Annotated in this window: 119 protein-coding genes; 40 read left to right on the plus strand and 79 right to left on the minus strand. The window is 72.9% G+C overall.

The window, feature by feature from the left end; genetic code table 11:
* Positions 1–94: 94 nt before the first annotated feature.
* Both ACH443_RS14860 and ACH443_RS14865 read right to left on the minus strand, forming a co-directional pair.
* Positions 95–1,321, minus strand: coding sequence for a ThiF family adenylyltransferase (locus tag ACH443_RS14860; protein ID WP_430590745.1), 1,227 nt, complete (start codon positions 1,319–1,321; stop codon positions 95–97).
* Positions 1,318–1,743, minus strand: coding sequence for a DUF3817 domain-containing protein (locus ACH443_RS14865; protein WP_429764655.1), 426 nt, complete (start codon positions 1,741–1,743; stop codon positions 1,318–1,320). The genes ACH443_RS14860 and ACH443_RS14865 overlap by 4 nt, the downstream gene beginning before the upstream one ends.
* A gap of 99 nt (positions 1,744–1,842) precedes the next feature.
* On the opposite strand from ACH443_RS14865, the gene ACH443_RS14870 reads away from it, so the two are divergent.
* Together ACH443_RS14870 and ACH443_RS14875 are read left to right on the plus strand one after the other, a co-directional pair.
* Positions 1,843–3,612, plus strand: a complete 1,770-nt coding sequence (locus ACH443_RS14870; RefSeq protein ID WP_430590746.1) for an ABC transporter ATP-binding protein — start codon at positions 1,843–1,845, stop codon at positions 3,610–3,612.
* A complete protein-coding gene (locus ACH443_RS14875; RefSeq protein WP_430590747.1) occupies positions 3,609–5,363 on the plus strand; it encodes an ABC transporter ATP-binding protein in 1,755 nt (584 codons plus the stop codon). The genes ACH443_RS14870 and ACH443_RS14875 overlap by 4 nt, the downstream gene beginning before the upstream one ends.
* 74 nt (positions 5,364–5,437) lie before the next feature.
* Here the strand turns inward: ACH443_RS14875 and ACH443_RS14880 are convergent, their stop codons facing one another.
* Both ACH443_RS14880 and ACH443_RS14885 read right to left on the minus strand, forming a co-directional pair.
* Complete coding sequence (locus ACH443_RS14880) at positions 5,438–6,109, minus strand: GyrI-like domain-containing protein (RefSeq protein WP_430590748.1); 672 nt, start codon at positions 6,107–6,109, stop codon at positions 5,438–5,440.
* A gap of 39 nt (positions 6,110–6,148) precedes the next feature.
* Complete coding sequence (locus ACH443_RS14885; RefSeq protein WP_430590749.1) at positions 6,149–7,048, minus strand: SURF1 family protein; 900 nt, start codon at positions 7,046–7,048, stop codon at positions 6,149–6,151.
* A 170-nt stretch (positions 7,049–7,218) separates the two neighbouring features.
* Between ACH443_RS14885 and ACH443_RS14890 the strand changes: the two genes are divergently transcribed.
* Genes ACH443_RS14890 through ACH443_RS14900 form a run of 3 tightly spaced genes read left to right on the plus strand, consistent with a single transcriptional unit; the run spans position 7,219 to position 13,155 of the window.
* Positions 7,219–9,723 carry a phosphoketolase family protein gene (locus ACH443_RS14890; RefSeq protein WP_429764660.1) on the plus strand — a complete coding sequence of 835 codons (2,505 nt, stop codon included), beginning with the start codon at positions 7,219–7,221 and terminating at the stop codon, positions 9,721–9,723.
* A 31-nt stretch (positions 9,724–9,754) separates the two neighbouring features.
* Positions 9,755–11,884: a phosphate acetyltransferase gene (pta, locus tag ACH443_RS14895; RefSeq protein WP_430590750.1), complete on the plus strand. Its 2,130-nt coding sequence runs from the start codon at positions 9,755–9,757 to the stop codon at positions 11,882–11,884.
* Entirely contained in the window at positions 11,881–13,155 is a 1,275-nt protein-coding gene (locus ACH443_RS14900; protein WP_429764662.1) for an acetate/propionate family kinase, read from the plus strand. The genes pta and ACH443_RS14900 overlap by 4 nt, the downstream gene beginning before the upstream one ends.
* 19 nt (positions 13,156–13,174) lie before the next feature.
* Here the strand turns inward: ACH443_RS14900 and ACH443_RS14905 are convergent, their stop codons facing one another.
* Together ACH443_RS14905 and ACH443_RS14910 are read right to left on the minus strand one after the other, a co-directional pair.
* Complete coding sequence (locus tag ACH443_RS14905) at positions 13,175–14,581, minus strand: GntP family permease (RefSeq protein WP_430590803.1); 1,407 nt, start codon at positions 14,579–14,581, stop codon at positions 13,175–13,177.
* A gap of 79 nt (positions 14,582–14,660) precedes the next feature.
* On the minus strand, positions 14,661–15,215 hold the full coding sequence (locus ACH443_RS14910) for a gluconokinase (protein WP_429764663.1): 555 nt from the start codon (positions 15,213–15,215) through the stop codon (positions 14,661–14,663).
* A gap of 168 nt (positions 15,216–15,383) precedes the next feature.
* Here ACH443_RS14910 and ACH443_RS14915 point away from each other — a divergent pair, with 168 nt between their 5' ends.
* From ACH443_RS14915 to ACH443_RS14935, 5 genes are read left to right on the plus strand one after another with little or no spacing between them, the layout of a single operon-like run.
* Positions 15,384–16,118 carry a FadR/GntR family transcriptional regulator gene (locus ACH443_RS14915; RefSeq protein ID WP_430557158.1) on the plus strand — a complete coding sequence of 245 codons (735 nt, stop codon included), beginning with the start codon at positions 15,384–15,386 and terminating at the stop codon, positions 16,116–16,118.
* A gap of 11 nt (positions 16,119–16,129) precedes the next feature.
* The gene (locus tag ACH443_RS14920) at positions 16,130–17,452 is read left to right on the plus strand and encodes a carboxylesterase family protein (RefSeq protein ID WP_430590751.1); all 1,323 of its coding nucleotides are present in this window, start codon (positions 16,130–16,132) and stop codon (positions 17,450–17,452) included.
* Positions 17,449–18,399: a DUF4031 domain-containing protein gene (locus ACH443_RS14925; RefSeq protein WP_430590752.1), complete on the plus strand. Its 951-nt coding sequence runs from the start codon at positions 17,449–17,451 to the stop codon at positions 18,397–18,399. Before ACH443_RS14920 ends, ACH443_RS14925 begins: the two co-directional genes overlap by 4 nt.
* A 16-nt stretch (positions 18,400–18,415) precedes the next feature.
* Positions 18,416–19,060: a vancomycin high temperature exclusion protein gene (locus ACH443_RS14930; protein WP_430557155.1), complete on the plus strand. Its 645-nt coding sequence runs from the start codon at positions 18,416–18,418 to the stop codon at positions 19,058–19,060.
* A gap of 41 nt (positions 19,061–19,101) precedes the next feature.
* Positions 19,102–19,854 carry an enoyl-CoA hydratase gene (locus ACH443_RS14935; protein ID WP_430590753.1) on the plus strand — a complete coding sequence of 251 codons (753 nt, stop codon included), beginning with the start codon at positions 19,102–19,104 and terminating at the stop codon, positions 19,852–19,854.
* Positions 19,855–19,861: 7 nt separating this feature from the next.
* On the opposite strand, the gene ACH443_RS14940 is transcribed toward ACH443_RS14935, so the two are convergent.
* The 3 genes from ACH443_RS14940 to ACH443_RS14950 form a co-directional block, all read right to left on the minus strand.
* On the minus strand, positions 19,862–21,484 hold the full coding sequence (locus ACH443_RS14940) for a succinic semialdehyde dehydrogenase (RefSeq protein WP_430590754.1): 1,623 nt from the start codon (positions 21,482–21,484) through the stop codon (positions 19,862–19,864).
* Between the two features lie 101 nt (positions 21,485–21,585).
* Positions 21,586–22,029, minus strand: coding sequence for a GNAT family acetyltransferase (locus tag ACH443_RS14945; RefSeq protein ID WP_430557152.1), 444 nt, complete (start codon positions 22,027–22,029; stop codon positions 21,586–21,588).
* Positions 22,026–23,150, minus strand: a complete 1,125-nt coding sequence (locus tag ACH443_RS14950; RefSeq protein ID WP_430557151.1) for a GuaB3 family IMP dehydrogenase-related protein — start codon at positions 23,148–23,150, stop codon at positions 22,026–22,028. The genes ACH443_RS14945 and ACH443_RS14950 overlap by 4 nt, the downstream gene beginning before the upstream one ends.
* A 53-nt stretch (positions 23,151–23,203) precedes the next feature.
* On the opposite strand from ACH443_RS14950, the gene ACH443_RS14955 reads away from it, so the two are divergent.
* Complete coding sequence (locus ACH443_RS14955; protein WP_430590755.1) at positions 23,204–23,986, plus strand: exonuclease domain-containing protein; 783 nt, start codon at positions 23,204–23,206, stop codon at positions 23,984–23,986.
* 25 nt (positions 23,987–24,011) lie between these two features.
* Here the strand turns inward: ACH443_RS14955 and ACH443_RS14960 are convergent, their stop codons facing one another.
* Complete coding sequence (locus ACH443_RS14960; protein ID WP_430590756.1) at positions 24,012–24,650, minus strand: Rid family hydrolase; 639 nt, start codon at positions 24,648–24,650, stop codon at positions 24,012–24,014.
* A 241-nt stretch (positions 24,651–24,891) separates the two neighbouring features.
* Between ACH443_RS14960 and ACH443_RS14965 the strand changes: the two genes are divergently transcribed.
* A complete protein-coding gene (locus ACH443_RS14965; protein WP_430590757.1) occupies positions 24,892–26,529 on the plus strand; it encodes a flavin monoamine oxidase family protein in 1,638 nt (545 codons plus the stop codon).
* Between the two features lie 71 nt (positions 26,530–26,600).
* Here the strand turns inward: ACH443_RS14965 and guaB are convergent, their stop codons facing one another.
* Positions 26,601–28,118: an IMP dehydrogenase gene (gene guaB / locus ACH443_RS14970; RefSeq protein ID WP_429764677.1), complete on the minus strand. Its 1,518-nt coding sequence runs from the start codon at positions 28,116–28,118 to the stop codon at positions 26,601–26,603.
* 98 nt (positions 28,119–28,216) lie between these two features.
* Positions 28,217–29,332 carry a MerR family transcriptional regulator gene (locus ACH443_RS14975; protein ID WP_430590758.1) on the minus strand — a complete coding sequence of 372 codons (1,116 nt, stop codon included), beginning with the start codon at positions 29,330–29,332 and terminating at the stop codon, positions 28,217–28,219.
* A 203-nt stretch (positions 29,333–29,535) separates the two neighbouring features.
* Between ACH443_RS14975 and ACH443_RS14980 the strand changes: the two genes are divergently transcribed.
* Positions 29,536–29,826 carry a WhiB family transcriptional regulator gene (locus ACH443_RS14980; protein WP_429764681.1) on the plus strand — a complete coding sequence of 97 codons (291 nt, stop codon included), beginning with the start codon at positions 29,536–29,538 and terminating at the stop codon, positions 29,824–29,826.
* 55 nt (positions 29,827–29,881) lie between these two features.
* On the opposite strand, the gene groES is transcribed toward ACH443_RS14980, so the two are convergent.
* Positions 29,882–30,178 (minus strand): co-chaperone GroES, encoded by a 297-nt coding sequence (gene groES / locus ACH443_RS14985; RefSeq protein ID WP_079572552.1) that lies wholly within the window; start codon positions 30,176–30,178, stop codon positions 29,882–29,884.
* A gap of 211 nt (positions 30,179–30,389) precedes the next feature.
* Here groES and ACH443_RS14990 point away from each other — a divergent pair, with 211 nt between their 5' ends.
* A complete protein-coding gene (locus ACH443_RS14990; RefSeq protein ID WP_430590759.1) occupies positions 30,390–31,625 on the plus strand; it encodes an SAM-dependent methyltransferase in 1,236 nt (411 codons plus the stop codon).
* A gap of 91 nt (positions 31,626–31,716) precedes the next feature.
* On the plus strand, positions 31,717–32,868 hold the full coding sequence (locus tag ACH443_RS14995) for a glutamate--cysteine ligase (protein ID WP_429764683.1): 1,152 nt from the start codon (positions 31,717–31,719) through the stop codon (positions 32,866–32,868).
* On the opposite strand, the gene ACH443_RS15000 is transcribed toward ACH443_RS14995, so the two are convergent.
* The 3 genes from ACH443_RS15000 to tsaD are packed head-to-tail and all read right to left on the minus strand — an operon-like array spanning position 32,865 to position 35,330.
* Entirely contained in the window at positions 32,865–33,233 is a 369-nt protein-coding gene (locus ACH443_RS15000; protein WP_429764685.1) for a nuclear transport factor 2 family protein, read from the minus strand. The two genes, ACH443_RS14995 and ACH443_RS15000, sit on opposite strands and share 4 nt — an antisense overlap.
* A complete protein-coding gene (locus ACH443_RS15005; RefSeq protein ID WP_430590760.1) occupies positions 33,230–34,225 on the minus strand; it encodes a class I SAM-dependent methyltransferase in 996 nt (331 codons plus the stop codon). The genes ACH443_RS15000 and ACH443_RS15005 overlap by 4 nt, the downstream gene beginning before the upstream one ends.
* A 43-nt stretch (positions 34,226–34,268) precedes the next feature.
* A complete protein-coding gene (tsaD, locus tag ACH443_RS15010) occupies positions 34,269–35,330 on the minus strand; it encodes a tRNA (adenosine(37)-N6)-threonylcarbamoyltransferase complex transferase subunit TsaD (RefSeq protein WP_430557144.1) in 1,062 nt (353 codons plus the stop codon).
* 170 nt (positions 35,331–35,500) lie between these two features.
* Between tsaD and urtA the strand changes: the two genes are divergently transcribed.
* Genes urtA through ACH443_RS15070 form a run of 12 tightly spaced genes read left to right on the plus strand, consistent with a single transcriptional unit; the run spans position 35,501 to position 46,155 of the window.
* The gene (gene urtA / locus ACH443_RS15015) at positions 35,501–36,784 is read left to right on the plus strand and encodes an urea ABC transporter substrate-binding protein (RefSeq protein ID WP_430590761.1); all 1,284 of its coding nucleotides are present in this window, start codon (positions 35,501–35,503) and stop codon (positions 36,782–36,784) included.
* A 20-nt stretch (positions 36,785–36,804) separates the two neighbouring features.
* Positions 36,805–37,689, plus strand: coding sequence for an urea ABC transporter permease subunit UrtB (gene urtB / locus ACH443_RS15020; RefSeq protein WP_429764690.1), 885 nt, complete (start codon positions 36,805–36,807; stop codon positions 37,687–37,689).
* Positions 37,686–38,846: an urea ABC transporter permease subunit UrtC gene (urtC, locus tag ACH443_RS15025; RefSeq protein WP_430557142.1), complete on the plus strand. Its 1,161-nt coding sequence runs from the start codon at positions 37,686–37,688 to the stop codon at positions 38,844–38,846. The genes urtB and urtC overlap by 4 nt, the downstream gene beginning before the upstream one ends.
* On the plus strand, positions 38,843–39,679 hold the full coding sequence (urtD, locus tag ACH443_RS15030) for an urea ABC transporter ATP-binding protein UrtD (protein WP_430590762.1): 837 nt from the start codon (positions 38,843–38,845) through the stop codon (positions 39,677–39,679). Before urtC ends, urtD begins: the two co-directional genes overlap by 4 nt.
* Positions 39,676–40,377: an ATP-binding cassette domain-containing protein gene (locus tag ACH443_RS15035; RefSeq protein WP_430590763.1), complete on the plus strand. Its 702-nt coding sequence runs from the start codon at positions 39,676–39,678 to the stop codon at positions 40,375–40,377. Before urtD ends, ACH443_RS15035 begins: the two co-directional genes overlap by 4 nt.
* A gap of 31 nt (positions 40,378–40,408) precedes the next feature.
* Positions 40,409–40,711, plus strand: a complete 303-nt coding sequence (locus ACH443_RS15040) for an urease subunit gamma (protein ID WP_429727897.1) — start codon at positions 40,409–40,411, stop codon at positions 40,709–40,711.
* A gap of 49 nt (positions 40,712–40,760) precedes the next feature.
* A complete protein-coding gene (gene ureB, locus ACH443_RS15045) occupies positions 40,761–41,147 on the plus strand; it encodes an urease subunit beta (RefSeq protein ID WP_429764695.1) in 387 nt (128 codons plus the stop codon).
* Complete coding sequence (locus ACH443_RS15050) at positions 41,147–42,850, plus strand: urease subunit alpha (protein WP_429764696.1); 1,704 nt, start codon at positions 41,147–41,149, stop codon at positions 42,848–42,850. The genes ureB and ACH443_RS15050 overlap by 1 nt, the downstream gene beginning before the upstream one ends.
* A gap of 7 nt (positions 42,851–42,857) precedes the next feature.
* Positions 42,858–43,613: an urease accessory protein UreF gene (locus ACH443_RS15055; protein WP_429764698.1), complete on the plus strand. Its 756-nt coding sequence runs from the start codon at positions 42,858–42,860 to the stop codon at positions 43,611–43,613.
* Positions 43,606–44,397 carry an urease accessory protein UreG gene (gene ureG / locus ACH443_RS15060; RefSeq protein ID WP_430590764.1) on the plus strand — a complete coding sequence of 264 codons (792 nt, stop codon included), beginning with the start codon at positions 43,606–43,608 and terminating at the stop codon, positions 44,395–44,397. The genes ACH443_RS15055 and ureG overlap by 8 nt, the downstream gene beginning before the upstream one ends.
* Positions 44,375–45,175 carry an urease accessory protein UreD gene (locus ACH443_RS15065; protein ID WP_430590765.1) on the plus strand — a complete coding sequence of 267 codons (801 nt, stop codon included), beginning with the start codon at positions 44,375–44,377 and terminating at the stop codon, positions 45,173–45,175. Before ureG ends, ACH443_RS15065 begins: the two co-directional genes overlap by 23 nt.
* Positions 45,172–46,155, plus strand: coding sequence for a HoxN/HupN/NixA family nickel/cobalt transporter (locus tag ACH443_RS15070; RefSeq protein ID WP_429764702.1), 984 nt, complete (start codon positions 45,172–45,174; stop codon positions 46,153–46,155). Before ACH443_RS15065 ends, ACH443_RS15070 begins: the two co-directional genes overlap by 4 nt.
* Here ACH443_RS15070 and ACH443_RS15075 read toward each other — a convergent pair.
* A complete protein-coding gene (locus tag ACH443_RS15075; protein ID WP_429764703.1) occupies positions 46,096–46,515 on the minus strand; it encodes a MarR family transcriptional regulator in 420 nt (139 codons plus the stop codon). The genes ACH443_RS15070 and ACH443_RS15075 overlap by 60 nt on opposite strands.
* An 86-nt stretch (positions 46,516–46,601) precedes the next feature.
* Between ACH443_RS15075 and ACH443_RS15080 the strand changes: the two genes are divergently transcribed.
* Both ACH443_RS15080 and ACH443_RS15085 read left to right on the plus strand, forming a co-directional pair.
* The gene (locus ACH443_RS15080) at positions 46,602–47,657 is read left to right on the plus strand and encodes a substrate-binding domain-containing protein (RefSeq protein WP_430590766.1); all 1,056 of its coding nucleotides are present in this window, start codon (positions 46,602–46,604) and stop codon (positions 47,655–47,657) included.
* Between the two features lie 71 nt (positions 47,658–47,728).
* Positions 47,729–48,352, plus strand: coding sequence for a malonic semialdehyde reductase (locus ACH443_RS15085; protein WP_429764707.1), 624 nt, complete (start codon positions 47,729–47,731; stop codon positions 48,350–48,352).
* A gap of 90 nt (positions 48,353–48,442) precedes the next feature.
* On the opposite strand, the gene ACH443_RS15090 is transcribed toward ACH443_RS15085, so the two are convergent.
* From ACH443_RS15090 to ACH443_RS15120, 7 genes are all read right to left on the minus strand, one after another.
* The gene (locus ACH443_RS15090) at positions 48,443–49,492 is read right to left on the minus strand and encodes a zinc-binding dehydrogenase (RefSeq protein WP_430590767.1); all 1,050 of its coding nucleotides are present in this window, start codon (positions 49,490–49,492) and stop codon (positions 48,443–48,445) included.
* A gap of 81 nt (positions 49,493–49,573) precedes the next feature.
* Entirely contained in the window at positions 49,574–50,491 is a 918-nt protein-coding gene (locus tag ACH443_RS15095; RefSeq protein ID WP_430590768.1) for a sulfurtransferase, read from the minus strand.
* On the minus strand, positions 50,488–51,138 hold the full coding sequence (gene rimI / locus ACH443_RS15100; RefSeq protein ID WP_430590769.1) for a ribosomal protein S18-alanine N-acetyltransferase: 651 nt from the start codon (positions 51,136–51,138) through the stop codon (positions 50,488–50,490). The genes ACH443_RS15095 and rimI overlap by 4 nt, the downstream gene beginning before the upstream one ends.
* Positions 51,135–51,869, minus strand: coding sequence for a tRNA (adenosine(37)-N6)-threonylcarbamoyltransferase complex dimerization subunit type 1 TsaB (gene tsaB, locus ACH443_RS15105; RefSeq protein ID WP_430547455.1), 735 nt, complete (start codon positions 51,867–51,869; stop codon positions 51,135–51,137). The genes rimI and tsaB overlap by 4 nt, the downstream gene beginning before the upstream one ends.
* Before the next feature lie 113 nt (positions 51,870–51,982).
* The gene (gene tsaE / locus ACH443_RS15110) at positions 51,983–52,528 is read right to left on the minus strand and encodes a tRNA (adenosine(37)-N6)-threonylcarbamoyltransferase complex ATPase subunit type 1 TsaE (protein ID WP_430590770.1); all 546 of its coding nucleotides are present in this window, start codon (positions 52,526–52,528) and stop codon (positions 51,983–51,985) included.
* On the minus strand, positions 52,525–53,826 hold the full coding sequence (gene alr / locus ACH443_RS15115; RefSeq protein WP_430590771.1) for an alanine racemase: 1,302 nt from the start codon (positions 53,824–53,826) through the stop codon (positions 52,525–52,527). The genes tsaE and alr overlap by 4 nt, the downstream gene beginning before the upstream one ends.
* 8 nt (positions 53,827–53,834) lie before the next feature.
* Positions 53,835–54,839, minus strand: a complete 1,005-nt coding sequence (locus ACH443_RS15120; RefSeq protein ID WP_430590772.1) for a pseudouridine synthase — start codon at positions 54,837–54,839, stop codon at positions 53,835–53,837.
* Positions 54,840–54,872: 33 nt separating this feature from the next.
* Here ACH443_RS15120 and ACH443_RS15125 point away from each other — a divergent pair, with 33 nt between their 5' ends.
* Positions 54,873–55,355 (plus strand): glutathione peroxidase, encoded by a 483-nt coding sequence (locus ACH443_RS15125; RefSeq protein ID WP_429764719.1) that lies wholly within the window; start codon positions 54,873–54,875, stop codon positions 55,353–55,355.
* A gap of 122 nt (positions 55,356–55,477) precedes the next feature.
* On the opposite strand, the gene ACH443_RS15130 is transcribed toward ACH443_RS15125, so the two are convergent.
* Positions 55,478–57,079: a bifunctional ADP-dependent NAD(P)H-hydrate dehydratase/NAD(P)H-hydrate epimerase gene (locus ACH443_RS15130; protein ID WP_430590773.1), complete on the minus strand. Its 1,602-nt coding sequence runs from the start codon at positions 57,077–57,079 to the stop codon at positions 55,478–55,480.
* Between the two features lie 101 nt (positions 57,080–57,180).
* Here ACH443_RS15130 and ACH443_RS15135 point away from each other — a divergent pair, with 101 nt between their 5' ends.
* From ACH443_RS15135 to ACH443_RS15145, 3 genes are read left to right on the plus strand one after another with little or no spacing between them, the layout of a single operon-like run.
* Positions 57,181–58,692, plus strand: a complete 1,512-nt coding sequence (locus ACH443_RS15135; protein WP_430590774.1) for a recombinase family protein — start codon at positions 57,181–57,183, stop codon at positions 58,690–58,692.
* Positions 58,647–59,702 carry an LLM class F420-dependent oxidoreductase gene (locus ACH443_RS15140; RefSeq protein WP_430590775.1) on the plus strand — a complete coding sequence of 352 codons (1,056 nt, stop codon included), beginning with the start codon at positions 58,647–58,649 and terminating at the stop codon, positions 59,700–59,702. Before ACH443_RS15135 ends, ACH443_RS15140 begins: the two co-directional genes overlap by 46 nt.
* A gap of 3 nt (positions 59,703–59,705) precedes the next feature.
* On the plus strand, positions 59,706–60,539 hold the full coding sequence (locus ACH443_RS15145; RefSeq protein WP_430590776.1) for an alpha/beta fold hydrolase: 834 nt from the start codon (positions 59,706–59,708) through the stop codon (positions 60,537–60,539).
* Between the two features lie 6 nt (positions 60,540–60,545).
* On the opposite strand, the gene ACH443_RS15150 is transcribed toward ACH443_RS15145, so the two are convergent.
* Positions 60,546–60,896, minus strand: a complete 351-nt coding sequence (locus tag ACH443_RS15150; protein WP_430590777.1) for a holo-ACP synthase — start codon at positions 60,894–60,896, stop codon at positions 60,546–60,548.
* A 67-nt stretch (positions 60,897–60,963) separates the two neighbouring features.
* Here ACH443_RS15150 and ACH443_RS15155 point away from each other — a divergent pair, with 67 nt between their 5' ends.
* Positions 60,964–61,788: an alpha/beta fold hydrolase gene (locus ACH443_RS15155; protein WP_430590778.1), complete on the plus strand. Its 825-nt coding sequence runs from the start codon at positions 60,964–60,966 to the stop codon at positions 61,786–61,788.
* Positions 61,789–61,806: 18 nt separating this feature from the next.
* Here ACH443_RS15155 and ACH443_RS15160 read toward each other — a convergent pair whose 3' ends face one another.
* Both ACH443_RS15160 and ACH443_RS15165 read right to left on the minus strand, forming a co-directional pair.
* The gene (locus tag ACH443_RS15160; protein ID WP_429764729.1) at positions 61,807–62,154 is read right to left on the minus strand and encodes a pyrophosphatase; all 348 of its coding nucleotides are present in this window, start codon (positions 62,152–62,154) and stop codon (positions 61,807–61,809) included.
* 32 nt (positions 62,155–62,186) lie between these two features.
* The gene (locus ACH443_RS15165; RefSeq protein WP_430590779.1) at positions 62,187–62,747 is read right to left on the minus strand and encodes a 2'-5' RNA ligase family protein; all 561 of its coding nucleotides are present in this window, start codon (positions 62,745–62,747) and stop codon (positions 62,187–62,189) included.
* Between the two features lie 211 nt (positions 62,748–62,958).
* Here ACH443_RS15165 and coaA point away from each other — a divergent pair, with 211 nt between their 5' ends.
* Complete coding sequence (gene coaA / locus ACH443_RS15170) at positions 62,959–63,906, plus strand: type I pantothenate kinase (protein ID WP_430590804.1); 948 nt, start codon at positions 62,959–62,961, stop codon at positions 63,904–63,906.
* A 7-nt stretch (positions 63,907–63,913) separates the two neighbouring features.
* On the opposite strand, the gene ACH443_RS15175 is transcribed toward coaA, so the two are convergent.
* From ACH443_RS15175 to rplM, 5 genes are all read right to left on the minus strand, one after another.
* A complete protein-coding gene (locus ACH443_RS15175; protein ID WP_429764733.1) occupies positions 63,914–64,600 on the minus strand; it encodes a DedA family protein in 687 nt (228 codons plus the stop codon).
* 144 nt (positions 64,601–64,744) lie between these two features.
* A complete protein-coding gene (locus tag ACH443_RS15180) occupies positions 64,745–65,440 on the minus strand; it encodes a peptide deformylase (protein ID WP_430590780.1) in 696 nt (231 codons plus the stop codon).
* The gene (glmM, locus tag ACH443_RS15185; protein WP_429765190.1) at positions 65,437–66,801 is read right to left on the minus strand and encodes a phosphoglucosamine mutase; all 1,365 of its coding nucleotides are present in this window, start codon (positions 66,799–66,801) and stop codon (positions 65,437–65,439) included. The genes ACH443_RS15180 and glmM overlap by 4 nt, the downstream gene beginning before the upstream one ends.
* A gap of 181 nt (positions 66,802–66,982) precedes the next feature.
* Positions 66,983–67,471, minus strand: a complete 489-nt coding sequence (gene rpsI, locus ACH443_RS15190) for a 30S ribosomal protein S9 (protein ID WP_429764736.1) — start codon at positions 67,469–67,471, stop codon at positions 66,983–66,985.
* Between the two features lie 32 nt (positions 67,472–67,503).
* Positions 67,504–67,953 (minus strand): 50S ribosomal protein L13, encoded by a 450-nt coding sequence (gene rplM, locus ACH443_RS15195; RefSeq protein WP_429764738.1) that lies wholly within the window; start codon positions 67,951–67,953, stop codon positions 67,504–67,506.
* A 288-nt stretch (positions 67,954–68,241) separates the two neighbouring features.
* On the opposite strand from rplM, the gene ACH443_RS15200 reads away from it, so the two are divergent.
* Positions 68,242–68,655 carry a DUF5709 domain-containing protein gene (locus tag ACH443_RS15200; RefSeq protein ID WP_429764740.1) on the plus strand — a complete coding sequence of 138 codons (414 nt, stop codon included), beginning with the start codon at positions 68,242–68,244 and terminating at the stop codon, positions 68,653–68,655.
* Between the two features lie 31 nt (positions 68,656–68,686).
* Here ACH443_RS15200 and truA read toward each other — a convergent pair whose 3' ends face one another.
* Entirely contained in the window at positions 68,687–69,589 is a 903-nt protein-coding gene (gene truA / locus ACH443_RS15205) for a tRNA pseudouridine(38-40) synthase TruA (RefSeq protein ID WP_430590781.1), read from the minus strand.
* A gap of 27 nt (positions 69,590–69,616) precedes the next feature.
* Between truA and ACH443_RS15210 the strand changes: the two genes are divergently transcribed.
* Positions 69,617–70,450: an ROK family protein gene (locus tag ACH443_RS15210; protein WP_429764744.1), complete on the plus strand. Its 834-nt coding sequence runs from the start codon at positions 69,617–69,619 to the stop codon at positions 70,448–70,450.
* A 3-nt stretch (positions 70,451–70,453) separates the two neighbouring features.
* Here ACH443_RS15210 and ACH443_RS15215 read toward each other — a convergent pair whose 3' ends face one another.
* From ACH443_RS15215 to ACH443_RS15420, 42 genes are all read right to left on the minus strand, one after another.
* Complete coding sequence (locus ACH443_RS15215; RefSeq protein ID WP_430590782.1) at positions 70,454–71,245, minus strand: alpha/beta fold hydrolase; 792 nt, start codon at positions 71,243–71,245, stop codon at positions 70,454–70,456.
* 85 nt (positions 71,246–71,330) lie between these two features.
* Complete coding sequence (gene rplQ, locus ACH443_RS15220; protein ID WP_430547440.1) at positions 71,331–71,867, minus strand: 50S ribosomal protein L17; 537 nt, start codon at positions 71,865–71,867, stop codon at positions 71,331–71,333.
* Positions 71,868–71,943: 76 nt separating this feature from the next.
* Positions 71,944–72,960: a DNA-directed RNA polymerase subunit alpha gene (locus tag ACH443_RS15225; protein WP_429727860.1), complete on the minus strand. Its 1,017-nt coding sequence runs from the start codon at positions 72,958–72,960 to the stop codon at positions 71,944–71,946.
* 160 nt (positions 72,961–73,120) lie between these two features.
* Complete coding sequence (gene rpsK, locus ACH443_RS15230; RefSeq protein ID WP_380321664.1) at positions 73,121–73,525, minus strand: 30S ribosomal protein S11; 405 nt, start codon at positions 73,523–73,525, stop codon at positions 73,121–73,123.
* A gap of 74 nt (positions 73,526–73,599) precedes the next feature.
* Complete coding sequence (gene rpsM, locus ACH443_RS15235) at positions 73,600–73,974, minus strand: 30S ribosomal protein S13 (protein WP_380321661.1); 375 nt, start codon at positions 73,972–73,974, stop codon at positions 73,600–73,602.
* Positions 73,975–74,171: 197 nt separating this feature from the next.
* Entirely contained in the window at positions 74,172–74,285 is a 114-nt protein-coding gene (rpmJ, locus tag ACH443_RS15240) for a 50S ribosomal protein L36 (RefSeq protein WP_009740505.1), read from the minus strand.
* 71 nt (positions 74,286–74,356) lie between these two features.
* Positions 74,357–74,578 (minus strand): translation initiation factor IF-1, encoded by a 222-nt coding sequence (infA, locus tag ACH443_RS15245; protein ID WP_012867920.1) that lies wholly within the window; start codon positions 74,576–74,578, stop codon positions 74,357–74,359.
* A 257-nt stretch (positions 74,579–74,835) separates the two neighbouring features.
* A complete protein-coding gene (map, locus tag ACH443_RS15250; protein WP_430590783.1) occupies positions 74,836–75,720 on the minus strand; it encodes a type I methionyl aminopeptidase in 885 nt (294 codons plus the stop codon).
* Positions 75,721–75,733: 13 nt separating this feature from the next.
* Positions 75,734–76,291 (minus strand): adenylate kinase, encoded by a 558-nt coding sequence (locus ACH443_RS15255; RefSeq protein ID WP_430590805.1) that lies wholly within the window; start codon positions 76,289–76,291, stop codon positions 75,734–75,736.
* A 101-nt stretch (positions 76,292–76,392) separates the two neighbouring features.
* The gene (gene secY, locus ACH443_RS15260; protein WP_429764750.1) at positions 76,393–77,691 is read right to left on the minus strand and encodes a preprotein translocase subunit SecY; all 1,299 of its coding nucleotides are present in this window, start codon (positions 77,689–77,691) and stop codon (positions 76,393–76,395) included.
* Positions 77,692–77,995: 304 nt separating this feature from the next.
* Positions 77,996–78,463, minus strand: coding sequence for a 50S ribosomal protein L15 (gene rplO / locus ACH443_RS15265; RefSeq protein WP_429764752.1), 468 nt, complete (start codon positions 78,461–78,463; stop codon positions 77,996–77,998).
* Between the two features lie 2 nt (positions 78,464–78,465).
* Positions 78,466–78,648 (minus strand): 50S ribosomal protein L30, encoded by a 183-nt coding sequence (gene rpmD / locus ACH443_RS15270; RefSeq protein WP_079573239.1) that lies wholly within the window; start codon positions 78,646–78,648, stop codon positions 78,466–78,468.
* Positions 78,648–79,319, minus strand: a complete 672-nt coding sequence (gene rpsE, locus ACH443_RS15275) for a 30S ribosomal protein S5 (RefSeq protein WP_380244182.1) — start codon at positions 79,317–79,319, stop codon at positions 78,648–78,650. Before rpsE ends, rpmD begins: the two co-directional genes overlap by 1 nt.
* A 43-nt stretch (positions 79,320–79,362) precedes the next feature.
* Complete coding sequence (gene rplR / locus ACH443_RS15280; RefSeq protein ID WP_429764754.1) at positions 79,363–79,734, minus strand: 50S ribosomal protein L18; 372 nt, start codon at positions 79,732–79,734, stop codon at positions 79,363–79,365.
* Positions 79,734–80,270: a 50S ribosomal protein L6 gene (gene rplF, locus ACH443_RS15285; RefSeq protein WP_429764756.1), complete on the minus strand. Its 537-nt coding sequence runs from the start codon at positions 80,268–80,270 to the stop codon at positions 79,734–79,736. The genes rplR and rplF overlap by 1 nt, the downstream gene beginning before the upstream one ends.
* Positions 80,271–80,290: 20 nt before the next feature.
* Positions 80,291–80,689, minus strand: coding sequence for a 30S ribosomal protein S8 (gene rpsH, locus ACH443_RS15290; RefSeq protein ID WP_429764758.1), 399 nt, complete (start codon positions 80,687–80,689; stop codon positions 80,291–80,293).
* A gap of 73 nt (positions 80,690–80,762) precedes the next feature.
* The gene (locus ACH443_RS15295) at positions 80,763–80,948 is read right to left on the minus strand and encodes a type Z 30S ribosomal protein S14 (RefSeq protein WP_013837851.1); all 186 of its coding nucleotides are present in this window, start codon (positions 80,946–80,948) and stop codon (positions 80,763–80,765) included.
* A 1-nt stretch (position 80,949) separates the two neighbouring features.
* Entirely contained in the window at positions 80,950–81,522 is a 573-nt protein-coding gene (gene rplE / locus ACH443_RS15300) for a 50S ribosomal protein L5 (RefSeq protein WP_429727852.1), read from the minus strand.
* On the minus strand, positions 81,522–81,863 hold the full coding sequence (gene rplX / locus ACH443_RS15305; RefSeq protein ID WP_429764760.1) for a 50S ribosomal protein L24: 342 nt from the start codon (positions 81,861–81,863) through the stop codon (positions 81,522–81,524). Before rplX ends, rplE begins: the two co-directional genes overlap by 1 nt.
* Positions 81,864–81,865: 2 nt before the next feature.
* Positions 81,866–82,234 carry a 50S ribosomal protein L14 gene (gene rplN / locus ACH443_RS15310; protein ID WP_079572436.1) on the minus strand — a complete coding sequence of 123 codons (369 nt, stop codon included), beginning with the start codon at positions 82,232–82,234 and terminating at the stop codon, positions 81,866–81,868.
* 145 nt (positions 82,235–82,379) lie between these two features.
* Positions 82,380–82,670 carry a 30S ribosomal protein S17 gene (gene rpsQ / locus ACH443_RS15315; RefSeq protein ID WP_429764762.1) on the minus strand — a complete coding sequence of 97 codons (291 nt, stop codon included), beginning with the start codon at positions 82,668–82,670 and terminating at the stop codon, positions 82,380–82,382.
* Between the two features lie 7 nt (positions 82,671–82,677).
* On the minus strand, positions 82,678–82,917 hold the full coding sequence (rpmC, locus tag ACH443_RS15320) for a 50S ribosomal protein L29 (RefSeq protein WP_079572432.1): 240 nt from the start codon (positions 82,915–82,917) through the stop codon (positions 82,678–82,680).
* Complete coding sequence (gene rplP, locus ACH443_RS15325; protein WP_429727849.1) at positions 82,917–83,336, minus strand: 50S ribosomal protein L16; 420 nt, start codon at positions 83,334–83,336, stop codon at positions 82,917–82,919. Before rplP ends, rpmC begins: the two co-directional genes overlap by 1 nt.
* Before the next feature lie 3 nt (positions 83,337–83,339).
* Positions 83,340–84,173 carry a 30S ribosomal protein S3 gene (gene rpsC, locus ACH443_RS15330; RefSeq protein WP_430547437.1) on the minus strand — a complete coding sequence of 278 codons (834 nt, stop codon included), beginning with the start codon at positions 84,171–84,173 and terminating at the stop codon, positions 83,340–83,342.
* A complete protein-coding gene (gene rplV, locus ACH443_RS15335; RefSeq protein ID WP_079572426.1) occupies positions 84,173–84,541 on the minus strand; it encodes a 50S ribosomal protein L22 in 369 nt (122 codons plus the stop codon). Before rplV ends, rpsC begins: the two co-directional genes overlap by 1 nt.
* A gap of 58 nt (positions 84,542–84,599) precedes the next feature.
* Positions 84,600–84,881 (minus strand): 30S ribosomal protein S19, encoded by a 282-nt coding sequence (gene rpsS / locus ACH443_RS15340; protein WP_075829208.1) that lies wholly within the window; start codon positions 84,879–84,881, stop codon positions 84,600–84,602.
* Positions 84,882–84,896: 15 nt separating this feature from the next.
* The gene (gene rplB, locus ACH443_RS15345; protein WP_429764765.1) at positions 84,897–85,733 is read right to left on the minus strand and encodes a 50S ribosomal protein L2; all 837 of its coding nucleotides are present in this window, start codon (positions 85,731–85,733) and stop codon (positions 84,897–84,899) included.
* A 29-nt stretch (positions 85,734–85,762) separates the two neighbouring features.
* The gene (rplW, locus tag ACH443_RS15350) at positions 85,763–86,065 is read right to left on the minus strand and encodes a 50S ribosomal protein L23 (protein WP_079572420.1); all 303 of its coding nucleotides are present in this window, start codon (positions 86,063–86,065) and stop codon (positions 85,763–85,765) included.
* On the minus strand, positions 86,062–86,760 hold the full coding sequence (gene rplD, locus ACH443_RS15355) for a 50S ribosomal protein L4 (RefSeq protein ID WP_429764766.1): 699 nt from the start codon (positions 86,758–86,760) through the stop codon (positions 86,062–86,064). The genes rplW and rplD overlap by 4 nt, the downstream gene beginning before the upstream one ends.
* A gap of 4 nt (positions 86,761–86,764) precedes the next feature.
* Positions 86,765–87,418 carry a 50S ribosomal protein L3 gene (rplC, locus tag ACH443_RS15360; protein WP_429764768.1) on the minus strand — a complete coding sequence of 218 codons (654 nt, stop codon included), beginning with the start codon at positions 87,416–87,418 and terminating at the stop codon, positions 86,765–86,767.
* 13 nt (positions 87,419–87,431) lie between these two features.
* A complete protein-coding gene (gene rpsJ, locus ACH443_RS15365; RefSeq protein ID WP_013837837.1) occupies positions 87,432–87,740 on the minus strand; it encodes a 30S ribosomal protein S10 in 309 nt (102 codons plus the stop codon).
* A 497-nt stretch (positions 87,741–88,237) separates the two neighbouring features.
* On the minus strand, positions 88,238–89,434 hold the full coding sequence (tuf, locus tag ACH443_RS15370) for an elongation factor Tu (protein ID WP_429764770.1): 1,197 nt from the start codon (positions 89,432–89,434) through the stop codon (positions 88,238–88,240).
* 129 nt (positions 89,435–89,563) lie between these two features.
* The gene (gene fusA, locus ACH443_RS15375) at positions 89,564–91,666 is read right to left on the minus strand and encodes an elongation factor G (protein WP_429764772.1); all 2,103 of its coding nucleotides are present in this window, start codon (positions 91,664–91,666) and stop codon (positions 89,564–89,566) included.
* A 112-nt stretch (positions 91,667–91,778) separates the two neighbouring features.
* Entirely contained in the window at positions 91,779–92,249 is a 471-nt protein-coding gene (gene rpsG / locus ACH443_RS15380; RefSeq protein WP_429764774.1) for a 30S ribosomal protein S7, read from the minus strand.
* Positions 92,249–92,623: a 30S ribosomal protein S12 gene (gene rpsL / locus ACH443_RS15385; protein ID WP_416342463.1), complete on the minus strand. Its 375-nt coding sequence runs from the start codon at positions 92,621–92,623 to the stop codon at positions 92,249–92,251. Before rpsL ends, rpsG begins: the two co-directional genes overlap by 1 nt.
* A 392-nt stretch (positions 92,624–93,015) precedes the next feature.
* Positions 93,016–96,897, minus strand: a complete 3,882-nt coding sequence (locus tag ACH443_RS15390; protein WP_429764776.1) for a DNA-directed RNA polymerase subunit beta' — start codon at positions 96,895–96,897, stop codon at positions 93,016–93,018.
* 56 nt (positions 96,898–96,953) lie between these two features.
* Positions 96,954–100,466 (minus strand): DNA-directed RNA polymerase subunit beta, encoded by a 3,513-nt coding sequence (gene rpoB, locus ACH443_RS15395; protein WP_429764778.1) that lies wholly within the window; start codon positions 100,464–100,466, stop codon positions 96,954–96,956.
* Between the two features lie 475 nt (positions 100,467–100,941).
* Positions 100,942–101,334 (minus strand): 50S ribosomal protein L7/L12, encoded by a 393-nt coding sequence (rplL, locus tag ACH443_RS15400; protein ID WP_429764780.1) that lies wholly within the window; start codon positions 101,332–101,334, stop codon positions 100,942–100,944.
* An 83-nt stretch (positions 101,335–101,417) separates the two neighbouring features.
* Positions 101,418–101,948: a 50S ribosomal protein L10 gene (rplJ, locus tag ACH443_RS15405; protein ID WP_429764782.1), complete on the minus strand. Its 531-nt coding sequence runs from the start codon at positions 101,946–101,948 to the stop codon at positions 101,418–101,420.
* Positions 101,949–102,234: 286 nt separating this feature from the next.
* Positions 102,235–102,357 carry a hypothetical protein gene (locus ACH443_RS15410; RefSeq protein WP_281251988.1) on the minus strand — a complete coding sequence of 41 codons (123 nt, stop codon included), beginning with the start codon at positions 102,355–102,357 and terminating at the stop codon, positions 102,235–102,237.
* 101 nt (positions 102,358–102,458) lie between these two features.
* Complete coding sequence (locus tag ACH443_RS15415; RefSeq protein WP_430590784.1) at positions 102,459–105,011, minus strand: CHAT domain-containing protein; 2,553 nt, start codon at positions 105,009–105,011, stop codon at positions 102,459–102,461.
* 16 nt (positions 105,012–105,027) lie between these two features.
* Positions 105,028–106,158 carry a S8 family serine peptidase gene (locus ACH443_RS15420; RefSeq protein ID WP_430557166.1) on the minus strand — a complete coding sequence of 377 codons (1,131 nt, stop codon included), beginning with the start codon at positions 106,156–106,158 and terminating at the stop codon, positions 105,028–105,030.
* Between the two features lie 133 nt (positions 106,159–106,291).
* On the opposite strand from ACH443_RS15420, the gene ACH443_RS15425 reads away from it, so the two are divergent.
* Positions 106,292–106,483 carry a hypothetical protein gene (locus ACH443_RS15425; protein ID WP_430590785.1) on the plus strand — a complete coding sequence of 64 codons (192 nt, stop codon included), beginning with the start codon at positions 106,292–106,294 and terminating at the stop codon, positions 106,481–106,483.
* Between the two features lie 589 nt (positions 106,484–107,072).
* Here ACH443_RS15425 and ACH443_RS15430 read toward each other — a convergent pair.
* Positions 107,073–107,594, minus strand: a complete 522-nt coding sequence (locus ACH443_RS15430; RefSeq protein WP_430590786.1) for a carboxypeptidase-like regulatory domain-containing protein — start codon at positions 107,592–107,594, stop codon at positions 107,073–107,075.
* Positions 107,591–108,226: an RNA polymerase sigma factor gene (locus ACH443_RS15435; protein ID WP_429764791.1), complete on the minus strand. Its 636-nt coding sequence runs from the start codon at positions 108,224–108,226 to the stop codon at positions 107,591–107,593. Before ACH443_RS15435 ends, ACH443_RS15430 begins: the two co-directional genes overlap by 4 nt.
* Before the next feature lie 281 nt (positions 108,227–108,507).
* On the opposite strand from ACH443_RS15435, the gene ACH443_RS15440 reads away from it, so the two are divergent.
* Both ACH443_RS15440 and ACH443_RS15445 read left to right on the plus strand, forming a co-directional pair.
* Entirely contained in the window at positions 108,508–108,915 is a 408-nt protein-coding gene (locus tag ACH443_RS15440) for a DUF4383 domain-containing protein (protein WP_429764792.1), read from the plus strand.
* The gene (locus ACH443_RS15445; protein WP_430590787.1) at positions 108,912–109,502 is read left to right on the plus strand and encodes a hypothetical protein; all 591 of its coding nucleotides are present in this window, start codon (positions 108,912–108,914) and stop codon (positions 109,500–109,502) included. The genes ACH443_RS15440 and ACH443_RS15445 overlap by 4 nt, the downstream gene beginning before the upstream one ends.
* 106 nt (positions 109,503–109,608) lie before the next feature.
* Here the strand turns inward: ACH443_RS15445 and rplA are convergent, their stop codons facing one another.
* Positions 109,609–110,319 carry a 50S ribosomal protein L1 gene (gene rplA / locus ACH443_RS15450; RefSeq protein ID WP_429764795.1) on the minus strand — a complete coding sequence of 237 codons (711 nt, stop codon included), beginning with the start codon at positions 110,317–110,319 and terminating at the stop codon, positions 109,609–109,611.
* Between the last annotated feature and the right edge of the window lie 96 nt (positions 110,320–110,415).

The following is a 110,415-nucleotide window of genomic DNA, read 5'->3' on the forward strand; positions in this document are numbered from 1 at the left end:
GCCGAGCTCGCCCGCCCCCCCCGCGCGTTTCGGGGGGCCGCCCCCCGCCCCCCCCCCCCCCCCCCCCCCTCTCTATCTCGGCGAGGAGCCTTCTCTATCTCGGCGAAGCGAGGAGCAGGGCGGGGGCGCCGCCCTCGACGGAGCGGGCGTCGACGCCGGCGGCGCGCGCGACGTCGGCGACGCGGGCCGAGCGGGCGCCGGCGGCGCACACGAGCAGCACGGGCCGGTCGGCGGGCAGCTCCGCGCGCGCGACGTCCGCGCCGTCCGGGCCGAAGAACGCGCCGCTCGGCACGAGCCGCGCCCCCGCGACCGGGAGCGCCTGGGCCTCCCAGTCCTCGCGGACGTCGACGAGCGCCACGGGGGCGTCGCCGGCGAGCAGCGCTGCGGCGTCGGCGGCGCTCATGCTGGCGGGGCCGAGCCCGCTGCTCACGGTGCCGGTACCGGCGTCGGCCGACCCGCCCGCCGGGGCGGGCAGCCCGCAGAACGCGGCGTACGCGGCGTCGTCGGCGAGCAGCCCGGCGACGGGCTCGCGCGTGGGGTCGGGGCGGACGGCGAGCTGGCGCCACGAGAGCTCGAGCGCGTCGTAGACGGCGATGCGGCCCAGCAGCGTCGTACCCGCGCCCGTGATCAGCTTGACCGCCTCGGTCGCCATGACCGAGCCGACGGTGCCGCACAGGGCGCCGAGCACGCCGCCGGTGGCGCAGTCGGGCACGGTGCCCGGCGGCGGGGGCACGGGGAAGACGTCGCGGTAGGTGACGCCGCGCTCGCGGGCGCCGTCGTCCAGCACCGGCGCGCCCCAGAAGACGGCGACCTGGCCGTCGAACTGGTGGATGGCGCCCCACACGACCGGGACGCCGAGGATCTCGGCCGCGTCGGAGACGAGGTAGCGGGTCGGGAAGTTGTCCGCCCCGTCGAGCACGAGGTCGTACCCGCCCACGATCTCCAGCACGTTCTCGGGGGTGAGGCGCGCGGGGTGGGCCACGACCTCGACGTCGGGCGCGAGGTCGGCGAGCCGGTCGCGCGCCGACTCCACCTTGGGTCGGCCGAGGTCGGCCGTGCCGTGCACCACCTGGCGCTGCAGGTTGGAGAGGTCCACGACGTCGTCGTCCACGACGCCGAGCGTGCCCACCCCGGCGGCCGCGAGGTACTGCAGGGCCGGGCTGCCGAGGCCCCCCGCCCCCACGACGAGCACGCGCGCGGCGGCGAGCCGACGCTGCCCCTCCGGCCCGACACCGGGCAGCGGCAGGTGCCGGGCGTACCGGGCGAGGCGCGCGGCGTCGAGCTCCGGGCCGGGCGCGACGAGCGGGGCGAGCGACGTCATGCCGCGTACCGCTCCGCGAGCGCCGCGAGCTTGGCGTCGGCGTCGGCGTGCACGCGCTTCTCGAGGATGAACGACATCACCGGCACGACGCCGGCGAACACCATCGTGGCGAGCCGGCCGAAGCCCCAGCGCATCTTCGACCACAGGTCGAGCACCGTGACGAGGTAGACCACGTAGATCCAGCCGTGCGCGAACGGCACCCAGCCCATGTAGTCGATGACGACCTCGACCGGCACCACGTACTTGAAGAACATCTCGACGCACAGGATCAGCAGCATCACACCGGTGAGGATCGCCATGAACCGGTAGCGCTTGAGGGCGCCGCGCGCCTTGCGGATGGCGGCCTCGGCCTGGGCCTGGCTGGCGCCGCCGGCGGGAGTCGACGAGGGCTGCGGGGCGGGGGTCTGCTGCGGCGTGCTCACCCCAGCATCGTAGGCGCGAAACGATGCGGTTATTCCGTGGCCCGGTGTCGGCGGGCGTTCGTAGGCTGGATCCTCGTGCGACCTCTTCCCTTGCCCGACGTGGGCAACCCTCCCCTGACGTCCCCCGCCCGGCTGCTGGCCTGGCAGGGGTGGCGTCAGCGCGACGTGCTCGCGAAGTCGCTGGTGGCGGGCGTGGTGGCGATGCTGGCGTCGGCCGCGGCCCCGCTGCTCATCGGTCGCGCCATCGACGAGGGGCTGTCGCAGGGCTTCGGCGGCCCCCTGTTCGCGTGGTGCGGGGCGATGCTCGGCGCCGCCGCCGTGATCGTCGTGGCCGGCATCTTCAACCACATCTGGGACGTCGAGAACTGGGTGCGGGCGTCGCTGTCGTTCTCCCAGCTCGTGGGCTACAAGGCCTCGCGCGCGGGGCACGCGATCACGCGCAAGCTGCCCACCGGCGAGGTCGTCTCCGCCGTCGCGAACGACGCCCTGCGCGTGGGCGACATGTTCTCCATGGCCGGCCGGTTCACCGGCGGCGTGATCGCGTACGTCGTGGTCGTCGTGATCATGCTGTCGCAGCACGTGCAGCTCGGCCTGGTGCTGGCGCTCGGCATCCCGGCGGTGGCGGCCGTCCTCGGCCTGCTGATCAAGCCGCTGCAGTCGCGCCAGACGACGCAGCGCGAGGCCACGGGCCGCCTGACGTCGCTCGGCGCGGACACCGTCTCGGGCCTGCGCATCCTGCGCGGCATCGGCGGCGAGGACGAGTTCGCCGCCCGCTACGCCCGCCAGTCGCAGGAGGTGCGGCACCAGGGCGTGCGCGTCGCCGTGCTGCAGTCGGTGCTCGACGGCCTGCAGGTGCTGCTGCCCGGGCTCCTCGCCGCGCTCGTGCTGTGGCTCGGCGCCCGCGCCGCCGTCCGCGGCGAGATCACCAGCGGCCAGCTCGTGACGTTCTACGGCTACGCCGCGTTCCTCGCCTGGCCGGTGCAGATGGCCACGCAGATGCTGCAGATGGTCATCCGTGCCGTCATCTCGTCGCGCAAGATCCTCGACGTGCTGCGGGTCACCGAGGCGACGCCGTCGACCGCGACGCCCACGGACGCGCCGCCCGCCGGCGCCGAGCTCGCCGACGAGACGAGCGGCCTGGTGCTGCGCGAGGGCCGCGTCCTGGGCCTCGTCAGCGCGGACCCGGACGCCTCGGCGCGCGTCGCGACGCGGCTCGGGCGGCTCGACGACGAGGCCGAGGCCGGCACGCCGGTCCGGCTCGGCGGCGTGCCGCTGGCCGACCTCGACAAGGAGGCGCTGCGCCACCGCGTCGTGGTCTCCGAGGCGACGCCGCACCTGTTCTCGGGCGTGCTCGGCGAGGCGCTCGACGCGCGTGGCCGCGCCACCGAGGCCGACCTGCTGGCCGCGATGGTCACCGCGGACGCGCACGACGTCCTCGACAGCGTGCCCGGCGGCCTCGCCGGCGAGCTGCCCGAGAAGGGCCGCTCCCTGTCGGGCGGCCAGCGGCAGCGCGTGGCGCTCGCGCGGGCCCTGCTCACCGAGCCGGAGATCCTCGTCCTCGTGGAGCCCACCAGCGCGGTGGACGCCCACACCGAGGCGCGGATCGCGGAGCGGGTCGCTCAGGTCCGTCGCGGCCGCACCACGCTCGTCGTCACGGCGAGCCCGCTCGTGCTCGACCACCTCGACGAGGTCGTGCTGCTCGACGACGACGCCACGGTCGCGGCGTCCGGCACGCACGCCGAGCTGCTGGCCCGCCGCGACGCCCACGGCGCCGCGTACCGCGCCGTCGTCGGCCGGAGCATGGCGGAGGACGCCGACGACGAGTCCGACGAGCTGACCGACACCGACCTGGAAGGAGCGGCACGATGAGCAGCACCACCAACCCCAACCTGCTGCCGATCGCCGAACGCGCCGAGGTCAACCGCACGGTGGGCCGCCTGTTCCGGCGCCACCGCGGCCAGCTCGGCGGCGTCGCCGTGCTGCACACCCTTGCCGCGCTGGCCGGCCTGGCGGGCCCGTTCCTGCTGGGGCGGATCATCGACCTCGTCGCCGACGGCACCACGCTGTCCGCCGTCGACTCGCTCGCGATGGTGCTCGTCGGCGCCGTCGTCGCGCAGGCCGTCATCACGCGGTACGCGCAGCGCCTGTCGATGGTCTTCGGCGAGCGGGTCTTCGCCGACCTGCGCGAGGAGTTCATGGACGCCGTGACCCGGCTGCCGCTGTCGACGGTGGAGAAGGCCGGCACCGGCGACCTCGTCGCGCGCACCACCAACGACGTGAACAAGCTGCAGCACGCCGTGCGGTTCGGCGTGCCGCGGGTGCTCGTGTGCGTCGTGACGATCCTGCTCACGCTGGTCGCGTCGTTCCTCGCGAGCCCGCTCGTGGCGGTCGGGCTGCTCACCGGCGTCCCGCTGATCGTCGTGGCCACGCGCTGGTACCTCAGGCGCGCGACGCCGGGTTACCTGCGCGAGTCGGCGGCCTACGCCGCGATCAACGGCTCCATCACCGAGTCCGTCGAGGGCGCCCGCACCACCGACGCCCTGCACCTCGGCGCCCGCATCCGCCGGCGCATCGACCGCGACCTGCGCGAGGCGTTCGACGCCGAGTCGTACACCCTGGGCCTGCGCCTGCGGCTCATCCCGGCCCTGGACGCAGCGGTCGCGATCGCGCCGATCGTCGTCATCCTCTGGGGCGGCTGGCTCGTGTCTCAGGACCTCACCACCGTGGGCACCGTCGCGACCATCGCGATGTACGGCCACCAGATGGGCGGCCCGGTGTTCGACCTGGTGTTCTGGCTCGACGAGCTGCAGGTCGCGGCCGTCGCGCTGGCGCGCGTCGTCGGCGTCGGGCTGGTCGGCCCGGACCGGACCGCCGGTACCGCCGTGCCGTCGTCGGAGGACGTCCGCGCCCGGTCGGTGCGGTACGCGTACCGCGAGGGCCACGACGTGCTGCACGGCATCGACCTGGACCTCGCCCCCGGCGAGCGGCTGGCCGTCGTCGGACCTTCCGGCGCGGGCAAGTCCACGCTGGGCCGCATGCTCGCGGGCATCCACCCGCCCACCGGCGGCTCGGTCACCGTGGGCGACGTGCCGCTCGTCGAGCTGCCGCTGGAGGACCTGCGCCACCACGTCGCGCTGGTCACCCAGGAGCACCACGTGTTCGTCGGGTCGCTGGCGGAGAACCTGCGCCTGGCCGACACGTCGGCCACCGACGACGCCCTGTGGGGCGCGCTCGGGGCGGTCGACGCCGCGTCGTGGGCGGCCGCGCTGCCCGACGGCCTGGAGACGGCGGTCGGGTCGGGCGGTCACACGCTCACGCCCGCGCAGGCGCAGCAGGTCGCGCTCGCGCGGCTCGTGCTGCTCGACCCGCACACGCTCGTCCTCGACGAGGCGACGTCGCTGCTCGACCCCCGGGCCGCCCGCCACCTGGAGCGTTCGCTCAACGCCGTGCTCACCGGCCGCACGGTGGTCGCCATCGCGCACCGCCTGCACACCGCGCACGACGCCGACCGCGTCGCCGTCGTCGACGGCGGCCGCATCACCGAGATCGGCCCGCACGACGAGCTCGTCGCCGCCGGCGGCGACTACGCCAGGCTCTGGCACAGCTGGCAGCACGAGTGAGCGCGAGGTAGTCCACCCCGCGCCGAGGTAGTACCGAAACCGCCGAGGTAGTCCCCTTCCGCATCGACCGGGGACTACCTCGGCGATTTCGGTACTACCTCGCAGCGCGACGAACTACCTCGGCGGGTTCGGTACCACCTCGGCGCGACGGACTGGCGGATCAGGGTGCGCAGCTTCTCCGGGGCGGTGCGGCGCAGGTCGGACAGGTAGATCTCGTGGTGCCGCCCGCGCAGCGCCCGGCCCTCGGAGTCGATGAACGCGTGCAGACGCTCGATCGTCGCGGGCTCGGTGGCGAACGGCCCGCGGTGCAGCACCTGCGCGGCGTCGCCCTCGGCGTAGCTCTCCAGGCGGACGCGGTCGCCGGCCGGGGGCCGCTTCGCGGCGACGGCGCGCGCCAGCACGTCGGCGGCGTCGACCTGCTCGACGGCGTCCGGCAGGCTGATCATGAGCGTCCAGCGCCACTCGTCCTTGGCGGCCACGCTGAACGTGCTCATGTCGTCCGCCCACCACAGCCCCTCGAGCGGCATGACCGTGTAGGCGTCGCCCGTGGCGGCCTTGACCGCCGCCCGCAGCGCGTACGCGAGCGGGTACAGCGTCTCGACCGCCGCGCGGTACGCCGGCGCGGTGTTCGGGTCGCCCTCGCCGTCGACCATGAGGAACGGGCGGGGCGGCACCGTCACCATCGCGGGCGTCGTCGTCGCACGGTAGCGGTACCGCGGCTCGCGCTTGAGGTCGATGCTCGCCATGCCGACAGCCAAGCAGCCGCCCCCGACATCACGAGGGGGTCAGCCGGGCAGACCCGCGATGCCGGTGCCGACGGGGTCGTCGGAGTCGTCGTGCGTGCGGCCGCGCTTCGTCCCCGCCGCCTCGTCGCGCACGAGCCGGATCCAGAGCACCACCGCGAAGAGCCCGAAGACCCACCACTGCAGGGCGTAGAACAGGTTCTGCAGGTTGACGCCGTCGCTGCCCTCGAGCACGGGGCGCGGCAGCAAGGCTGGCCCGCCCTCGGCGGCGGTCGCCTGCGCGGGGTCGGACGTCGTGAGCACGACGTACCCGGAGTAGATCGGCCCGCCCCACGTGTTGACCAGCGCGCCGGTGGAGATGGAGTCGGTGAGCGGGGGGCCGTCCGGGTTGTCGGGGAGCGGCTCGGCGCCCTCCTGCACGGACTCCGACGCCTGCAGCCAGCCGGTGACGCGTACCTCGCCGTCGGGGACGTCGAGCGACGCGGCGTCCGGGGTGGGAGAGTCCACCCACCCGCGCACCACCGGCAGGACCGGCGGCCCGGACAGGTCCGCCCACGACGCACCGCCAGTGCCGTCGTCGGTGACGCGCAGCGGCGTGAGCACCAGGTACCCGGTGCGGCCGTCCAGCGCGCGCCCGGCGACGAGCATCTGCCCCTCGGGCTCGTACTCCCCCGTCACCCACGCCTCGGTGCCGACCAGCTCGCCGGGGAACGACGTCTGCGGCGGGAGCAGGTCGCCCAGCGCCTCGGGTCCGTGCGACGCCTGCTCCGCCGCCTCCTGCTGGGCGGCGAGCTCCGCGCGCTGGTAGGCGCGGTCGAGCTGCCACACGCCGAGCCGACCGCACACGGCGGCGGCGAGCAGGAAGAGGAGCAGGATCCCGATCATGCGGGGCTGGACGGCCACCGCCCAGAACGACCTGCGGGCGGGCTGGGGGCTGGGCACGGCACCACCGTAATCGGCCCGGGCCCCACCCCAGGAATCCGTGCGCCGCCGGCACCTGACACGGCGCCAGATCGACGTCACGCCCTCTGACCTCGCCGGTCGTGCTGCATTCGCGCACCGGGTGCGGTGGAATGAAGGCGCCGGCCTTCCCCGAGCCTCTGGAGCGTGTGATGAGCACCACGACCACCCCGACCGTCAGCCCCACCCCGTGGCGCGCCGGCGCCGGCACCGAGCTCTCGGCCGAGACGATCGACCGGATCGACCGGTGGTGGCGGGCGGCGAACTACCTGTCGGTCGGTCAGATCTACCTGCTCGGCAACCCGCTGCTGCGCGAGCCGCTGACCCGCGACCACGTCAAGCCGCGCCTGCTGGGCCACTGGGGCACGACGCCGGGCCTGAACTTCCTGTACGCGCACCTCAACCGGGTGATCAAGGAGCGCGAGCAGTCCACGGTCTACGTCGCCGGCCCCGGCCACGGCGGCCCCGGCCTCGTCGCGAGCACGTATCTGGACGGCACGTACTCCGAGCTCTACTCGGACATCACCGAGGACACCGACGGCGTGCGCCGCCTGTTCCGCCAGTTCTCGTTCCCTGGCGGCATCCCGAGCCACGTCGCCCCCGAGACGCCCGGGTCCATCCACGAGGGCGGCGAGCTGGGATACGCCCTCTCGCACGCGTACGGCGCGGTGTTCGACAACCCGGACCTGCTGGTGGCGGCGGTCGTGGGCGACGGCGAAGCCGAGACCGGCCCGCTCGCCACGAGCTGGCACTCGAACAAGCTGCTCAACCCCGCGCAGGACGGCGTCGTGCTGCCGATCCTGCACCTCAACGGGTACAAGATCGCGAACCCCACGATCCTCGACCGCATCGGCCGCGACGAGCTCGAGTCGCTCATGGTCGGGTACGGGCACAAGCCGCACTGGTTCGAGGTGGCCGACGGCTCCGACGAGTCGCACGAGTCGATCCACCGCCGCTTCGCCGCGGTGCTGGACGAGGTGCTCGACGAGATCGCCGCGATCAAGGCGCAGGCCGCCGTCGAGGGGGTGGACATGGCGCGCCCGGCCTGGCCCATGATCGTGTTCCGCACGCCGAAGGGCTGGACGGGCCCGGAGTACATCGACGGCAAGAAGACGGTGGGCTCGTGGCGCGCGCACCAGGTGCCGCTCGCGAGCGCGCGGGACACGCCCGAGCACCTCCAGGTGCTGGAGACGTGGCTCAAGTCGTACCGGGCCGAGGAGCTCTTCGACGACGACGGCCGCATCCTCGACGACATCCGCGAGCTGGCCCCGCCCGGCGAGCTGCGCATGAGTGCCAACCCGCACGCGAACGGCGGCGTGCTGCTGCGCGACCTGCGCCTGCCCGACTTCCGCGACTTCGCCGTCGACGTCCCCGCGCCGGGTGCCGGTGCGGTGGAGGCGCCGCGAGTGCTGGGCCAGTTCCTCACCGAGGTGATCCGCCGCAACCCGGACAACTTCCGGATCTTCGGCCCGGACGAGACGGCGTCCAACCGCCTGCAGGCCACGTTCGACGTCACCGGCAAGCAGTGGAACGCCGAGTACTTCTCGCCGGAGGTCGACGAGCACCTCGTCCGCGCCGGCCGGGTGATGGAGCAGCTGAGCGAGCACCAGTGCCAGGGCTGGCTGGAGGGCTACCTGCTCACCGGGCGGCACGGCCTGTTCACCAGCTACGAGGCCTTCATCCACATCGTCGACTCGATGTTCAACCAGCACGCCAAGTGGCTCAAGGTCACCAACCACATCCCGTGGCGGAGGCCGATCGCGAGCCTCAACTACCTGCTCTCCAGCCACGTGTGGCGCCAGGACCACAACGGCTTCAGCCACCAGGACCCTGGCTTCATCGACCACGTCGTGAACAAGAAGGCCGAGATCGTCCGCGTGTACCTGCCGCCGGACGCGAACACCCTGCTGTCCACCTACGACCACTGCCTGCGCTCGCGCCAGTACGTGAACGTCGTCGTGGCGGGCAAGCAGCCGGCGCCGCAGTTCCTCACGATGGAGCAGGCGGTCGCGCACTCCACGCGCGGCCTGGGCATCTGGGAGTGGGCCGGCACCGAGGTGGAGGGCGAGGACCCGGACGTCGTGCTCGGCGCCGCGGGCGACGTGCCCACGCTCGAGGTGCTCGCGGCGGCCGACATCCTGCGCCACCGCATCCCGGACCTCAAGGTCCGGGTCGTGAACGTCGTCGACCTCATGCGGCTGCAGGACGAGAAGGAGCACCCGCACGGCCTGTCCGACAAGGACTTCGACACGCTGTTCACGGCCGACAAGCCGGTGATCTTCAACTACCACGGCTACCCGTGGCTCATCCACCGCCTCACGTACCGCCGCACCAACCACGCCAACATCCACGTGCGCGGGTACAAGGAGGAGGGCACCACGACGACGCCCTTCGACATGGCGATGCTCAACGACATCGACCGGTTCCACCTCGTGGTCGACGTCATCGACCGGGTGCCGGCCCTGCGCTCGCGGTACGCGGGCCTGCGGCAGGAGATGGTCGACGCCCGGCTCGCGGCCCGGCAGTACACCCGCGAGCACGGCGAGGACATCCCTGACGTGCGCGACTGGGTGTGGCCGGACGTCGGTGAGACGGGCACCGAGAACGGCGGGCCCCAGTACGACGCCGCGGCGGCGACGGGCGGCGACAACGAGTGACAGGGGACGCACGATCGACAGGGGACGCCGCGTGACGAGCACGACCCGCTCTCTCTACATCGCCTCCCCCGAGGGCGAGACCGGCAAGTCGACGGTCGCGCTGGGCGTGCTGGACCTGCTGGTCCGGCAGGTCTCGCGCGTCGGGGTGTTCCGGGCCGTCTCCCGCGTGCCGTCGCCGCCGGCGTCGGACGCGGGGGGCGACGCCGCGCGCGACCACGTCCTGGAGATGCTGCTCGCGCACGACGGCGTCGACCTGACGTACGAGGACGCGGTCGGCGTCACCTACGACGACGTTCACGCGGACCCGGAGGCCGCGCTCGCCCGCATCCTCGACCGCTACCACGCGGTCGCGGAGCGGTGCGACGCCGTCGTCGTGGTCGGCACGGACTACACCGACGTCGCGGGCGCCACCGAGCTGGCGTTCAACGCGCGCGTGGCGGCCAACCTGGGCGCCCCGGTGCTGCTGGTGGCGTCGGGCCGGGAGCGCTCGCCCGAGGACGTGCGCGCCCTGGTGCGCCTCAGCCTGTCGGAGCTGCGCGCCAACCACGCGCAGCCGGTGGGCGTCGTCGTGAACCGGTGCCCCCCGCGGGTGCTCGCCGCGGGCGCCGCGGCGCTGGTGGGCGACGGCGACCTGCCCGTGTGGACGATCCCCGAGGAGCCGTTCCTGCACGCGCCGACGGTCGGCCGCCTGGCCGAGGCCGTGGAGGGCACGCTCATGCTCGGCGACGTCGACCTGCTGGGCCGCGAGGCGCTCGAGGTCATCGTCGGGGCGATGTCGTTCGAGCACGTGCTCGACCACCTGTCCGACGGCGCCGTCGTCATCCTGCCGGGCGACCGCTCCGACGTGCTGCTCGGGCTGCTCTCGGCGCAGTCCGCGGCCACGTTCCCGTCCCTGTCGGGCATCGTGCTCACCGGCGGCTACGTGCCGCGCGGGGTGATCGCGCAGCTGCTGTCGGCGCTCGGCCCGCGCGTGCCCGTGGTGGCCACCGCGCTCGACACGTTCCAGGCCGCCCGCCGCGCGGCCGAGACGCACGGCTACGTCACCGTCGCCTCGACACGGAAGATCGACGTCGCGCGTGCCCTGTTCGAGCAGCACGTGGACGGCGCCGCGCTGCTGGCCCGCCTGGACCTGCCGCGCACGCGCGTCGTGACGCCGCTGATGTTCGAGTACGAGCTCATCGAGCGCGCGCGCGGCGACCGGCGCCGCGTCGTGCTGCCCGAGGGCGACGACGACCGCATCCTGCGCGCCGCGTCGACCGTGCTGGCCCGCGGCATCGCGGACCTGGTGATCCTGGGCGACGAGACGTCGATCCGGGCGCGCGCCGCCGAGCTGGGCCTCGACATCGCCGCCGCCACCGTGCTCTCCCCCACCGACCCCGAGCACGTCGAGACGTTCAGCGCGGAGTACGCGAGGCTCCGGGCGCACAAGGGCATGACGGTGGAGCGGGCCAAGGAGATCGTCACCGACGTGTCGTACTTCGGCACGATGATGGTGCACCTCGGGCTCGCGGACGGGATGGTCTCGGGCGCCGCGCACACCACGGCGCACACCATCCGGCCCTCGTTCGAGATCGTCAAGACGCAGCCGGGCGTCTCCGTGGTGTCGTCGGTGTTCCTCATGTGCCTGCAGGACCGGGTGCTCGTGTACGGCGACTGCGCCGTGATCCCCGACCCGACGGCGGAGCAGCTCGCGGACATCGCCATCTCGTCGTCGGCGACGGCGGCGCAGTTCGGCGTCGACCCGAAGGTCGCGATGCTGTCGTACTCGACGGGCACGTCCGGCTCGGGCGCGGACGTCGACAAGGTGCGCACCGCGACCGGGCTGGTCCGCGAGCGCCGGCCCGACCTGTCCGTGGAGGGGCCGATCCAGTACGACGCCGCCGTGGACGCGTCGGTCGCGAAGTCGAAGCTGCCGGAGTCGTCGGTCGCAGGGCAGGCGACGGTGTTCGTCTTCCCCGACCTCAACACGGGCAACAACACGTACAAGGCCGTGCAGCGCTCGGCCGGGGCCGTCGCCGTCGGCCCCGTGCTGCAGGGGCTGAACAAGCCGGTCAACGACCTGTCGCGCGGCGCGCTGGTCGCGGACATCGTCAACACCGTCGCCATCACGGCGATCCAGGCCCAGTCGTTCGGGGCACAGGCACAGGAGGCCACCGCATGAGCATCGTCCCCGAGGCCGAGCGCCCCACCCCGTACAGCGCGTACGGGGCGCACGGGTCCGTGCTGGTGCTGAACTCGGGCTCGTCGTCGCTCAAGTACCAGCTGGTCAACCCCGTCGGCGGGGAGGCGATCGCGGCGGGCACGATCGAGCGGATCGGCGAGGCGTCCGGCATCGTCACGCACACGTTCGCCGGCAACAGGACCCGCCGCGAGCTCGAGGTGCCGGACCACGGCGAGGCGCTGCGGATCGCGCTGGGCCTGTTCGACGAGATCGGCCCGCGCCTGGCGGACGCCGGCATCTACGCCGTCGGGCACCGGGTGGTGCACGGCGGCGCGGAGTTCTCGGGGCCGGTCGTGGTGGACGACGACGTCGTGGCGCGCATCGACGCCCTCGTCCCGCTCGCGCCCCTGCACAACCCGGCCAACGTGCAGGGCATCCGGGTGGCGCGCGAGCTGCTGTCCGACGTCCCGCACGTCGCCGTCTTCGACACGGCCTTCTTCTCCGCGCTGCCCGCCGAGGCGTACACCTACGCCATCGACCGGGAGGTGGCCAAGGAGTACGACGTGCGCCGGTACGGCTTCCACGGCACCAGCCACCAGTACGTGGCGGGCAAGGTGGCGCGGGTGCTGGGCCGCCGGGTGCAGGACCTGCACACGATCGTGCTGCACCTGGGCAACGGCGCGTCCGCGTCGGCGGTGGCGGGCGGCGTCCCGATCGACACCTCCATGGGCCTGACGCCGTTGGAGGGCCTCGTGATGGGCACCCGGTCGGGCGACATCGACCCGGCCGTCGTCTTCCACCTGGCCCGCAACGCCGAGCTGGGCATCGACGAGCTCGACACGCTGCTCAACAAGCGCTCGGGGATGCTCGGCCTCTCGGGCGTGAACGACTTCCGCGAGCTGCGGCGCCTCATCGACGACGGCGACGAGGCGGCCGCGCTCGCGTTCGACGTCTACGTCCACCGCCTGAAGAAGTACGTGGGCGCCTACGCCGCGCTGCTGGGCCGGGTGGACGTCATCGCGTTCACCGCGGGCGTCGGCGAGAACGACGCCGCCGTGCGCGCCGCCGTCTGCGACGGCCTCGAGGGCATGGGCATCGCCGTCGACCCGGAGCGCAACGCCGCGTCGCGGCGCGACGAGCGCATCATCTCCCCCGACTGGACGTCCACGCTGGTGATGGTGATCCCCACGATGGAGGAGCTCGCCATCGCCCGGCAGTGCGTCGAGGCGGTGGAGCACCTGCGCCCGTCGTCGTCGGTCACGGCGGGCTGAGCGGCGCGGGCGCCGGCCCTCAGGCCAGCGCGAACGCCACGCAGGCGATCCCGAAGCCCATCACGCCGATCGCCGTCTCCATGACGGTCCAGGTGCGCAGCGTGGTCTTCACGTCCATGTCGAAGAACCGGCCCACGAGCCAGAACCCCGAGTCGTTGACGTGGCTGAGCACGACGGACCCGGCCGCCACGGCGACGACGATCGCGGCCGTCGCGAGCTGGCTGAACCCGCCGGCGGCCACGGCCGGGGCGATGAGCCCGGCCGCCGTCGTGAGCGCCACGGTGGCGGAGCCCTGCGCCACCCGCAGGACCGCGGCGATGACGAAGCCGGCGACGATGACGGGGAGGCCCAGGTCGGCGAGGACGTCGGCGAGGGCGTCGCCGATGCCCGACGCGCGCAGCACGCCGCCGAACATGCCGCCGGCGCCCGTGATGAGGATGACGGAGCAGACGGGCCCCAGCGCCGAGTCGAGCGTCTGCTCGAGCACGGTGCTCTCGACGCCGCGGCGACGGCCGAGCGCCCAGGCCCCCACGAGGACGGCGACCAGCAGCGCGACGGGTGTCGAGCCGACGACGCCCGCCCAGGTCACGACCGGGCTCTCGGCGGCGACCCAGCCCGCGGAGACCGCGGTCTCCAGCCCGGTGTTGGCGAAGATCAGGACGAGCGGGAGCAGCAGGATGCCGACGACCGTGCCGAAGCGCGGCGGGTTCGCGATCTGCGCGGCGTCGGCGCGGCCGAGGATCGCCGGCACCGGCAGCTCGATCCGGCGGCCCGCGAACCGGCCGAAGAGGTAGGCGGTCACGTACCAGGTGGGGATCGCGATGATCAGCCCGAGGAGCAGGACCATGCCGACGTTCGCCCCGAGGAACTCGGACGCGGCGACGGGGCCGGGGTGCGGCGGCACGTAGATGTGCATGACCGAGAACGCGCCGGCCACGGGCAGGCCGTACAGCAGCAGCGACCCGCCGAGGCGGTGGGCCACCGCGAACACGATCGGCAGCATCACGACGAGGCCGGCGTCGAAGAAGATCGGGAAGCCGAAGATCAGCGACGCGACGCCGAGGGCCAGCGGGGCGCGCTTCTCGCCGAACCGCGCGATGAGCACGTCGGTCATCACCTTCGCGCCGCCGCTGGTCTCGATCAGGCGGCCCAGCATCGCGCCGAGCCCGACGAGCAGCGCCACGGACGCGAGGGTCGAGCCGAAGCCGTCCAGCAGGACGTCCAGGACGCCGCCGGCGGGCAGCCCGGCGGCCACCGCGGTGAGCAGGCTGACGAGCACGAGCGCGAGGAACGCGTGCAGGCGCACCTTGATGATGAGCAGGAGCAGGAGCGCGACGCCTCCGGCGGCGATGGCGAGCAGCGGCCCGGCCGTGAGCGTCTGGGTCCAGTCGTCGGTGGGCGCGGCGGCCGGCAGGGCGAAGGGCATGGCGAAGGGCATGGCAGAGGGCAGGGAGAAGGGCATGGCGAAGTCCTCGTCGACGGTCGTACGGGGTGGGTCCGGCGGGTCAGGCCCGGTCGGCGAGCCAGGCGAGCACGGAGTCGACGATCTCCTCCGGCGTGGCCGCGACGTCGATCCTGATGCCGTCCTCGTCGTCGTCGAGCGGCTCGAGGGTGGCGAGCTGGGACGGCAGGAGCGCCGGCGGCATGAAGTGCCCGCTGCGGTGCGCCATCCGGTCGGCGAGGAGCTCGGGGGTGCCGTCGAGGTGGACGAACCGCACCCGGCCGTGCGCGCCGCGCAGGACGTCGCGGTAGGAGCGCTTGAGCGCCGAGCAGGTCACGACGGCGGACCGGCCGCTGTCGGTCTCCCCGGTCAGCCAGTCGCGGATGGCGGCGAGCCAGGGGGCGCGGTCGGCGTCGGTGAGGGGCGTGCCGGCCGACATCTTGTCGATGTTGGCCTGGGGGTGGAACTCGTCGGCCTCGGCGACGTCGACGCCGAGGCGCTCGGCGAGCATCCCGGCGATCGTGGTCTTGCCCGAGCCGGCGACGCCCATGACGACGAGGTGCCCGGCGACCGGAGACCGCGGCGCGCTCGCGGCGCGCCCGTCACCGGTGGCGTTCATGACGACAGTGTCCATCTCGACTTCCCTGTTCGGTCGGCGACCCGCCGGGGCGGGCCCCGCGGCGACTGCTGCGTCGCCGCGTCGTCCGAGGATGCCTCTTTGGTACTACCTTTGACAAGACTGGTCACACCAATGGCTCGCCCGACCCCACGTCGATAGGCTCCGCCCATGTCGTCACCGTCCCTGCACGCCGGAGTGCTCGACGCGCTCGGCCGCGCGATCACCAGCGGGGACGTCCCCCCGGGCACCCCCCTCACGCTCGACGGGATCGGCGCCGAGCACGGCGTCTCGCGGACCGTGGCGCGCGAGGTGATGCGGATGCTCGAGGGCCTCGGGATGGTGCGCTCGCGGCGCCGGGTCGGCCTCGTGGTCCTCGGCATGGAGGACTGGAACGTGCTCGACCCGCGCGTCATCCGGTGGCGGCTGCAGGGCCCCGGCCGCGACGCGCAGCTGCGCAGCCTCACCGAGCTGCGGCACGCGGTCGAGCCCCTCGCCGCCGCCGGCGCCGCCCGCCACGCCACCCCCCAGGTGCGCGGCGAGCTCGTGGACCTCGCCCGCCGGATGCGCACCCTCGGCGAGGCGGGCGACCTCACCGAGTTCCTCGCCCTCGACGTCCGCATGCACGAGCTGCTGCTGCGCTCCAGCGGCAACGAGATGTTCGGCCCGCTGGCCGACGTCGTCGCCGAGGTCCTCGCCGGGCGGACCCACCTCGGCCTCATGCCGCCCTCCCCCGCGCCCGAGGCCCTCGACCAGCACGAGGCGGTCGCCCGGGCGGTGGCCGAGCACGACCCCGACGCCGCCGAGGCCGCGATGGCCCGGATCGTCCGCGAGGTGCGGCGCGCGCTCGACGACCTGCCCGACCTCATGCCCGACGACGAGGACGGCGCCTCGCGCCAGGGTTAGTCTCGACCGCGATGCTGCGCTTCACGCCTCCCTGCGGACCGGTCGACGGCTGGGCGGACGACGACGTCGTCCGCGCCACCGGCATCCCGTACGCCCACGCGGACCGGTTCGCCCGGCCCGTGCCGGTGCCCGACCGCAGCGAGGCGTTCGCGGCGACGGGGTGGTCCCCCGCCTGCCCGCAGGCGCCGGTCCCGTTCCTCGACGAGGTGCTGGGCTCGCCGGGCGCCGGCGTCCCCGGCGACGAGCACTGCCAGCGCCTGTCCGTGACGATGCCCGCCGACGTGCGCTCCGACGACCGCCTCCCCGTCATGGTGTGGATCCACGGCGGCTCGTACACCTCCGGCGCGGGCGACCTGCCGATCATGGACCCGCGGCCGCTCGTCGCGGAGCAGCGGGTGGTCGTCGTGACCGTCACCTATCGGCTCGGCCTGCTGGGCTACCTCGGCGACGGCCCCGAGCGGCCCGCGAACCTCGGGCTGCTCGACCAGCTCGAGGCGCTGCGCTGGGTGCACCGCAACATCGCCGCGTTCGGCGGCGACCGGGCGCGGGTCACGCTGTTCGGCCAGTCCGCGGGGGGCGACGCCGTCGCGCACCTGCTGGCCGTGCCCGCCGCGGCGGCCCTGGTCTCGCGCGCGATCGTGCAGAGCGCGCCGCTCGGCATCTCCCGGGGGCGGGACCGGATGAACGCCGCCATGGCGCGCGCCGCCGCCGGGATCTCCGCCCGGACGCCCGTCATGGACGTCGTGGCCGCGGAGGCGCGGGTCGCGCGGGCGGCGACGGGCGCCGGCCTGCGCGCCGCGATGCCGTTCGGCACCCAGTACGGCCACGACCCGCTCCCGCCCGAGGGCGAGATCGACGCCGCCTGGGACGCCGTCGCGCCGCAGGTCGCGCTGCTCGTCGGGAGCACCGCCGAGGAGGCGCGGCTGTTCGTCCCCCTGATCCCCGCGATCCGGCGGCTCGCCGCGCTGCCCGTCGTCGGTCCCTGGATACGACGCGCGCTGGTCGCCGCCGTCACCGCGGCCGTCTACGGGCGCCCCGCCCGGCGGCTCGCCGCCCGGCACGCGGCCGCCGGCGGCACCGCCTACCGGTACGTCGTGACGTGGGCCGCGCCAGGCAACCCGTGGGGCGCCGCGCACACCGTCGACCTGCCGCTGCTGTTCGGCGACGAGAAGGCGTGGGCGCCGGCGGCGCTCACGGACGGTACGTCGTGGGACGACCTGCAGCGCTCCGCGCGGCGCGTGCGCGCCGTGTGGGGCGCGTTCGCGCGGGGCGAGGACCTCGGCGACCGGCTCGAGGTGCCGGGTGCCCTCAGGGTGCGGCGGGTGCGCCGATGACGCTCCTGCTCGACCCGCCCGCCTGGCCGGCGCACGGCACCCTCTGGTCGCACCTGGTCTCGGACACGTCGCTGCACGAGCTGCGGTCGTTCGCCCGTGCCCAGGGCGTGGGCGACCGGGCCTTCGACCTCGACCACTACGACGTCCCCGCCGACCGGCACGACGCGCTGGTGGCCGCCGGGGCCGTGCCGGTGACCGGCGGCGAGTTGTCGCGGCGCCTCGCCGGCTCCGTCCTGCGGGTGCCCGGCCGCGAACGGCGGCGCGCCTCCCACGACGCGCTGCTCGCCCGGTGGACGACGCTGTGGGAGCCGGACGACGGCGCGCGGTCCGCGCTCGCCGCGGCGGACGACGCCGGGCGCGACCTCGTGGGCCGCTGGCGCGAGCCGCACCGCGTCTACCACTCGCGCCTGCACCTGGCCGACTCCCTCGACGCCCTGGACCTCCTCGTCGCCGACGGCGCGCCCGGCTCGCGCTGGCACGCGGCGGCGGCGCTGTGGTTCCACGACGCGGTGCACGACGGCGAGGCGGGCCGCGACGAGGAGCGCTCGGCCGCGCTGGTGGGCGCGCTGCTCGGGCCGCTGGCAGGCGAGGTGCGCCGGGCGGGGACGGGCGAGCCGCTGACGCACCACGACGTGGACGAGGTCGCCCGGCTCGTGCTCGTGACGACCGCTCACGACCCCGGCGCGGCGGACGCCTCGGGCGCGCTGGTCAGCGACGCGGACCTCGCCGTCCTCGGCGCCGAGCCCGGTCGGTACGCGCGCTACGCGGCCCAGGTCCGCGCCGAGTACGGGCACGTGCCCGACGACGCGTTCCGGGCCGGCCGGGCCGCCGTCCTGGACCAGCTCGCCGGGCTGCCGCGGCTGTACCGCTCGGCCGCGGCCGCGGCCCGCTGGGCCGACACCGCGGGACGCAACGTGCGCGCCGAGCGCGCCGCCCTGGTCCCCTGACGCTAGGTTGCGGGGCGTGACCCCGACGCCGGCCGCCGCACCGACCCCCGTCCGCTCCCGGCGCCGTCGTGCGCTGCGGGTCTCCTCCGCGACCGCGGGGGCGCTCGCCCTGGCCGTCGTGGTGCCGGTCGCGTGGGTGCAGCTGACCGGGCAGGCCCGGGTCCGGCCGTCCGTCGAGTCCGTCGAGCCGGTCGACGCGATCCTCGTGCTCGGGGCGGGCATCCGGCCCGACGGGACACCGTCGCCCTACCTGCGCCGCCGCCTCGACGCGGCGGCCGAGCTCTACCACGCCGGCGTCGCCGACCGGGTGGTGCTCAGCGGCGACGGGCAGCCGCGCCCGGACGGCACCCCCTACGACGAGCCCGCCTCCATGCGCGAGTGGATCCTCGGCCGCGGCGTGCCGGACGAGGCGCTGACGCTGGACCGCGACGGCCTCGACACCACGGCGTCCTGCCGCCGCACCGCCGAGCTGGGAGCCCGCACGGCCGTCGTCGTCACGCAGGACTACCACCTGCGCCGCGCGCTGTTCAGCTGCTCCCGCGCGGGCCTGGACGCGCAGGGCGTGGGTGTCTCGGCGGCGAGCGCGACGCCCCGGAAGTGGGTGTGGTGGCACGTGCGCGAGATCCCGGCGTCGTGGCGGGCGGCGGTCCGGGAGCTCTGACGGGGCACCGGGCAGGCGCAGGGGGCCGCTATCGTCTCGGCATGACCGACGACGTCCTCACCAGCGCCGCCGAGGGCGTCGCCACCGTGACCCTCGACCGGCCCGCGAAGAAGAACGCGCTCACCACCGCGATGTACGCCGCGCTGGCCGACGCCCTCGACGCGGCGGAGGCCGACGCGGACGTCCGGGCGGTCGTGCTGCAGGGCGACGAGACCGTGTTCTGCGCGGGCAACGACATCCGCGACTTCCTGGACCGCCCGCAGGCCGGCACCGACGACCCGGCGTTCCGATTCCTGCGCACGATCGCGCGGTTCCCGAAGCCGGTCGTCGCGGGGGTGTGCGGCCCGGCCGTCGGCGTGGGCGCGACCATGCTGCTGCACTGCGACCTCGTGTACGCCGGCGAGGGCGCGACGCTCCACTTCCCGTTCGTCGACCTGGGCCTGGTCCCCGAGGCCGGGTCCAGCCTGCTGCTGCCGCAGGTCGTCGGGCACCAGCGTGCCGCGGCCGCCCTCCTGCTCGGGGAGCCGTTCAGCGCCGCCGCGGCGGCCGACGCCGGCCTGGTCAACCGGGTGCTGCCGGACGCCGAGGTGCTCGGCCACGCCCGCGCGCAGGCCGCCCGGCTGGCCGCGAAGCCGGTCACCGCGCTCGTCGAGACCAAGCGCCTCCTGCGCTCCGGCACCCAGGCCGCCCTCCTCGACCGGATCGAGGACGAGGGGGCGATCTTCACCCGGCTGCTGGGCGAGGCCGCCGCGCAGGCCGCCCTGGGCTCCTTCCTGTCCCGCCCAGGGCGCTGAGGCGGGCCTACGGCAGGCGCAGCCGCCGCATCGCGCCGAGCGCGACGGACAGCACGCGGCTCGGCGTCTCCCCACCGAGCGTGTACAGCGTGTCGAGGGACAGGCCGAACCGGGCGCCGCGCTGGACGGCGACGGTCTGCACCTCGGTGACGGCCTCGATGCCCTCGCGCCCGTGCCGGCGGCCCTGACCGGAGGCCTTGAAGCCGCCCATCGGCGCGGCCGCGGAACCCCAGGCCGAGGCGTACCCGTCGTTGATCACGACGGTGCCGGACTGCACGCGCGCCGCGAGGCGCCGGGCGCGGGCGACGTCGGTGGACCAGATGCTCGCGTTGAGGCCGAACTCGGTGTCGTTCATGACGCGCACCGCCTCGTCGTCCGACGCCACGCGGGTCACGGCGACGACCGGGCCGAACGTCTCCTCGCGGGCGCACAGGGCGTCCTCGGGGACGTCGTCCAGCACCGTCGGGGCGTAGAAGTACGGGCCGATGTCGGAGCGGTGCACCCCGCCGACGAGCGCGCGGGCGCCCTTGGCGAGCGCGTCGTCGACGTGGCGCGTGACCCGCTCGAGCTGCGCGGCGGAGACCAGCGAGCCCACGTCCGCGGTGTAGTCGAGCCCGGTGCCCAGCGTGAGGTCGCGCACCGCGACGGCGAACCGCTCGAGGAACGCGTCCGCGATCCGCTCGTGCAGCACCAGGCGCTCGATCGACATGCACAGCTGGCCGGCGTTCGCGAAGCAGGCCCGCACGACGCCCGGCACCGCCGAGTCGAGGTCGGCGTCGGCCGCGACGTACAGCGGGTTCTTGCCGCCCAGCTCGAGCGTCGTGCCGATGAGCCGCTCGCCCGCCCGCGCCGCGACCTTGCGGCCCGTCGCCGTCGAGCCGGTGAACGCGATGTGGTCCACGTGGTCCACGAGCGTCGCGCCGACGTCCCCGCCGCCGGCGACGACGAGGAACAGGTCGTCGGGCAGCCCCGCTTCCTGCAGGAGCTCCGCCACCCACAGGGACGACAGGGTGGTCTGCGGGTCCGGCTTGAGCACCACCGCGTTCCCCGCGAGCAGCGCCGGGATCGCCTCCGACAGGACCAGGGACAGCGGGTAGTTCCACGGCGCGATCGCGCCGACCACGCCGACCGGAAGGCGGTGCACGCGCACGCCCGTGAGCACGGGCAGCATGCCCGGCACGCGGCGCTCGCCCAGGTACCCGGGGCCGCGCACGGCGTAGTGCCGGCACGCCATCGCGACGTCGGCGACCTCCTCGAACGCGCTGCGCCGGGCCTTCCCCGACTCCATCTGGATCAGGTCGAGGATCTCCGACTGCCGCTCCAGCACCAGCGCGCCGAGGCGGTCCAGCACGGCCGTGCGCTCCCGCAGCGACGTGCGCGCCCACCCGGGCTGCGCGGCGCGGGCGCGGCCCGCGGCCGACGCGACGTCGTCGGGCGACGACAGCGGGAACGCCGCCAGCGGGGCACCCGTGAAGGGAAGGACCGAACGGTGCGTCCCGACCGTGTGGGACGTGACGATGCGCCGCGTCAGCGGCTCCACGACGTCGGGCTCCAGGACATAGGTGGCGGCGGGCAGCTCGGGGTCGAGAAGTTCCCCGAGAGCGCCTTCGCCCTCGTGCGCGGTGGACATGGCCGACACCCTAGCCGGGTCCGGCGACACCGCGGCAACCGTCGTGCCCGGACGGCCGGGCGTTCGCTCTCAGCGCGACCGGGAACCCTCCCCGAGGGGCGTCACAGGTCACGGCCCAGCACGACGCACTCGGAGTCGGTGTACCCCAGACCGTCGTAGAACCCGAGCACCCGCTCGTTCCCGTGCCGCACCATGAGGCGCACCTTGTGCACGCCCGCGCGGCGGAGCCAGCCCTCGGCGGCGACCACCGTCGCGCGGCCGAGGCCGCTCCCCTGCCGCTGCGGGTCGACGGCCACGTAGTACAGCCAGCCGCGGTGCCCGTCGTACCCGGCCAGCGCGGAGGACACGACGCGGTCGCCGGCCACCCCGATCACGACCGTCGACGTCGGGGTGCGCCGCGCGTCGGCGACGTCGCGGCGCGGGTCGTTCCACGGCCGGGTCAGCCCGCAGGCCTCCCACAGCGCGACGACCTGCTCGACGTCGTCGTCCGTGACCTCCCGGAACGCGACGTCGAGCGCGTCGCGGGTCGTGGAGCCGGCGGTCACCGGGGCTGGTACGGCGAGACGACGACCTCGACCCGCTGGAACTCCTTGAGGTCGGAGTACCCGGTCGTGGCCATGGCGCGGCGCAGCGCGCCGACGAGGTTGAGGGTGCCGTCGGCGGAGCCGCTCGGCCCGAACAGCACCTGCTCGAGCGTGCCGGCCGTCCCGACCTCGACGCGCTCGCCCCGGGGCAGCGCCGGGTGGTGGGCCTCGGGCCCCCAGTGCCAGCCCTTGCCCGGCGCCTCCTCGGCGCGGGCGAGCGCGGCGCCCAGCATGACGGCGTCGGCGCCGCAGGCGACGGCCTTGACGATGTCGCCGGAGCGGCCCACGCCGCCGTCGGCGATCACGTGCACGTACCGGCCGCCGGACTCGTCGAGGTAGTCGCGGCGGGCCGCGGCCACGTCGGAGACGGCCGTGGCCATCGGCGCGTGGATGCCGAGGCCCACGCGCGTGGTGTGCGCGGCGCCGCCGCCGAAGCCGACGAGCACGCCCGCCGCGCCGGTGCGCATGAGGTGCAGCGCGGCGGTGTAGGTGGACGCGCCGCCGACGACGACCGGGACGTCGAGCTCGTAGATGAACCGCTTGAGGTTGAGCGGCTCGGCGTTGCCGGAGACGTGCTCGGCCGAGACCGTGGTGCCGCGGATGACGAACAGGTCCACGCCCGCGTCGACCACGGTCTGGTAGTGCTCCTGCGTGCGCTGCGGGGACAGCGCGCCCGCGACGGTGACGCCCGCGGCGCGGACCTCCTTGAGGCGCTGCGTGATGAGCTCGGCCTTGATCGGCTCGGCGTAGATCTCCTGCATGCGCCGCGTCGCGCGGTCGGCGGGCAGGTCGCGGATCTCGGCCAGCAGCGTCTCGGGCGACTCGTACCGCGTCCACAGGCCCTCGAGGTCGAGGACGCCGAGGCCGCCGTGGTTCCCCAGCGCCACCGCGGTGGCCGGGCTCATCACGGAGTCCATCGGCGCCGACATGATCGGCAGGTCGAAGTGGTAGGCGTCGATCTGCCACTCCACGGACACGTCCTTCGGGTCGCGCGTGCGCCGCGAGGGCACGATCGCGATGTCGTCGAAGGAGTATGCGCGGCGGCCGCGCTTTCCGCGCCCGATCTCGATCTCGTTGCTCACCCGGACAGCCTACCGGCGCGTGCTGTCGGTGGCCGGTGGCACAGTCCGGGGGCATGACGACGTACGCGGAGCTCGACGCACCGCAGGCTGCCCCCGACCCGGGCTGGTCGCGCGGGCCCCTGCTCGGCTTCGACACGGAGACCACGGGGCTCGACGTCGAGGCCGACCGCATCGTGACCGCCGCGCTCGTGCTGCGGGGGCCGGACGGCTCCCGGTCGGTGCGCACCTGGCTGCTCGACCCGGGCATCGAGATCCCTGCCGAGGCCGCCGCCATCCACGGCATCACCACCGCCGAGGCGCGCGCCCACGGCCAGGACGCCGTCGGGGCGCTCGAGGAGATCGCCGCGATCCTCGTCCATCACGTGCGCGACGGCGTCCCCCTGGTCGCCTACAACGCCTCGTTCGACCTCTCCCTGCTCGACGTCGAGCTGGCCCGCCACGGCCTGCCGACCGTGCCCGAGCGGCTCGGCCGAACTGTCGCCCCGGTGCTGGACCCCCTCGTCCTCGACCGGTGGCTGGACCGCGCCCGCGAGGGCAAGCGGCGCCTCGGCGACCTGTGCGCCCTGTACGGGATCGAGGGCGACGGCGAGCTCCACCGGGCGGACGTCGACGTCCTCGCCACGCTCGACGTCCTCGACGCCCAGCTCGTGGCCCACCCGCGCCTGCGGGGCGCCGCGCTCGACGCGCTGCACGCCGCCCAGGCCGGCGCCCACCGCGCCTGGGCGGAGCGCGTCAACGCGGAGCGCGCCGCGACCCCGGGCGGACGGCCGCCCACGTCGCCGGCCTGGCCGGCGCTCACGGGCCTCCCGCACGCGCTCGGCCCCGGCGGTTCCTGACCGGCCGCGCGTCGGCGGGGCCGGCCTACCGGTCGTAGACGGCGTCGACCTCCACCTCGACCAGCCAGCCGTCCACCGGCAGGTTCTCGATCTCCAGCGCGAACCGGGAGGGCCGTGCCGCGTTGACGACCATGGGCTCGCCGGAGGCCGACCCGAGCTGGACGTCGAGCGTCTCTCCGGTGGCGAGGTTCGTGTTGGCGAAGAACTGCCGGTACGCCCGGTTCCAGCCGGCGAAGTCCATGGCCTCCTCGCCGTCCGGGTTCTGCAGGAAGACACGCATGGAGACGACGTCGTCGTAGGACAGGCCCGCGCGCTCGAGGTTCTCCCCGATCCGCATCAGCGCGTTGATCCCCTGCGCCTCGGTGAGCGTCACACCCTCGGGCAGCTCGCCGCCGGGGAAGACGTCGGTCGGGACGTAGCGCTCCTCGGCGGACACGCCCGGGGCGCGGTTCAGGGCGGACGGCCCCAGCCCCGACGACTTGTACCAGGCCACGTTCTTGCCGAGCGCCACGCCGTCGGCGATGGACGGGGTGTCACCGGTGACGAAGGAGTGCGCCTCGGTCGGCCGCGGCTCGAAGAGCCGGCCTCCCGCGACGGCGGTGGCGGGCACGGCGACGGCGGTCGTGACGACGACGGCGAGGGCGACCTTGGTGGTGTTCTTCATGGGGGGAACGTAGGGGCGCACCGTTTCCGCCGGATGACCGGCGCAGGTCGAACGCGAGTCGCTGACCTGCGGCGACGTCGTCGAAACGCAGCCGTTACCCCAGGCGACGACGCCGTAACCCCGCCGACCCCGGGCCGTGACGCGGCTCTCCTACCGTCGGCCGCGGTGCTGACGGCGGCGCCCGGCATCCAGGGCCGCCGCGACCGTCCGTCAGACCTTTCGACACGAGAGGTAGTGCCACATGGTCACTGACACGATCACCGACGGGGCCACCGACGGACGCCGGTCCGGCGTCTCCCGCCGCGGCTTCCTCCAGGCCGTCGGCGTCGGCTCCAGCGCCGGCGTCATGTTCGCCACGATGGGGGCGATGGGGCTCGCCCCGTCCGCGGCCGCCCAGCCCACGGCCGCGGCCTGGACGCCGCCCCGGGGCAGCGACTTCTCGCTCACCGGCCGCTCGGCGAAGAAGGTGGTGGTCGTCGGCGCCGGCCCGGCCGGGCTCGCCTCGGCGTACGAGCTGCAGAAGGCCGGCTACCGCGTCACGGTGCTCGAGGCGCGCCACCGGCCGGGCGGCCGCACCCTGACGATCCGCGGCGGGGACTCCGAGACGGACGTCGACGGCGTCACGCAGACGGCGCGCTTCGACGACGGCGTCTACATGAACGCCGGCGCCGGCCGCATCGCGCAGTGGATGGTCACCATGGACTACCTGCGCGAGCTCGGCGTGCCGTACGAGGTGTTCACCAACGCGAACGCCGACGCCTACCTCTACAACGAGAAGACCGGGGCCACCCCGGGCCACCCCGTGCGTTACCGCACCGCCAAGGCCGACGTCTTCGGCTACACCTCGGAGCTGCTGAGCTATGCCACCGACCAGGGCGCCCTGGACCAGCGGCTCACCGCCGAGGACAAGGAGAACCTGCGCTCCTTCCTGCGCAGCTGGGGCTCGCTGAAGGCCGACGGCACGTACGCGGGCGGCGACAACCGCGGGTTCACGACCTATCCCTCCGCATGGAACGAGCACGGCACGCCGCTGCCCGGCCCCGGCACGGTCTCGGAGGTGCTCGCCTCGAAGGTGGGGCAGTACTTCCCGTTCGAGATCAACTGGGAGCAGTCGATGCTCATGTTCCAGCCGAAGGGCGGCATGGACACGACCTACCAGTACTTCGTGCGGGCGATCGGCAAGCAGAACGTGCACTTCGGCTCCCCCGTCACCGGCGTGGAGAACACGAGCGACGGCGTGCGGGTCACCTACACGCCCGGCCACGGCCGCCCCCGGCAGATCGAGGCCGACTTCGCGATCGTCGCCGCGCCGGCCGGCGTCATGCGCCGCTGGGACACGAACTGGGGAACCGGGATCGACGCCGCGCTGGGCGAGTTCGCCACCGGCTCGCCCGCGGGCAAGATCGGCCTGCAGTACCGCTCGCGGTGGTGGGAGGACGACCACCGCATCTTCGGCGGCATCACCGAGACGGACATGGACCTGGCGCACGTCTGGTACCCGTCGTACGGGTACGGGGAGCGCAAGGGGCTCGTCGTGGGCTACTACAACACCGGGGCCAACGCCCGCACCTACGCGGACCTCACGCCCCGGCAGCGCGAGCGACGCGCCGTCGAGCAGGGCGTGAAGATCCACGGCGAGAAGTACCGCAGCGAGCTGGAGTCGTCGTTCTCCATCGCCTGGCACAAGGTGCCGTACATCGAGGGCGCGTGGGCCTACCCGAACACGGAGTCGTCGGGCTTCAAGCAGCTGCAGCAGGGCGCGGGCCGCGTCTACTTCGCGGGCGACTGGATGTCCGAGGTCTCCGCCTGGCAGCACGGCGCGTTCTGGTCCGCCCGGTACGCCGTCCAGGCCCTGCACGCCCGGGTGATGGCGAGCTGACGGCGGGACGACAGAGGCCCGGCACCCCCGCGGGGGTGCCGGGCCTCGTCGCGGCCGTCGTGCGGGTCGGCTCAGAACCCGGCGTAGTTCGGCGCCTCGACCGTCATCTGCACGTCGTGCGGGTGGCTCTCCTTGAGCGAGGCGGACGTGATGCGCACGAACCGGCCCTTGGCCTGCAGCTCGGGGATGGTGGTGGCCCCGACGTAGAACATCGACTGGTGCAGCCCGCCGACGAGCTGGTGCGCGACCGTGTTCAGCGTGCCCTTGTAGGGCACCTGCCCCTCGATGCCCTCCGGCACGATCATGTCGTCGCTGGTGACCTCTGCCTGGAAGTAGCGGTCCTTCGAGTAGGACTTCTTGCCGCGCGACGACATCGCACCCATCGACCCCATGCCGCGGTACGCCTTGTACTGCTTGCCGTTGACGAGGATCGTCTCGCCCGGCGCCTCCTCGGTGCCGGCCAGCATCGAGCCGAGCATGACCGCCTCCGCGCCGGCCACGATCGCCTTGCCGATCTCGCCCGAGTGGCGCATGCCGCCGTCGGCGATGACGGGGATCCCGGCCGCGCGTGCGGCCAGCGACGCCTCGTACACGGCCGTGATCTGCGGGACCCCGACGCCGGTGACGATGCGGGTGGTGCAGATCGAGCCCGGGCCCACGCCCACCTTGATGCCGTCGGCGCCCGCGTCGACGAAGGACTGCGCGCCCTCCTTCGTCGCGACGTTGCCGCCGATCACCTGCACGTGGCGGGTCGCGGGGTCCGTCTTGAGCTTGCGGACCATGTCGACGAGCATCCGGACGTTGCCGTGCGCGGTGTCCGCGACGAGCACGTCCACGCCGGCGTCGACCAGCGTCGTCGCGCGCTCCCAGGCGTCGCCGAAGTAGCCGATCGCCGCGCCGACGAGCAGGCGGCCCTGGCCGTCCTTCGACGCGTTCGGGAACTGCTCGGACTTCACGAAGTCCTTGACGGTGATGAGGCCCGCGAGGCGGCCCTCGTCGTCGACCAGCGGCAGGCGCTCCAGCTTGTGCTTGCGCAGCAGCAGCGTGGCGTCCTCGCGCGAGATGCCGGCCTGCCCGGTGATGAGCGGGGCGGGCGTCATGACCTCGGAGACCTTGGTCGTGGCCCACTCGGCGACCGGGGTGAAGCGCAGGTCGCGGTTGGTGACGATGCCGGTGAGGTGGCCGCCCGCGTCGACCACGGGGAAGCCGGAGATGCGGTACTCCCCCGCCCGCTTGTCGAGCTCCTCGAGGGTGGCGTCCGGCCCGATCGTCACCGGGTTGGAGATGATGCCGGTCTGCGTCCGCTTGACCAGGTCCACCTGGTACGCCTGGTCCTCGATCGACAGGTTGCGGTGCAGCACGCCGATGCCGCCCTGGCGGGCCATCGCGATCGCCATGCGCGACTCGGTGACGGTGTCCATCGCGGCCGAGACGAGCGGCACGCGCAGGGAGATCTCGCGGGTGAGGCGCGAGGTGGTGTCGATGTCCGACGGGGCGAGGTCGGAGTACCCCGGCAGCAGCAGGACGTCGTCGTAGGTGAGGCCGAGGAATCCGAACGGGTCGTGCGCGGGCGAGGTCGAGTCCGTCATGACAGGAGTCTACGTTCTGGGCGGACGCCTTATTCCGGCCCGCCCGCCCTCCAACGCCCGGTCGTGGCGGACCTCACGTCACGGGATCACGTCACGGGTCACGTCACCACGGCGAGCGCCTCGTGCAGCATCGCGGTGAACGACCGCACCCGCTGCACGGTCGGCGCCAGCGGGAGCTCGCTCGCGGCGTCGTCCCGCCGCAGGCTGACGATGACCGGCAGCTCGGCGAAGCCTTCGTGCACCGCGTGGATGAGGTCCAGGTCCGGACGCCGCTGCGCCGTCGCGAGGACGAGCGCCGCCGGCCGCACCATGGTCACCAGCTCGAGCGAGCGGTGGGTGCTGGCGGGGCCGGTGACGATCCGCGCGGTCGCGCCCTTGGCGGTCAGCGCGGCGGCGAGGGCGTGCGCGGACAGCGGCACCACCTCGTCGGGGGCGGCGAAGATGAGCACGATATTGCGCATGCGGCTCGGGTGGTTGGCCGGCGGGGCCCCGCCGGCGACCATGGCCCGCTCGAACGCCTCCGTGAACTCGCGCAGCGCGCGCAGGGCCGCGGTCGCGAGCACCACCTCGGGGACGGCGCCTGGGCCGGCGAGCACCGTCCGCTGGGCCACACGCTGCCAGGCCGGTTCGGCGATCTCGGTCCACCAGACGGCGGGGTCGCCCTGGGCCGGGATGGCGAGCAGGTCGTCGCACCCGGCCTGGTCGTACGCGAGGGCGGCGTCCACCACGGCCGACACCCGGCCGGAAGCGCTCCCACCGGGCACGTGTCCGGGAGCCGACGAGGCACCTTCCCCGCCCCCGGGCAGGGCACGGAGGTGGGCTCGCCCGCGCGGCGCCTCGCCGTCGGCGGCGGGCGCGGGTCGCGCCGGGTCGGGCTCCGCGTCGTCGCCGGCGTCCGGTTCGCCGCCCGCGGCCTCCTCGGTCGCCTCCTCGAGCTCCTCGACGCCCGCCTCGAGCGCGGCCTTCGCGGCGTCGACCGGCGCGACGCCCTCGAGCGTGAGCCGGCGCATGACGAGCAGGCGCGCCACGTCCTCGGGCGTGTAGCGACGGTGCGATCCCGCGGTGCGGGCGGACGGGCCGAGTCCGTAGCGACGGTCCCACGTGCGCAGGGTCGCCGGAGCGACTCCGAGGCGCCTGGCGACCGCCGCGACGGCGAGGCCCGCGCTCGACGCGCGAGACCCGCCCCCGTGAGGAGCGGGTCGGGATGAGGTCATGGCGTCGATTCTGCCGAGAGGACCGGAGGGTCGCCACTGCTCCCCCGGGCGCGCCGCCGTAATGGTCGACGTCGCAGGTCAAAGCCGTTCAGAAGCCCGGCGAACCCCTTCAGCCCCGGCCATGAAGTTGAACACTGAATCATCGAATCCGGTCACGAAATCGGACCTTGAACAACTTCTGCACAACTTGTAGGTTGTTCGCCATGACGGAGATCTCGAGGCTTCCCGGTCCGGTGATGGAGCTGTGGGAGTGGCAGTACCAGGGCTCCTGCCGTGACGCGGACGACACGTTGTTCTTCCACCCCGAGGGCGAGCGCGGCTCCACGCGCCGGCGTCGGGCCGAGGCGGCCAAGGCGATCTGCCGCGCGTGCCCCGTGATGATGCAGTGCCGGGAGCAGTCGCTCCGGGTCCGGGAGCCCTACGGGGTCTGGGGCGGCCTCAGCGAGGACGAGCGCTCCGCGATCCTCGCCGGCGGCGCCCGCAAGACCGGCTGACAGCACGAAGGCCCCGCACCGACGACGGTGCGAGGCCTTCTGCGTGCTGGTGTCGTCAGGCGACGACGACCGCGAGGATGTCGCGGGCGGAGAGGACGAGGTAGTCCTCACCGGCGTACTTGACCTCGGTGCCGCCGTACTTGCTGTAGATGACCTTGTCACCGACCTTGACGTCGACCGGGACGCGGTTGCCCTTGTCGTCGAAGCGACCCTCGCCCACGGCCAGGACCTCGCCCTCCTGGGGCTTCTCCTTGGCGGTGTCCGGGATGACCAGGCCGGAAGCGGTCGTGGTCTCGGCCTCGATGGCCTTGACGACGATCCGGTCCTCGAGCGGCTTGATGGGGACCGACACGTCGGACCTCCTTGATTCGCGATGCGTGGATGGACTAGCTGATTGACCAGGTCGCGTCCGAGGGCTGGCCGTCGTCGCGGGTGCCGGTACAGCCTTGCGGTCGCTGACGACAAATCTAGGCAGGCGTTAGCACTCTGACAAGTCGAGTGCCAGAGGTTGGCGGGTCGTTCGCCCAGGGCGTCACCACCCGCACGCCTGAGACGATGGCCCGATGGACGCCGCCTCCGTGAGCAAGCTGCTGAGCCCGGACGGGTGGGCGCTGCTCAACTCGCTCCCCCCGTACGACGAGAAGCAGGCCATGGCCCTGGCCACCCGGCTTCGGGCTGACGGGGTCGACGCCGACCTCGCGGCGGCCGCCCTCACCCAGTCGCGGCTGCGGGCCAAGGCACGCGCCAAGCTCGGCGACTTCGCCGAGGGGATGCTCTTCACGCCCGACGGCGTGGAGCAGGCCACCCGCCTCGTGGTCGCCGCGCTGCACGCCCGCCGGTACCTCGCCGCCGGCGTCACCAAGGTCGCGGACCTCACGAGCGGGATCGGCGCGGACGCGCTCGCGTTCGCGGGGGTCGGGCTGCGCGTCCTGGCGACCGACGTCGACGAGATCACGGCAGCCCTGGCCACCGTCAACCTGCGCCACTTCCCCGAGGCCGAGGTGCGGCACGCCGACGGGCTCGCGCTCGACCTCGCCGCCGAGGGGGTCGACGGCGTCTACGCGGACCCGGCGCGACGCACCCGCGGCGGGCGGCGCGTCTTCGACCCGACCGCGTACGCTCCCCCGCTCGACGCCGTGTGGGACCTGCGCACCCAGGTCCCCGCGCTCGGCATCAAGGTCGGGCCGGGCATCCCGCACCAGGGTCTCCCCGACGACGCGGAGACGCAGTGGGTCTCCGTGGACGGCGACGTCGTCGAGGCGGGGCTCTGGTTCGGGCCGCTCGCCCCCGCGGGGCCCGGCCGGTCCGCGCTCGTGCTCGCGACGTCGGGCGGGGTGACGACGTCGCGCACCCTGCGCACGGACCTGCACGACGACCCGGGCGGCGCCGACCTCGTGCCCGACGTCGGTCCCGTCGGCGCCTACCTGTACGAGCCGGACGGCGCGGTCATCCGCGCCGGGCTCGTGGCGCACGCCGCGGCCGAGCTGGGCGGGCGCCTGCTGGACCGCACCATCGCCTATGTCACGACCGACCAGCCCGCCGGGCCCCCGGCCGAGGGAGCGGCACCGCTGGCCACCGGCTACCGCGTGCTCGACGTCATGCCGTTCAACCTCAAGCGGCTCAAGGCCTACCTGCGCGAGCGCGGCGTCGGGCGGCTCACCATCAAGAAGCGCGGCACCGCCGTCACGCCCGAACAGCTGCGCGCCCAGCTCTCGCCGAAGGGCGACGCCGAGGCGACCCTCGTGCTCACGCGGGTCGGCGGCGCGCAGCACGTGCTCGTCGTCGAGCCGCTGCGCTGATCCCGCGCCGGGCGCGCGCGAGGAGGCGTCCCGCCGCGACCCGGCCGGACCGGCGCGCGGCCTGCCGTCCCCCCGTGGAAGCATGGCCCGCATGGTGCTGGAATTCGCCGCCTCCGAGCGGTCGAGCGTCGGGCTCGAGTGGGAGCTCGCGCTGGTCGACGCCGACTCGGGCAACCTGCGGCAGGTGGCGCCCGCCGTCATCGAGGCGGTGGCCGACGACGTGCGGCACCGCTACGTGAAGCCCGAGTTCCTGCGGAACACGGTCGAGGTGATCAGCGGCGTGCGGCGCACCGTGCCCGAGGCGATCGCCGACCTCGAGCGCGGCATCGCCGCCATCCACGACGCCACTGGCCCCATGCGCGTGGACCTCATGGGCGCGGGCACGCACCCGTTCGCGCACTGGTCGCAGCAGAAGGTCACCGACAAGAAGCGGTACGCCACCGTCGTCGACCGGGCGCAGGTCGTGGGCCGCCAGCAGATCGTCTACGGCGTGCACGCGCACGTGGGCATCGAGGACCGCGCCAAGGTGCTGCCGATCGTCAACTCGCTGCTGGTGTACCTGCCGTACCTGCAGGTGCTGTCCGCCTCGTCGCCGTTCTTCGGCGGCGACGACACCGGCTACGCCTCGATGCGGACCATGATCTTCCAGCAGCTGCCCACCGCGGGGCTGCCCTACCAGTTCGGGGCCTGGTCCGAGCTGGAGCGGTACGTCGCGGACATGCTGCACACCGGCGTCATCGACGACTTCACGGAGGTGCGGTGGGACGTGCGCCCCGCGCCGCACTTCGGCACGGTCGAGATGCGGATCTGCGACGGCACGTCGAACACGTTCGAGCTCGCCGCCCTCGGCGCACTCGTGCACTGCCTGGTGGAGCACCTGTCGACCCTGCTCGACGAGGGCCGCCCCCTGCCCACGATGCCGGCGTGGTTCGTGCACGAGAACAAGTGGCGCGCTGCCCGCTACGGCACCGAGGCGATCATCATCCTCGACGACGCCGGCGAGGAGGAGCTCGTCACCGACGCGCTGCCCCGCCTGCTCGCGACGCTCGAGCCCGTCGCCGAGCGGCTGGGCTGCGCCGCCGAGCTCGACGGCGTGCGCGAGATCGTGCGCCGTGGTGCGTCGTACCAGCGGCAGCGGGAGGTGGCCCGCGTGCACGGCGGCGGCCCCGCGGCGCTCGAGGCCGTGGTCGCGTCGCTCGTCGCCGAGCTGCACGCCGGGCGGCCGCTGCCGGCGGCAGGCTAGGGCGCCGCCTCGGCGGCCGGCGCGAGCGTGGCGGCCAGGACCTGCCAGCCCTCGTCGGCCCGCACCCAGAGGCGCGTGTAGACCAGCCGCGCCGACACCGCGGTGCCGCCCTGGACCGCGTCGACGGCGGCGACGAGCCGGCTCGTCCCGCTCGCGGCGTCCTCCCGGACGTCGAGCGACTCCTCCTCCAGGCGGGTGATCCGCAGCAGCCCCGACCGGTAGCTCTCCAGGTCGTCCTCCCGGGAGAACACCGAGCCGTCCGGGCCGGCGCCCACGCACCGAGGATGCAGCAGCGCCCCCAGCGCGTCGACGTCGCCGGCGCGCTGGGCGGCCTGGAGCGCGCGCTCGGCAGCGAGAAGGCTCATCGCCCGGCCCCCCGTTCCTTCTCGAAGTCCCACACGACGAGCGAGGGCGTGCCCGCGTACGCCGCGCCCGCCGCCGCCGGCACCAACGGCATCAGCTCCCAGAGGGTCGGCGGCCTGGCCGGGTCCTCGAGCTCCACGTCGGCGGCGGGGTCGAAGGCCCCCGTCCCGGCGTCCGGGGCCGCGGTGTACTCGCGGCCGCCGCCGGCTCCCCCGTCGGCTCCCCCGTCGGCATGGTCCGCGCCGCCGCCGACGTACTCGCGGCAGAACCGCGGCGCCAGGCCCACGGGCAGGGCCGCCTGCAGGTACTCGCTCGTGGCGTGGAACCAGTTCGGGATGTACCCGAACTCGCCGTCCGCGCCCTCGACGAGCGGATAGAGCGGCGACCCGGTGAAGTACCCGCGCGTGTCCGAGACGACGAGGCGGCCGCCCGGGCGAAGTACGCGCGCCAGCTCGGCGAACACGGGCCCCAGATCCCGCACGTGGCACAGCGCGAGGGTGACGAGGACGAGGTCGGCGGACGCGTCGTCCACCGGCAGCTCGTGCAGGTCGCCCTCGGTGAACCGTGCCCCCGGGACCTTGGCGCGGGCGATCTCGAGCATGTCGGGCGACGAGTCGACGCCGAGCACGTCGTGCCCCTGCTCGACGAGCCACTCGGTGTGCCGGCCCGTACCGCACGCCGCGTCGACCGCGACGCCGCGGGGCAGGTGCTCCATCAGCGGCCGGACGAGCGGCTCCTCCATCCCCCAGAACCCGTTGGGACCGTCGTAGCGGGGCGCCCAGTGCCGGTAGCCGTCGCGGGTGGTGATCGGCGGGACCTCGTGTCCCGGGCCGAAGCGGTCGGCGGCGTCGAGCAGCGCGCGCACGTCGGCCAGCCGCGCCTCGACGAACGAGCGGTCGTGCTCGCCGGCGAACGCGCGCAGCAGCGCCACGCCCTCCAGCCCGACGAGGTACGCGAGCGGGTGCTGGTAGATGGTGGGGCGGTCGGTGTCCACGGTCGGGACGCTACCGACGCGGCCCGGTGGTCACGAGGTCTTTTCAGACGGTGATGGTGGTCATCGGCATCGACGAGTCGACCGGGAAGTCGAAGCTCGACGGCGCCGCCCCGGCGCGCACGACGGCGGAACCCAGCGCGGCGATCATCGCGCCGTTGTCGGTGCAGTAGCGGATCGGCGGGATGCGCAGGTCGATGCCCGCCTCCGCGCAGCGCTTCGCGGCCATCTCACGCAGCTGGCTGTTCGCGGAGAACCCGCCGCCCACGACGAGCGTCTCGACGTCGTGCCGGCGGCACGCGGCGATCGTCTTGGCGGTGAGCACGTCGGCGACCGCGGCGGCGAACGACGCGGCGACGTCGGCCGCCGGGACCTCGCGCCCGGCGTCGACGCAGGCCTCGATCCAGCGGGCGACCGCCGTCTTGAGGCCGGAGAAGGAGAAGTCGTAGGCGTGCTTCGCCTGGTCCTTCGCGGCGGTGAGGCCGCGCGGGAAGCGGATGGCCTCCGGGTCGCCCTCGCGTGCCAGCCGGTCCACGTGCGGGCCACCGGGGTAGGGCAGGCCGAGCAGGCGGCCGACCTTGTCGAAGGCCTCCCCCGCCGCGTCGTCGAGCGTGGAGCCGAGCTCGGTGACGCCCGTCGCGACGTCGTCCACGAGCATCAGCGAGCTGTGCCCGCCCGAGACCACGAGCGCCATCGTGCGGCCCTCGAACGGACCGTCGACGAGCTGGTTCACCGCGGCGTGCCCGATGACGTGGTTGACGCCGTACAGCGGCTTGTTCAGGCCGATCGCGAGCGCCTTCGCCGCGGACGCGCCGATCGTGAGCGGGCCGACCAGGCCCGGGCCGGCGGTGACGGCGATCGCGTCCACCTCGGACAGGTCGACGTCGGCCTCACCGAGCGCGCGCGTGATCGTGGGGACCATCTGCTCCAGGTGGGCGCGGCTCGCGACCTCCGGGATGATCCCGCCGTAGCGCGCGTGCTCCTCCATCGAGCTGGCGACGGCGTCGACCAGGAGCTCGTCGCCGCGGACGAGCGCGACGCCCGTCTCGTCGCAGGAGGTCTCGATACCGAGGACGAGGGGGTCACCGACCCCGTGCGCGGATGCCATGGCCCCATGATCGCACCGGCGCGGGGGCGAACGCTCCGGCCACCTCTCCGGCACCCGTCCCCACCAGCCGTAACACGATGGTGACACCGAACTCACGGCGGGGACACGTGGACGTACTTGGGTTCATCTGAACCTAACCGGCCCCCGGGCCACGGCCACGAAGGAGCACCATGCGTCCTCGAAGCAGCACGGGCACCACGCGCACCGGCACCACCCGACCTGTCGTCGCCTCCCTCGCCGTCCTCGCCGTCGCCGCCCTCTCGGCCTGCGGGGCCCGGGTGGACGCCGCGAGCGGCGACGCCTCGGCCTCCGCGGCGAAGGGCTGCGTCGACACCTCGGGCGACACGGTCAAGGTCGGCTTCCTCAACTCGCTGTCGGGCACGATGGCGATCTCCGAGCAGACCGTGCACGACTCGCTCCAGCTGGCCGCGGCCGAGATCAACGCCGACGGCGGCGTGCTCGGCAAGCAGCTCGAGATCGTCTCCGAGGACGGCCAGTCCGAGCCCACCGTCTTCGCGGAGAAGGCCACCAAGCTCATCACCAGCGACTGCGTGGCGGCCGTGTTCGGGGGCTGGACGTCGGCGTCGCGCAAGGCGATGCTGCCGGTCTTCGAGGCGAACGACTCGCTGCTGTTCTACCCGGTGCAGTACGAGGGCCTCGAGGCCTCGGAGAACATCTTCTACACCGGCGCCACGACCAACCAGCAGATCGTGCCCGCCCTCGACTACCTCGCCGAGCAGGGCACCACGTCGCTGTTCCTCGTGGGCTCCGACTACGTGTTCCCGCGCACCGCGAACAAGATCATCAACGCGTACGCCGAGGCGCACGGCATCGAGATCGTCGGCGAGGAGTACGCGCCGCTCGGCCACACGGACTTCTCCACCATCGTCAACAAGGTGAAGGCCGCCGGGGCGGACGCGGTGTTCAACACCCTCAACGGCGACTCCAACGTCGCGTTCTTCAAGGAGTACAACAACGCCGGTCTGTCCGCCGACGACATGCCCGTCGTCTCCGTCTCGATCGCGGAGGAGGAGGTGGGCGGCATCGGCGTGGACACCATCGAGGGCCAGCTCACCGCCTGGAACTACTACCAGACGGTCGACAGCCCCGAGAACGACGCGTTCGTGAAGGCGTTCCAGGCCGAGTACGGCGACGACCGTGTGACGTCCGACCCGATGGAGGCCGCCTACACGTCGCTGTACCTGTGGAAGGCGATGGTCGAGAAGGCGGACTCCTTCGACGTCGCGGACGTGCAGGCGGCCGCGGACGGCGTCACCTTCGACGCGCCCGAGGGCACCGTCGTCGTGGACGGCGAGAACCACCACGTCGCCAAGACGGCGCTCGTCGGGCGCATCGGCGAGGACGGCCTCATCCACACCGAGTGGAGCTCCGAGGAGCCCATCGAGCCCGACCCGTTCCTCGAGGGCTACGACTGGGCCGACGGGCTCTCCTGACCGGGGCCCCTGGACACGACATGGACACCCTCCTCTCCCAGCTCTTCGCGGGCCTGAGCCTCGGCTCGGTGCTGCTGCTCGCGGCCCTGGGCCTCGCCCTGACCTTCGGTCAGATGGGCGTGATCAACATGGCCCACGGCGAGTTCATGATGGCGGGCGCCTACACGGCGTTCGTGATCCAGGGGCTGCTCGGCGACCCCGGCGCGAGCCTGCTCGTGTCGCTGCCGCTCGGGTTCCTCGTCGGCGGGGCGCTCGGGCTGCTGCTCGAGGCCACGCTGATCCACCGCATGTACCGGCGGCCGCTCGACACGCTGCTCGTCACCTGGGGCGTCGCGCTGCTGCTGCAGCAGGTGGCGCGCGACGTGTTCGGCGCCCCCAACGTGGACGTGGCCGCGCCCGGCTGGCTGTCGGGCGCGGTCACGGTCGGCGGGCTCGCGCTGCCCAGGACCCGGCTGTTCATCCTCGCGCTGGCCGTCGTGTGCCTGGTCGCGCTGGCCGTCGTCATGAAGGCCACCCCGCTGGGACGCCGCATCCGGGCCGTGGTGCAGCACCGCGACCTGGCGGAGGCGTCCGGCATCTCGTCGCGGGCCACCGACCGGCTGACGTTCTTCGTCGGCTCCGGCCTCGCCGGGATCGCCGGCGTCGCGCTGACCCTGCTCGGCTCGGTCGGCCCGACGCTCGGCACGGGCTACATCGTCGACGCGTTCCTCGTCGTCGTCGCGGGCGGCATCGGGCAGATCAAGGGCACCGTGATCGCGGCGACGGCGCTCGGCCTGCTGCAGGCGTTCTTCGAGTACTCCACCACGGCGTCCGTCGCGAAGGTCCTCGTGTTCGTCGTCATCGTCGCCTTCCTGCAGGTACGACCCCAGGGCCTGGTCTCGGTCCGGACGAGGAGCCTCGCATGACCGGCAGCACGAGCACCCGCACCGCACGACTGTCCGCCCTCGTCCGCCCGGGCCGGGCGCGCGCCACGGCCGGGTTCGGCCTCGCGGCCGTCCTGCTCCTCGCCGTCGCGCCGGTGCTGCTCAGCCCGTTCCGGCTCGGCCTGCTCGGTAAGTTCCTGTGCCTGGCCATGGTCGCCGTCGGCATCGGCCTCGCCTGGGGCCGCGGCGGCCTGCTCACCCTCGGCCAGGGCGTGTACTTCGGCCTGGGCGCCTACGTCATGGCGATGCACCTCAAGCTCGCCGACGCCGGCCCGGGCGGCGTGCCCGACTTCATGCTGCTCTACGGCACCGGCGAGGTGCCCGGCTGGTGGGAGCCCCTGCGCTCGCCGGCCGTCGCCCTCGCCCTGGTCGTGCTCGTGCCCGCCGCGCTCGCCGCCGCCCTCGGCTGGGCCGTCTTCACGCGGCGGGTGCGGGGCGCGTACTTCGCGATCCTGTCGCAGGCCCTCGCCGCCGCGTTCGCCATCCTGTTGATCGGCCAGCAGCAGACGACGGGCGGTACCAACGGGCTCAACGGGTTCCGGTCGTTCTTCGGTTACGACCTCGCCGACCCGGTCAACCAGCGGATGCTCTACCTGATCGCCGCCGGGGTGCTGCTCGTGATGGTCGTGGGCGCCCGCCAGCTCATGGTGTCGCGCTTCGGCGAGGTCCTCGTCGCCGTCCGCGACCAGGAGGACCGCGTCCGGTTCCTCGGCTACGACCCGGCGGCCGTGAAGACCGTCGTCTACGTGGTCGCGGCCGTGATGGCCGCCGTCGGCGGGGCGCTGTTCGTGCCCGTCGTCGGGATCGTCTCCCCCGCCGACGTCGGCGTCGTGCCGTCCATCGGCTTCCTCGTCGGCGTGGCCATCGGCGGCCGGGCGACCCTGCTCGGCCCCGTCCTCGGCTCCGTCGCCGTGAGCTGGGCGCAGACCTCGCTGTCCGAGCAGTTCCCTTCCGGCTGGATCTACCTCCAGGGGGCGCTGTTCGTGCTGGTCGTCGCCTTCCTGCCCGGCGGCCTGGCGTCGGTCGTGCCGATGCTGCGTCGCCGGCGTCGCGCCGGCCGTGAGGCGGAGCCGGAGGCCCCCGCCGCGCCGGGCGACGCCCCGTCCCCCGACCTCCTGCCCGAAGGGAGCCGCGCATGAGCGAGCAGACCGAGATCGACCTCGCCGCCGCGGAGGCGCTGCTGGGGGACGACACCGCCCGGTTCCGCCACGACTACCTCGAGGTGCGCGGCCTGCGGGTGGAGTTCGGCGGCTTCGTCGCCGTCCGCGACGTCGACCTCACCGTCGCCCAGGGGGACCTCCGGTTCCTCATCGGCCCCAACGGCGCGGGCAAGACGACGCTCATCGACGCCGTCACCGGCCTCGTGCGGGCGGCCGGCGGCTCGGCCCGGTTCGGCGGGACGGAGCTGCTGGGGCGGGCCACGCACCGTGTCGCCCGGGCGGGCGTCGGCCGCACGTTCCAGACGGCGAGCGTGTTCGAGCAGCTCACCGTGCTGCAGAACCTCGACATCGCCGCCGGCGCGCGCCGCCGGCCGACGACGATGCTCCGTCGGCGACGGGGCGTCCCGGAGGCGGTCGAGCGGGCGATGGAGACCGTCGGCCTCGCCGCGCTGCGCGACGCGCCCGCGGGCGTCCTGGCGCACGGCCAGAAGCAGTGGCTCGAGATCGGGATGCTGCTGGTGCAGGACGCGCACCTGCTGCTGCTCGACGAGCCCGTCGCGGGCATGACCCAGGCGGAGCGCGAGGAGACCGGCGAGCTGCTGCGCCGGGTGGGCTCCCAGCGCGTCGTCGTGGTGGTGGAGCACGACATGGAGTTCCTGCGCTCCTACGCCGACTCGGTGACGGTCATGCACCAGGGCGCCGTCCTCGCCGAGGGGACGGTCGCCGAGGTGCAGCAGGACCCGGCGGTCGTCGAGGTCTATCTCGGCGCCCCGGCGGGCGAACGAGCCACCACGACGGAGGGACCCGCATGATGCTCGAGCTGACCGGCCTGGGCACGGGGTACGGCCGCACGGCCGTCGTGCACGACGTGGACCTCGACGTCGCGGACGGCACGCTGACCGCCGTCCTCGGCCACAACGGGGCGGGCAAGACGACGCTCCTCAAGGCGGTGCTCGGGCTGCTGCCCGCCCGGGCCGGGTCCGTGCGCCTGGCCGGAGACGACGTCACGCGCTGGCCGACCCACCGGCGCGTGCGCGCCGGGATCGCGTACGTGCCGCAGGGCCAGCAGTCCTTCGGCCAGCTCACCGCTCGGGAGAACCTGCAGGTGGTCGCCGACACCCACGGCGCCGCCGGCCGTCGCCGCACCGACGACGCGCTCGACCTGTTCCCCGCGCTGCGCGAGCTGCTCGGCCGCCAGGCGGGGCTCCTGTCGGGCGGCCAGCGCCAGCAGCTCGCCATCGCCCGGGCACTCGTCACCGGCCCGCAGCTGCTGGTGCTCGACGAGCCCGCCGAGGGCATCCAGCCGAACGTCGTGAGCGAGATCTACGCGGCGATCACGTCGCTGACGGCGGCGGGCGGGCTGTCCGCGCTGCTGGTGGAGCAGCACCTCGGCTACGCCGTCGAGCACGCCGCCGGGTACGCCGTGCTCGCCTCCGGGCGGGTGACCCACCGGGGCACGGGCGGCGGCGCCGACGCCCTCGCCGGCGCCCGCGAGGCGATGGCGCTGTGAGCCGCACGCCCGTGCGCACCGAGGAGGACGCGTGCACCTGACCCCCGCCGACACCGAGAAGCTGCTGCTCGCCGTGGCGGGCATGGTCGCGCGCGACCGCCTCGCGCGCGGTGTGCGGCTCAACCACCCCGAGTCGGTCGCCCTGCTGTCGTGCTGGGTGATCGAGCGGGCCCGCGACGGCGCCGACGTGCCGACCCTCATGCAGGACGGCCGCGAGGTGCTGGGCCGCGAGCAGGTGATGGACGGCGTGCCCGAGATGCTCGTCGACGTGCAGGTCGAGGCCACCTTCCCCGACGGCCGCAAGCTCGTGACCCTGCACCATCCCATCCCGTGACCCCGGCACCCGCCGGCCGCCTCGACCCGACCCCGACCCAGGAGGTCCCGTGACCGCACACGTCGCCACCGGCCCCGGCGCGACCCGCGTCGCCCCCGGGCGCCTCGAGCTCAACGTGCGCCCGGCGCACGAGCGGCTGCGCCTCGTCGTGGAGAACACCGGCGACCGGCCGGTGCAGGTGGGCTCGCACGTGCACCTGCCCGACGCCAACGACGCGCTCCGCTTCGACCGCGCCGCCGCGCACGGCTTCCGGCTCGACGTCCCGTCCGGCACGTCGCAGCGGTTCGAGCCGGGGGTGAGCCGCGAGGTCGACGCCGTGACGATCCGCGGCGCGCGGCGCGTGCCGGGCATCCGCCGGGGCAAGACCGACGGCGGCGCGCTCGGCGCCGTCCCGTCCCCGGAGGCCACGGCGCCGCACGACGAGCAGGAGGACTGATGGTCTGGATCGACCGGGAGCGCTACGCGGCCCTGTACGGGCCGACCGTCGGCGACCAGCTGCGCCTCGGCGACACCGACCTGTGGATCGAGGTCACCGAGGACCGCACGGTCGGCGGCGAGGAGGCCGTGTTCGGCGGCGGCAAGTCCATCCGGGAGTCGATGGCGCAGTCGACGCGGAGCCGTGCCGCCGGGGCCCTGGACACCGTGATCACCGGCGTCGTCGTCCTGGACTGGTGGTGCGTGGTCCGGGCGGACGTCGGGCTGCGCGACGGGCGGGTCGTCGCGCTCGGCCGTGCGGGCAACCCGGACGTGGCCGACGGCGTGCACCCGGACCTCGTCATCGGGCCGTCGACCGACGTGATCTCGGGCGAGGGCCGGATCCTCACCGCCGGCGGCTTCGACCCGCACGTGCACCTGCTGTCGCCGTCGGCGCTGCACGAGGCGCTGGCCACCGGCATCACGACCGTCGCCGGGGGCGGCACGGGCCCGTCCGAGGGCTCGAAGGCCACCACGGTGACGCCCGGCGCCTGGCACCTGCGGTCCGTGCTGCGCGCGCTGGACCACCTGCCGCTCAACGTGCTGCTGCTCGGCAAGGGCAACACCGTGGGCGAGGAGGCCCTCGCGGAGCAGGCCCTCGCCGGAGCGGCCGGGTACAAGGTGCACGAGGACTGGGGCTCCACGCCCGCCGCCCTCGACGCGGCGCTGCGGGCCGCCGACGAGTGGGGCCTCCAGGTGGCGCTGCACTCCGACTCGCTCAACGAGGCCGGGTTCGTCCAGTCCACGATCGACGCGATCGGCGGCCGGGGGATCCACGCGTACCACGTCGAGGGCGCGGGCGGCGGGCACGCCCCCGACATCCTCACCATCGCGAGCCTGCCGCACGTGCTGCCGGGGTCGACCAACCCGACCCTGCCCCACACGGTGAACACCGTGGCGGAGCACCTCGACATGCTCATGGTCTGCCACCACCTCAACCCCGCCGTCCCCGAGGACCTGGCGTTCGCCGAGTCGCGGATCCGGGCGTCGACCATCGCCGCCGAGGACGTGCTGCACGACCTCGGGGCCATCTCCATCACCTCCTCCGACGCCCAGGCGATGGGCCGCATCGGCGAGGTGATCACCCGCACCTGGCAGGTGGCGCACGTGATGAAGCACCGGCGCGGGCCGCTGTCGGGCGCGGAGCCGGCGGACAACGAGCGCGCCCGCCGGTACGTCGCGAAGTACACGATCAACCCGGCGGTCGCGCACGGCGTCGACGCCCACATCGGCTCCGTGGAGCCGGGCAAGCTGGCCGACCTCGTGCTGTGGGACCCCCGGTTCTTCGGGGTCCGGCCCGAGCTCGTGATCAAGGGCGGGGTGATCGCGTGGGCGGCGCTGGGCGACCCGAACGCGTCCATCCCCACGCCGCAGCCGGTGCTCATGCGTCCCGCGTTCGGCGACGCCGTCGGCGCCGACACCTCGCTCGCGTTCGTCGCGCCGGCCGCGATCGAGGACGGCCTGGCCGGGCGCCTGGGCCTGCGCCGGCAGCTCGCCCCCGTCGCACCCACGCGCGGCGTCACCAAGGCGGACATGCGCAACAACGACGCGCTGCCGGACATCGACATCCGCCCCGACACCTTCGAGATCCGCGTCGACGGTGACCTGGTCGAGCCCGCACCCGCGGTGCGCCTGCCGCTCGCCCAGCTCTACTCGATGTTCTAGGCCGTCCATGACGTCCCTGTCCCCGCACCCCGCCACGGTCGCGATGCTGCTCGCGGACGCCCGCCTGCCCGGCGGCGGGCACGCCCACTCCGCGAGCCTCGAGCCCGCGCTGCGCGGCGGCATGCCGCCGGCCGACGTGCCGGCGTGGATGGTCGGTCGGGCGACGACGGTCAGCCTGGTGGAGGCCGGCACGGCGGTGGTCACCGCCCGGCTGCTGGCCGACGCCGGGCCCGCCGCCGGGACGGTCGACGCGCCGGACGACCGGGTCGACGCCGTCGTGCGCGCCTGGGCGGCGCGGACGCCCTCCCCCGCGCTGCGGGACGCGTCGCGCCTGCTGGGCCGCGGGTACCTGCGGGTCGCACGCACCCTGTGGCCGGGCAGCGCGGCCGTGCACGTCGTCGCCCGGCACGACGCGGCGAGCCGCCGGGAGAGCACGGGGCACCCGCGCGGCACCGGCGCGCCTCCGCGCGCCGTCGTGCTCGGCGCGATCTGTGCGGCGGCCGGCGTCCCCCCGGCGGACGTCGTCCGGCTGACCGTCTACGACGACGCCCAGGCGGCGGCGTCGGCCCTGCTCAAGCTCGAGCCGCTGGACCCCCTCGCCCCGGCGCGGTGGGTCCTCGACGCGTGCGCCGCCGCCGAGGAGCACGTGCTCCGCGTCGCGGCGTGCGCCACCCCGGAGGACATCCCGTCCTCCGGTGCCCCGTTGACCGAGGGCTGGGCCGAGGCCCACGCCGTCACGACCCAGAGGTTGTTCCGTGCCTGAACCCACTCCCCCCGCCACCCCCGCGAACCCGTCGCTCCCCGCCCGCGCCCTGCGCCTGGGCGTCGCCGGCCCCGTCGGCGTCGGCAAGTCCTCCCTGATCGCGACCGTGTGCCGGGCGCTGTCCGACGAGCTCGCGATCGGCGTCATCACCAACGACATCTACACCGACGAGGACGCGCGCTTCCTGCGGTCCGCCGGCGTCCTGGACCCTGAGCGCATCCGCGCCGTCGAGACCGGCGCCTGCCCGCACACCGCCATCCGCGACGACGTCACCGCCAACCTGCTCGCGGCCGAGGACCTCGAGCGCGACTTCGCGCCCCTCGACCTCGTGATCATCGAGTCCGGCGGCGACAACCTCACCGCCACGTTCTCCCCCGCCCTCGTCGACGCGCAGATCTTCGTGCTCGACGTCGCGGGCGGGGGCGACGTCGCGCGCAAGGGCGGGCCCGGCATCGGCCGCGCCGACCTCCTCGTGGTCAACAAGACCGACCTCGCGCCGCACGTCGGGGTGGACGTCGGGCAGATGGTCGCCGACGCGTCGGCCGCCCGCGACGGCCGGGACGTCGTCGCCCTGTCGCGCACGGACCCGGCGTCCGTCTCGGAGCTGCGGACGTGGCTCCTCGGCGTGCTCGACCTGTTCCGCGCCGGCGCGCACGTGGCGCAGGACCCCGGCCCGATGGCGCCGCACTTCCACGCCGACGAGGAGGGCGGGGGCGTCCTGCACAGCCACGCGGACGGCGACCGGTCGCACGGGCACGAGCATGCGCACACCCCCGCGCACTGAGGTCCGCCGCACGCTCGTCGAGGTCGAGCCGGGCACCGTGCCGGGCGCCCCCGTGCGCGTGCGCATCAGGGACGGGCTGCTCGCGGCGCGGACCGTCGCGCGCGGGGCCGCGCACGCGGAGGTGGCGCTCGTCGCGACCGGCGCGGTGCTGCTCGGCGGCGACCACGTCACCGTGCAGGTGCGCGTCGCCGACGGCTGCGCGCTCACCCTCACCGACGTCGGCGGCACGGTCGCGTACGACGGCGAGGGCGTGCCGTGCCGCTGGGACGCCGAGGTGCGGCTCGGGGCCGGCGCGCGGCTCGACTGGGAAGGCCTGCCGTTCGTCGTGTCCACGGGCGCGGACGTGACCCGGTCGACGGACGCGGTGCTCGGCCCGGGCGCGCGGCTGCGGCTGCGCGAGACCGTCGTGCTGGGGCGCGACGGCGAGCGCGGCGGCCGCGTCGTGCTGCGGTCCCGCGCGCACGACGACGACGGGCCGCTGCTCGTCGAGGAGGTCGTCGCCGCCGGCGACCGCCCCGTGCCGGGGGTCCTGGGCGGGGCGCGCGTGGTCGACACCGTGACCGACCTCCGGGGCACGCCTGACGACGACCCCGCCGACGACCCCGCCGCGATCAGCCCCGACGGCGCGGTGACGCTGCGCCTGGAGCGCGGCGGCACCCTGACCCGCTGGCTCGGGCCCACCGCTCATCTCAGCCCGTTGCACCGGTCTCATCCCGTACCGGCCCGCCCCGTCGCGGCGCCGCCCGCGCCGCCCCTCGTCCGTCTGGAGCCCGCATGACCCGCACCGCCCTCGTCGTCGCCGCCCTGCACGTCGTCGGGATCGGCGGCCTCGCCGCCACCCTCGCCCTGGACGGCGGCTCCGGCGCGATCACCCTCGTCATGGCCCTCACGGCGTACGGGTTCGGCCTGCGGCACGCGTTCGACGCCGACCACATCGCCACGATCGACAACACGACGCGGCGGCTCGTGCGCGAGGGCCGCGACGCGCGCGGGGTGGGCCTGTGGTTCTCGCTCGGCCACTCGACGGTGGTCGTGGGCGCCGCGCTCCTGCTCGCCGTCGGTGTGCAGGCGCTGGCGCCCGCGCTCGAGGACGAGTCGTCGCCCTGGCGCCGGTTCACCGGCGTGTGGGGCCCGGTCGTGTCGGGCACCTTCCTGCTGACGATCGCCGTGGTGAACGTGCTGCTGCTGCGCCGTGCCCTGCGTGCCGGCCGGCGCGCGGCGGGCGACGGCCACCACCACGACCTCGATGCCGCCGGCGGCCCGGTCTCGTGGGCGCTGCGCCGGTTCGCGTGGGCCACGGACCGGCCGGGGCGCATGTACGGCGTGGGGCTCGTGTTCGGGCTCGGCTTCGACACCGCCACGGAGATCGGCCTGCTCGCGATGACGGCCTCGACCGCCATGGGCCAGGTGCCGTGGTACGCGCCGCTGCCGCTGGCGGTGCTGTTCGCCGCCGGGATGTCGCTGCTCGACTCCCTGCAGGGCTCGGCCGCCCGGCGCGCGTACGCCCAGGCGGGCGTCGGCGCGGAGCGGGGCCGTCTGCGCTACGACGTGCTGGTCACCGGCGTCTCCGCCGCGGCCGCGGTGGGCATCGGCGGGGTGACCCTGCTGCAGGTGGCCGCCGAGCACGTCCCCGCCCTGGCCGAGGTGCCGGGAGCGTCGGTCGGCCTCGAGCCCTACGGCCTGGTGCTCGCCGGGGTGCTACTGGTCGCCTGGCTGGTCGCCCTGCTCCGCCTCCGCCAGCCGCGCGTCGAGGTCTGACAGCACGTCCCGCCCCCGGGACGACAGGTGGACGCGGACCACGCGACGGTCGAAGGCGTCCACCTCGCGGTACACCAGCGCGCGGGTGACGAGCGCGTCCACGCGACGGCCGAGGGTCGCCTTGTCCGTGACCGTCGCGGCGCGCAGCTCGGACATCATGGCGCCCGGCCGCCGCCGCAGTGCGTCCAGCACGAGCCACTCGTCGACGGTGCAGCCGGCGGGCGCGACGGCCTCGGCCGCGCGTCGCGCGGCGCGCCGCCCGGCCACCACGGAGCCCCGCAGCGCGGCGGCGGCCGTCGCCCCGGACGCACCCACGTCCGGGCCCGCCGTGGGGCTCTCCGACCGCGTCGACGTCCGCATGCTGACCCGCCTTCCCTCGCGCTCGTACACTACCGGCCATCACAGGCCGGGGCCCGGACCAGGGCCCCTCGCGCGGACGGGACGTCATGTCGGACTTCGTCGTCGGCGTCCTGCTGCACTTCCAGGGGCCGGGCGGGATCTACGGCCCCTCGTGCCAGGCCGTCACGGAGCTCGCGGTCGCCGAGCTCAACGCCGCGGGCGGCATCCTCGGGCGCCCGGTGCGCGCCGAGCTGCTCGACGCCGGCCAGCCGGTCGACCGGCTCCGTCGGCGCCTCGGGGTCGCGCTCGACGCCGGGCGCCTGCACGCGCTCACCGGGTGGCACACGTCGGCGGTGCGGCGCGCCGTCGTGCCGCTCGTGCAGCGCCGCGTGCCGTACGTGTACCCCGCGGCGTACGAGGGCGCCGAGACCCGCCCGGGTCTCTACGTCACCGGGGAGGTGCCGTCGGCGCAGCTCTTCCCCGCGATCGAGCGGCTGCGGGCCGAGGCGGGCACGCGCCGGTGGTTCGTCGTCGGGGACGACTACGCCTGGCCCCGCGGCACGTACGCGGCGCTGGCGCCGCAGCTGGCCGCGCTCGGCGCCGGGTTCGCGGGCGCGCGCTTCCTGCCGGAGCAGGGGGCGAGCGACGCGCAGCTCGCGGCCACGCTCGACGACGTGGCGCGCTCGGGCGCCGAGGGGGTGCTGCTGCTGATGGTCGGGCAGAACGGGGTGCGGTTCAACCGCCTGTTCGCGCGGCGGGGCTTGCACGAGCGGGTCGTGCGGCTCAGCACGCTCATGGAGGAGAACATGCTCATGGGCAGCGGGGCCGGCGCGACGGCGAACCTGTACTCGGCCGGCGGCTGGTTCCGCAGCCTCGCGACCGGCGAGGCGCTCGACCTGGTGGGCCGCTACACGGCGCACCACGGGCTGCACGCGCCCGCGATCGGTGCGGCCGCCGAGGCCTGCTACGAGGGGATCCTCGCGCTGCGGTCGATCGTCGAGCGGGCGGGCAGCGCCGTCGTCGCCGCGACCGACCGCTCCGTCGACGGGCTCACGTACGAGGGGCCGCGCGGCCTGGTCCGGTTCCGCGGCAACCACGCGGAGCAGAGGCTGTACCTCGCGCGTGCCGACGGGTTCGACTTCGACCCCCTCGCGGCGCTGTGACCTGGCCTGCTGTGGGGCACGTCACGGCCGCACCCGGAATCATGCGTCTGCATCGATCTGTTACGGCAACCATGACCGAGACCCTCACGCACCCGTCCACGTCTCTCGCCGTCGGCGACGAGGTGGCGGACCTCCTGTTCCGCTCCGCCCGCACCACCTCCCTGTGGACCGACGAGCCCGTCACCGACGAGCAGCTCACCTCCGCCTGGGACCTGGCGAAGTTCGGGCCCACCGCGATGAACACCCTCCCCCTGCGCGTGCTGGTGCTGCGCTCGGGCGACGCGCGCGAGCGCCTCGTGGCCCACATGGGCGACGGCAACAAGGACCGCGTCGCCGGCGCGCCGGTCTCCCTGGTGCTGGCCGCGGACCCGGCCTTCCACCAGCACCTCGACACCCTCTTCCCCGCCTACCCGGGCATGAAGGAGCAGCTGGAGCCCGCCGCGGAGGTCCGCGAGCAGATGGCCCGCAACAACGCCCTCATCCAGGCCGGGTACCTCATCGTGGGCCTGCGGGCCGCCGGCCTCGCCGCAGGCCCGATGAACGGCATGGACTTCGACGGCGTCGACGCCGAGTTCTTCGCCGAGTCCGGCTGGAAGTCGTTCCTCGTCGTCAACGTCGGCCACGCCGAGGGCGAGGGCTCGCCCTACCCGCGCGGCCCGCGCCTGTCCTTCGACGAGGTCGCGCAGGTCCTCTGACCCGCGCCTCCACGACGCAGGCACGGCCCGGTCCCCCGAGGGGGCCGGGCCGTCGTCGTCCCCGGCGTCGACGCCTGGGCCGGTCGCCGCCTAGGGCCGCAGCACGAGCTTCCCGACGTGCGCCCGGCGGGCGAGCTCCTCCTGCGCCCGGGCCGCGTCCTCCAGCGGGAACGTCGCCGCGACCACGGGCTCGATCTCGCCGCGGCGGGCCAGGTCCATCAGCAGGCCGAAGTGCGCGCGCGTGTGCATCGACGAGCCGACGACCTGCGCGTTGTGGAGGTACAGGCGACGGACGTCGAAGGCCACCTCGTGCCCGCCGAGCGCCCCGGCGACGACCCACCTCCCACCCTCGCGCAGCAGCGGCAGCCCGTCGCCCAGCAGGTCGCCGGCGACCACGTCGAGCACGACGTCGACGCCGTCCGGGGCCGCGGACCGGACCTGTTCGACGACGTCGTGCGCCCGGTCCACGACGACGTCGGCGCCGGCGTCGCGCACGGCGGCGATCTTGTCGCCGCTGGAGATCGCCAGCACGCGCGTCCCGCGGGCGCGGGCGAGCTGGACGAGCGCCAGGCCGACCCCGCCCGACGCCCCCGAGACCAGGGCGGTCTCGCCCTCCCGCAGGCCGCCCCGCTCGATCATGCCGAGCGCGGTGCCGTAGGCGGTGGGCAGGGTCGCGAGCTGGTCGTCCGTGAGGGGCGACCCCGTCATGTCGTGCACCTGGTCGGCGGGCGCCGTCACGTACCCGGCGTACCCGCCGTCCCGCTCGCTGCCCATGAGGCCCACCGGGTGGGCGTCCGGACCGTCGCCGTCGTAGCTCGCCGGGTCGATCACGACCCGGAGCCCGACGAGGCCTGCGTCCGCGCCGGCGCCGACGGCCACGACCTGCCCCGCGACGTCTGCGCCCTGGGTCCGTGGGAAGTCGACGGGGCCGCGCCAGCCGGACAGCGCCGCCGGGTCGCCCGGCCTGCCGTAGGCCCCCTCCCGGGTCCACAGGTCGGTGTTGTTCAGCGCCACCGCGGCCACGCGCACCAGCGCCTCCCCCGGCCCGGGCGCCGGGACGGCGACCTCCGCCACCTGGAGGACCTCCGGGCCCCCGTGCCGGTGCATCCGTACCGCGCGCATCGTCTCGGGCGTGCTCATCGATCGACCTCCCGTGTATACAGATCGGTATACACGCGACGCTAGCACGACTCCCGGGGACCACCAGGGGAACGAGGCGCGCTAGGGCCGGTCGCCCGTGTCCGCCGGCCGCGACGGGTCGTTCGACCACTGCGACCATGACCCCGGGTACAGGGCGGCGGAGATGCCCGCGCACGCCAGCGCGGCGATCTCGTGCGACGCCGTGACACCCGACCCGCAGTAGACGCCGACGGCGAGCACCTCGTCGTCGTCCGCTTCCTCCGGCGCGTCGGCGGGCGCGCTCAGGCCCAGGTCGGCGAACCGGCCCTGGAGCGACTCCTCGTCGAGGAACGTGCCGTCCTCGCGCAGGTTCTCCGTGGTCGGGGCGCTCACGGCACCGGGCACGTGGCCCGCGCGCGGGTCCACGGGCTCGCTCTCGCCCCGGTACCGCTCGGCGGCCCGCGCGTCGAGCAGGGTGCCGGTCTCGGCCAGGTCCGCCGCGTCGTCGGCGTCCAGCACGGGCAGGTGTCCCGGACGGGCCACCAGGTCGCCCGGCGCGTGGACGACCTCACCGCTCTCCAGCGCGTAGCCCGCTCGGACCCAGGCGGGCAGGCCGCCGTCGAGGATGCGCACGTCGTCGACGCCGAAGTAGCGCAGCAGCCACCACGCCCGCGCCGCGGACGTGCCGCCCACCGTGTCGTACACGACGACACGTGAGGAGCTCCGCAGCCCCCAGGCCCGCGCGCTGCGCTGGAACGAGGACGCCGAGGGCAGCGGGTGGCGGCCCTCCTCTGCCGACGGCTCCGCGGCCAGCTCGGACTCCAGGTCCACGTACACCGCGTCGGGCAGGTGCCCCCCGAGGTAGCGCTCCCGGCCGTCGGTCATGCCGAGCGCCCAGCGGACGTCGAGCAGCACGGGCGCGCCGTCGGCCGGGTCCGGCCCGGCACTCAGCCGCAGGTCCGCCGCGAGCTCCGCGACCGTCACCAGCACCCGCGAGCGCGGCGAGTCCTCGCGGGTCACGACGTCGTCCCTGGTCGCGCGTGAGCGTCGCGCAGGTCGAGCCGCATCGTGAAGGCGTCCTTGTCCTCGGGCTGGTAGTACCGCTTGCGCAGCCCGATCCGCTCGAAGCCGTGCCGTTCGTACAGCGCGAGGGCGGGCTCGTTGTCGACCCGCACCTCGAGCAGGACCGCGTCCGCCTTGAGCTTGCGCGCCCGCCCGACGAGCGCCTCCAGCAGGGCGCGCCCCACGCCGTGCCGCTGGTACTGGGGGTCCACGCCGATCGTCATGACCTGCGCGACGTCGCCGTCGAACCAGAGACCGGCGTACCCGACGACGGGCTTCGGGCCGATCCCGTACACCGCGACGGCGTCCTGGCCGGCGGGCTCGGCCACGACGTACCAGCGCCCGAGCGCGGCCAGCTCGTCGACGAGCATCCCGTAGGTCCACGCCCCGGCGCCGAACAGCACCCGCTCGAGCTGGAGCACCCGGTCGAAGTCCGTGCTGGCCAGCGGGCGCAGCCGGCACGACGGCTCGTACACGTGCTGCACCGTGCGCGGCAGGCCCGGGGCGGGGCGCTCGGGCTCGTCGGCGACCGGCCCGGTGGTCGGTTGCTCGGAGGTCGGCTGCTCGGAGGTCGGCTGCTCGGAGGTCGGCTGCCCGATGGTCATGCCGGGCTCCCGGTGGCGGGGACGAGGCGCGCCGGCGCCGGCTCCTGCACGTCGGGCCGGCGCAGGTACAGCGGCTCCGTGGGCAGCTCCTCGCCGGCGGCGCGGCGGGCGAGCGCGAGGCGCGCCAGGACCGCGGCGTCCGGGACGAGCGGGGCGTCCTCGTCGGCGGGCAGGTGCTCCGGGTACAGGGTGGCGCCCTCCCCCACGACGACCAGGCGCCCGCCGTCGGCGGGCGCGTCCGCGAGCCGCGCGGCGACGTCGGCGGCCTTGTCCACTCCCGGACCGGCCAGGGTCTCGACGACGGGGACCCCGTGCGGGCCCTCGTGCGCGACGACGCGGTAGTGGGCCCAGTAGACCTCCTTGCGGCGGGCGTCGGTCGCGACGAGCACCTCGTCGCCCGGCGTCAGCCCGAGGTCGGCGACCGCCTGCACCGCGACCGCGTCCACGCTCGGCACGCCGAGCACGTCGATCCCGAGCGCGAGCGCCAGGGTGCGCGCGGTCACGAGCCCCACGCGCAGGCCGGTGAACGGTGCGGGCCCGGTGCCCACCGCGACGGCCGTGAGGTCCGTGCGGTCCAGGCCGGCGTCGGCGAGCACCGCGTCGACGAGCGGGGCCAGCGACTCGGCGTGCCGGCGTCGCTCGTCGGCCGAGCGCGCGGCGAGCCGGGCGCCGCCGGGGTCGACGAGCGCGACGGCGACGGCTGCGGAGGTATCCAGTGCGAGAACGGCCACGGCCTCAGCCTACGTTTCCCGCGGCCGGGCCGGGGGACGCATCGTCCGTGCTGAGTCGATCCTCGAGACCGAGGTCTGAGGATCGGTTCAGCATGCTCGATTCCTCCGCCGGGTCAGCGCGCGGTGAGGGCGGCCAGGTCGACGCCGGCCCAGCGGGGGCCGACGCCGCGCAGCGTCGCGTGGCGGGTCCCGGCGCCGGGGTCGGCCTCGTCGTCGTCGGGCGCGCCGGCGGCCGTGCCGCGGGGGCGTTCCAGGTCGATCTCCAGGCGGTCGTCGGTGAGCGCCTCGGCCAGCCCGCGGCCCCACTCGACGACGGTGACCGACTCCTCGAGGGACGAGTCCAGGTCCAGCGCGTCCAGCTCCCCCAGGCCTCCGAGCCGGTAGGCGTCCACGTGCACGAGGGAGGGACCGCGCGTGCCGTCCTCGCGGGGCAGCGGCGGGTGCTCGCGCGCCACGATGAACGTGGGCGACGCCACCTGGCCCCGGATGCCCAGCGCGGCTCCCAGGCCCTGGGTGAGCGTCGTCTTGCCCGCCCCCAGGTCCCCCGTGAGGATCACCAGGTCGCCCGCCCGGAGCACCCCGGCCAGGGCCGCCCCCAGCGCCCGCGTGGACTCCGCGTCCGGCAGGTCCGTCTCCGTCCGCACGACGACGTCGCTCACCGCTGCACTTCCTTCCAGGTCTCCGTGTCGGCCTTCGTGGCGAGCCCCGTGTACACGCGCACCGCGCGCGCCCCGATGCCCGTGACGATCTCGTAGCTGATGGTGCCCGCGGCGCGGGCCCAGTCCTCGGCGTTCGGCACCGTGGCGCCGCGTTCGACGCCGTCCGACGCCCCGAAGAGGGTGACGACGTCGCCCTCGCGCTCCGTGGCGTCCGGCCCGAGGTCGAGCACGAACTGGTCCATGCACACCCGCCCCGCCACGCGCAGCACCCGGGCGGACGCGCCGCTCCCGACGCCGACCGGGCCGCCGACGCCGAGGCTGCCGCCCGACGCGTGCCGCTGGATGCCGTCCGCGTAGCCCAGCGGCACCACGCCCAGGCGGGTGTCGCGCGGCGTCGTGTAGTGGTGCCCGTAGGACACGCCGTGGCCGGCCGGCACGTCCTTGACGGTGGCGAGCCGCGCCTGCAGCGTCATCGCGCCGCGCAGCCCGTACTCGCCGGGCGCGCCGAGCTGCGGCACCGGCGAGTGCCCGTAGACGGCGATGCCGGGCCGGACGAGGTCGTGGTGCAGCCGGGGGTCGGTGAGCACGGCGGCCGAGTTCGCGAGGTGCCGCACCTCGAGCGACGCGCCGGAGGCCTCGACGACGGCCACCGCGGCGTCGAACGCCGCCGCCTGGAGGGCGATCGACGGGTGCCCGGGCTCGTCGGCGCACGCCAGGTGCGACATCACGCCCACCACCCGCAGCACGCCCTCGGCCTCGAGCGCAGCCGCCCGGCGCACGACGTCCGGCAGGTCGGCGGGCACGATCCCGCTGCGACCGAGGCCGGTGTCGACCTTGAGGTGCACGCGGGCGGGCTCGCCGGCGGCCCGCGCGCCCGCGGCCACCTCGTCGAGCGCCCACGGCGCCGCGACGCCGACGTCCACGCCCGCCGCGACCAGCCGGTCGAACGGCGCCCCCGGCGTCGCGAGCCAGGTCAGCACCCGGGCGTCCGCGGTCGTGACGCCGCCGGCGCGCAGCGCGAGGGCCTCGGCGGGGACCGCCGTGCCGAGCCAGGTCGCGCCGCCCGCGAGCGCCGCCCGCGCCACCGGCAGCATCCCGTGCCCGTACCCGTCCGCCTTCACCACGGCCATCACCGCCGCGCCCGGGGCGTGGCCCGCCAGCACGCGCACGTTGTCGCGCACTGCGGACAGGTCGACGACCGCGCGCGCCAGCGCGTCGTCGGGGAAGGGCAGGTCGACCGGCGCGGCGGGTGTGCTGTCGGCCGGGACCGCGGAGGGGACCTCGGTGCTCACGGTCATCGATTCTCTCACCGCGCGCCGTCGCCCCTGCCGCCGTCGTCCGCGCCCTCGCCACCCGGCCACGCGGCGAGGCGCCGGCGGGAGCGGAACTCGCGGGGTTCGCCGTCGATCGGGTCGACGAACGCGAGCGAGCGGGCGAGCAGCTGCAGGGGCCGGTCCGGGTCGTCGGGCGCGTCCTCGCGCAGCACCGGCCAGAACGGGTCGTGCAGCAGGGGCAGCCCGAGCGACGCCATGTGCAGGCGGAGCTGGTGCGTCTTGCCGGTGTGCGGTTCGAGCCGGTAGAGCCCGAGGCCGCGGGCCTCGTCCCACGCGACGAGCGTCACCCGCGACTCCGCGTTCGGCTCGCCCGGCTCCTCCTGGGCCCGCACCACGCCCCGGTGCTTGACGATGCGCGAGCGCACCGTCGTCGTGCCCTCGCGGGCCAGGACCGACCCCGGAGCCGGCAGCGGCGCGACCGCCTCGTAGACCTTGCGCACCGCGCGGTCCTGGAACGCCGTCTGGTACGCGCCGCGCACCTCGGGCCGCACGGTGAGCACGAGCACGCCGGCGGTGGGCCGGTCGAGCCGGTGCGCGGGCACCAGCTCGGGCAGGTCGAGGGTGGCGCGCAGGTGCACGAGCACCGTGCGGGTCACCCAGCGCCCGCGCGGCATCGTGGCGACGAGGTGCGGCTTGTCCACCACCAGCAGGTCGTCGTCGCGGTGCAGCACCTCCAGCTCGGCGAGGGCGGGCACCTCCGGCTCGTCGGCGGGCGGGTCGCGGTACAGGTAGAGGAACCCGCGCGGCGCGTACGGGGTGGCGTCGTCGACGACGGCGCCCGCGCCCGTCACGACCTCGCCCGCGGCGAGCTTCTCCCGCAGCCGGGCGGCGTCGTCGCCGAACCGCTCCAGGAGGTACTGCGCCGCCGTCGCGTACCGGGCGACGCTGGCCGCGTCGTGCGGCAGAACGACGCGCGTGGGGTTGAGGCCGTCCCGCACGGGCAGGGGCGGGGCGTGCTTGCGCGGACCGGGTGGCACCGGACCATTGTCGCGCGCGGCATGATGGCCCGTATGAGCCTCTACGACATCCGGTTCGAGCGCATGGACGGCACGACGACGACGCTCGCGGAGCACCGCGACGACGTGGTGCTGGTGGTCAACGTCGCCTCGCGCTGCGGGCTCACCCCGCAGTACGAGGCGCTGGAGCAGCTGCAGAAGACGTACGCCGACCGCGGGTTCACCGTGATCGGCTTCCCGTCCAACCAGTTCCTCCAGGAGCTCTCCACCGACGAGAAGATCGCCGAGTTCTGCTCCACCACCTACGGCGTCACGTTCCCCGTGGTCTCCAAGGTCCGCGTGAACGGCCGCCACACGCACCCGCTGTACGCCGAGCTGAAGAAGACCCCCGACGAGGGCGGCCACGACGGCCGCATCCGCTGGAACTTCGAGAAGTTCGTCGTGCTGCCCGGCGGCGACGTGCACCGGTTCTCCCCGCAGACCGTGCCCGACGCCCAGGAGATCGTCGACCTCATCGAGAAGTCCCTGCCGAGGTAGTCCAGAACACCGCGAGGTAGTCCGGATCACCGCGAGGTAGTCCGGATCACCGCGAGGTAGTACGCCACCCGCCGAGGTACGACGACCCGTCGACGGCGCTGGTCAGGTCCTCCCGACCGTCGTCAGGCCTCGGACAGCAGGGCGGCTACCTCGCCCGGCACCGCCGTCGCGACGTCGAGCGCCGCCACGGGGCCGCCCGGGTTCGCGCGGTACGCGGCGCGACCGTGCACCAGCGCCGCCGCGGCGGCGACCTCGGCCGCGAGCGCCGGGTTCTCGACGACGTCACGAGACCGGGCCGCGAGCATCGCGCCGAGCACTCCGGCGAGCACGTCGCCGGCGCCCGCGGTGGCCAACCAGCCCGGCCCGTCGGCCTGCGCGCACGCCCCGCCCGTCCCGACGACGACGGTCACGCCTCCCTTGAGCAGCACCGTCGCGCCGGTGAGCTCGTGCGCCCGCCGCGCCCAGCGCAGCGGCGCGGCCTCGACGTCCGGGCGGCGCACGTCCTCGCCCCGCGAGCGCAGCAGCGCCGTCAGCTCGCCCGCGTGCGGGGTCAGCACGAACCACGCCGGGGCGCGCCCGTCGAGCAGGCCCAGCCCGCCGGCGTCGACGACCGCGGGCACGGGCCCGCCTGCGGTCCCGGCGAACCGGCCGCCCGCCGCAGCGAGGCAGGCCCGTCCCCGCTCGTGCTGGCCGTCGTCCAGGCCGTCCGCCTCCCCCTCGTGCGCCGCCTCCGGCCCGCCGGGGAGGCCCGGCCCCACCACCCACGACTGGACCCGGCCGGGTGCGGTGACGACCTCGGGACGGGCTGCGAGCACCGCACGCCCCACCGCCTCGGAGCCGCGGTAGCGCACCATCCCGGCCCCGGTCCGCACCGCGGCGGTCGTGGCGAGCACCGCCGCGCCGGGGTAGGTCGTCGTGCCCGCGACGACGCCGACCACCCCACGCGTGTACTTGTGGTCCGCGGGGCCCGGCACCGGCCACGACGCGGCGACGTCGGCGGGCTCCAGCCGTCGCACGGTCGGCGCGCCGGCGAGGTCCAGGCCGATGTCCACGACGCTCACCTCGCCCGCCAGCCCCGACGCCGGCGGCAGCAGCAGCCCGGGCTTGGCCGCGCCGAACGTCACCGTCCGGTCGGCCGGCAGTACCGGACCGGGGACGGCGCCGTCGTCCACCCCGATCCCCGACGGCACGTCCACCGCGACCACCCACGGTCGACCCGGCCCCGCCGCTGTGAGCGCGCGCCTGGCCCCGACACGCCGGTCGATGAGGGCCAAGAGCCCGCTCACAGCGTCCTGGGCGAGGCCGCGCAGGGGGCCGCGCGCGCCGATGCCGACCAGCCCGTCGAGGACGACGTCGGCGCGTGCGGCGTCGTCCACCACCGCGGTGAGGCCCTCGGGCGCCGCGAACAGCTCCACGACCCGGCCCCCTGCGCGCTCCAGCGCCGCGCGGCCGCCGGCGTGGAACTGCTCGGCGACCAGCACCGCCGTGACCCCCAGCCCCCGCCGCGCCAGCACCGCGCCCGCGTGCAGCGCGTCGCCGCCGTTGTTGCCCGCCCCCGCGAGCACCACGACCCGCGCGCCCCGCACCGGGCCCCGGCGGACCGCGACGTCCCGGAGCACGTGCGTCGCGAGCGCGAACGCCGCCCGCTCCATCAGCGGCACCCCCGCCGCGAGCAGCGGCTCCTCGGCGGCACGGACGTCGGCGGCGGACCAGGCGGAGATCATGCGACGCATCCTGCCGCGGGTGCGGATCCCATGCCCGTTGCCTCACAGCCTCGGGGTTGCCTCTTGACAGTCGACTTTTCGCCAGTGCCAGCATCAACATCGTGACCTGGGACGACATACCTGACGCCGAGTACCGCCGTATCTCCGCCGACAAATCCGGGGAGGGGCGCGGCATCACACGCCAGGGTGCGGACAACGCGGCGCTCGCTGCGGATGCCGGGCGGACCTTCGGCGACACGCCATATGTGGATCCCAGCGTGAGCGCGGCCGATGTCGACGCCGTCCGGCCGGAGTTCCTACGTCTCCTCGAAGATCTGGAGGCGGGCCGGGTCAATGGTGTGGTCGTGCACACGATCGATCGCCTCGTCCGCCGTTTCGATGATCTTCAGCGCCTGCTCGACATCTGGGACAGGGCCAGTGAATGCGGCCGAGAGATCCGACCGATCGTCACCTCGACACGGTCGTTCGACCTTCATGTCCCGTCCGACGTGATGCTCCTCGCGATGGAGGTGATCGCCGCGGACCAAGAGATCCGCAGAACGCGCCGTCGGGCCGTTCGCTCCCATCTCGACAACGCTCGGCGAGGGCGGGCCGGTGGGGGCCCACGGCCGTTCGGGTGGAACGACGACCGCCAGACCTTGCACCCGGTCGAGTCCGCCGCAGTGCGGGAGGCGGTGCTCGATGTCATGGCAGGCGCCGCAGGGTGGGGCCAGGTCGCGAACAGATGGAACGACGTCGGCCTCCGCACGCCGTTCGGCAACACCTGGATCGCGGCCAATGTCCGTGCGACGTTGCGCAATCCACGACTCGCAGGGATCCGGACCTACAAGGGCGAGCCGGTCGTCCATGAGGACGGGACCTACGTAAGAGGCCCATGGCAGTCCATCCTCACGATCGAGCAGTGGGAGACGTACTGGGCCGTCGTCGGACCTGATCGCGGCGTCCCGCGCACACAGGAGCCACGTCGCTACCTCCTCTCGGGCCTGCTGCGCTGCTCGAGATGCACGAAGAAGCTGATCGGGAAGACGACGTCGACCAAGGGGCTGATCTATGCATGCCCACCCCGTGGGTCCGGCGGATGTGGGGGCACGTCGATCCGGGGGCGTGCGGCGGAAAAACTCGTCGAAGAACTTGTCCTCCGGCGTCTCGAGGCCGGTCGCGAGACCAGCAGGGCATCGACGACCTTCACCGGCGATGCCGAGCTCGACGAGATCCGGGCGACCGCCGGGCGGGTGCTCCGCGAGATTCAAGACGGTGAGCCGTCCGCTCGACGTCTGGCGACCATCGAGGTTCTCGAGGAACGCGAGGCCCTGCTGATTCGCGAGAAGGTCCGGTCGGCCGCGGTCGCTGCGCGAGAGGGAGGAAAGTCCGGCGACGTCCGTGCGGCGTGGCGCTCCTCGTCCTGGTCCACGAAGCGGTCCACGATCCTCGACGTGCTGGCCGTGGTCGTCGTGATGCCGCACTCGGGCGCCAACAACAAGGTCGACCCGGACAGACTCGTACCGACATGGCTCCACGGCGATTCGCGGACTAGAGCAGGCTATCCCCCGGGCATAGGCTCACAGCCATGGAGTTCGGACTCTTCATCCCCCAGGGATGGCGCCACGACCTGACCGATGTTCCGCCGTCGCAGCAGTGGGAGGTGATGCTCTCCCTTCTTCACTACGCCGACAACGCCGCGGCCGGTGAAGCGGTCCCGGGCGGGGAGTTCGCTTGGTCGTCCGTCTGGGTCTATGACCATTTTCATTCCGTTCCGATCCCCAGCACCGAGGCGACGCACGAGGCGTGGACGCTGATGGCGGCGTTCGCGGCGGCGTCCCAGCGCGTCAAGCTGGGCCAGATGTGCACGTGCATGTCGTACCGCAACCCCGCCTACCTGGCGAAGGTCGCCTCGACGGTGGACGCGATCTCCGGCGGCCGCGCCCAGCTCGGCATCGGCGCCGGCTGGTACGAGCACGAGTGGCGCGCCTACGGGTACGGCTTCCCCAGCGCGGGCGAGCGCCTGCGCGCCCTGGACGAGGGCCTGCAGATCATCACCCAGATGTGGCGCACCGGGTCGTCCGGCACGTTCGACGGCGAGCGCTACCAGGTGGACGGCGCGCTCTGCTACCCGCAGCCGCTGCAGCAGCTCCCGGTGGGCGACGGCGGCGCCGAGGTGCCGAGCATCCCGCTGTGGGTGGCAGGCGGCGGCGAGAAGAAGACGCTGCGGATCGCCGCGCGGTTCGCGCAGTACACGAACTTCGCGGGCGACCCCGAGACGTTCGCGCACAAGTCGTCGATCCTGGAGCAGCACTGCCGCGACCTGGGCCGCGACTTCGGGGAGATCACCCGCTCGTCCGACTACAACGTGGTCATCGGGGAGAACCAGGCCGAGGTGGACGACCGGTTCGCCTGGATCGAGTCGCACTTCCGCAAGCACGCCCCCGGCGAGCGGGGTGAGCAGGAGATCGCGAACTGGCGCAACAGCCCCGTCGTGGGCACGCCCGAGCAGGTCGTCGAGAAGCTCTCGGCCCTGCGCGACCTCGGCATGACGTACGCCATCACGTACTTCCCGAACGCCGCGGGCGACCGCGACCAGATCGAGCTCTTCCAGCGGCAGGTCATCCCCGCCCTGCAGGACTGAGCGATGGGCTCGCGACACGAGCTGGGGCTCCCGGACGGACGACGTCTCGTCGTGCACGACGACGGCCCGCCGTCCGCCGACGCCGTCGTCTGGCACCACGGCTCGCCCCAGTCCGGCGAGCTGCTGCCCCCGGTCGTCGAGGCCGCCCGGGCGCGCGGGCTGCGGGTGGTCTCCGCGGCCCGCGCCGGGTACGGCGGGTCCACCCCTCGTCCCGGCCGCACCGTGGCGGACGCCGCGTCGGACGTGGCGCACGCCCTGGGTGCCCTCGGCGTGGCCCGGTGCCTCGCCGTCGGCGCCTCGGGCGGCGGCCCGCACGCCCTGGCCCTCGCCGCGCTCCGGCCCGACCTGGTGTCGGGCGCGGTGACCCTCGCGGGCGTCGCGCCCTACCCCGGCCAGGGTCACGACGACCTCTGGTTCGCCGGGATGGCCGACGACGGCGGCCTGCGCTCGGCTCTCGACGGCCCGTCAGCCCGCCAGCGGCACGCCGAGACCGCGGAGTTCGACGGGTCGAGCTTCACGGCCGACGACTACGCGACGCTCGCGGGGTCGTGGGCGTCGCTCGGCGCCGACGCCTCGCGGTCCGGCGAGGCGTGGCCCGGCGGACAGGTCGACGACGACCTCGCCTTCGTGCGGCCGTGGGGCGTCGAGCTGGGCGACGTCGCGACCCCGACCCTGGTCGTGCAGGGCGGCGCCGACCGCGTCGTGCCGCGACACCACGCCGACCTGCTGGTGGACGCCCTGCCCGCCGCGGAGCTGTGGCTGCGCCCGCGCGACGGCCACGTCAGCGTGCTCACCGCGCTCCCGGTCGCGCTCGACTGGTGGCGGTCCGCCGCCTGACCGTCGTCAGCCCTCCGCGACCACCATGGCGGAGGCGATGCCTGCGTCGTGCGAGATGGACAGGTGCCAGGCCTTGACACCCAGCTCGTCGGCGCGGGCCTGGACCGTGCCGCGCAGCTCGACCTCGGGCGGACCGCCGACGGTGCGGTGCACGGTTGCGTCGTGCCAGTGCATGTTCCCGGGGGCGCCCAGCGCCTTGGCGATGGCCTCCTTGGCCGCGAAGCGCGCCGCGAGGGACGACGCCGGCAGGTTCCGCTCGGCCTCGGTGAAGAGCTTCTCGCGCAGGCGCGGCACCCGCTCCACCGTCGCCATGAACCGGGCGACGTCCACCACGTCGATGCCCACGCCGATGATCATGGCCCTCAGCCTAGGTCCGTCGACCGTCAGGTCGGTGGTGTCGGTGCCGTGACCTAGCGTGCGCGCCATGCCCGACCACCTCGCAGCGCCGCTCCATCACGTCGAACGCGGCGCTCCGGCGGCACCCGGGACCCCCACGATGGTGCTGCTGCACGGGTTCCCCGTGGACCACCGCCTGATGCTGACGCCCTTCGAGGCCGCCCTCGCCGACCGCCCGGGCTGGCGGCGGGTCTACCTGGACCTCCCAGGGATGGGCGCGAGCGCGCCGTCGGGCGTGGCGAGCACGGACGACGTGCTCGCGGTCGTGCGGGAGGCGATCGACCGGCTCGTGCCCGGGCCGTACGTCCTCGTGGGCGAGTCGTTCGGGGGCTACCTCGCGCGCGGGCTGGTCGCCGCGGAACCGGGGCGCGTCCACGGGCTCGCCCTCCTGTGCCCCCTGATCGTCCCGGAGCACGACCGGCGCGACGTCCCGCCGCACCGGGTGCTGGTCCGAGACGACGCGCTGCTGCGGGAGGTCGGAGCGGCGGCCCTGGACGCCGACGACATCGGCGTCGTGCAGACGCCCGAGACGTGGCGGCGCACCGAGGCCGAGGTGACGCCAGGGCTCGACGCCGCGGACCCGGCGACGGTGGCGCGGGTCGGCGAGCGCTTCGCCGGCACCTTCGCGGTCGAGCCGCGGCCCTACGACGGCCCCACGCTGTTCCTCACCGGCCGCCAGGACTCCTCGACCGGCTACCGCGACGCCTGGCGGGTCCTCGAGCACTACCCGCGCGCGACGTTCGCCGTGCTGGACCGCGCGGGCCACAACCTGCAGATCGAGCAGCCCGCGCTGTTCGACGCCCTCGTGGGCGAGTGGCTCGACCGGGTCGAGGAGGCGGCGTCGGGCGATTAGGACGGCGAGGGGCCGGCCTCAGCCCTCCGGGCGGACCCCGGCCTCGTCCGCCGGCTCCACGAGGTGTCGCCACCGGAACCACTTGCGCTCGATCTCCGCTTCGAGGTCGACGTCGAACCGTCGGGCGACGAGCAGCAGCTGCGCGAGCACGTCCGCGAGCTCGGCACGGAACGCGGCGTCCACCTCGCCGTCGCCCTCGCCCCGGTCGCGCGACCGCCCCGACCGGGCGAGGTACGCCTGGGTGAGCTCCCCGACCTCCTCGTGCAGCTTGAGCACCAGCCAGTCGTCCGTGCGCGCGACGCCGAACCGCCGCTCGTACACCCTCGAGATGATCTCGACCTCGTCGCCCAGCTCCGTGAGTTCCACACGCCCACCCTAGGGACGACGACGGCGCGCGGTCAGGGCCCGGCGGCCCCCGGTGTGTCTGGAGACAGGGGGAAGTCCGCCCGCCGCCGCCAGCGCTCGCCGTCGAACACCAGCAGCGCGACCTCGCGCACCCTCGTCCGGACCGGCAGGCGGGGCGCCACCGCGGCCTCGGCGTCGTCGAGGGCCTCGGGCCCCTGCCCGTCCGCCACGGTGAGGTGCGGGACGACGTCGTCGAACGCCCCGCCGTACGGCGGCGCCTCGGGGAACCGCGCCGCCACCGCGGTCAGCAGGGCCCGCCACGACGCGTCCGGCTCCGGGACGAGGTACAGGACTCCGGGGAAGCGGCCGCACCCGGCGAACGTCGCGTCGAACGGGGCGTGGGCGCCGACGACGTCGCGCAGGGCGTCGAGCACGGCGGCGTCGACGGCCGCGACGGGCAGGAAGGGGAACAGGACGGTGACGTGCGCGGGCACGCCGTACGCGGCGGCCGTGTCGAGGTCGCTCCGCAGCACCCCGACGACGGGCTCGGCCTCGGGCACCACCACGACCAGCGCCGTCTGCCCCGCGACGAACCGCTCGGACGCCTCGTTCATGGCCCGGTTCCCTCCCTGGGTACGCTGCCCGTTGGTGCCGCCCGTCGCCGTGGCGGACCCGCCGGCGAGCCTACCGACGCGCCGGTCCGCCGTCGCCCGAGTTGCGGGACGAACCGGGTGCTCGGGCAGAATCGTGCAGGTGGCACCGCAGTCCCCCGACATCGCACCGGGCACAGCCCCCGGCACGGCCCCCCAGCCCCTGGGTGAGCACCTGACCCGGCTCGCTCCGGCGTCCCCGTACGTCGACCTCGACCGCGCGGCGTGGAGCCGCCTGTCGGCGTCGACCCCGCTGCCGCTGACGGACGCCGACGTCGAGCGGCTGCGCGGCCTGGGCGACCCGATCGACCTCGCCGAGGTGGACGCCGTCTTCCGCCCGCTGTCACGACTGCTCAACCTGTACGTGGCCGCGAGCGCGGGCCTGCACCGCGCCACGTCGACGTTCCTGCACGAGGAGCCGCCGCGCACCCCGTACGTCATCGGCGTCGCGGGGTCCGTCGCGGTCGGCAAGTCGACGACGGCGCGCATCCTGCGCGAGATGATGGCGCGCTGGCCCGACACCCCGCACGTCGAGCTGATCACGACCGACGGCTTCCTGTACCCGAACGCCGAGCTGCAGCGCCGCGGGATCATGGACCGCAAGGGGTTCCCCGAGTCCTACGACCGGAGGGCCCTCATCCGCTTCCTGTCGCGCGTGAAGGCGGGGCAGGCCGAGGTGCGCGCCCCGGTGTACTCGCACGTCGTCTACGACATCGTGCCCGGCGAGGAGGTCGTGGTACGCAAGCCGGACGTGCTCATCGTCGAGGGCCTCAACGTGCTGCAGCCCGCGCGCCCCTCCGCGATCGACGAGTCGACCGTGGCGGTGAGCGACTTCTTCGACTTCTCGATCTACGTCGACGCCCGCACGCGCAACATCCGGCAGTGGTACGTGGAGCGCTTCCTGCAGCTGCGCAGGACGGCGTTCAGCAGGCCGGAGTCGTACTTCCGGCGCTACGCGGACCTGTCCGACGCCGAGGCGACGGCGCGGGCGCTGTCCATCTGGGAGTCGATCAACGCGCCGAACCTGGAGCACAACGTGCTCCCCACCCGGGGGCGCGCCACCCTCGTGCTGACCAAGGGGTCGGACCACTCCGTGCAGCGGGTGCGGCTGCGCAAGCTCTGAGGCCCGGTCAGGCCGCCCGGCTCGTGGGCTCGGCGTCGGCCTCGTCGCCCTCGTCCTCGTCGGCCGGCACCGGCTCCGCCCTGGGCGGACCGGCGACGCGCTGCACCACCTGGTCGACCAGGACGCCGAGCAGGATGCCCGCGACCACGCCGACGGCCATGGCGAGCAGCGTGTTGTGCCCGAGCCAGGAGGCCGCGGCGAGGCCGATGAGCATCGAGTAGATGCCCCACGTCACGGCCGCGATGCCCGAGTAGAGCATGAACCGGTGGCGCGGGTACCCCACGGCGCCGGCGGTCATGTTGACCGCGACCCGCCCGATGGGCACGTACCGCGCGGCGAGGATGAACGACGCCCCGCGGTGCTCCAGGGCGTGCCGCGCCCACTCGACGGCCTTGCGGCCGCGGGCGGAGCGCAGGAACGCGAACCGCTCGGTGCCGACGGCGCGGCCGATCTGGTAGGCGATCTGGTCGCCCGTCCACGCCCCGGCGATGGCGAGGGCGAGGACGCCGGGCAGCCACGGCTCGCCCTCCGAGTGGGCCAGCACGGTGAGGGTGATGACCACGGACTCGCTGGGGATCGGGGGGAAGAACCCGTCGATCGTCGCGAAGACGTACATGGCCGGGTAGATCCACAGGGACGCGCCGAGGTCGAGGACCCAGCCCTCCAGCTGTGCCAGCATCGTCGACAGGTTCACCAGGTCGGTCCCTCGGTTCGTCGGCCGGGAGGTGGGCCTCCGGCGGTCGCACGACGCCGTGCGGCGTCACGGCACCAGCCTAGGCAGAACCAGGGCACCGGCTGCATGGGGAATTCCCCCGGTTCCACCCTGAGTGCCGAATGTTCACCCGAGGTCCACGAACCCCTGGTCCACGGGCCCCGGATCCACGACCTGGCCGTAGCGCAGGAGGTTCTCGTTCGAGGTGAGCGTCCGCAGCAGCGCGTGGTCGAGGTACAGCTCGCCCGCGAGGTGGTCCGTCTCGTGCTGGACGATCCGGGCGGGCCAGCCGGTGAGGACCTCGTCGATCGGCGCCCCGGTCTCGTCGCGGCCGGTGAGCCGGACGCGCCGGTGCCGCGCGACGACGGCCTGCCACCCGTGCACCGACAGGCAGCCCTCGTGGAACGCCGCCCGCTCCGGCTCTCCGTCCGGGCCGGGCAGCGGCTCGTACGCGGGGTCGAGCAGCACCCGGTACGGCAGCGGGGCCCGCTCCCGGGGGTCGTCGGCCCCGGCGCCGCCGTCCTCGACGACGGCGATCGCCAGCCCGATCCCGACCTGGGGCGCCGCGAGCCCTACGCCGGGCGCGGCGTGCATGGTGCGGCGCATCGCCTCGAGCAGCCGCGGCAGCGCGTCGCCGAGCTGTCCGGTGTAGGGCGCCGCGGGGGCGCGCAGCACCGGAGCCCCGGCCTGCACGATCGGCAGGATCCCGGTGCCCGGCCCGTCCGCCGCCGCGTCCGCCCGGTCCAGCAGGTCGACGACGGCGGCCCGCAGGGCCTCGTCCACGCCGGCCGCCGGGCGCTCGGCCGGTGCGCCCTCGGTCACAGCGCCAGCCGGTCGCGCACGACGGCGGCGAGCGTGTCCGCCACGCCGTCGGCCTGCGTCTGGGTCGCCGCCTCGACCATGACCCGCACGAGGGGCTCGGTGCCCGACGGGCGGAGCAGGACGCGGCCCGTCTCCCCCAGGAGCGTCTCCGCGCTCTCGATCGCGGCGCGCACGCCCTCGTCGTCGGCCGCGCGGGCCTTGTCCACGCCCTTGACGTTGACGAGCGTCTGCGGCAGGCGCGGGACGTCGGCGGCGAGGTCGGCCAGGCGCCGCCCGCTCGCCTTCACGCGCGCGGCGAGGTGCAGCGCGGTGAGGACGCCGTCGCCGGTCGTGGCGTGGTCGGCCAGGATGATGTGGCCGGACTGCTCGCCCCCGAGCCCGTAGCCGTGCGCCCGCATCTCCTCGAGCACGTACCGGTCGCCCACGCCCGTCTGGATCGTGGTGATGCCCGCCTCGCGCATCGCGAGCAGGAGGCCGAGGTTGCTCATCACGGTGACGACCAGGGTGTCCGACGGCAGCCGGCCCTCGTCCTTGAGCCCGCGGGCGAGGATCCCGAGGATCTGGTCGCCGTCCACCAGCACTCCCCCGTGGTCGACGGCGAGGCAGCGGTCCGCGTCGCCGTCGAACGCGACGCCGAAGTCGGCCTCCGCGGCCACGACGACGGCCTGCAGCTGCTCCGGGTGGGTGGAGCCGGCCTTCTCGTTGATGTTGCGACCGTCGGGGCTCGCGTTGATGACGACGACGTCGGCCCCCGCCTCGCGCAGCGCCTCCGGGCCGACCTGGCTCGCGGCGCCGTTGGCGGCGTCGACGGCGATGCGCAGGCCCTCCAGCGGGCGGACGTCCGCCGTCGTGCCGATGCTCGCCACGAGGTGCTCCACGTACTGCTGGGCGGCGATGCCGTTGTCGGAGCGCATGCGCCCGACGTCGGCGCCGATCGGCCGCTCCCAGTCCTGGCCGAGGCGCGCCTCGATCTGGTCCTCGACGTGGTCCGCCAGCTTGAAGCCGCCGCGCGCGAAGAACTTGATGCCGTTGTCCGGCATCGCGTTGTGGGACGCGGAGATCATCACGCCGAGGTCCATGTCCATCGCCCCCACGAGGTGGGCGAGCGCCGGGGTGGGCAGCACGCCCAGGTTGACGACGTCCACGCCGGAGCTGGCGAGGCCGGCGCCGACCGCGGCGGACAGGAACTCCCCGGACGCGCGCGGGTCGCGCCCGACGACGGCGCGCGGGCGGTGCCCGGCGAAGTCGCCCGACGTTCCGAGCACGTGGGCCGCCGCGCTGCCGAGCCCGAGGGCCAGGTCCGCGGTGACGTCCCGGTTGGCCAGCCCACGGACCCCGTCGGTGCCGAACAGTCGCACGATGTCTCCTCCTCCGGGCGCGGCGGTGGATCCGCACGCACACCCCGCGACGCCCCAGCGGACGCCGCACCGATCGTAGCCGGACGTGCGGACGGCCCCGCCGGAAGAGTTCCGACGGGGCCGTCCGTAGCGCTGACGCTCCTGTCGACGCCCGAGGGCAGTGCCCGCGGGAAGGAGCGCTCGATCAGCGCTTCGAGTACTGCGGCGCCTTGCGCGCCTTCTTGAGACCGGCCTTCTTGGACTCGACCGCACGCGGGTCACGCGTGAGGTAGCCGGCCTTCTTCAGCGCGGGGCGGTTCGCCTCGGCGTCGATCACGTTGAGCGCGCGGGCGATGCCCAGGCGCACCGCGCCGGCCTGGCCCGAGGGGCCGCCGCCGGTGATGCGGACGATGACGTCGAAGCGGCCCTCGACCTCGACCAGCTTCAGCGGCGAGTTCACGAGCTGCTGGTGCACCTTGTTCGGGAAGTAGTCCTCGAGGGTGCGACCGTTGATCTTCCACGTCCCGGTGCCGGGGACGAGGCGCACGCGCGCCACGGCCTCCTTGCGGCGGCCGACGGCCGCGCCGGGAGCGGTGATGGACTGGCCGCCGTCCGCGACGGGCGCGGCGGACTCAGAGGTGTAGGTGCTGGGCGTGTTCTCGTCCAGCTCGGTGTCGACGGTGGTCTCGGCCACTGTGAATCCTTCGCTTTGCATCCGGCAGCGGCTCAGGCCTGCTGCGAAACCTGGGTGATCTCGAACTGCTTGGGCTGCTGCGCCGCGTGCGGGTGCTCCGCGCCGCGGTAGACCTTCAGCTTGCCCAGCTGGTCGCGACCGAGGGACGTCTTGGGGAGCATGCCGCGCACGGCCTTCTCCACGGCCCGCTCGGGGTTCTTCTCGAGAAGCTCGCCGTAGTTGACCGAGCGGAGACCGCCCGGGTAGCCGGAGTGGCGGTAGGCCAGCTTGGTCTCCCGCTTGTTGCCGCTCAGGGCGACCTTGTCCGCGTTGATGACGATGACGAAGTCACCGCCGTCGACGTGCGGGGCGAAGGTCGGCTTGTGCTTCCCGCGCAGGAGGGTGGCGACCTGGCTCGCCAGGCGGCCGAGGACGACGTCGGTCGCGTCGACGACGTACCAGTCGCGCTGGACGTCGCCGGGCTTGGGGGTGTAAGTACGCACGGTTGCGTCACCTTTTCATGTTCGGTGTCGTCGGGCGAGAAGCGGCGCCCGATGAGTCAGGTGTTGTGCGCGGGTGCTCCGGTGGCGTCCTGGCCGGGGCATCGTCGGTGCGAGTGGGCGCGCTGACGACGCGGGACGCCGGAGGCATAGCACAACGACGAGCCAGTTTAGCCGTCGCCGGGTGCGGGGGTCAAAGCGACACCCGTCACGCCCGCGCCGGGGACGGGCACCGGGTCGCGCCGGCCGCCCCTCGTTGCAGCGCCACCGCCGCGGGTGCACCGTGGTGACATGACCCAGGAGACACCCGGCACCACCCCGGACCCCGAGACCGGAGCCGAGGGCGACGAGGACCAGCTCCCCCAGGAGGACACGCTCCTCGACCCCGAGCTCGACGACGTCCTCGACGAGGGCTACTCCCCCCTGGAACGGTCGCGCTCGAACCACTGGGGCGAGACGGCGTGGGAGGAGTCCGCCGGCGAGCCCCTGGACCGGCGCCTCGCCGAGGAGCAGCCGGACGTGTGGGAGCGCGACCCGCTGGACCGCCCGGACACCACCCGCGCAGGCCGGCTCGCGGAGGACCCCTTCGCCGACCCCGGGGAGGACGGCGACCGCGAGAACGACGTCTACGGCGAGGACGCGGGGATCGACGGCGCGGGCGCCAGCGCCGAGGAGGCCGCCGTGCACTGGGTCGAGGAGCCGTAGCGCCGAAGGGCCGTGGCCGGGCCCCGCGGGCTCAGCCGGCGTCGATCTCGCCCGGGTCCCGCCGCGCGCGGACGCGCTCGGCGCGCGCGGCGAGCGCGTCGTCGTCCGGGTAGGCGACGGCCTCGAGGGTCAGCCCCCGTGCGGCGACGACGCCGGCCGCCGCCGAGCGGGACCGGCCCGCCAGCACCGCGGCGGGCTCGTCCGGGCCGCGGCGCCCCTCCCCCACGGCCAGCGACATGCCGACCAGCGCGCGCACCATCGAGTGGCAGAACGCGTCGGCCTGCACGGTCGCGACGACGAGCCCGGCGTCGGGCCCGTCCGCGGGGCGGTCCCACGACAGGTGGGTGAGCTCGCGGATGGTCGTGGCGCCCTCGCGGGGCTTGCAGAAGGCGGCGAAGTCGTGCAGCCCGACGAGCGGCTGCATCGCCCGGTGCATCGCCTCGACGTCGAGCCGGCGGCGGTGCCAGAGCACCCAGTCCCGGCGCAGGGGGTCGCGCAGGTCCGGACGGTCGGCTACCCGGTAGGCGTAGCGCCGGTGCAGCGCGGAGAACCGCGCGTCGAACCCTTCGGGAGCCTCGGCAGCCCGGTGCACGACGACGTCGGGCGGCAGCACGCCGGCCAGCCGGTCGGCGAGCGCGACGCCGGGCTCCCGGTCGGAACGGCCGGGCATCTCCTCCCAGCGCTCGCGCGCCATGTCGACGTGCGCGACCTGGCCGCGCGCGTGCACCCCCGCGTCGGTGCGACCGGCCACCGTCAGCCGCGGCCGGGGCAGGCCGCGCGGCTCCGTGCGGAGGATGGTCGCGAGGGCGTCCTCCAGCACCCCCTGCACGGTGCGCAGCCGCGGCTGGGTGGCCCAGCCCGCGAAGTGGGTGCCGTCGTAGGCGAGGTCGAGCCGGACCCGGAGGGTGTCGGCGGGAGGTGTCGGCGTGCTCACCGACCCATTGTGGCCGGATGATGTCCCGTGATGGTCGACCCAGGCGCCTCGGCGCGCACCCCCGCTCCCCGCCCCGACGACGGCACCTCCCGGGCGCCGGCGCCCTCCGACGTGCTCACCCTCGCCGTCGACTGCGGCGGCGGAGGCATCAAGGCGGCGGTCCTGGACTCCGCGGGCACCGCGCACGCGTCGCCGGTGCGGGTCCCCACCCCCTACCCGCTGCCCCCGCAACTGCTGCTGGACACCGTGGCCGGCATCGCGGACCGCCTCCCCGCCGCGCACCGCGTGACGCTCGGGATGCCCGGCATGATCCGCCACGGCGTGGTCGTCCACACCCCGCACTACGTCACACGCTCGGGTCCCCGCTCACGGGTGCTGCCGGAGCTCGTGGAGGCGTGGGCCAGCTTCGACGTCCGCGGCGCGCTCGCCCGCCGGCTCGGCGTCCCCGCCCTCGTGCTGAACGACGCCGAGGTGCACGGCGCCGGCGTCGTGGCGGGCTCCGGCGTCGAGCTGGTGCTCACCCTCGGCACCGGGCTGGGGTCCGCGCTGTTCGACGGCGGCCTGCTCGCGCCGCACCTGGAGTGGTCGCACGCCCCCGTGCGGCGCGGCGCGACGTACGACCAGTACGTCGGAGAGCCGGAGCGCCGCCGCCTGGGCGACGGGCTGTGGTCGCGGCGGGTCGTCGCGACCGTCGACGGGCTGCGTCCGGTGTTCCGCTGGGACCGCCTGTACCTGGGCGGCGGCAACTCCCGCCGCATCACGCCCGCCGCCCTCGACCGGCTGGGCGACGACGTCGTCGTCGTGCCCAACTCCGCCGCGCTGGTCGGCGGCGCGCGGGCGTGGGACCTGACGCTGCCCTGACCGTCACCGGTGGGCGGGTGACGCCCCGACGGCTGCCTCCTCGGACGTGACGACGGTCTCGGCCTCGAGGAGCGCACGCGTGAAGGCGACCGGGGCGTCGAGGCTGACGAGGTGCCGGGCGTGCGGCACGACGACGAGCCGGGCGGCCGCCCCGCCGGCCCGGGCCGCGGCGACGAACGCGCGCTCCTGGGCGCGGAAGTGGTCGTAGCGCCCGTTGACGAACCACACGGGGCTGCGCGCGGCCGCGAGGGCGCCGAGGGTGTCGGTCGGACCTAGCTCCCGCAGCACCTCGGCCATGGCGGTGAGCGCATAGCCGCCGGCCCCCAGGTCCCCCGCGCCCTCTGCGTCGAGGGCGAGACGGACGACCGCGTCGTTCAGGCGGGCGCCGTGGTCGGGCCAGCCCTCGATCCACCGGGCGAGCGACAGCCACGCCGGCCGCAGCGACGACGAGGACTCCGTGCAGCAGGACGCCGCGACGAGCCCCGCGCTCTGCTCCGGGTGGCGCGCGCGGTGCTCGATGGCGACGTAGCCCCCGAGCGACAGGCCCGCGACGAGGGCCCGCCCCCCGAGCCCCTCCACGGCGTCGTGCACGGCGTCCACCGCGCCGTCGAGCGTGAACGGCTCGCCCCGTCGCGCACCGTGGCCCGGCAGGTCGGTCGCGACGGCGGGGACCCCGGCGCGCCCCAGCGCCTCGAGCTGGCGCCGCCACATGGTCGCCGACGTGCGGGAGCCGTGCACGAGCACGACCGGCACGGGGGCCCGGGGTCGGGGCGGCGCGTCGGAGCGGGCGGCCATGCTCCCCAGCCTAGGAACGACGAGGCCCCGCGCCACCTCGGGAGGTGGCACGGGGCCTCGTCGTGGTCGCGGGGGACGCGGGAGGTCAGGCCTCCTTCGTCTCCTCGGCCTTCTCGTCAGCCTTGTCCTCGGCGGGCGCCTCGGCCGGAGCCTCGGTGGCCTCCTCGACGGCGGCCTCGTCCTTGGCGGGCTTCTCGTCCTCGACCTTGGCAGCCTTCTCGGCGGCCTTCGTGGCCTCCTTGACGACGGCCTGCTTCGGGCTCACCGGCTCGGTGACGAGCTCGATGACCGCCATGGGGGCGTTGTCGCCCTTGCGGTTGCCGATCTTGGTGATGCGCGTGTAGCCACCGTTGCGCTCGGCCATGGCCGGGGCGATCTCGGTGAACAGCGTGTGCACCACGGACTTGTCGCGGACGACGGTCAGCACCCGGCGACGGGCGTGCAGGTCGCCGCGCTTCGCGAAGGTGATGAGGCGCTCGGCCAGGGGGCGCAGGCGCTTCGCCTTCGTCTCCGTGGTCGTGATGCGGCCGTGCTCGAAGAGCGACGTCGACAGGTTCGCGAGGATCAGTCGCTCGTGAGCCGGGCTGCCACCGAGCCGCGGACCCTTGGTGGGGGTAGGCATTTCTGGTTCTCCTTGAGGGTGGTTCCGCACCGCGCGGCCCGGTCAGGTCGAGCGGGCTGCTGCGGGCGCGGAGACGTCAGTACGACTGCTCGTCCGAGTACGTGGCCTCGTCGTCCCCGCCGCTGAAGTACGCGGAGCTGGACGGGTCGAAGTCGAGGGGCGAGTCCTTCAGCGAGAGGCCCAGCTCGGCGAGCTTCTCCTTGACCTCGTTGATGGACTTCGCGCCGAAGTTCCGGATGTCGAGCAGGTCGGCCTCGCTGCGAGCCACGAGCTCACCCACCTGGTGGATGCCCTCGCGCTTGAGGCAGTTGTACGAGCGGATCGTGAGGTTGAGCTCCTCGATCGGCAGCGCCAGGTCCGCGGCCAGCGCGGAGTCCGTCGGCGACGGGCCGATCTCGATGCCCTCGGCCTCGACGTTCAGCTCACGGGCGAGACCGAACAGCTCGACGAGCGTCTTGCCGGCCGAGGCGAGCGCGTCGCGGGGGGCGATCGCGGCCTTCGTCTCGACGTCGACGATCAGCTTGTCGAAGTCCGTGCGCTGCTCGACACGCGTGGCCTCGACCTTGTAGGTGACCTTGAGGACCGGCGAGTAGATCGAGTCGACGGGGATCCGACCGATCTCGGCCTCGTCGTTCTTGTTCTGCGCCGCGGACACGTAGCCACGACCGCGCTCGACGGTGAGCTCGATCTCGAGCTTGCCCTTGTCGTTGAGCGTGGCGACGTGCAGGTCCGGGTTGTGCACCTCGACGCCCGCCGGCGGCACGATGTCCGCGGCGGTGACCACGCCCGCACCCGTCTTGCGCAGGTACATCACGACGGGCTCGTCGTTCTCCGAGGAGACGACGAGGTTCTTGATGTTGAGGATGATCTCGGTGACGTCCTCCTTCACACCCGGCACGGTGGAGAACTCGTGGAGCACTCCGTCGATGCGGATGGAGGTGACGGCCGCGCCCGGGATGGACGACAGGAGGGTCCGGCGCAGGGAGTTGCCGAGCGTGTAGCCGAAGCCAGGCTCGAGCGGCTCGATGGAGAAGCGCGAACGGTACTCCGAGATGACCTCTTCGGTCAGGGAGGGGCGCTGTGCGATCAGCACGGTCAGGTCCTTTCAGTGTGCGTCCGCCATATGACGCATCACGGATCCGCGAGTACTCGCGGCCCCGGGTGGGACTCGGTCCACCCGCCCGGGCAGGCTGCGGCGTCGTACGAGCCCGGGGCCGATCCCTCGGCCCCGGGGCCCGACGACGTCGGGAGGGTCAGACGCGGCGGCGCTTCGGGGGACGGCAGCCGTTGTGCGCCTGGGGCGTCACGTCCTGGATCGAGCCGACCTCGAGGCCGGTCGCCTGCAGGGAGCGGATCGCGGTCTCACGACCGGAACCCGGGCCCTTGACGAAGACGTCGACCTTCTTGACACCGTGCTCCTGGGCGCGGCGGGCGGCCGACTCGGCGGCGAGCTGCGCGGCGTACGGCGTGGACTTGCGGGAGCCCTTGAAGCCGACGTGGCCGGCGGACGCCCACGAGATCACGGCGCCCGACGGGTCGGTGATCGAGACGATCGTGTTGTTGAAGGTGCTCTTGATGTGCGCCTGGCCGAGCGGGACGTTCTTCTTGTCCTTGCGGCGCGGCTTGCGCGCGGCCGTGGCACGAGTCTTGGGAGGCATGTGTTCTCTGATCTCCTGGTCTGATCGGACCGGGGCGGTTCAGCTCGGGGAGCCGACCGCACCACGGACTGCTATCAGCGGGCCTTCTTCTTGCCCGCCACGGTGCGCTTCGGACCCTTGCGGGTACGCGCGTTGGTCTTGGTGCGCTGACCGCGCACCGGGAGGCCGCGGCGGTGACGCAGGCCCTGGTAGGTGCCGATCTCGACCTTGCGGCGGATGTCGGCGGCGACCTCGCGGCGCAGGTCGCCCTCGAGCTGGAAGTTGCCCTCCAGGTAGTCGCGGAGCGCGACGAGCTGGTCGTCGCCGAGGTCCTTGACCCGCAGGTCCGGGTTGATCCCGGTAGCGGCCAGCGTCTGCTGGGCGCGGGTACGGCCGACGCCGTAGATGTAGGTGAGCGCAACCTCGAGCCGCTTCTCGCGGGGGAGGTCGACGCCGATCAGACGTGCCATGTGCCTTCCGGCTCCTGTACTTCTTCCAGAGGTCTGCCGCACCGCCCTCCCGCGAAGACCGCGGGCCCCGGCCCCTGGACCGGAGGTTCCCCTCGACCGCCCCGTGAGGAGCCCCGCTCCCGAGAGAGCGGCGTCGAGGTTCGTGGTGGTGCGCTTGTGTCCGACGGCGAGCGCGTGCCGTCAGCAGGTGGCTGCGATCAGCCCTGGCGCTGCTTGTGGCGCAGGTTCTCGCAGATCACCATGACGCGACCGTGCCGGCGGATCACCTTGCACTTGTCGCAGATCTTCTTGACGCTCGGCTTGACCTTCATCAGTGGTTCCTCCGCCGCCGTACGCACGCCGGCGGGTGCCGGCGCCACGACGGCGCTCGATGGGGTGGTGGTTACTTGTAGCGGTAGACGATCCGACCGCGGGACAGGTCGTACGGGCTGAGCTCGACCACGACGCGGTCCTCCGGGAGGATCCGGATGTAGTGCTGACGCATCTTGCCCGAGATGTGCGCGAGGACCTTGTGGCCGTTCGCCAGCTCCACACGGAACATCGCGTTCGGCAGGGCCTCGACCACGCTGCCCTCGATCTCGATGACGCCGTCCTTCTTTGCCATGTCCTCCGCTAACTCTCGTCTGTCCCCGGGCGCCCGTCAGCAACGTGACGGAGGTCCGGATGTCGTGCGTGCCGCCTGCTCACCCTCGTCCCGACCGGTCGACGTGACGTCGAGCCGGTGCTGGTCTGCAGCGCCACCAACTCGCGCCTGCATCTCGAGGAACTGCCGAACGGACTACACCCGACAGACCATCGTACTCCATGGTTCCAGCAGCTGCGAACGTGGGTGGACGGTCGTCGGTCACACGCCTTCGTCGGTCACGCGTCGAGGGGCACGGGCACGACCTCGAACGGGGCGAGCCCCGCACGCCCGCCGTCGGCGGCCGTCAGCACGCTGATGCCGTCCTCGAGGAGGGCGACGCTGTGCTCCCAGTGCGCGGCGCGGGAGCCGTCCTGCGTCACGACCGTCCAGTCGTCCGCAAGGACCCGGGTCGCCCCGCTCCCCCGCGTGACCATCGGCTCGATGGCGAGGCACATGCCGGGGCGGAGCCGAGGACCACGGTCCGAGGTGCGGAAGTTCACGACGTCGGGCGGCTGGTGCATCGCCGTGCCGATGCCGTGACCGACGTAGTCCTCGACGATCCCGTAATCGACGCCGGAGACGCCCCCGGCGAGCTCGACGGCCGCCTCGACGGCCGTCCCGACGTCGCCGAGCCGCCTGCCGCCCGCCAGCGCCGCGATCCCCGCCCACATGGCCGTCCGCGTGGCGCGGACGAGGTCGAGGTCCGCCGCGTCGACGCCGTCGACCGCCGTCGCGCCCTCGACGTCCAGCGCGCCGTCCGGGCCCAGCACGAAGCTGATCGCGGAGTCGCCGTGCCAGCCGTCCACGATCGCGCCGCAGTCGATCGACACGACGTCACCGACCTCGAGCACGCGGGTGCCGGGGATGCCGTGGATGACCTCCTCGGAGACGGAGACGCAGATCGTCGCGGGGTAGCCCTCGTAGCCGAGGAACGACGGCGTCGCTCCCGCGTCCGCGATGACCCGCGCCGCGACCGCGTCGAGGTCCGCCGTCGTGAGGCCCGGGCGGGCCGCCGCGCGCACCGCGTCGAGCGTCGACGCGACGACCAGGCCGGCGCGCCGCATGACGCGCACCTGGTCCGGCGTCTTGAGCTCGATGCGCTCGCGCGAACCGAAGATCATGGCGTGGCGAGCCTCAGCCGAGCTCGGCGGCCAGCGCCTGGACGATGCGCTCGGTGACCTCGGAGACGTCGCCGATGCCGTCCACCTTCGCGAGGATGCCCCGCTCGGAGTACGCGGCGGTCAGCGGCGCGGTCTGCTCGTCGTAGATGTCGAGCCGGCGCGCGATCGCCTCCGGGGTGTCGTCCTCGCGGCCCTCGATCTCGGCGCGCTTGGCGATCCGCGACAGGAGCTCGTCCCGCGCGGCCGTGAGCTCGACGACGCCGTCCAGCTCCCAGCCGAGGTCGGCCAGGATGCCGTCGAGCGCCTCGACCTGGTGCGCGTTGCGCGGGTAGCCGTCGAGCAGGAACCCGGCCTTCACGTCGTCCTCGCCGAGGCGCGAGCGCACCATCTGGTCGGTGACCTCGTCCGGGACGAGCTCGCCCTTGGCGCTGTACTCCTGCGCGAGCTTGCCGAGCTCCGTGCCGCCCTTGATGTTGGCGCGGAAGATGTCGCCCGTCGAGATGGCGGGGATGCTGAACAGCTCGGCGAGGCGCGCGGCCTGCGTGCCCTTGCCCGCCCCCTGCGGCCCCATGATCACCAGGCGCGTCACCCGCGCCTCGGCGCTGGGGGCACCGTGGAGCTCGCGGCGGGTGGTCGGCGTGGCAGCGGCGGGGCCGCCTTCGTTCGTCTCGGTCAACGGAGGAACCCTTCGTAATGACGCTGCTGGAGCTGGGAGTCGATCTGCTTCACGGTCTCGAGCCCGACGCCCACGATGATGAGGATCGACGTGCCGCCGAACGGGATGTTCGTGGTGACTCCCAGCACCACGAGCACGATCGTGGGGATGAGCGCCACGATCGCCAGGTAGATCGAGCCCGCGGAGGTGATGCGGGTGATCACGTAGTCGAGGTACTCGGCCGTGGGCCGGCCGGCGCGGATGCCCGGGATGAAGCCGCCGTACTTCTTCATGTTGTCCGCGACCTCGTCCGGGTTGAACGTGATCGACGTGTAGAAGAACGCGAAGAAGATGACCATCAGCACGTACAGCACGATGTACAGCGGGTCGGACTGCTGGACCAGGTTCTCCGAGATCCAGAGCACCCAGCCCGCGGTCGGCTCGCCGAACTGGGCGATCAGCCCGGGGATGGCGAGGATCGACGCCGCGAAGATGACCGGGATGACGCCGGCCATGTTGATCTTGATCGGGATGTAGGTGCTGGTGCCGCCGTACATGCGGCGTCCCACCATGCGCTTCGCGTACTGCACCGGGATGCGGCGCTGCGACTGCTCGACGAAGACGACCAGCCCGACGACGAGCACGATGACGAGGATCATCACGATGAAGTTCAGGGGGCCGTTCGAGCCGCCGGCGATCGACCAGAGCGCCGACGGGAAGCTCGCGGCGATCGACGTGAAGATCAGCAGGGACATGCCGTTGCCGACGCCGCGCTCGGTGATCATCTCGCCGAGCCACATGACCAGGCCGGTACCAGCCGTCATCGTGATGACCATCAGCGTGGCCGTCACGAAGCTGTCGTCCGTGATCACGTCGACGGGGCAGCCCTGGAAGAGCATCCCGGTGCGGGCGGTCGTGATGATCGTCGTCGACTGCAGGATCGCGAGGGCGATCGTCAGGTAGCGCGTGTACTGCGTCAGCTTCGCCTGGCCCGACTGGCCCTCCTTGTGCAGGGCCTCGAACCGAGGGATGACCACGCGCAGCAGCTGCACGATGATGCTCGCGGTGATGTACGGCATGATGCCGAGCGCGAAGATCGACAGCTGGAGCAGGGCACCGCCGCTGAAGACGTTGACGAGACCGAGCAGCGAGGTGCTGCCCTCGAGGGCCGCGACGCACTGTTGCACGTTGCCGTAGTCGACGCCGGGTGTGGGCACGAGCGACCCCACCCGGAAGAGCGCCATGATCGCGATCGTGAACAGCAGCTTGCGCCGCAGGTCCGGTGTCCGGAAAGCCCGGCCGAATGCGCTGAGCACCTATCCTCCTGGCCCGCCGCGGCGGGTTGTCGTGTCGCCGGGGACCGGCGAGGTGTGGCGCGAGCTCCCGACACCGCGGCCGTTGGGCCACGCCGCCGTCACGCCGACTCGGTCAAGGTCCGACCGGGGAGACCCCGGCCTCGCCGTCACCCGGATCAGGTGCGTGGCGCGGACCGTGACGGATTCTACGTGCCCCGGACCAGTGAGCCAGACCACACGCCGTCGCGGAGGGCTGGCCTGCCGGAGCACGCCGGGAGCACACAGGGCCGGCAGCGCGTGTGCGCCGCCGGCCCTGTTGCGGATGTCAGTCCTCGGAGACCGTGCCGCCGGCCGCCAGGATCTTGTCCTTGGCGGAGCCGGAGACGCGGTCGACCGTGACGTCCAGCTTGACGGTGATCTCGCCGTTGCCGAGCACCTTCACCGGCTGACCCTTGCGGACCGCGCCCTTGGCGACGAGGCCCTCGACGGTGACGGAGCCACCCTCGGGGTACAGCGCGGCGAGCTTGTCCAGGTTGACGACCTGGTACTCGACGCGGAACGGGTTCTTGAACCCGCGCAGCTTCGGGAGGCGCATGTGCAGAGGCATCTGCCCACCCTCGAAGCCGGCGGGAACCTGGTAGCGAGCCTTCGTACCCTTGGTACCGCGACCCGCCGTCTTGCCCTTCGACGCCTCACCACGACCCACGCGGGTCTTGGCGGTCTTGGCGCCGGGGGCCGGACGCAGGTGGTGGACCTTGAGCGGCTGACCCGCCTTCTCGGTGTTGTCCGCCATGATCACTCGACCTCCTCGACGGTGACGAGGTGCGCCACCGTGGTGACCATGCCACGGATCTCCGGACGGTCCTCCTTCACGGCGGTGTCGCCGATCCGCTTGAGGCCGAGGGTCCGCAGCGTGTCACGCTGGTTCTGCTTGCCGCCGATGGCGGACTTGACCTGGGTGACCTTCAGTCGAGGCATCACGCACCCACCTTCTCGTCAGCCTTGGCCGCCTTCTCGGCGAGCCCGGCGGCCTGCGCACGCAGGAGCGCGGCCGGGGCCACGTCCTCGAGCGGCAGACCACGGCGGGCGGCCACGGCAGCCGGCTCCTCGAGGCCCTTGAGGGCCGCGACGGTGGCGTGCACGATGTTGATCGAGTTGGACGAGCCGAGCGACTTGCTCAGCACGTCGTGGATGCCGGCGCACTCCAGCACGGCGCGCACCGGACCACCGGCGATCACACCGGTACCCGGCGAGGCCGGACGCAGGAACACGACGCCGGCGGCCTCCTCACCCTGGACGGGGTGCGGGATGGTGCCCTGGATGCGCGGGACGCGGAAGAAGTTCTTCTTCGCCTCCTCGACACCCTTGGCGATCGCCGCGGGCACCTCCTTGGCCTTGCCGTAGCCGACACCGACGGTGCCGTCGCCGTCGCCCACCACGACCAGCGCGGTGAAGCTGAAGCGGCGACCACCCTTGACGACCTTCGAGACGCGGTTGATCGTCACCACGCGCTCGACGAAGGCGTTCTTGTCGGCGGCGTCGCGGCCACCGCCACGGCGGTCGTCGCGGCGACCGCCGCCGCGGCGGCCGTCGTTCTTGTTGGACTCGTTGGCGCCCTGGGGGGCGCCGGTGCGCTGCCCTGCAGCCATCAGAGGATCCTCATCTTCCGTGCGAAATCGCGGACGTCGGCCATCACAGCTCCAGCCCCGCTTCCCGGGCGCCGTCGGCGACCGCAGCCACCCGACCGTGGTACTTGTTGCCACCGCGGTCGAAGACCACGGTCTCGACGCCGGCGGCCTTGGCACGCGCGGCGACGAGCTCGCCGACCTTGCGGGCCTTCGCCGTCTTGTCGCCGTCGAGGGCGCGCAGGTCGGCCTCGAGGGTCGAGGCCGAGGCGACGGTCTTGCCGACCGTGTCGTCGACGATCTGCGCCACCATGTGGCGCGAGGAGCGGGTCACGACGAGGCGCGGACGCGCCGCGGTGCCCTTGATCTTCTTGCGCAGGCGCAGGTGACGGCGCTGACGAGCGACGGCCTTGCCCTTGCCCAGAACCTTGAGAGCCATCACTTACCAGCCTTTCCGACCTTGCGGCGGACGACCTCGCCGGCGTAGCGCACGCCCTTGCCCTTGTAAGGCTCGGGCTTGCGGATCTTGCGGATGTTCGCTGCGACCTCGCCGACCTGCTGCTTGTCGATGCCCGCGACCGAGAACTTGGTCGGGCTCTCCACCGCGAAGGTGATGCCCTCGGGCGCGGTCACGGTGACCGGGTGCGAGAAGCCGAGAGCGAACTCCAGGCTCTGCCCCTTGGCCGCGACGCGGTACCCGGTACCGACGATCTCGAGCTTCTTCTCGTAGCCCTGGGTCACACCGGTGACGATGTTGGCCAGGAGGGTGCGGGTGAGGCCGTGCAGCGCACGGGACTCACGCTCGTCGTCCGGGCGCGACACCACGAGGGAGCCGTCGTCCTGGGCGACCGTGATGGGGGCGGGCACCGCGTGCTCCAGGGTCCCCTTGGGGCCCTTGATGGTCACGAGCGCACCGCTGATGGTGACGTCCACGCCGGCCGGGACCGGAACGGGGAGCTTGCCGATTCGAGACATGGCGATATCTCCTTTCCGGATTACCAGACGTAGGCGAGGACTTCGCCGCCGACGCCCTTGGCCTGGGCCTGGCGGTCGGTCAGCAGGCCGGAGGACGTGGACAGGATCGCCACGCCGAGGCCGCCGAGGACCTGGGGCAGGTTGGTGGACTTCGCGTAGACGCGGAGGCCGGGCTTCGACACGCGGCGGACGCCGGTGAGGGCGCGCTCGCGGCTCGGGCCGTACTTGAGGGTCAGGGTGAGGGACTTGCCGACCTTCGCGTCCTCGACGCTCCAGCCGGTGATGTACCCCTGCGCCTGCAGGATCTCCGCGATGTTCGACTTCAGCTTCGAGTGCGGCATGGTGACCGTCTCGTGGTGCGCCGAGTTCGCGTTACGCAGACGCGTGAGCATGTCTGCGATGGGGTCTGTCATGGTCATTGGGCTCCAGCCCTTCCTCGCCGGGGTATCCAGTCAGTGCGTGCGCACCGCCCGGACCTGCGGCGTAGTGGTTTTACCAGCTGCTCTTGGTGACGCCGGGGAGCTCGCCGCGGTGGGCCATCTCCCGCAGGCAGATCCGGCACAGGCCGAACTTGCGGTAGACCGAGTGCGGACGGCCGCAGCGCTGGCACCGGGTGTAGGCGCGGACGGCGAACTTCGGCTTGGCGTTCGCCTTGTTGATCAGGGCCTTCTTCGCCATGTCAGTTCTCCTTGAAGGGGAAGCCGAGACGGCGCAGCAGGGAGCGGCCCTCGTCATCGGTCGTCGCCGTGGTCACGACCGTGATGTCCATGCCGCGGACGCGGTCGATCTTGTCCTGGTCGATCTCGTGGAACATCGACTGCTCCGTGAGACCGAAGGTGTAGTTGCCGTGCCCGTCGAACTGCTTCGGGCTCAGCCCGCGGAAGTCGCGGATACGGGGCAGCGCGATCGACAGCAGCCGGTCGAGGAACTCCCACATCCGGTCGCCGCGCAGCGTGACGTGCGCACCGATCGGCATGCCCTCGCGCAGCTTGAACTGCGCGATGGACTTCTTGGCCCGGGTCACCTGGGGCTTCTGCCCCGTGATCGCCGTGAGGTCGCGGATCGCGCCCTCGATGAGCTTGGAGTCCTTGGCGGCGTCACCGACACCCATGTTGACGACGATCTTGGTCAGACCGGCGACCTGCTGGATGTTCTGGTGGCCGAACTCCTCGCGCAGCGCCGCGATGATCTCCTCGCGGTACTTCTGCTTGAGGCGCGGGGTGGCCGGGGCCTCGAGAGTGGTCTCGGTCATCAGATGTCCTTCCCGGAACGCTTGGCGACGCGCACGCGGACGGTGCGGGTACGGCCGTCGCGCTCGACCTGCTCGGTACGGAACCCGACGCGCGTGCCCTTCTTGGTCTCCGGGTCGACGACCATCACGTTCGAGACGTGGATCGGCGCCTCGACGGTCTCGATGCCACCCGTGCGGGTGCCGCGAGCCGTCTGGCCGGCCTTGACGTGCTTGGTGACACGCTGCACGCCCTCGACCACGATGCGGTCGGAGTCCTTGAGGACCTCGAGCACGCGGCCCGTCTTGCCCTTGTCGCGACCGGCGATGACGATCACCTGGTCGCCCTTCTTGATCTTCGCCATGGTCAGAGCACCTCCGGCGCCAGCGAGATGATCTTCATGAACCGCTTGTCGCGCAGCTCGCGCCCGACCGGGCCGAAGATGCGGGTGCCACGGGGCTCACCGTCGTTCTTGAGGATCACGGCGGCGTTCTCGTCGAACTTGATGTAGGAACCGTCGGGACGACGGCGCTCCTTGGCGGTCCGGACGATGACGGCCTTGACCACGTCGCCCTTCTTCACGTTGCCGCCGGGGATCGCGTCCTTGACGGTGGCGACGATCGTGTCGCCGATACCGGCGTAGCGACGGCCGGATCCACCGAGAACACGGATGCAGAGGATCTCCTTGGCACCCGTGTTGTCGGCGACCCGAAGTCGCGACTCCTGCTGGATCATCGATTGATCTCCTGTCGTCGAGCCGGTTCTCGTCCCAGGCTGTCCCGGGCGAGCCTTGCCGAACGGATAGTTGCTGTGGTGGCCGGGGCGGGCCGCATACGTGTGTCACGGCCTGCCCCGGCCGAAGGTCAGAAGACCTTCTGGATCACTTGGCCTTCTCGAGGATCTCCGTCAGGCGCCACCGCTTGGTCGCGGACAGCGGACGGGTCTCCATGATCTCGACCAGGTCGCCGATACCGGCGGAGTTCTGCTCGTCGTGCGCCTTCACCTTGGTGGTGGTGCGCAGGACCTTGCCGTACAGGGGGTGCTTCTTGCGGTCCTCGACCTCGACGACGATGGTCTTCTCCATCTTGTCGCTGACGACGTAGCCACGACGGACCTTGCGCGTGCTGCGCTCGGTCGTCTCAGCGGCCACCGCGTTGGTGTTCTCGCTCATCGATGCCTCACTCACTCACGCTCGGGGCCGTGCGGATACCGAGCTCGCGCTCGTGCAGGACCGTGTAGATCCGCGCGATGTCGCGCTTGACGGCCTTGATCCGACCGTGGGACTCCAGCTGGCCGGTGGCCGACTGGAAACGGAGGTTGAAGAGCTCCTCCTTGGCCTTCTTCAGCTCGGCGACCAGCTTCTCGTCGTCGAACCCGTCGAGGTCAGCGGGGGCCATGCCCTTGGTTCCGACTGCCATCAGTTCGCACCACCCTCGCGCACCACGAAACGGCACTTCATCGGGAGCTTGTGGATCGCGCGGCGCATGGCCTCACGGGCCAGCTCCTCGTCGACACCGGCCAGCTCGAAGACGATGCGGCCGGGCTTGACGTTGGCGACCCACCACTCGGGCGAGCCCTTGCCGGAACCCATGCGGGTCTCGGCGGGCTTCTTGGTCAGGGGACGGTCCGGGTAGATGTTGATCCAGACCTTGCCGCCACGCTTGATGTGGCGGGTCATCGCGATACGAGCAGCCTCGATCTGGCGGTTGGTGACGTAGGCGGGCTCGAGGGCCTGGATGCCGTAGTCGCCGAACGCGATCGTGGTGCCACCCTTGGCCGCGCCGGAGCGCTTCGGGTGGTGCTGCTTGCGGTGCTTGAGCCTGCGGGGGATCAGCATGACTCAGGCCTCCGTTCCGGACTCGGGGGCCGCAGCCTGCTCCGGCGCCGGGGCCGCGTCGGACGCGGGGGCGCTCTCGGCGGCCGGCTGGGCCTGACGCTCGGGGCGACGACCGCCACCACGGCGCTCCCCACGCTCCGGACGACCACCACGACCCCCGCGGGGGGCGGCAGTCGCCTGCTGCGCGGCGAACTCCTTCTCGGTCATGTCGCCCTTGTAGATCCACACCTTCACGCCGATACGGCCGAAGGTGGTGCGGGCCTCGAAGAAGCCGTAGTCGATGTTCGCGCGCAGCGTGTGCAGCGGCACACGACCCTCGCGGTAGAACTCCGAACGGCTCATCTCGGCGCCGCCGAGACGACCCGAGACCTGCACACGGATGCCCTTGGCACCGGCGCGCTGCGCGGACTGGATGCCCTTGCGCATGGCGCGGCGGAACGAGACGCGGCTCGCGAGCTGCTCGGCGATGCCCTGCGCGACCAGCTGCGCGTCGATCTCCGCGTTCTTGACCTCGAGGATGTTGAGCTGGACCTGCTTGCCCGTGAGCTTCTCGAGCTCGCCGCGGATGCGGTCGGCCTCGGCACCCCGGCGACCGATGACGATGCCCGGACGCGCCGTGTGGATGTCCACGCGGACGCGGTCGCGGGTGCGCTCGACCTCGACCTTGGAGATGCCGGCCCGCTCGAGACCGGTGCTCATGAGCTTGCGGATCGCCACGTCCTCGCGGACGTAGTCGCGGTACCGCTGACCAGGCTTGGTGCTGTCGGCGAACCAGCGCGACCGGTGGTCGGTGGTGATGCCGAGGCGGTACCCGTGCGGGTGAACCTTCTGCCCCACTATCGGGCCCCTTCCTTCTGCTCACGCGGTGCGACGACCACGGTGATGTGGCTGGTGCGCTTGAGGATCTGGCTCGCACGCCCCTGCGCCCGCGGACGGAACCGCTTGAGCGTCGGCCCCTCGTCGACGAACGCCGCCGAGACGAAGAGCTCCGTCTCGTCGAAACGCTCGCTGGCGCGGTCGGCCTTCACCCGGGCGTTCGCGACGGCGCTCTCCACAACCTTGCGGATCGGCTCGCTCGCCGCCTGCGGCGCGAACTTCAGCACCGCGACGGCCTCGGCGGCCTGCTTGCCACGGATGAGGTCCACGACGCGCCGGGCCTTCTGGGGCGTGACACGGACGAACCGCGCCTGCGCCTTGGCTTCCATTGCTGTCCTGCTTCCTTTTCTCAGACCGTCGGGGCCTGTCGTCCGGCTGACCCGGGGGTCAGCGGCGACGGCCCTTCTTGTCGTCCTTCACGTGGCCGCGGAAGGTTCGCGTGGGAGCGAACTCGCCGAGCTTGTGGCCGACCATCGCCTCGGTGACGAAGACCGGGGTGTGCTTCCGGCCGTCGTGCACGGCGAAGGTGTGACCGAGGAAGTCGGGCGTGATGACCGACCGACGGGACCAGGTCTTGATGACGTTCTTGGTCCCCTTCTCGTTCTGAGCGTCCACCTTCTTCTGCAGGTGGTCGTCGACGAAGGGGCCCTTCTTCAGGCTACGAGGCATCTGTCAGGCTCCTTTTCAGCGCTTCTTGCCGGTGCGGCGACGGCGGACGATCAGCTTGTCGCTCGGCTTGTTCGGGCGGCGGGTCCGGCCCTCGGGCTGGCCCCACGGGCTGACCGGGTGGCGACCACCGGAGGTCTTGCCCTCACCACCACCGTGCGGGTGGTCGACCGGGTTCATGACGACGCCACGGACGGTCGGGCGGACGCCCTTCCACCGCTTGCGGCCGGCCTTGCCCCAGTTGATGTTCGACTGCTCGGCGTTGCCCACCTCGCCGACCGTGGCGCGGCAGCGCAGGTCGACGTTGCGGATCTCGCCGGACGGCATGCGCAGCTGCGCGTACGGGCCGTCCTTCGCGACGAGCTGCACGGAGGCACCCGCGGAGCGGGCGATCTTCGCGCCGCCACCGGGGCGGAGCTCGACGGCGTGGATGACCGTACCGGTCGGGATGTTGCGCAGCGGCAGGTTGTTGCCGGGCTTGATGTCGGCGCCGGCACCGGCCTCGACGACGTCGCCCTGCGACAGCTTGTTCGGCGCGACGATGTAGCGCTTCGTGCCGTCCGCGTAGTGCAGGAGCGCGATCCGAGCCGTGCGGTTCGGGTCGTACTCGATGTGCGCGACCTTGGCGGGCACGCCGTCCTTGTCGTGGCGACGGAAGTCGATCACGCGGTAGGCACGCTTGTGGCCACCGCCCTTGTGACGGGTCGTGATGCGACCGGAGTTGTTGCGCCCACCCGTCTTGGACAGCGGACGGACCAGAGACTTCTCCGGCTGCGAGCGCGTGATCTCGACGAAGTCGGCGACGCTGGAGCCGCGGCGTCCGGGCGTCGTCGGCTTGTACTTACGGATTCCCATGGGTTAGTCCTCGATCTGCTCTCTGCGCCTCAGGAAGCCGGACCGCCGAAGATGTCGATCGTGCCCTCACGGAGGGTCACGATCGCGCGCTTCGTGTCCTTGCGCTTGCCCAGGCCGAAGCGCGTGCGACGCGCCTTGCCCTTGCGGTTGATCGTGTTGACCGAGTCGACCTTGACGCCGAAGACCTGCTCGACCGCGATCTTGATCTCGGTCTTGTTGGCCCGCGGGTCCACGACGAAGGTGTACTTGCCCTCGTCGAGGAGGTTGTAGGACTTCTCGGAGACGACCGGCGCGATCAGGATGTCGCGCGGGTCCTTCGTCACGGCGGTCACTTGGTGGCCTCCTCGGTCTCGGCCGCCTCGGACTCCGTGGCGACAGCCTTCACGCTCTTGCCCGTGGCCGGGCCGGCGAGGAACGCGGCGAGCGCGCCCTCGGTGAAGACGACGTCGTCGGAGACGAGCACGTCGTAGGTGTTGAGCTGGTCCGCGGTCAGCAGGTGGACCTGCTCGACGTTGCGGAGCGACAGGATCGTCAGCTCGTCCGAGCGCTCGGTGACCACGAGGACGTGCGTGCGCTCGGTGAGCGCCGCGATCGTCTTGACGGCGGTCCGGGTCGACGGCGCACCGTCGAGGCCGAAGCCGGAGACCACGTGGACGCGGCCGGCGCGAGCCCGGTCGGAGAGGGCGCCACGGAGCGCGGCGGCCTTCATCTTCTTCGGGGTCCGCTGGTCGTACTTGCGCGGCTGCGGGCCGTGGACGGTGCCACCGCCGGCGAACTGCGGGGCGCGGGTCGAACCCTGACGGGCGCGGCCGGTGCCCTTCTGCTTGTACGGCTTCCTGCCACCACCGCGGACCTCGCCGCGGGTCTTGGTGGCGTGCGTCCCCTGGCGGGCGGCGGCGCGCTGCGCCACGACCACCTGGTGGATCAGCGGGACGTTGGTGACGGTGTCGAACACCTCGGCGGGAAGCTCGGCGGTGCCGGCCTTCTTGCCCTGGGCGTCGAGCACGTCGACGGTCTGGTTGGCCATGGGGTCACGCACCCTTCGCAGCGGTACGCACGACGACGACGCCACCCTTGGGGCCGGGAACCGCGCCCTTGACGAGCAGCAGACCCTTCTCGGCGTCGACCGCGTGGACGGTCAGGTTCTGGACGGTCATGCGCTCGTGGCCCATGCGACCGGCCATCCGCAGACCCTTGAACACGCGCGACGGCGTCGAGGCGCCGCCGATCGAGCCGGCCTTGCGGTGGTTGCGGTGAGCACCGTGGGAGGCGCCGACGCCGGAGAAGCCGTGGCGCTTCATGACACCGGCGGTGCCCTTGCCCTTGGTGGTACCGACGACGTCGACCACGGCACCGGCCTCGAAGGCCTCGGCGGTGATCTCCTGGCCGAGCGTGAACTCGGCGGCGTCCTCGGTGCGGACCTCGGCGACGTGACGACGCGGCGTGACGCCGGCCTTCTCGAAGTGGCCCTTGAGCGGCTTGGTGACCTTGCGCGGGTCGATCTGGCCGGCGGCGAGCTGCACGGCCGCGTAGCCGTCGGCGTCCGCGGAGCGGACCTGCGTCACGACGTTGGTCGGGACGGCCACGACGGTGACGGGGACCAGACGACCGGCGTCGTCCCACAGCTGCGTCATGCCGAGCTTGGTGCCGAGCACCGCGGTCACGTTCTTCTGCTGGTTGGTCATATCTATCCCAGCCTCAGAGCTTGATCTCGATGTTCACGTCGGCAGGCAGGTCGATCCGCATGAGCGAGTCGACGGCCTTCGGCGTGGGATCGATGATGTCGATGAGCCGCTTGTGCGTGCGCATCTCGAAGTGCTCGCGGCTGTCCTTGTACTTGTGAGGCGACCGGATGACGGTGAAGACGTTCTTCTCCGTCGGCAGCGGCACCGGACCCACGACCGTCGCACCAGCGCGCGTCACCGTGTCGACGATCTTGCGCGCCGAGCTGTCGATGACCTCGTGGTCGTAGGACTTGAGCCGGATGCGGATCTTCTGTCCCGCCATGGCGTCGTCTGACTCTCTCTCTCGAACCGCTACTGTCCGACCCCCGCGCTCGGGCGTGTCGCGCTAGGCGACGTACCCGGGCGCACACCGAACCGGCGTGGGGCCGTTGATTGTGGTCCGCGGGGCGGACCACGACGTTTGTCTGGCCTGTCGAGACATGTGTCCCGCGGGGCGCTCTAGCGCGTCGACAGCCGGCAACCCCGCGACCCCTCTCCGGGAGGGGATCCGCTCCAGGTGACGAGGACCGTTCCGGAGATCCGGACCGGCACACGCACCGTGGTGCTACACACTGTTCGACACGAGAAAGAACGCGCCCGTGACAGGCAACCTGAACATCTTGCCACAGGGAGCCCCGTGATTCCAAGCCGGAACGGGGTTCGACCGCTGTGACGCCGGACGCACCGCACCTCGGGGCGGCACGCGCCCGGGCGCGCAGGAGGCCCGGACCCTGTCGGGCCCGGGCCTCCTGCTCAGGCGATCAGCCGAGGATCAGCAGATCACTTGATGATCTTGGTGACCCGGCCGGAGCCGACGGTGCGGCCACCCTCACGGATGGCGAAGCCGAGGCCCTCCTCCATGGCGATCGGCTGGATCAGCGCGACCGTCATCTCGGTGTTGTCGCCGGGCATGACCATCTCGGTGCCCTCGGGCAGCGTGATGACGCCGGTGACGTCGGTGGTGCGGAAGTAGAACTGCGGACGGTAGTTCGAGTAGAACGGGTTGTGACGCCCACCCTCGTCCTTGCCCAGGATGTAGACCTGCGCCTCGAAGTCCGTGTGCGGGGTGATCGAACCCGGCTTCACGACGACCTGGCCGCGCTCGACGTCCTCGCGCTTGATGCCGCGCAGGAGCAGACCGGTGTTGTCGCCGGCCTGAGCCTGGTCCATCTGCTTGTGGAACGTCTCGATACCGGTGACCGTGGTCTTCTGCGGCTCGCGGATACCGACGATCTCGACCTCGGAGTTGACGTCGAGCGTGCCACGCTCCACCTTGCCGGTCACGACGGTGCCGCGGCCGGTGATGGTGAAGACGTCCTCGATCGGCATGAGGAACGGCTTGTCGAGCTCGCGCACGGGGTCGGGGACGTTCTCGTCCACGGCCTCCATGAGCTCCAGGACCCGCTTGGTCCACTCGGGGTCACCCTCGAGGGCCTTGAGGCCGGAGACGCGGACGACGGGCGCGTTGTCGCCGTCGAACTCCTGCGACGACAGCAGCTCGCGGACCTCCATCTCGACGAGCTCGAGGATCTCCTCGTCGTCGACCATGTCGGCCTTGTTGAGCGCGACCAGCAGGTAGGGGACGCCCACCTGGCGGGCCAGCAGCACGTGCTCGCGCGTCTGGGCCATCGGGCCGTCGGTCGCCGCGACCACCAGGATCGCGCCGTCCATCTGGGCGGCACCGGTGATCATGTTCTTGATGTAGTCGGCGTGACCCGGAGCATCGACGTGCGCGTAGTGACGCTTGGGCGTCTCGTACTCGATGTGCGCGATGTTGATCGTGATACCGCGCTGCTTCTCCTCCGGCGCGGCGTCGATCTCGTCGAAGTTGCGCTGCGTGTTCGCCGGCAGGTCGGGGTACGTGTCCGCAAGCGTCTTCGAGATCGCGGCGGTCAGCGTCGTCTTGCCGTGGTCGACGTGCCCGATCGTGCCGATGTTGACGTGCGGCTTGGTCCGCTCGAACTTGGCCTTAGCCACTGGGGTCCTCCTGGGACTTGGGTAGATGTTCCCGAACGTTGCGAGACTCGGCGAGAGAGCCTACATCCCGCGGGGCGACGGGGGTTTCCTACAGGTTGATGGTTGTGCTGGTCGTCGACCTGTGGGGACTCACTCGCCCCGGGTCTTCTTGATGATCTCGTCAGCAACGTTGCGAGGAACCTCGGCGTAGCTGTCGAACTGCATCGAGTACACGGCACGGCCCTGCGTCTTGGAACGCAGGTCACCGATGTACCCGAACATCTCGCTCAACGGTACCTGGGCGCGCACGACCTTGACACCGGTCGCGTCCTCCATGGACTGGATCATCCCACGACGCGAGTTGATGTCGCCGATCACGTCGCCCATGTACTCCTCGGGCGTCCGGACCTCGACGGCCATCACGGGCTCGAGGATGACCGGGTCGGCCCGCTTGATGCCCTCCTTGAAGACCATCGAGCCGGCGATCTTGAACGCCATCTCCGAGGAGTCGACGTCGTGGTAGGCGCCGTCGAGCAGCGTGGCCTTGACCCCCACCACGGGGAACCCGGCCAGCACGCCCTGCTGCATCGCCGACTGGATACCGGCGTCCACGGACGGGATGTACTCGCGCGGGATACGACCACCGGTGACGGCGTTGGCGAACTCGTAGAGCTCGCCCTCCGTCGTCTCGAGCGGCTCGAAGGTCACCTGGACCTTGGCGAACTGGCCCGAGCCACCGGTCTGCTTCTTGTGCGTGTAGTCGATCTTCTCCGCGGTACGGCGGATCGTCTCGCGGTACGCGACCTGCGGCTTGCCGACGTTCGCCTCGACCTTGAACTCGCGACGCATACGGTCGACGAGGATGTCGAGGTGGAGCTCGCCCATGCCGCCGATGACGGTCTGGCCGGTCTCCTCGTCCAGCTTGACGCGGAAGGTCGGGTCCTCCTGGGCGAGCTTCTGGATCGCCGTGGAGAGCTTCTCCTGGTCGGCCTTCGTCTTCGGCTCGATGGCCACGTCGATGACCGGCTCCGGGAAGGTCATCGACTCGAGGATGACCGGGTTCGCCGGGTCGCAGAGCGTGTCACCGGTGGTGACGTCCTTGAGCCCGATGAAGGCGTAGATGTGCCCGGCGTGCGCCTCTTCGACCGGGTTCTCCTTGTTGGAGTGCATCTGGAAGAGCTTCCCGATGCGCTCCTTCTTGCCCTTGGTCGAGTTCTGGACCTGAGCGCCCTGCGCGACCTTGCCCGAGTAGACGCGGACGTAGGTGAGCTTGCCGAAGAACGGGTGCGTGGCGACCTTGAACGCGAGGGCCGAGAACGGCTCCGCCTCGTCCGGACGACGCTCGATGATCTTCTCCGCGTCCTTGACGTCGTGGCCCTGGACGGCCGGGACGTCGAGCGGGGTCGGCAGGTAGTCGATCACGGCGTCGAGCATGGGCTGCACGCCCTTGTTCTTGAACGCTGAGCCGCACAGGACCGGGAAGGCCTCGGACCGGATGACGAGCTTGCGGATGCCGGACTTGATCTCGGCGACCGAGAGCTCCTCGCCACCGAGGAACTTCTCGAGCAGCTCGTCGTCGGCCTCGGCGACGGCCTCGACGAGCTCGGCCCGGTACTGCTCGGCCTTCTCGACGAGGTCGGCCGGGATGTCCTCGACCGCGTACTCCTCACCCATCTTGGTGTCGCCGCGCCAGGTGAGCGCCTTCATCTCGAGCAGGTCGACGACGCCCTCGAAGTCGTTCTCGGCGCCGATCGGCAGCTGGATGACCAGCGGCTTCGCCTTGAGGCGGTTGATGATGGTGTCGACCGTGAAGTAGAAGTCGGCGCCGAGCTTGTCCATCTTGTTGACGAAGCAGATGCGCGGCACGTCGTACTTGTCGGCCTGGCGCCACACGGTCTCCGACTGGGGCTCCACGCCCTCCTTGCCGTCGAACACCGCGACGGCACCGTCGAGCACGCGCAGCGAGCGCTCGACCTCGACGGTGAAGTCCACGTGACCCGGGGTGTCGATGATGTTGATCTGGTTGTTCTTCCAGTAGCAGGTCGTCGCGGCGGACGTGATCGTGATGCCGCGCTCCTGCTCCTGCTCCATCCAGTCCATCGTCGACGCACCGTCGTGCGTCTCACCGATCTTGTAGTTCACACCGGTGTAGAACAGGATGCGCTCGGTGGTGGTGGTCTTGCCGGCATCGATGTGGGCCATGATGCCGATGTTGCGGACCTTGTTCAGGTCGGTCAGCACGTCGAGTGCCACGGTGTCTTACCCCTTGTCGGTGGAAGGTCGGAAGCCGGGCCGGAGGGCCGGCTGCCGGCCGGTTCCGGATCCTCGGACGGCCCCGGGGGTCACCCGGGGCCGTCCGTGCGCATCACCAGCGGTAGTGCGCGAAGGCCTTGTTCGAGTCGGCCATCTTGTGCATGTCCTCGCGGCGCTTCACGGCGGCACCGAGGCCGTTGGAGGCGTCGAGGATCTCGTTCATGAGGCGCTCGGTCATCGTCTTCTCGCGGCGGGCGCGCGAGAAGTCCGTGAGCCAGCGCAGCGCGAGCGTCGTGGAACGCACGGGGCGCACCTCGACCGGCACCTGGTAGGTGGCGCCACCGACACGGCGGGAGCGGACCTCGAGGGCCGGGCGGACGTTCTCCAGCGCGCGCTTGAGCACGACGACCGGGTCCTGGTCCGTCTTGGCACGGACGCCCTCGAGGGCGCCGTAGACGATCGCCTCGGCGGTGGACTTCTTGCCGTCGAGCAGGACCTTGTTGATCAGCTGCGTGACGACGGGCGACCCGTAGACGGGGTCGACGATGAGCGGCCGCTTGGGGGCCGGACCCTTGCGAGGCATCAGGCCTTCTCCTTCTTCGCGCCGTACTTGCTGCGGGCCTGCTTGCGGTTCTTCACGCCCTGCGTGTCGAGCGCGCCGCGCACGATCTTGTAGCGGACACCCGGGAGGTCCTTCACACGGCCGCCGCGGACGAGCACGATCGAGTGCTCCTGCAGGTTGTGGCCGACACCGGGGATGTACGCCGTGACCTCGGTACCCGAGGACAGCTTGACGCGCGCGACCTTGCGGAGCGCGGAGTTCGGCTTCTTGGGGGTGGTGGTGTACACGCGGGTGCACACGCCGCGCCGCTGGGGCGAGTCCTTGAGGGCCGGCGTCTTCGACGCCACGGCCTTCGTGGACCGGCCCTTGCGGACGAGCTGCTGGATCGTAGGCACTACGTCTCCGTCGTCTTCTCGAGCTCACGAGGGCCGGGCGGCCCTCGACGGTGGTCTGTCTGGCTGGTGCGTGCCGATCGCATGCGGCACCCGCGGCCCTCACGGACCGCAACGCCACTTACCACCGGCTCGATGGCCCGGATCAGCTCAGCTCCCCCGCCCTCACGGACGGTCCGAGCGATCTTCCCGGGGTACCTGTGCGCTCAGGACGGCGACGCCTCCGGCAGCCGGCCCGAGCGAGAACGTTCTGGGCTGACAGCGGGATGCGCGCGCGACGGCACGGGCACGGCTTCCAAGGCTACCCGCGGAAGCAAGCGGGGTCAAAGGAGCGGGAGGGACGCACGCTGTGACGTGCGCCCCTCCCGGACTACCTCGTGGTCAGGATCAGCGGACTAGCGGAAGTCGCCGAAGTCCAGGTCCTCCAGCGGGATCGCCTCGCCCGAGCCCATGCCGAGCGTCGGGAAGTCGATCTCGTCGTAGCCGAAGCTCGGGTAGAGCTCGGCCTTGGCCTGCTCGGTCGGCTCGACCTCGATGTTCCGGTAGCGGGGCAGACCCGTGCCGGCGGGGATGAGCTTACCGAGGATGACGTTCTCCTTGAGGCCCAGCAGCGGGTCACGACGACCGCTCATCGCCGCCTCGGTCAGCACGCGGGTCGTCTCCTGGAAGGAGGCGGCCGAGAGCCACGAGTCGGTGGCGAGCGACGCCTTCGTGATGCCCATGAGCTCCGGACGGCCGGAGGCCGGCTGGCCGCCCTCCGCCACGGCCCGACGGTTCGCGTCCTCGAAGCGGACGCGCTCCGCCAGCTCGCCCGGCAGCAGGTGCGAGTCACCCGAGTCGAGCACGGTCACGCGACGGAGCATCTGCCGCACGATGACCTCGATGTGCTTGTCGTGGATGTCCACGCCCTGCGAGCGGTAGGTCTCCTGGACCTCGTCCACCAGGTGCTTCTGCGTGGCACGCGGGCCGAGGATGCGCAGCACCTTCTTCGGGTCGACGGCGCCCTGGACCAGCTGGGTGCCGACCTGGACCTGCTCGCCGTCGGCGATCAGGAGGCGGGCACGCTTGGTCACCGGGTAGCGGATCTCCTCGCCGCCGTCGGCCGGCGTGAGGACCAGGTGGCGCGTGCGCTCCGTGTCCTCGATCGCCACGGTGCCGGTGTACTCCGCGATCGGGGCCTCACCCTTGGGGGTGCGGGCCTCGAACAGCTCGGTGACACGGGGCAGACCCTGCGTGATGTCCTCCGCGGAGGCGACACCACCGGTGTGGAAGGTACGCATCGTCAGCTGCGTGCCCGGCTCACCGATCGACTGCGCCGCGATGATGCCGACGGCCTCGCCGATGTCCACCAGCTTGCCGGTGGCCAGGGAGCGGCCGTAGCACTTGGCGCAGGTGCCGACGCGCGACTCGCAGGTCAGCACGGAGCGGACCTTGACGTTCTCGATGCCGGCGGCGATCACCTTGTCGATGATCACGTCGCCCGCGTCCGAGCCCGCCTCGGCCACGACGTTGCCGTCCGCGTCCACGACGTCCGTCGCGAACGTGCGCGAGTAGATGCTCGTCTCGACGCGCGGGTGCGGCACCAGCACGTCGCCGATGCGCTCGGCGACGGGCAGCGTGAGGCCGCGCTCGGTGCCGCAGTCCTCCTCGCGGATGATGACGTCCTGCGACACGTCGACCAGACGACGGGTCAGGTAGCCGGAGTCCGCGGTACGCAGCGCCGTGTCGGCCAGGCCCTTGCGGGCACCGTGCGAGGCGATGAAGTACTCGAGGACGGACAGGCCCTCGCGGTAGTTGGACTTGATCGGGCGCGGGATGATCTCGCCCTTCGGGTTCGCCACGAGGCCGCGCATACCGGCGATCTGACGGACCTGCATCCAGTTACCACGGGCGCCCGAGGACACCATGCGGTACAGCGTGTTCCGCGAGTTGCTCTCGAGGTTCTCGCGCATGACCGACGCGATCTTGTCGGTGGCCTGGGTCCAGATCTCGATGAGCTCCTGACGGCGCTCGTCGTCGGTGATCAGACCCTTGTCGAACTGGTCCTGGACCTTCAGCGCACGCTGCTCGTGTTCGTCCAGGATGTCGTTCTTGACCTCCGGCATCGCGACGTCGGAGATCGCGATCGTGACGCCCGAGCGCGTGGCCCAGCGGTAGCCGGCGTCCTTCAGCGCGTCGAGCGACGTCGCGACGTCGACCTTCGGGTAGCGCTCCGCCAGGTCGTTGACGATCGTCGAGAGCTCCTTCTTGCCGACGACGCCGTTCTGGAACGGGTAGTCGATCGGGAGCGCCTCGTTGAAGATCGTGCGGCCCAGGGTGGTCTCGAACAGCAGCGGCTGCCCGGGCTCCCAGCCCTCGGGGGCCTCGAAGCCGCTGGTCGGCGGAACGAGGTCCGACATCCGCAGCTTGATCGTGGCGTTGAGGTCCAGCGCGCCGCGGTCGAGGGCCATGATCGCCTCGGCCTGCGAGGAGAAGACCCGCCCCTCCCCCGTCGCGCCGGGGCGGTCCGAGGTGAGGTGGTGCAGACCGATGATCATGTCCTGCGAGGGCATGGTCACCGGACGGCCGTCCGACGGCTTGAGGATGTTGTTGCTCGAGAGCATGAGGATGCGGGCCTCGGCCTGCGCCTCGGCGCTCAGGGGCAGGTGGACCGCCATCTGGTCGCCGTCGAAGTCCGCGTTGAACGCGGCGCACACGAGCGGGTGCAGGTGGATGGCCTTGCCCTCGACGAGCTGCGGCTCGAAGGCCTGGATGCCCAGGCGGTGCAGGGTGGGGGCACGGTTCAGCAGCACCGGGTGCTCCTGGATGACCTCCTCCAGCACGTCCCAGACCTCGCCGCGGGTGCGCTCGACCATGCGCTTCGCGCTCTTGATGTTCTGCGCGTGGTTGAGCTCGACGAGCCGCTTCATGACGAACGGCTTGAACAGCTCGAGCGCCATCTGCTTGGGCAGGCCGCACTGGTGCAGCTTGAGCTGCGGGCCGACCACGATGACCGAACGGCCCGAGTAGTCGACGCGCTTGCCGAGCAGGTTCTGGCGGAACCGACCCTGCTTGCCCTTGAGCATGTCGGAGATCGACTTCAGCGGGCGGTTGCCCGGCCCCGTGACCGGGCGGCCGCGGCGACCGTTGTCGAACAGCGAGTCCACGGCCTCCTGGAGCATCCGCTTCTCGTTGTTGACGATGATCTCCGGCGCACCCAGGTCGAGCAGGCGCTTGAGCCGGTTGTTGCGGTTGATCACGCGGCGGTACAGGTCGTTGAGGTCCGACGTCGCGAAGCGGCCACCGTCGAGCTGCACCATCGGGCGCAGGTCCGGCGGGATGACCGGGACGGCGTCGAGCACCATCGCCGTGGGCGAGTTGGTCGTCGTGAGGAACGCGTTGACGACCTTCAGGCGCTTGAGCGCGCGCGTCTTGCGCTGGCCCTTGCCCGTCCGGATGGTCTCGCGCAGCGACTGGGCCTCGGCCTCCAGGTCGAAGCTCTCGAGGCGCTTCTGGATCGCCGCGGCGCCCATCGAGCCCTCGAAGTACGTGCCGTAGCGGTCGACGAGCTGGCGGTACAGCATCTCGTCGCCCTCGAGGTCCGCGACCTTGAGGTTCTTGAACCGGTCCCAGACCTGCTCGAGGCGGTCGAGCTCCTGGTCGGCACGCTTGCGCAGCTGCGCCATCTCGCGCTCGGCGGAGTCGCGCACCTTGCGGCGCGCGTCGGCCTTGGCGCCCTCGGCCTCCAGCTCGGCCAGGTCGGCCTCGAGCTTGGCGGCACGGGTGTTGATGTCGTTGTCGCGGCGGTCCGAGATCTCCTTCTTCTCCAGGTCGATCTCGTTCTGGAGGTTCGGGAGGTCCTCGTGGCGGGCCTCGTCGTCGACCCACGTGACCATGTAGGCCGCGAAGTAGATGACCTTCTCCAGGTCCTTCGGGGCCAGGTCGAGCAGGTAGCCGAGGCGCGACGGCACACCCTTGAAGAACCAGATGTGCGTGACCGGGGCGGCGAGCTCGATGTGGCCCATGCGCTCACGGCGCACCTTCGAGCGCGTCACCTCGACGCCGCAGCGCTCGCAGATGATGCCCTTGAAGCGCACGCGCTTGTACTTGCCGCAGTAGCACTCCCAGTCCCGGGTGGGGCCGAAGATCTTCTCGCAGAAGAGCCCGTCCTTCTCCGGCTTCAGGGTGCGGTAGTTGATGGTCTCGGGCTTCTTGACCTCTCCGTGCGACCAGGCACGGATGTCGTCGGCCGTGGCCAGGCCGATACGCAGCTCGTCGAAGACGTTGACGTCGAGCAAGATGTCCTACTTCCTCAAAGCTTTCGAATGTCCGTGGAGTTCAGCTGGTCGCTGGATCAGATCTCGTCGACCGTGGCAGCCGAGTTGGGGCGGCGCGACAGATCGATGCCCAGCTCCTCCGCGGCGCGGTACACCTCGTCGTCGGACTCCTTCATCTCGATGGAGGTCCCGTCGCTCGAGAGCACCTCGACGTTCAGGCACAGCGACTGCATCTCCTTGAGGAGCACCTTGAAGGACTCCGGGATGCCCGAGTCGGGGATGTTCTCGCCCTTGACGATCGCCTCGTAGACCTTCACGCGGCCCGGGACGTCGTCGGACTTGATGGTGAGCAGCTCCTGCAGCGTGTAGGCCGCGCCGTACGCCTCGAGGGCCCACACCTCCATCTCGCCGAAGCGCTGGCCGCCGAACTGCGCCTTACCACCCAGCGGCTGCTGCGTGATCATCGAGTACGGGCCGGTCGAGCGCGCGTGGATCTTGTCGTCGACCAGGTGGTGGAGCTTGAGGATGTACATGTAGCCCACCGACACCGGGTCCGGGAACGGCTCGCCGGAGCGGCCGTCGAAGAGCCGGGCCTTGCCGTCGGTCGCGACCATGCGGTCGCCGTCGCGGTTCGGCAGCGTCGTGGAGAGCAGGCCGCGCAGGCCGGACTCCTCGAGGCCGTCGAACACCGGCGTCGCCACCGGCGTCCCCGGCTCCGACTTCGACGCGACCTCGGGCAGGGTCTCCTTCCAGGAGAGGTCCTTGCCCTCGGCCAGCTCGATGTCCCAGCCACGGCTCGCGACCCACCCGAGGTGCGTCTCGAGGACCTGGCCGACGTTCATGCGGCCGGGCACGCCCAGCGGGTTGAGGATGACGTCGACCGGCGTCCCGTCGGGGAGGAACGGCATGTCCTCCTGCGGCAGGATCTTCGAGATGACGCCCTTGTTGCCGTGACGGCCGGCGAGCTTGTCGCCGACGGTGATCTTGCGGCGCTGGGCGATGTAGACACGGACCAGCTGGTTCACGCCGGCGGGCAGCTCGTCGCCGTCCTCGCGGTTGAACTCGCGGACGCCGATGACCGTGCCCTGCTCGCCGTGAGGCACCTTGAGGGACGTGTCGCGCACCTCGCGGGCCTTCTCGCCGAAGATGGCGCGCAGCAGGCGCTCCTCCGGGGTGAGCTCGGTCTCGCCCTTCGGCGTGACCTTGCCGACCAGCACGTCGCCCGCGCCGACCTCGGCACCGATGCGGATGACACCGCGCTCGTCGAGGTCCGCCAGGACGTCCTCGGAGACGTTCGGGATGTCCCGCGTGATCTCCTCGGGCCCGAGCTTGGTGTCGCGGGCGTCGACCTCGTGCTCCTCGATGTGGATCGAGGACAGGACGTCGTCCTCCACGAGGCGCTGCGACAGGATGATCGCGTCCTCGTAGTTGTGGCCCTCCCACGACATGAACGCGACGAGCAGGTTGCGGCCGAGCGCGAGGTCGCCCTCGTCGGTCGCCGGGCCGTCGGCCAGCACGGAGCCGACCTCGACCCGCTGGCCCTCGTCCACGAGCACGCGCTGGTTGTAGCTGGTGCCCTGGTTCGAGCGGCGGAACTTCGCCGCGCGGTAGGAGCCCGTGGTGCCGTCGTCGTTCGCGACGAGGACCAGGTCCGCGGACACCTCGGTGACCACGCCGGGCTTGGTCGCCACGATGACGTCGCCGGCGTCGACCGCCGCACGACGCTCCATGCCGGTGCCGACCAGCGGCGCCTCGGAGCGCACCAGCGGCACGGCCTGGCGCTGCATGTTGGCGCCCATGAGCGCGCGGTTCGCGTCGTCGTGCTCGAGGAACGGGATGAGCGCCGTCGCGACGGACACCATCTGGCGCGGCGAGACGTCCATGTAGTCGATCTCGGCCGGCGGCAGGTCGTCGGTCTCGCCGCCCTTGGTGCGCACCAGGACGCGGTCGTTGAGGAACGTGCCGTCGACGGCGAGCTCGGTGTTCGCCTGGGCGATGATGTGCCGGTCCTCGTCGTCGGCGGTCAGGTAGACGATCTCGTCCGTGACCTTGCCGTCGGTGACCTTGCGGTACGGCGTCTCGATGAAGCCGAACGGGTTGATGCGACCGAACGACGCGAGCGAGCCGATGAGGCCGATGTTCGGGCCCTCAGGGGTCTCGATCGGGCACATGCGGCCGTAGTGCGACGGGTGGACGTCACGGACCTCCATGCCGGCGCGGTCGCGGGACAGACCACCCGGGCCGAGGGCGTTCAGACGACGCTTGTGCGTCAGGCCCGCGAGCGGGTTGTTCTGGTCCATGAACTGCGACAGCTGCGAGGTGCCGAAGAACTCGCGGATCGACGCGACCACGGGGCGGATGTTGATCAGCGTCTGCGGCGTGATCGCCTCGACGTCCTGCGTCGTCATGCGCTCACGGACCACGCGCTCCATGCGGGACAGGCCCGTGCGCACCTGGTTCTGGATGAGCTCGCCGACGGCGCGGATCCGCCGGTTGCCGAAGTGGTCGATGTCGTCGGTCTCGACGCGGACCTCGGTGGGCTGGCCGTCGCGGGTGCCGGGGATGGTCTCCAGGTCGGCGTGCAGCGCGGCCAGGTACTTGATCGTCGCGACGACGTCGGTCACGGACAGCGTCGAGTCCGCGAGCGGCGCGTCGACGCCCAGCTTCTTGCTGATCTTGTAGCGACCGACCTTCGCGAGGTCGTAGCGCTTCGGGTTGAAGTAGAAGTTCTCGAGCAGCGCGCGACCGGCCTCGACCGTGGGCGGCTCGCCCGGACGGATCTTGCGATACAGGTCGACCAGGGCCTCGTCCTGGGTGTGGACGTGGTCCTTCTCGAGGGTGTCGAGCACGGACGGGAAGTTCGCGAACTCCTCGCGGATCTCCGCCTCCGTGAGGCCGAGGGCCTTCAGCAGGACGGTGACGGGCTGCTTGCGCTTGCGGTCGACGCGCACGCCGACGGCGTCGCGCTTGTCGATCTCGAACTCGAGCCAGGCGCCGCGCGACGGGATGACCTTCGCCGAGAAGACGTCCTTGTCGCTCGTCTTGTCGGGGGTGCGCTCGAAGTAGACGCCCGGGGAACGGACCAGCTGCGAGACGACGACGCGCTCGGTGCCGTTGATGATGAACGTGCCACGCGCGGTCATGAGCGGGAAGTCGCCCATGAACACCGTCTGGCTCTTGATCTCACCGGTCGTGTAGTTCACGAACTCGGCCGTCACGAACAGCGGGGCGGCGAAGGTGAAGTCCTTCTCCTTGCACTCGTCCGCGGTGTACTTCGGCGGCTCGAAGCGGTGGTTCGAGAAGGAGAGGGACATCGACTGGCCGAAGTCCTCGATCGGCGAGATCTCCTCGAAGATCTCCTCGAGGCCCGACGTCGCGGGGACGTCGGACCGGCCGGCGGCGGTGGCCGCCTCGACCCGGGCCTGCCAGGCGGGGCTGCCGAGGAGCCAGTCGAAGCTCTCGGTCTGCAGCCCGAGGAGGTCGGGGACCTCGAGCGGCTCGTAGATCTTGGCGAAGGAGACGCGGCGGGAAGCGGTGCGGTTCGCGATGGCGTCGGCGGACGGAACAGAAGGGGTGCGCGAGGCAGCCAAGAGGGGTCCTTCCCTGCAGTTCGATGGCACGCTGTACGCTCTGCGAGGGCTGGAGGCGCCGGACCGCGGGAGTGGACCGCCCCAGGGGTCACGAAGACGTGATCACGGAGGGCGGGCATCGTCGGCGGGGAGGCGTCGGGGCACAAGCGAGCGCAAAGCGCTAGCGTAGCCAGAACTTCATCGTTTGTCCAACTCGCGCGGGCACACGAGCGGACGCCCTCGGTTCTGGGTCTTGAGGACGTTGTCTCGGTGGCCGCCATATGCCGCCCAAGAAACGGTTGTCGGACCAGCCTAACCCGTGGTAGGCGGCCGCGGCCAGGCGCCGGCGCGCGACGTCGGTCACGACACGACACCTCCACAACCGGCCCGCTCCCCCGCGGCGTCCTGCCGGCCTACCGCCCGCACGCAGCGAGGCCCGCACCCCCCGAAGGGGATGCGGGCCTCGCGGAAGCGATGCGCGGCTAGGCCGCGGCGATCACTTGAGGGTGACGGTGGCGCCGGCGCCCTCGAGGGCAGCCTTGGCCTTCTCGGCCGTCTCCTTGTTCGCGGCCTCCAGGACCGGCTTCGGGGCGCCGTCCACGAGGTCCTTGGCCTCCTTCAGGCCGAGGGACGTGAGCGCGCGCACCTCCTTGATGACCTGGATCTTCTTGTCGCCGGCGGCCTCGAGGATGACGTCGAACTCGTCCTTCTCCTCGGCGGCCTCGGCGCCACCGGCACCGCCGGCGGCGGGGGCGGCGACCGCGACGGCGGCGGGAGCGGCGGCGGTGACCTCGAACTTGTCCTCGAAGGCCTTCACGAACTCGTTGAGCTCGATGAGCGTGAGCTCCTCGAAGGCGGCCAGGAGCTCGTCGGTGCTGAGCTTCGCCATGATGGCGTTCCTTTCGGTTGGTGCGTCCTGGGGCGTACGGCCCCGCAGAAGCAAGGGAGGGGGTTGTGCTTGCCGCACCGCCGTCAGGCGGCAGCGGCCTCCGATTCCTGCTTCTGACGCAGGGCATCGATGACGCGAGCGGCCTGGGCCGGCTTCGCGCTGAAGGCGTAGGCAGCCTGGAAGAGCTTGGCCTTCATCGCGCCGGCCGTCTTGGCCAGCAGGACCTCGCGGGACTCGAGGTCCGCGAGCTTGGTGACCTCTGCAGCGGTCAGCGGCTTCCCGTCAAGGACACCGCCCTTGATGACCAGTGCAGGGTTCGCCTTGGCGAAGTCACGCAGACCCTTGGCGGCCTCGACCGGGTCGCCGGTCACGAACGCGATCGCGGACGGACCCTTGAGGTCGGCCTCGAACGCGTCGATCCCGGCCTCCTTGGCCGCGATGGACGTCAGCGTGTTCTTCACCACGGCGTAGGTTGCGTTGCCGCTGAGCGACCGACGCAGCTCCTTGAGCTGTGCGACGGTGAGCCCGCGGTACTCGGTCAGCACGGCCGCGTTCGCGTCACGGAACTTGTCCGCGACCTCCGCGACAGCGGCTGCCTTGTCCGGCCTCGCCATGGCAATCCTTCCGGTGGTGGTGCCACCGGTACCTGCAAGAGAAAGAGCCCCGGCGCAGGTGCGCACGGGGCTCGGAGCTCACAGCCAGGCTGTGTGATCGTCGTCGTGTCACCTACGCAGGCCCCCGCTCTCACGGGACTTCGGTCTTCGGCTTGCTGGGGCGAGCCCGGGCAGCGTCGGACGACCGGCGGTCTTGGGTTACCCGAGAACTGTACACGACGACGGGCGGCGGTTCGGCACACTCGTGCCGAACCGCCGCCCACGCTCTGACAGCGACGTGTTGCCGTCAGTGGGAGCTGAACGGGTGCTGCGGGCCCGGGGGCTCCGCCGACGCCGTTGCCGCGGCGCCCACCACGGCGGTGGCGGCGAGCAGCAGACCAGCGATGACGCGAGTGGCGCGTGTCTTCATCGAACGTCCTTCCGTCGGTTGTCCCCGCCTTGCGGCGGGCTGCCGAGTTCGGCTCCGACATCACACCGGTGGCGGGGGGTGAGCACAAGGTGTCGTCCACATCACAGGACGAGCGGCCCGAAGCACACCAGCGGCACCGGCTCCGGCTCGTCCGCGACGGCACGGGCGAGCGCCTCCCCGGGGCGGAGCCCGTCGCGGAGGCCTCGGTGCAGCGCCGGCATCACGCGCACCGCGACCTCGTCGCGCAACGGCGCGACGCTCGCGACCACGGCACGCGCTCCCATGCGCAACAGCACGCTCGTCAGGCCGAGGGGCTCACCGCCGTGCTTGATGCTGACGGACCCGACGTCGCACGCCGAGAGCACCATGACACACCGTGCGAGATCCGTACCATCGAGCTCGTGCGCGAACAGCGGCCCGTCCGCGAGGCGCACGCTCGAGAAGACCGGGTTGTCGGGCTCGTGCTGACCGTGCGCTGCCAGATGGACGATCGCGTGCCCGTCGAGCTCGCGAGCCACGGTCTCGCACGTGGCCCGCGCGTCGGCCAGGACGGTCGTCCCCGGACCCCACACGTTCGCGACAGCATCTGCCTCGGCAGGGGCGTGCCGCAGCTCCGGACCTGCGACCACGAGTGCGGGACCGGGTGACCACTCGGCCTTCCCCCGTGCGACCCACGAGTTCACCACGGTCGACGTCCCTCGACGCGACGGGAGCGATGCCCACGGCAGCGAGACCAGACGGCCACGAGCCGCGACGAAGAGGGGGACCTCGGGGTCGACGTCCCGGAGCAATGTGGCGTCCAACCAGGCGAGGTCGCGCTCGAGCGATCGCAGGGCAGCCACCCTCATCGGCGCGGGGATCAGTGGGTTGGCGAGCACGTACTGATCAGCACGGACGCGGCGCGCTCGCTCGACGACGTCGTCGACCTGACCGAGCTCCCTGACCCGGGCGCCTGACCGGTCGACGCGGACGGCGAGGACCTTCCCTCGATAGAGCGCAAGGTTCAGCACCACCCGATCCGACGCCGCGGCGCGCAGCTCGGCGCGGATCGCCCGCGCCGTTGCCGCGCGCGGGGCCTCGATCTCGCCCCCGGCCTGCCATGACCGTTCACGCGCACGGTCTTGGAGCCGCCTCGCCTCGCGCCGGAGCTCCAAGGGTTCGCGCGACGGTTCGGAACTCTCGAGCTCGAGCGCACGCGCCTGGTCCAGCAGGCTCCGCGCCGCCGACACCAGCGCAGCGGTCTCGCCGTCCGTCGACGGCCTCACCCTCCCTGAACCGGCGAACGTGGCGCGCCCTCGCTCGAGCGCGTCGAAGAGGGCGTCCGCGCTCCCCTGGGACAGCGCCGCCACGATGTCCACGCCCTGGAGCCGGACGCCATGCGCAGCCGCCGCCGTGACCGCCTCGACGGCGCCCAGCCGCTGGCGCTGCACAGCGAGCAGGCCCTGCCCCCGACGGATTGCCGCAAGTCCGCGCCGCCGGTCGCCCTGCCCGAACGCGACGAGGGCTCGAACTGCCTCGGCACGCAGCCGCGTCCCCAGAGCCAAACCGGAGCGGGACGGAAGGCGCCGCAGGTGGCCCAGTGCCGCGTCGACGTCGCCCGCGCGCGCAAGCGCGTCGGCGGCGACGAGAGAGACGTCGGCGGCCAGTCGCGCCCCTCCGGGCACGGCGGTGGCGCGGTCGAGCACTTGCTCGGCCGCCCGAGCGAGCCGCCGGACGCGCGCGGGCTGCGCGCCCTGGTCGATGATCTTCCCGTGCCGGGCATCCAGTCCGATCAGGTCCGCACGAAGCTCGAGGAGCCGATCTCCCGTACGACGCGCGGACGACCGCACGCTCCGGGCGAGCACCACGGCCTCCAGGTACTGCTCGAGCCCGACCAGGCACCGGGCGCGAGCGAGCCTCGCGTCGAGCAGGTCACGCCGGGCCGCGGTGGACGAGAGCAGCTGTCCCGCCTGCCGGAGCGCCTCCTCCGCGTCGGTGAGCAGGCCCGCTTCGTAGAGCACCGCCGCCTTGTCCATCAGGCCCACCCCGGCGTGCTCAGGCGGCGCGACCCGCGCCGCCTCCGCCATCGAACGCAGCGCGGCAGGGAGCTCGCCACGGAGGAAGAGCGCGTAGCCGAGGTTGTGAGCCGCCATCGCGTGGAGCGCCGGTTCGACCCCGGCGCTCGTGATCGACACGCACCGCTCGAAGTCACGCGCCGCCAGCTCCGTCTCGCCGCGTTCGAGACGGAGCGACCCGCGGTTGAGGTACACCGCGCCGAGGTCGGGACCGTCCGGGAGCCCTCTCTCCGCGCTGGAGAAGTCGATCAGGGCGTCGTCGAGCTGTCCGCGCCTCAGACGCAGCAGTCCACGTCGGCCGTCGACCAGCGCCACGAGCGCAGGGTCTCCGCTCATCTCCGCCCACCACCGCGCTTCGGCGAGCAGTGCCAGGCAGTCCTCCGTGGCCGCCCCCTGTTCGGACATGCACCGGGACTCACCCACCAGAGCGCGCACGTGCAGCTCCGCCACAGCCGCCGGGGCAGTAGGCGCGAGGCGCCCGAGCTCACGACGCACCGCTCTGTACTGACGCACTGCCAGTCCGAATCGGCGCCGGACGCGATCGTTGTCGAGGGCTCGGTCGAGCGCCCCACGCAACGCAACGACGGGATCCTCGCCCAAGGCCTCGCCTCCCCGATCAGTTCATCGCAGCGCCCTCCGGAGGCGTGAGCCCCGTGTGCTCCGCGACGGCCGCCCAGGCATCATCCAGACGCAGCCGCTGTTCCGGCGAAACGCTACCGTCCCGTCCCGAAGGCGCGACGGCCGGCGTCCGTCCGTCGCGTCGCTCCGCCAGCGTGGAGGCGATCTCGCCGGCCAGGACCGGCGCGGCGAACGACGTCCCGCTCCAGGTCGCGAACCCTCCCTGAAAGCCCTCGATATCGAGGGTAGCCCGGTGCCCCGTGCCATACCGGTCCTCGATCCGCAACGAGGGGGTGATCGGACCGTCGAGGGTGGTGGGAATCGTGCTCACCACCGCGGCGCCGCACCGCGTCGTCGTCACCCAGCGACCGTCGTTGCTGAACAGCGCCGTCGTTCCATCAGGATTCTCTGCGCCGACCGCGAGCACCGGCGGCGCGCCGTCCCGGTCCGCGGGTGTCGACCCGATCGCCCGAGCCCGGACACGGCCGTCGTGCGGGTCGCGCGTCCGCTCGACGAGGGGCGCGAGCGCGGCGGGAAAGCTCGGCCGGGTCGTGCCGTCGTTCCCGGCAGCCGTCACGACCACGACGCCGCTCGACCGCAGCTCGTCGATCACGGCGCGCAGCGCGTCGGTCACGCCGAGATTCTCGGCCTCCTCGTGGTAATAGCCCAGGGAGAGCACGACGACGTCGACGGGAGCGCCGCCGTCGCCAGGAACAACATCTGCCTCCAGCCCGAGCTGGTGGAACTCCAGCAGCCGGGTGAGGGTCGTGACCAGGTCGGACTCCGCGCCGACACCGTCGCCACCGACCACCCTGACGGGCAGGATGGCCGCATCGGGGCACTTTTGGTGCACGATGCCGGCGATGAAGGTGCCGTGCCCGGCGACGGGGTCGAGAGGACCGGTCAGCGAGGAGGCGCTGGCTCCGCCGATCTCGGCGTCCTCGCTCCGCCGCGCGGGGACGGGCTGGGTCCCGATCGGCCGCCCGTCGGGCAGGACCGCGTTCCGCACGACGATCCCGTTGCCGTCGAGCTCCGCGGCAGGATCGTCCCCCTCCGCGATGTCGTAGGTCCCGAACCAGGGGTGGGTCCCGAGCCCGGTGTCGACGATCGCCACCAACGGTCGCAGCATGCCGCCCTCGGTGACGTACGGCGTCGGCCCGTCAGCGTGCTGCCGCGCGGGTCGGTCGCCCAGCCAGGCGACAGGCGCACGTCCACCCCATCCGGGCATCGCGTACTCCGCCATCCCTCGCATCGGGGAGGACGTGAACGGGGACGAGGTGAACGGCGAGCTCGTGAACGGAGATGACGTGAAGGGCGAGCTCGTGAACGGCGACGACGTGAAGGGCGAACTCGTGAACGGCGACGACGTGAAGGGCGAACTCGTGAACGGCGAACTCGTAAACGGCGACGACGTGAAGGGCGAACTCGTGAACGGGCGCGCCAGCATCACGTGATCAAGGCTGACGCGCCGACACCCATGCTCGCCACCGAGCTCGAGGGTGCCGCCGAGGGCCTCCACGATCTCCCAGGCGTCGGGCTCGTCGCCGTCCTTCTCGGGGACCAGACGGAGCGCGAACGCGAAGTCGTCGTCGCAGTCGTCCGCGGAGGGACCACCGGTCGAGCGGCGAGTTCGTCGCCGTCCGGCCGCCTCGAGGGCGAGGGTGCAGCCGCGTTCGTGTGCGAGTCGCTCGATCTCGGTGAGGTCGGACAGCTCCGCGTCCTCCCCGGCACTCGCGATCGACGCCACTCGACGCACGTCCGCCGGGCCTTCCGGGCCTTCGGTGAAGCGCCGCGGCGGAGGCCCCTGGACGATGACCCTGTCGGCGACGTACCACGTGGGTCGCACCTGCGGGACGCCAGGCCGGCGCCGCACGAGAGACGGGTCCAGGAAACGCACCGGCCGATAGTCGTGGTTCGGGTCCGGCACCGCCGCTCCGGCGGCCTGGTCTGGGGTCTCGCTCACCTGCTCCTCCTCGAGTGGGCACGCCTAGCGGCGGCGTGCAAGAGTCCTCGCCCCTCAGTCATGCGGGCAGATCGGTTCGTTCAGAGCTCGATGACCGGCGTGGCGACGGTGACGTCGCCGCCGTCGGGCAGGCGTACGAGCAGGCTGGTGGGGCCGCGGTCGACGCCGGTGAAGGCGAAGCGGCCGTCGTCGTCGGCGGTGGTGGTGCGCTCGCCGTCCGGCTGCCTCAGCTCGACGACGAGCGTCGCGGCGGGCGCGACCCAGCCGTCGAGGCGCACGTGGGTGCCGTCGTCGTCCGTGGACAGCGCGATCATCACGGTGAGGCGCTCGTGCGTGAACGTGATGGTGCGCGCCTCGAGCGGCGGGGCGTCGCCGCGCACGGACCCGGCGGGGGCCTCGATCTGCTGCAGCTCCATCACGTCTGCCTCGAGCCGTGCGAGCGTCATCGCGAAGAGCGACCGCTCGACGAGCCCCTGGGGCACGGGGTCGACCACCTCGAAGGCGCGTCCGAGCCGCCCCAGGACGGCGACGTCGCGCGCGTCCAGGGCCTCGTCCTCACCGGGCACGGGCTCGCCCCACGCGTTCTCGTGCTTCTGGCTCATGTCCACGAGGCCTCCCCATGCTCCGTGAGGACGGCGCGCAGCTTCGCCAGGCACCGTCCCCGTGTGGCGCCGATGCTTCCCACCGGCATGCCGATCGACGCCGAGATCGCCTTGTAGTCCGGGCGGTCGGCGAGCGAGACGAGTCGCAGCAGCTCCTGGCAGCGCTCCGGGAGCCGGCGGAGCGACGACCAGAGGATCCGGTCGCGCTCGTCGGTCAGCACCTCGGCCTCCGGGCCCGGGCGGGCGTCCGGCAGCGCCGCGGCGCCCTCGGTCACGTCGTCCGGCAGCTCGGTGCGGCGGCGCAGGTCCGCACGCCCCTTGCGCACCGTCTCCCAGGCGGCCCGCCGGGCCGTCACGAGGAGCCACTTCAGCACGGCCTTCGGCTCGGCGATCGTGTCCGCGTGCCGCACGAGCGCCGCCCACGTGGACTGCACCACGTCGTCGGCGACGTCCCGGTCGACGCCCTGGGCGCGCACCGTGTGCCACAGCAACGGCGTCGCCTCCCGGACCAGGTCCGACAGGGCGTCGGTGCGGCCCTCCCGGAACTCCAGGACCGCCCGCGCGGCCCGGTCGCCCAGGCTCTCGTCGGCGTCGGGCGTCCCACCGAGTGGTTCCTCAGCGGCTCGTGTCATGGCTGTTCGCACCTCGTGAGGGCTCGTCGAGAAGCCGGGGCTGCCGCGCCCCGGGGCCTCCGAGCCTACGGCGCGGCCCGACGACGCGGCAGGAGGAAGTTGCATGGACATGCACGGACCTCCTCCGGCAGCGCTCGTGCGGTGCTGCGTACTCGTCATCGCACGGAAAGAGGACGACCCGCACCGCGTGATACACCGGGGCCCATCCGACCGGGCGGCCGCTCCGAACCACCTCCGAGCGCGGGACCACCCCGCGCCCGACAGAAGAAGGAGCAGCCACCATGGGCTCGTCCGCGAACCGTCTCCTCGCCGCAGTCTTCGGCGCCGTCTACCTGCTGGTCGGCCTCGCCGGGTTCGTCGTCACCTCGGGCGTCGGCTTCGCCGCCACGGAGGGCGAGAAGCTCCTGTTCTTCGAGGTGAACCCGCTGCACAACATCATCCACGTCGCGATCGGAGCCGCTCTGCTCCTGGCCTCGCGCTCGGTCGCGGCGGCCAAGAGCGTCAACGTGACCGTCGGCGCGGTCTACCTGCTGGTCGGCGTCCTCGGCCTCTTCCTCGTCGGCACCGGCGCGAACATCATCGCGCTGAACGGCGCCGACAACGTGCTGCACCTTGCCAGCGCCCTCCTGCTGCTCGGCGTCGGGCTGGGCGCGGACCGCCGCGCCGAGACGGGCGTCGCGACGGCATGACCCGGACCGCGCCCCTGGCCCGCCTGCTCGTCGCGTTCGCGCTGGTCGGCGCCGGCCTGGTCAACATGGGCCTTGTGCGGGGCGCGTTCCCTCGCCCCCACGGCGTGTTCTCGCTGGTCGTCGGCGCGACCGAGCTCGTGGTGGCGGTGCTCGTCCTGCGCGGGACGCCGATACGCGGCGCCGATCCCGCCGTGCTCGCGCGGGTCGCCGTCGGGGCTCTCGCCGTGACAAGCGTCTTCGGGATCGCGCTGGGCGTCGCGGAGGGAACCCACGTCGGCGCGGCCGCCGCGGCGGCCTCCCTCCAGCTCGCCGCCGCCTGCGTGGTGGGAGCCACGGCCCGACCGGCGCGCGGCATGCCGGACGCCGACCGGCCCGACGGGTCCCGGACCGGGCCCGCGGCGACGGCCGCCGGGAGGAGACCGCGCGCCGCCGTGTCGCTCGCGATCCTCTTCGCGGGTGCCGTGGCCGTCTCCACGGTCGCGTCCGCCGGCCTGACCGACACGGAGGCAGGCGCACGGGCCGTGCCCCACGGCGAGCACCACCTCCCGGACCTGCCCGGCCTCGAGGGCCATCACCACGGTCGATGACCCGGCCCACCGCCGTGTTCCGGTGGGACGCCGACGGCCCGGCACCCTCGCGGGTGCCGGGCCGTCGGCGGTGGTTCAGCGGGTCCCTGCCGGGATCACGCCTCGATCAGGCCTCGTCGAGCAGCTTCGAGGTGCGCGACTGGTCGAGCGGGATGCCCGGGCCCATCGTCGTCGTCATCGTGGCCTTGGTGATGTACCGGCCCTTGGACGACGTCGGCTTGAGACGCAGGACCTCGTCGAGCGCGGCGGCGTAGTTCTCCACCAGCGCCTTCTCGTCGAAGGACGCCTTGCCGATGATGAAGTGCAGGTTCGAGTGCTTGTCGACGCGGAACTCGATCTTGCCGCCCTTGATGTCGGACACGGCCTTGGTCACGTCCATCGTCACGGTGCCGGTCTTCGGGTTCGGCATCAGACCACGGGGGCCCAGCACCTTGCCCAGACGACCGACCTTGCCCATGAGGTCCGGCGTCGCCACGGCGGCGTCGAAGTCGGTGTAGCCGGCCGCGACCTTGGCGATCAGGTCGTCGCCGCCGACCTCGTCGGCGCCGGCCGCCACGGCCTCCTCGGCCTTGGCGGCGTTCGCGAAGACGATCACGCGGGCCGTCTTGCCGGTGCCGTGCGGCAGGTTGACCGTGCCGCGGACCATCTGGTCGGCCTTGCGGGGGTCGACGCCCAGGCGGAACGCGACCTCGACGGTCGCGTCGTACTTGACCGTCGCGGTCTCCTTGGCGAGGCGGACCGCCTCGAGGGGGCTGTACAGGTTCTCGCGGTCGATCTTCTCGGCCGCGGCGCGGTACGCCTTGCTGCGCGTTGCCATCTGCTTCTCCTTCTGCAGTCGTGGTGAGCGGGTCCGCGCGGACCCTGCCACGTGCCCGACGTCGTTCGCCGGGACTTGGTCCGAGCCACCCGAACC

Source organism: Isoptericola sp. NPDC019571 (assembly GCF_044389385.1).
GTDB classification, from domain to species: Bacteria; Actinomycetota; Actinomycetes; order Actinomycetales; family Cellulomonadaceae; genus Isoptericola; species Isoptericola nanjingensis.

Bases quoted from the DNA above. Each gene is read 5' to 3' on its own strand.
- rimI (WP_430590769.1), bottom strand. From the start codon at position 51,138: ATGACCATCGGGCAGCCGACCTCCGAGCAGCCGACCTCCGAGCAGCCG.
- rpsG (WP_429764774.1), bottom strand. From the start codon at position 92,249: ATGCCTCGCAAGGGTCCGGCCCCCAAGCGGCCGCTCATCGTCGACCCC.
- rplC (WP_429764768.1), bottom strand. From the start codon at position 87,418: ATGACCAACCAGCAGAAGAACGTGACCGCGGTGCTCGGCACCAAGCTC.
- rplJ (WP_429764782.1), bottom strand. From the start codon at position 101,948: ATGGCGAGGCCGGACAAGGCAGCCGCTGTCGCGGAGGTCGCGGACAAG.
- rpmD (WP_079573239.1), bottom strand. From the start codon at position 78,648: ATGCCTCGACTGAAGGTCACCCAGGTCAAGTCCGCCATCGGCGGCAAG.
- ACH443_RS14920 (WP_430590751.1), top strand. From the start codon at position 16,130: ATGCTGCGCTTCACGCCTCCCTGCGGACCGGTCGACGGCTGGGCGGAC.
- rpsQ (WP_429764762.1), bottom strand. From the start codon at position 82,670: ATGAGCGAGAACACCAACGCGGTGGCCGCTGAGACGACCGAGCGCAGC.
- ACH443_RS15000 (WP_429764685.1), bottom strand. From the start codon at position 33,233: ATGAGCCTTCTCGCTGCCGAGCGCGCGCTCCAGGCCGCCCAGCGCGCC.
- rpsM (WP_380321661.1), bottom strand. From the start codon at position 73,974: ATGGCACGTCTGATCGGCGTCGACCTCCCCCGCGAGAAGCGGCTCGAG.
- ACH443_RS15435 (WP_429764791.1), bottom strand. From the start codon at position 108,226: ATGACACGAGCCGCTGAGGAACCACTCGGTGGGACGCCCGACGCCGAC.
- ACH443_RS14910 (WP_429764663.1), bottom strand. From the start codon at position 15,215: ATGAACGCCACCGGTGACGGGCGCGCCGCGAGCGCGCCGCGGTCTCCG.
- urtC (WP_430557142.1), top strand. From the start codon at position 37,686: ATGACCGGCAGCACGAGCACCCGCACCGCACGACTGTCCGCCCTCGTC.
- rpsE (WP_380244182.1), bottom strand. From the start codon at position 79,319: ATGGCTGCAGGGCAGCGCACCGGCGCCCCCCAGGGCGCCAACGAGTCC.
- ACH443_RS14980 (WP_429764681.1), top strand. From the start codon at position 29,536: ATGACGGAGATCTCGAGGCTTCCCGGTCCGGTGATGGAGCTGTGGGAG.
- ACH443_RS15085 (WP_429764707.1), top strand. From the start codon at position 47,729: ATGACCGAGACCCTCACGCACCCGTCCACGTCTCTCGCCGTCGGCGAC.
- ACH443_RS14915 (WP_430557158.1), top strand. From the start codon at position 15,384: ATGTCGTCACCGTCCCTGCACGCCGGAGTGCTCGACGCGCTCGGCCGC.
- ACH443_RS15410 (WP_281251988.1), bottom strand. From the start codon at position 102,357: ATGAAGACACGCGCCACTCGCGTCATCGCTGGTCTGCTGCTCGCCGCC.
- ACH443_RS14995 (WP_429764683.1), top strand. From the start codon at position 31,717: ATGGTGCTGGAATTCGCCGCCTCCGAGCGGTCGAGCGTCGGGCTCGAG.
- ACH443_RS15165 (WP_430590779.1), bottom strand. From the start codon at position 62,747: ATGAACGAGGCGTCCGAGCGGTTCGTCGCGGGGCAGACGGCGCTGGTC.
- ACH443_RS14940 (WP_430590754.1), bottom strand. From the start codon at position 21,484: ATGTCCACCGCGCACGAGGGCGAAGGCGCTCTCGGGGAACTTCTCGAC.
- rplL (WP_429764780.1), bottom strand. From the start codon at position 101,334: ATGGCGAAGCTCAGCACCGACGAGCTCCTGGCCGCCTTCGAGGAGCTC.
- ACH443_RS14925 (WP_430590752.1), top strand. From the start codon at position 17,449: ATGACGCTCCTGCTCGACCCGCCCGCCTGGCCGGCGCACGGCACCCTC.
- rplX (WP_429764760.1), bottom strand. From the start codon at position 81,863: ATGGCGAAGATCAAGAAGGGCGACCAGGTGATCGTCATCGCCGGTCGC.
- ACH443_RS14860 (WP_430590745.1), bottom strand. From the start codon at position 1,321: ATGACGTCGCTCGCCCCGCTCGTCGCGCCCGGCCCGGAGCTCGACGCC.
- ACH443_RS15070 (WP_429764702.1), top strand. From the start codon at position 45,172: ATGACCCGCACCGCCCTCGTCGTCGCCGCCCTGCACGTCGTCGGGATC.
- ACH443_RS15065 (WP_430590765.1), top strand. From the start codon at position 44,375: ATGCGCACACCCCCGCGCACTGAGGTCCGCCGCACGCTCGTCGAGGTC.
- ACH443_RS15050 (WP_429764696.1), top strand. From the start codon at position 41,147: ATGGTCTGGATCGACCGGGAGCGCTACGCGGCCCTGTACGGGCCGACC.
- rplQ (WP_430547440.1), bottom strand. From the start codon at position 71,867: ATGCCTACCCCCACCAAGGGTCCGCGGCTCGGTGGCAGCCCGGCTCAC.
- rpsH (WP_429764758.1), bottom strand. From the start codon at position 80,689: ATGACCATGACAGACCCCATCGCAGACATGCTCACGCGTCTGCGTAAC.
- rpmC (WP_079572432.1), bottom strand. From the start codon at position 82,917: ATGGCAGTCGGAACCAAGGGCATGGCCCCCGCTGACCTCGACGGGTTC.
- rplR (WP_429764754.1), bottom strand. From the start codon at position 79,734: ATGGCTCTCAAGGTTCTGGGCAAGGGCAAGGCCGTCGCTCGTCAGCGC.
- ACH443_RS15215 (WP_430590782.1), bottom strand. From the start codon at position 71,245: ATGGCCGCCCGCTCCGACGCGCCGCCCCGACCCCGGGCCCCCGTGCCG.
- ACH443_RS15440 (WP_429764792.1), top strand. From the start codon at position 108,508: ATGGGCTCGTCCGCGAACCGTCTCCTCGCCGCAGTCTTCGGCGCCGTC.
- rpsJ (WP_013837837.1), bottom strand. From the start codon at position 87,740: ATGGCGGGACAGAAGATCCGCATCCGGCTCAAGTCCTACGACCACGAG.
- ACH443_RS15080 (WP_430590766.1), top strand. From the start codon at position 46,602: ATGTCGGACTTCGTCGTCGGCGTCCTGCTGCACTTCCAGGGGCCGGGC.
- ACH443_RS14965 (WP_430590757.1), top strand. From the start codon at position 24,892: ATGGTCACTGACACGATCACCGACGGGGCCACCGACGGACGCCGGTCC.
- ACH443_RS14935 (WP_430590753.1), top strand. From the start codon at position 19,102: ATGACCGACGACGTCCTCACCAGCGCCGCCGAGGGCGTCGCCACCGTG.
- infA (WP_012867920.1), bottom strand. From the start codon at position 74,578: ATGGCAAAGAAGGACGGCGTCATCGAGATCGAGGGCAGCGTGGTCGAG.
- ACH443_RS14955 (WP_430590755.1), top strand. From the start codon at position 23,204: ATGACGACGTACGCGGAGCTCGACGCACCGCAGGCTGCCCCCGACCCG.
- ACH443_RS15055 (WP_429764698.1), top strand. From the start codon at position 42,858: ATGACGTCCCTGTCCCCGCACCCCGCCACGGTCGCGATGCTGCTCGCG.
- ACH443_RS14960 (WP_430590756.1), bottom strand. From the start codon at position 24,650: ATGAAGAACACCACCAAGGTCGCCCTCGCCGTCGTCGTCACGACCGCC.
- map (WP_430590783.1), bottom strand. From the start codon at position 75,720: ATGATCTTCGGTTCGCGCGAGCGCATCGAGCTCAAGACGCCGGACCAG.
- urtD (WP_430590762.1), top strand. From the start codon at position 38,843: ATGAGCGAGCAGACCGAGATCGACCTCGCCGCCGCGGAGGCGCTGCTG.
- ACH443_RS15145 (WP_430590776.1), top strand. From the start codon at position 59,706: ATGGGCTCGCGACACGAGCTGGGGCTCCCGGACGGACGACGTCTCGTC.
- alr (WP_430590771.1), bottom strand. From the start codon at position 53,826: ATGACCGTGAGCACCGAGGTCCCCTCCGCGGTCCCGGCCGACAGCACA.
- ACH443_RS15430 (WP_430590786.1), bottom strand. From the start codon at position 107,594: ATGAGCCAGAAGCACGAGAACGCGTGGGGCGAGCCCGTGCCCGGTGAG.
- rplV (WP_079572426.1), bottom strand. From the start codon at position 84,541: ATGGAAGCCAAGGCGCAGGCGCGGTTCGTCCGTGTCACGCCCCAGAAG.
- rplP (WP_429727849.1), bottom strand. From the start codon at position 83,336: ATGCTGATCCCCCGCAGGCTCAAGCACCGCAAGCAGCACCACCCGAAG.
- rplA (WP_429764795.1), bottom strand. From the start codon at position 110,319: ATGGCAACGCGCAGCAAGGCGTACCGCGCCGCGGCCGAGAAGATCGAC.
- ACH443_RS15155 (WP_430590778.1), top strand. From the start codon at position 60,964: ATGCCCGACCACCTCGCAGCGCCGCTCCATCACGTCGAACGCGGCGCT.
- ACH443_RS15140 (WP_430590775.1), top strand. From the start codon at position 58,647: ATGGAGTTCGGACTCTTCATCCCCCAGGGATGGCGCCACGACCTGACC.
- ACH443_RS14990 (WP_430590759.1), top strand. From the start codon at position 30,390: ATGGACGCCGCCTCCGTGAGCAAGCTGCTGAGCCCGGACGGGTGGGCG.
- ACH443_RS14880 (WP_430590748.1), bottom strand. From the start codon at position 6,109: ATGGCGAGCATCGACCTCAAGCGCGAGCCGCGGTACCGCTACCGTGCG.
- rpmJ (WP_009740505.1), bottom strand. From the start codon at position 74,285: ATGAAGGTCAAGCCGAGCGTCAAGAAGATCTGCGACAAGTGCAAGGTG.
- ACH443_RS14900 (WP_429764662.1), top strand. From the start codon at position 11,881: ATGAGCATCGTCCCCGAGGCCGAGCGCCCCACCCCGTACAGCGCGTAC.
- ACH443_RS15075 (WP_429764703.1), bottom strand. From the start codon at position 46,515: ATGCGGACGTCGACGCGGTCGGAGAGCCCCACGGCGGGCCCGGACGTG.
- ACH443_RS15035 (WP_430590763.1), top strand. From the start codon at position 39,676: ATGATGCTCGAGCTGACCGGCCTGGGCACGGGGTACGGCCGCACGGCC.
- ACH443_RS14975 (WP_430590758.1), bottom strand. From the start codon at position 29,332: ATGACCTCATCCCGACCCGCTCCTCACGGGGGCGGGTCTCGCGCGTCG.
- urtA (WP_430590761.1), top strand. From the start codon at position 35,501: ATGCGTCCTCGAAGCAGCACGGGCACCACGCGCACCGGCACCACCCGA.
- ACH443_RS15130 (WP_430590773.1), bottom strand. From the start codon at position 57,079: ATGATCTCCGCCTGGTCCGCCGCCGACGTCCGTGCCGCCGAGGAGCCG.
- rplD (WP_429764766.1), bottom strand. From the start codon at position 86,760: ATGGCCAACCAGACCGTCGACGTGCTCGACGCCCAGGGCAAGAAGGCC.
- tsaD (WP_430557144.1), bottom strand. From the start codon at position 35,330: ATGGCATCCGCGCACGGGGTCGGTGACCCCCTCGTCCTCGGTATCGAG.
- rplO (WP_429764752.1), bottom strand. From the start codon at position 78,463: ATGGCGGACAACACCGAGAAGGCGGGTCAGCCGCTCAAGGTCCACCAC.
- rplF (WP_429764756.1), bottom strand. From the start codon at position 80,270: ATGTCTCGAATCGGCAAGCTCCCCGTTCCGGTCCCGGCCGGCGTGGAC.
- guaB (WP_429764677.1), bottom strand. From the start codon at position 28,118: ATGACGGACTCGACCTCGCCCGCGCACGACCCGTTCGGATTCCTCGGC.
- ACH443_RS15090 (WP_430590767.1), bottom strand. From the start codon at position 49,492: ATGAGCACGCCCGAGACGATGCGCGCGGTACGGATGCACCGGCACGGG.
- ACH443_RS15295 (WP_013837851.1), bottom strand. From the start codon at position 80,948: ATGGCGAAGAAGGCCCTGATCAACAAGGCGAACGCCAAGCCGAAGTTC.
- ACH443_RS15255 (WP_430590805.1), bottom strand. From the start codon at position 76,291: ATGGGGCCGCAGGGGGCGGGCAAGGGCACGCAGGCCGCGCGCCTCGCC.
- ACH443_RS14875 (WP_430590747.1), top strand. From the start codon at position 3,609: ATGAGCAGCACCACCAACCCCAACCTGCTGCCGATCGCCGAACGCGCC.
- rplE (WP_429727852.1), bottom strand. From the start codon at position 81,522: ATGACCGAGACCACTCTCGAGGCCCCGGCCACCCCGCGCCTCAAGCAG.
- ACH443_RS15445 (WP_430590787.1), top strand. From the start codon at position 108,912: ATGACCCGGACCGCGCCCCTGGCCCGCCTGCTCGTCGCGTTCGCGCTG.
- ACH443_RS14890 (WP_429764660.1), top strand. From the start codon at position 7,219: ATGAGCACCACGACCACCCCGACCGTCAGCCCCACCCCGTGGCGCGCC.
- rplB (WP_429764765.1), bottom strand. From the start codon at position 85,733: ATGGGAATCCGTAAGTACAAGCCGACGACGCCCGGACGCCGCGGCTCC.
- rpsS (WP_075829208.1), bottom strand. From the start codon at position 84,881: ATGCCTCGTAGCCTGAAGAAGGGCCCCTTCGTCGACGACCACCTGCAG.
- urtB (WP_429764690.1), top strand. From the start codon at position 36,805: ATGGACACCCTCCTCTCCCAGCTCTTCGCGGGCCTGAGCCTCGGCTCG.
- ACH443_RS15125 (WP_429764719.1), top strand. From the start codon at position 54,873: ATGAGCCTCTACGACATCCGGTTCGAGCGCATGGACGGCACGACGACG.
- ACH443_RS15420 (WP_430557166.1), bottom strand. From the start codon at position 106,158: ATGCTGCGACCGTTGGTGGCGATCGTCGACACCGGGCTCGGGACCCAC.
- ACH443_RS15150 (WP_430590777.1), bottom strand. From the start codon at position 60,896: ATGATCATCGGCGTGGGCATCGACGTGGTGGACGTCGCCCGGTTCATG.
- rplN (WP_079572436.1), bottom strand. From the start codon at position 82,234: ATGATCCAGCAGGAGTCGCGACTTCGGGTCGCCGACAACACGGGTGCC.
- rpsK (WP_380321664.1), bottom strand. From the start codon at position 73,525: ATGCCTCCCAAGACTCGTGCCACGGCCGCGCGCAAGCCGCGCCGCAAG.
- ACH443_RS15200 (WP_429764740.1), top strand. From the start codon at position 68,242: ATGACCCAGGAGACACCCGGCACCACCCCGGACCCCGAGACCGGAGCC.
- ACH443_RS14905 (WP_430590803.1), bottom strand. From the start codon at position 14,581: ATGCCCTTCGCCCTGCCGGCCGCCGCGCCCACCGACGACTGGACCCAG.